Below are 111,546 nucleotides of genomic sequence, written 5' to 3' on the forward strand. Positions count from 1 at the left end.
TTTTCTTGCTATCCCACGCCATCTCGCCCACGCGCCATAGCACGTTAGACGGGCCGCGATAACCGTGGCGCATGTCGTAATCCAGCACATTGTCGCGAACTGCTTTTTGCGCGGCCTGCTGAATGCGGCGGGTAATCGTGGTGTAAACCTTATAACCGTCCTCGTAGGCATTTTCGCCGTAACGGCTGATCATCTCCTGACGCACCATTTCCGTCAGGTAGGGTGCGGAAAACGCGATTTCCGGCGCGTGATAATTAGCGTCAATCGTTTCGCTGCGGGCATCGTCATACTGCGACTGGCTGATATAGCCCTCGCTCAGCATACGAGAGAGTACGACGTTGCGGCGCGCGGTGGCGCGCTCAAGGGAGTAGAGCGGGTTGAACGTCGATGGCGCTTTCGGCAGGCCAGCGATAACGGCGATTTCGCTTAAGGAGAGCTGATCCACCGTTTTGCCGAAATAGACCTGCGCGGCGGCACCCACGCCGTAGGCGCGATAGCCGAGGTAAATCTTGTTCAGGTAAAGCTCAAGGATCTCATCTTTCGTCAGCAGTTGCTCAATACGCACCGCGAGAAAGGCTTCCTTGATTTTACGCATCAGGGTGCGTTCCGGGCTTAAGAAGAAGTTACGCGCCAGCTGCTGCGTAATGGTACTCGCGCCCTGTGAGGCGTGACCGGAGAAGAGCGCCACACTCGCAGCACGGAAAATCCCGATCGGATCGACGCCGTGGTGATCGTAAAAGCGACTGTCTTCCGTGGCGATAAACGCTTTGACCATTTCCGGCGGGATCTGATTGAGCGTCAGCGGGATACGGCGCTTTTCGCCGTACTGCGCGATCAGCTCGCCGTCAGCGCTATAGATCTGCATAGGAATTTGCAGCCGCACATCTTTCAGCGTGGCGACGTCAGGTAACTGCGGCTCAATAAATTTATACAGGCCGTATATCGAGCCGGCTCCCAGCAGAATGCAAAAGACTGCAAGGAAGAATAAATACTTTACGAACTTCACCGAGGATTTCCCATTTAGTTTCTGTTGGGCAGTTTATAAACAACCGCGCGGTAGTATAAAGGCAAGCCTGAAGCATTGATATGGCATTTTCATTTTGCGCGACAGGGAGAACGTCAAAAATGATCGTCGGGAAATGGCAGATAGGCTTGCATATTCAATCAGATAGCATCGTTGCCGTGGCGCTGGTGCGAAAGCAAGGCGGCTGGCGACAGCAGCGCTGGTGGATGCTTCCGCTGGCCCCTCATCAAGATGGCGAACAGCGCCGCCAGGCGTTAATTGAGGCGCTGACGCCGTGGCGCGCGCAGCTGCCGCGCTATTCTTCCATCCGGCTCGGGTTCCCGGCGCAGCGCACGCTACAGCGGGAACTTCCCCGGCCTGCGACCACGCTGTGCGAACCGGAATGCGAAGCCTGGCTTGGGGCCGTGGCCGCCCGGCAGCTCTCTCTGCCGCCCGACGCGCTGGCGTTTGATTATGCCGAACGCCAGGACGGCTATGCCGTAACCGCCGCGCGCGCTGCGGAGGTGGCCGAACTGATGGCGTGCGCCCGCGCGCTGCGCTTTACGCCCGCCGCGCTGACGCCGGATGCAAGCGCGCTGGCCTGCCTCTTGCCATATACCGATGATGCCTGTCAGGCCATTGTGGCGCAGGCGGGCGCGCAGTGGCTGTGGGCGACCCGTGAACGCTGGGGCGTCTGTACGACGCCTGGCGTGGAAGGGCTAATGTCTCTTGGCGCGCAACTTGGCGTACAGGCGCAGGAGATCGCGCTGTGCGGCGCGTCCCTGGAAGCGGGCGGCTGGCAGCCGTTCGATCCCTGGCAGGTGATCACCTGGCCCTGCCTGCCAAAGCCCGAGGAGACCGGCCGTTTCGCCGTCGCGCTTGGGCTGGCGCTGGGAGCGGCGTGATGAAACGGCACATTAATCTTCTGCCGTGGCGGCATATCAGGCGGCGCACGCGGCTGATGCGCTGGGGCGGCTTTTTTCTTCTCGCGGTGCTGGCGGTTGTGCTCGCCGTTGTGGCCGGTCACTACGTCATCAAACATCAGCAGCGGGCGCTGCAGCAACAGCTTGATGCCCTGCTTACCACGCTGACGGCGCAGAAATCACGGCTGCGAGAGGCGCAGCTCGCTGCGGCGGAGTATGAGGCATTACGCGTGCGCTGGCAGCGTCGCGAAAGCGACCGTCAGGAGGTCGCGGCATGGCAGCAGCGTCTGCTGAGGCTCGCCGACGCCCTGCCAGCATCATTATGGCTCACCACGCTGCGTTTTCATGACGATCGTCTGGAGCTTACCGGCAACGCGTATGAGCCGCAGGCGCTCAGCCTCTTTGAGGAAAACTTGCGAGCGCTTGCGCCTTTTACGCGGATAACGCCGGGTGAAACGCGCCGGGAGGCGGAGGGCTACTGGCACTTCACGCTTTCATTGCAAAAGGAGCAGGTCGATGCGGCTTCTCATTGATCGCTGGCTTTCCGGCCCGCTGGCGCTGCGCGCCGCGTGCGCTTGTGGCTGGCTGGCACTGCTGGCAGCGGCGGCTTACGCATGGCTGGCACCACTTTTACGCGATGTTAATCAGATGAAAATGCAATTTCGACAGCAGGCGGTTGAACTGCAAGCGCTACAGCGACGGCAGGCCGCGCAACCTGATCGGCGAGACGCCATCACAGCGCTTGAGGCGCAGCTTGTTCTTAAGCCGTTTTCACCGCTGACGCTCAACCCCGGCCCGGACGGGCACCTTATCCGCTGGCAACCGCAAGGCGAGACGGGTGAGCTGGAACTGGCGCTGACGTGGCCGCATGTGCAAGCGGTTTTCGAATCGCTCGCGCAAACCGACATGCTGGCGCACGGGTTTACGCTGCGTCGTGAGAGCGAACAGCGCCTACGCATGACGCTACAGCTGGAGCGCGCCCATGAGAAGTAGCGCGCTATGGATCTTACTGATGCTGGCGAGCTGCCCGGTCTGGGCCGGGCGTGACCCTTTTGCACCGCCGCAGGCGCGCTGTCAGCTGCATCAGGCCGATCTCTGGCGCTATGGCGGCATGGTGAAAAGGGGCGAGGCAGTGCGGGTGCTTTTGCAGACGCCGGAGAAAACGTGGCTGCGCGTCAGCCCCGGCGCGACACTCCCGACAGGCTGGAAGCTTACTGGCGTCGAGGCCAGTAAGGTGACGTTAACAAGTGGCGACGGGTGTCGCCCTTCGGTTCTGGTATGGACACTTAAGGATGCGCATCATGATAAGGAAATCCCTTCCTTTATTATTACTCGCGGCGACAACCGCCTGCGCCGCGCCCGCGAGCCCGGGCGTCTCGCTGGTGGCGGATGAAACGCCGGTCGTCCAGCTCTTGCAGGCGCTGGCTGAAAGCGAGCAGTTAAATCTGGTGGTCGCGCCGGGTGTGGAGGGTGTCGTCTCTTTGCATTTGCAGGACGTGCCCTGGCAGCAGGCGTTTCAGATGGTGACGGAGAGCGCGCGGTTGCGCTGGAGTAAAGAACGCAACATTTTGCGCGTCTTCCCTGAAAGCTGGGAGCAGCAAAATCAGGCGCAGCGCGACGCGGCTCGCCAGCAGCAGGAACGTAACCTGCCTCTGGCGAGTGAAACCCTCACGCTCCGCTATGCCGAGGCGACAGAGCTTGCCACAGCAATGGCGGCGCTCGGCGATAAGCTGATGACGCCGCGCGGTAGCGTCACGGTGGACAAGCGCACTAACCGGCTGCTGATACGCGATACCGCAAGCGCTTTGCGTCAGGTGCAGGAGTGGGTCTCGAAAATGGATATCCCGGTAGGTCAGGTGGAACTGGCCGCGCATATTGTCACCATTAACCAGCAGAGCCTGCGTGAGCTTGGCGTCAAGTGGAGTACCGCGGATGCCGACGGCCCCACGACGCTCTATCACCCGACCACCATTTCCGCGGATCTGGCGGTGGCGAACGCCACCACGCGGCTTGGTTTTAATATCGGGCGGATCGACGGGCGCATGCTGGAGTTTGAGCTTTCGGCGCTGGAGCAAAAACAGAAGGTAGAGATTATCGCGAGCCCCCGGCTGTTAGCGGCACATCAACAGCCAGCCAGCATTAAGCAGGGCAGTGAAATTCCGTATCAGGTGTCGAGCGGCGAAAGCGGGGCGACGTCAGTGGAGTTCAAAGAAGCGGTGCTCGGCATGGAAGTGACCCCTACTATTGGGCAGGGCGGACGTATTAAGCTTAAGCTGCGCATCAGTCAGAATATGCCGGGCCAGGCGCTGCAGCAGGCCGATGGCGAAGTGTTAGCCATTGATAAACAAGAAATCGAAACGCAGGTTGAAGTGAAAGACGGCGAAACGCTGGCACTTGGCGGAATTTTCCAGCAAAAAAATAAAGCGGGGAATGAACAGGTGCCTGTTTTGGGAAATATTCCGCTCCTCGGGAGCCTGTTTCGCCACGACGGTAAAGATAACGAAAAACGTGAACTGGTGGTGTTTATTACGCCGCGCATTGTTAATGGCGCATGAGTACACAGGCGTTTTTCGCCATTATCGTCGCCGGATGTTTGACGCAGGGGTGGAATTAGCATACAAGGAGTACCGATTTGAGAGTCGGTCAAAGGCGGTGCATCCGTTGTTGTTTTTTCACTCCTGTGCGTCAGACGCGGTGATTTATTCGGTTGCCAAACTACCTTGAGTGTTGAGATAATTTTTGATCTGACTCTCGCACTATCGCTTAAGAGGTTTCAGTTCATTTCCCGCAGCTCAGGGTTATTGCACGCGGGTTTATCATCAACGAATTGTCTTAGTAGTACCGAAAAAATGGCAGAGAAACGCAATATCTTTCTGGTTGGGCCTATGGGTGCTGGCAAAAGCACTATTGGGCGTCAGTTAGCACAACAGCTCAACATGGAATTTTACGACTCCGATCAGGAGATCGAAAAACGTACCGGAGCTGATGTCGGCTGGGTCTTCGATGTAGAAGGCGAAGAAGGTTTCCGCGATCGCGAAGAAAAAGTCATCAATGAACTGACGGAAAAACAGGGTATTATACTGGCGACCGGCGGTGGCTCTGTCAAATCCCGCGAAACCCGCAATCGTCTCTCCGCGCGTGGCGTGGTGGTCTATCTGGAAACCACTATCGAAAAGCAGCTCGCCCGTACTCAGCGCGATAAAAAACGCCCGCTGTTGCAGGTTGATACGCCGCCGCGTGAAGTGCTCGAGGCGCTCGCTAACGAACGTAATCCGCTGTACGAAGAGATTGCCGACGTCACCATCCGTACTGACGATCAGAGCGCAAAAGTCGTGGCTAACCAGATTATCCATATGCTGGAAAACAACTAATTCCGGCGAATCCTTACTCACCTGCGGGTAAAGCACAGAAGGTTACTGAACGTCATGGAGAGGTTAACGGTTACTCTCGGGGAACGTAGTTACCCTATCACCATCGCAGCCGGATTGTTCAACGATCCGGCTTCCTTTTGGCCTTTGCGTGCAGGTGATCAGACCATGCTGGTCACCAATGAAACGCTGGCACCGCTGTGGCTGGATAAAGTCCGTTCCGCGCTGGAGCAGGCTGGCGTGAAGGTTGACCAGGTCATTTTGCCCGACGGCGAGCAGTATAAAAGCCTGGCGGTGCTGGAAACCGTGTTCAGCGCGCTGCTGGAAAAACCGCATGGCCGCGATACCACGCTTATCGCGCTGGGCGGCGGCGTTATCGGCGATCTCACCGGTTTTGCCGCGGCGTGCTATCAGCGCGGTGTGCGCTTCATCCAGGTGCCGACCACGTTGCTTTCGCAGGTCGATTCCTCCGTTGGCGGCAAAACTGCCGTAAACCATCCGCTTGGCAAGAACATGATAGGCGCCTTCTGGCAGCCCGCTTCCGTGGTGGTCGATCTCGACTGTCTGCAAACCCTGCCTGCGCGTGAGCTGGCCTCCGGGCTCGCGGAAGTCATCAAATACGGCATCATCCTCGACCGCGATTTCTTCCTGTGGCTGGAGGAGAATATTGACGCGCTGTTGGCACTCGACGGCGCGGCGATGGCGTACTGCATTCGCCGCTGTTGCGAGATCAAAGCCGATGTCGTCGCGGCGGACGAGCGCGAAAGCGGCATGCGCGCGTTGTTAAACCTGGGCCATACTTTTGGTCACGCGATCGAAGCGGAAATGGGTTACGGCAACTGGCTGCATGGCGAAGCGGTCGCCGCGGGGATGGTGATGGCGGCGCGTGCCGCCGAGCGTCTCGGCCAGTTTGAGACGCAGGATGTCGAGCGCATTATCGCGCTGCTCAAGCGCGCGGGTCTGCCGGTCACCGGCCCTGAATCCATGCCGCCGCAGGCGTATCTGCCGCACATGATGCGCGATAAAAAAGTTCTGGCTGGCGAGTTGCGCTTAGTGCTGCCGCTGGCTATCGGGAAGAGTGAAGTGCGCGGCGGAGTGCCGCACGATCTGGTTTTAAGCGCGATTGCTGATTGTCAGCAGGCGTGAATGAAAAGTACTGTTCGCCAGTCAATGGCGTTTTTACTATCGGGCAATAGCGTGGCGCAGGCCGCAATGAGCCTTCGAGTGGGGTGTTAAATGGATGAATTCAAACCAGAAGACGAGCTGAAACCCGATCCCAGCGATCGTCGTCCTGGTCGTTCTCGTAAATCTGCTGAGTTCGATAACGAACCGCAAATCAACATTGATGACGTTGATCTGGATGCAGACGATCGTCGTCCGGCGCGCGCGCGTCGCGAGCAGACGCAAGAGAGTTACGAAGCGGATGAATCGCTGGCCGATGATGAAGAAGTCCAGGAGCGTCGCCCGCGCAAGCGTAAAAAAGCGCCCCCGAAAGGGCCCATTTCTCGCCAGCATCTGATGATGGCGCTCGGTATTTTTGTGCTGGTGCTGCTGATTATCGGCATCGGTTCGGCGCTAAAAGGCCCGGACACCACGAAAACCGACGACGCGCAGGCGCAAAACGCCGAGAAGAATATCGATCTCTCCGGTAACGCAGGCAGCCCGTCAGACCAGGCCAACGGCGCGCAGCCGCAGCCGGGCAACACCTCTGCCGCGAACCAGAATAACAGCAACGCGCCGCAGGATATCTCTCTGCCGCCGGTGTCCTCAACGCCGACTCAGGCGGAGTCGCCGTCTGCGCCCCAGGGCCAGCAGCGTGTCGAAGTCCCGGGCGATTTGAATAATGCGCTGACGCAGCAGCAAGGTCAGATTGATAACGCTGTAGCAGGTTCTACGCTCCCTACCGAGCCGGCCACCGTCGCACCGGTGAACGGCAACGCCGCAGCCTCTCAGCCGTCGCGCGACACCGCGCAAAGTGAGAAACCTGTGCGTCATAACGCCGCTACCACCACGCGTCCTGAGCGTAAGCAGATGGTGATTGAGTCTGAGCCGCGTAAAACGCAGACCACCCAGAGCAAACCGCAGCAGGCGCCGGCGAAAACCGTCACCGCGGAGCAGAAGCCAGCCAGTACGCCGAAACATAGCGAACCGGCGACCGGCACCGCCTCTGCGCCGGTGAAAGCGCCAGCGGCCACCGCCACGCAAGCGCCGAAGAGCGCGCCTGCCGCGAGCCAGGCTTCCGCCCCTGCGGGTGGCGCGAGCGCCGGTAATGTTGGTGCGCTGAAATCCGCGCCGGGCAGCCACTACACGCTTCAGTTGAGCAGTTCGTCGAACTACAACAACCTGAACGCGTGGGCGAAGAAAGAGAATCTGAAAAACTACGTGGTGTACCAGACGACCCGTAACGGTCAGCCGTGGTATGTGCTGGTAAGCGGCGTGTATGGCTCGAAAGATGAAGCGAAACGCGCGGTTTCTTCGCTGCCAGCCGACGTGCAGGCGAAAAACCCGTGGGCTAAGCCGATTCACCAGGTCCAGGCCGATCTGAAGTAATGAGTAAAGCGCAGTATGCTGTCGGAGCCTTCTCCACAGCGTGGGAAGGTATGAATTAATCAGGCAGCATGAAAAAATATCGCGCTTTTCTTAAATGGGCAGGGGGAAAATACCCCCTGCTCGACGATATCAAACGTCACCTCCCGGAAGGGGAGTGTCTTATTGAGCCGTTCGTCGGCGCCGGGTCGGTTTTTCTTAACACCGACTATTCGCGCTATGTGTTGTCAGACATCAACAACGATCTGATAAGCCTCTACACCACGGTCAAAGATAAAACTGACGATTACGTCAGCGAAGCGCGCCTGCTGTTTACCGCCGAGCATAATCAGGCCGAGGTGTACTATCAGCTGCGTGACGAGTTCAACCAGAGCCGGGACGAGTTCCGCCGCGCGCTGCTCTTTTTATATCTCAACCGCCACGGTTACAACGGGCTGTGCCGCTATAATCTGCGCGGCGAGTTCAACGTGCCGTTTGGCCGTTACAAAAAGCCCTATTTCCCGGAGACGGAGCTGTACCATTTTGCGGAGCGCGCCCAGAACGCCCTGTTTATCTGCGAATCCTATGACGCCAGCATGGCGCGGGCGCAGCAGGAAAGCAGCGCCGTGGTCTATTGCGATCCGCCTTACGCGCCGCTTTCCGCTACCGCAAACTTTACGGCTTATCATACGAACAGCTTTAATCTGGAACAGCAGCGGCATCTGGCGCAGCTTGCGGAAGGGCTGCAAAGCCAGCGCATTCCGGTGCTCATTTCTAACCACGATACTGAGCTGACCCGCCAGTGGTATCAGCAGGCGAAGCTGCATAAGGTGCGGGTACGACGCAGCATCAGCAGCAGTGGCGGCACGCGCAGAAAGGTGGACGAACTGCTGGCGCTTTACGAAGCCTGAGCCGGTTCCGTCCGCCATACACACAAGACTTAATGGAGAAGCGGATGAAACAGTATTTGATTGCCCCCTCGATTCTGTCGGCCGACTTTGCCCGGCTGGGTGAAGACACCGCACGGGTGCTGGCCGCCGGTGCCGACGTCGTCCATTTCGATGTTATGGATAACCACTATGTGCCGAACCTCACCATCGGGCCGATGGTGCTAAAGGCGCTGCGCGATTACGGCATTACCGCGCCCATCGACGTCCATCTGATGGTAAAACCGGTGGATCGCCTGATCCCCGATTTCGCCGACGCGGGCGCCAGCATCATTACATTTCACCCGGAAGCCTCCGAGCATATCGACCGTTCGCTGCAGCTTATCAAAGAACACGGCTGCAAAGCGGGCCTGGTTTTTAACCCGGCGACGCCGCTGAGCTATCTCGATTACGTGATGGATAAACTGGACGTGATTCTGCTGATGTCGGTCAACCCGGGCTTCGGCGGTCAGTCGTTTATCCCGCAGACACTGGAGAAGCTCAAAGAAGTGCGTCAGCGCATCGACGCCTCCGGGCGCGACATCCGCCTTGAAGTGGACGGCGGCGTGAAGGTCAGCAACATCGGCGCTATCGCCGCGGCGGGTGCCGATATGTTTGTCGCAGGCTCGGCCATTTTCAACGAGCCGGATTATCAGAAAGTCATCAACGATATGCGTAGCGAGCTGGCGAAGGTTTCTCATGGATAAGCTGCAAAAAATCCGCGCTGTCGCCTTCGATCTCGACGGTACGCTGGTAGACAGCGCGCCGGGTCTGACCTGGGCCGTGGATAACGCGCTCTATGCGCTGGAGCTGCCGACCGCGGGCGATGCGCGCGTTATCACCTGGATTGGCAACGGCGCCGATGTGCTGGTTGAGCGCGCGCTGAACTGGGCGCGTCAGGAGAAAGCCGCGCTTCGCGCCGCCGCGGGCAAGCCGGCGGAAACTGACGCTATTCCGGAAGAAGAACAGCGCCGCATGATGCGCCGTCTGTTTGACCGCTATTATGGCGAGGCCGTCGAGGCGGGTAGCGCGCTGTTCCCGGATGTGGCCGGGACGCTTGACGCGCTGCGCCGCCATGGCCTTGCGCTCGGGCTGGTCACCAATAAGCCGACGCCGTTTGTGGCCCCGATGCTGGAATCGCTCGGTATCGCAGACCATTTCAGCATTATTATCGGCGGCGATGATGTGCAGAATAAAAAACCGCACCCGGAACCGCTGTACAAAGTCATGGACGCATTGCATGTCACGGCGCAGGAGTTGCTCTTTGTCGGCGATTCACGCAATGATATTCAGGCGGCGCAGGCCGCTGGCTGCGCAAGCGTCGGTCTGAGCTATGGCTATAACTACGGCGAAGCGATAACGTTAAGCCACCCGGATTTCGTCTTTGACCATTTCCGCGACTTACTGCCCGCGTTCGGGCTCCCCCACAGTGACAATCAGGAATTGAAAAATGAGTAAGCCCATCGTTTTTAGTGGCGCACAGCCATCCGGAGAACTGACCATCGGTAACTACATGGGTGCGCTGCGTCAGTGGGTTAACATGCAGGATGATTACCACTGCATCTACTGCATCGTGGATCAGCATGCCATCACTGTGCGTCAGGACCCGGCCGCGCTGCGCAAAGCCACGCTGGATACGCTGGCGCTCTATCTCGCCTGCGGCATCGACCCGAAAAAGAGCACCATCTTCGTGCAGTCTCACGTGCCGGAGCACGCGCAGCTGGGCTGGGCGCTGAACTGCTACACCTATTTCGGCGAACTGAGCCGCATGACGCAGTTCAAAGACAAATCCGCGCGCTACGCGGAAAACATCAACGCCGGTCTGTTTGATTACCCGGTGCTGATGGCGGCGGATATTCTGCTGTACCAGACCAATCTGGTGCCGGTGGGCGAAGATCAGAAACAGCACCTGGAGCTGAGCCGCGATATCGCGCAGCGCTTCAACGCCATCTACGGCGATATTTTCCGCGTGCCGGAGCCGTTCATCCCGAAATCGGGCGCTCGCGTAATGTCACTGCTGGAGCCGACCAAAAAGATGTCCAAGTCGGATGACAACCGCAATAACGTCATCGGCCTGCTGGAAGATCCGAAATCCGTTGTGAAGAAAATCAAACGCGCGGTGACCGATTCTGACGAGCCGCCGGTGGTGCGCTATGACGTGGCGAATAAAGCGGGCGTCTCTAACCTGCTGGATATTCTGTCTGCCGTGACCGGCCAGAGCATCCCGGAACTGGAGCAGCATTTCGAAGGCAAAATGTATGGCCATCTGAAAGGCGAAGTGGCAGAGGCCGTCTCCGGCATGCTCACCGAGCTTCAGGAACGCTATCACCGCTACCGCAACGACGAAGCCTTCCTGCAAAGCGTGATGAAAGAAGGGGCCGAGAAAGCCCGCGCGCACGCTGGCGAAACGCTGAAGAAAGTGTATGAATCCATCGGGTTTGTGGCGCAGCCGTAATAAAAAACCGGGGCAGCCCGGTTTTGCGTGTCACAGTGAAACCACCTCTCAGGAGGTGGTTTTTTTATTGCTCAGCGCAGCCGTATTACTGGTCCGCTGCCGGGCCGCAGCCGCCGATCATTTTCGAAATAGAAATCGCCGGGTGAAGCAGATAGTCGTAGCTGCAGGTTTTGTTTTTATTTTCGACATGGCCGGTGCAGGCGGTCAGTGAGGAGAGTACGGCGGCCAGCATCGCGAGTTTAATGACATGTTTCATTATGCATCCCTATTGATAAAGTTTCCTAAATAGCTGATATGAATGTCTTTTATGACTATTCATAACGGGACGACTTTATGCGGTTTCAGGCAGGGGAAGTCAACGTCAGTAACAGGACTTGCAGGACAAGAAAAACCGCGCGGGCGCGGGTGTTCAGCGCCGCTGGTTGTCGATGGTCAACGTGACGCGATTGGCACGGCAGAACAACTCGGAATAGTGCACGGGTTTTTGATGCTGGTCGTAGGCGATTTTGCTGATGCGAAACAGCGGCTCTCCCAGCTCGCATTTCAGCCACTGCGCCTCGGCTTTGGTGGCGGTAAAAATATCGATGGTCTTTTTATCGCTCACCACCTGCGTATCGAAGCGTTCCTGAAACAGCTGATAGGTCGATGCGCCTGCGCTGTAGATCTCGTCAAACTGCGGGTAACGGGAGAGCGGGATCCACGAGGCATCGATAAACAGCGGTTCGCCATCGAGATACATCACCCGGCGCAGCAGGAACATCTCGCCGCCGCCCGGAATATTCAGCCGTTCGCAGAACGGATCGGCGCTGACGCGCGTCTGTTCAATCACTTCTTCTTTGGTGGGCTTGCCCTGCGATACGCCGAAATCGGTAAAGCCGCTCACGGTCAGCAACGCGTTTTCCACTTTCTTGCTCTGCACGAACGTGCCTTTGCCCTGCCAGCGGATCAGGACGCCATCTTTCACCAGATCGCTAATCGCCTTGCGAATAGTGATGCGGCTGACGTTGTAGAGCGTACACAACTCGCTTTCAGTAGGGATCTGCTGCCCGGCCTGGTAAACGCCTTGCCCGATATCATCAAGCAGACGCTGGCGGACGGTGGCATAAAGGAGTTGATGAGAGTAGCGCTCCGTAGCTGGCATGTATCGACCCTGAAGTTGTAGAAAACGTGGGGATGATTATAAGAGCGTTTATTGAGGAGTGACAGGGCGTTGGCGTGAGTTGCGTCACGCCAACGCAGACCTTACCAGGCGCCATGATAGCCAAGCGTTCGCGCCGCGCACTGCGTTCCCTGTTTCATCGCATCAATGAGCGGCAGTCCGGCGGCGACAGCACACAGGAAACCGGCGATGTAAGAATCTCCGGCCCCCATCGTATCCACCACTTCAACCTGCTCCGGCGGCATGCGCCAGAACCGCGCGCCATCCCACGCCAGACTGCCGTTCTCGCCAAGCGTGGCGATAGCGACGCCTGCGCCGCACTCCACCACCGTTTGCAGACGGTCGCGCAGCCAGGGCGTCTCTTCATGCGCGGAGGCAAACGCATAATCCAGATGCTCCGGCAGCGTGCGCCACAGCGGGCTTTCCCATTTGTCGGCAAAATCAAACGACAGCGTCTTCCCGGCAGCGTGAAGCGCCGGAAAAGCGGTGTCGGCGTGGCCCCAGATGGCGGAGTGAATCATATCGAACCCCGTGAGCCAGCGCAGATCCTCCTCGCTTACCGTAAAGCCCGCCATCACGCCTTCGGTATAGTCGCCAAGAATGCGGTCATTGTTGCGAAGCTCCACCTGGGTCTGCGCCGTGACGCCCGGTCTGGTATGCATATGCGTAATATCGACGCCGTGGCGCGCCAGATCCTGCTTCAGCATGTCGCCATAGTCGTCATCGCCGACCCAGCTGACGCAGGCGGGCCGCATTCCGTAGCGGGTGCTGTAAACCGCCACATTAACCGCGTTGCCGCCGGAAAACGCTTTGCCAAGCTGCGGATAGATATCCACGCAGTTATCGCCGACCGTCGCCAGTGTTTTCATAGCGCCTCCTGCGACAGCAGATCGCGAAAGCGCGCCAGCGCCTGGCGGGCGTAAAGCCGCGGCTCGTTCATGTACATGGTGACCAGCTCAATAGTGCAATAGCCGTCGTAGCCGCGATCGAGGATATCGCGCATCAGTTCGCGCAGCGGCATTTTGCCTTCGCCAGGGATGTAATGGCTGTCGCTCGCGCCGTCGCTGTCCACGATATGCAGATGACGCAGTTTATCGCCCAGTTTGTCGAAGTAGCTCATCACCGGCTCGCCCTGCACAAACGGCGCGCAGATATCGACCATGCTGTAAAGCCGCGGTGACGGCACCAGCGAAAGCGCCCGCAGCACGTCGTTCGCGTTGCAAACGACGTTGGATTCATACGGCGTGAGCGGCTCCAGCAGCAGATCGATGCCGATCTCTTCGGCGAATTCGCACAGCTCGCGCAGGTTATCGGCGAGGCGCTGCCAGATGGCGTCAGGTCCGGTGAGGTAGCCCGCGTGGGCCGCAGAGATCAGCGTAAAGCCTGCGTCCATCTCTTTGGCCATTTCCATGGCGAGCTTGATCATGTCGAGGCTTTCACGGCGCATCCGCTCGTCGCCCAGCATCATGTTATAGGGATAACCGTTGGTTTCCGGCGTGTAGCCGATGATCGGCATCTGATAAACGCGGGAAAGCTCTTTTACCTGACGAATGCCGCCTGCGTTGAGATCCGGCGCAAACGCGTGCGGCCTGCCGCCCCACAGCTCCAGTCCGTCATAACCCAGTTCGTGCGCGTCGCGAAAGGCGTGCTCCAGCGGCAACCGCTGATGCCCGCAGGTAAACATACCCGTTTTCATAACCCTTCTCCTTGCATCAATGCCGGCCCCCGCAGGAGCCGGGCGGGGGATTAATATTCGACAATGCCGCCGTAGTAGCGACGGTCGTCCGGGTTGTGGTCTTTGTAGATGGAGAGGTAGTAGCAGAGCCACTCCATCGGCACGAACATCAGGAATGGCGCGAGCCACGGGTGCAGCCCCTGGGAAATCTCCGCGTAGTCGATAACGATGACGCTATCGGTACGCTCGCGCACAAAGCGGATAGCGCGCTCGGTCGTGTGGCGGCTTTCGTCGTTGCCAAGCAGGAACAGGAACGGCACGCCCGGCTCGACGATCTCCAGCGGCCCGTGGCGGAATTCGCCGCTCTCAATCACCGAACCGTGCGTCCAGGTGAACTCCATCAGCGTCACAATCCCTTCTTTGTAGCCAAGCGGACGCAGCGGGCCCGCGGAAACGGTGTAGATCATCGGCCACTGCGACGCCTGCTCGCCGAGCTGGCGACCTTTGTCTTCCCAGGTGCGCACCAGATGGCCCAGCGCCTGCGGCAGCTTGCGCAAGTCATTTTTGATTTTGCCGATCTCCGCGTGCGGCGCCTGGCGGGTGATCATCTCCAGCACCACGCTGTAGCAGAGCAGCAGGTGAATTTCCCAGATGCAGTCGGCTTCATACTCCACCACGTGTTCGGCGGCCTGCACGATCGGGCTGTCCGGGCGTTTGGTGAACGCGGCGGTCAGCGCGCCGCAGGCCGCACCCAGCTCCAGCGCCTTAATGACTTCTTCGGTTTTGCCATAGTCGGAGACGCCAATCACCGCGCACTTCGCATCGAGGCGGTGCGGCGTGTTGTCGCAGAATTCCCAGCCGGAAAGCGCGTAAACCTGAAGGCTTGAGTAACGATCCGCCAGGTGCTTCGCCGTCTGCGCCGCGTTTAGCGGCGAGCCGCAGGCGACGAAATAGATGCGGTCAATGCCGCGGTTGATCATTTTGTCCGCAATGGCGTGCACGCGCGGCACATCCTTTTCCAGAATTTTTTCTACCTCCTGAACCATATTTTCGGTAACCAGGAAATCCACGGTGCTTTTATCGATATTCAACATGAAACAACTCTCCAGACAGGGTTAAGAAACATGAGCCAGACGGCGGTTGCGCTTTTCCCAGAAGGCGTAAGCGGGCAGGCCGGTGGCGATAACAATCAGGGCGCAGATAAGGCCGGGAACCGGCGCCCACACGAACGTGGAAGCGACCAGAATCAGGCTTGAGGCGATGGCGGCGAAGGTCATGAGGCCGAAGGCCGGGGTGCGCCACAGCGGTTGGTAATCCTCACGCTTGCGACACCAGATGATGGAGCCGAAGGTGAGCGTGTTTTTAAAGCACATCACCAGGGTGAAATAGCCGAGCAGGCTGGTGAGGTCTGACACGAAGATGAAGAAAATGCCCAGCGCGCACTGCAAAATGATGGAGACATCCGGCGTGTTGTATTTCGGGTGCACGTGGCCGAAGCATTTGAAGAACAGGTTGTCTTTCGCCATCGCGTATTCCAGGCGCGGCTGGTACATCACGCAGCTGGAGAGCGAACCTAAAATAACGATCATGGCGGTAATGGCGACAAATACGCCCGCCACGCTGCCGAGCGCCGGAATGTAAGTCAGCGCGTCGGAAATCGGCGTTTCGGAGGCGGCGAGCTTGTCGAACGGCATCAGCCCGGAGATAACCAGCGCCAGCAGCGAGTAGAGCACCAGTACCAGCAGGCAGGAGCCAATCAGCGCCCGCGGCATGGTTTTGCCGGGGTTTTTGATTTCGCCGGTCATGTAGCAGATGGACGCCATGCCGGTATAGGACCAGCTGGTGGCCGAGATCCCCGCCAGCAGTGCCATGATGCCCGCCGCCGCGCTGGTGGTGGCGCTGCTGGCAGGCGCCGTGAAGTTATCGCCCTTCAGCCAGAAAACGCCGATGCCAATGACAATCGCAAAAGGAATGATTTTGGCGATGGTAATTAGCGTCTGGAACGTCGCGCCGCCCTCCACCGAGCGCAGGTGCAGCAGCATAAACGCGAGGATAAGCGCCGTCGCGACGAGCTTGCCGGTAAGCGGATCGAGCGGCACCAGAAACCCGAAGTTACTGACGATGGCGAGCGCCATGATGGAGAGCGACGGCGCGTCGTTGGCCCAGAAGCTGGCCCAGCCGGAGAGAAACGCCAGCGGGCGGCTGCCGGCGTTTTTGAGATACACGTAATCAGCGCCGTTCTCGGGGTAAGCGGTAGAGAGCTCCGCGTAAACGCACATCTGCGGGATGACAATCAAACCGCCAATCACAAAAGCGAGCACCGTGAGCCACGGCGTGCCTGCCGCTTTCGCCACTTCACCAACCGAAACGAAAATACCGGAACCGACGGTCGTTCCGACGGAAATGGCCAGCACGGCCCAGAAGCCGAGCTTGCGTTGTAGTTCCTGGCCTTCCATATCGTTACCTTTTTAGTATTGAACAGGGTTGTAGGATTCAGAGTGCGTCGCCCGGATGAAGGCAGCAGGAGGCCGCACGGCCCGTCAGGTGGGGTCGCGGAATGCCGTCAGGCTGTTTTCATGATGAGATGACGCATGACGAATATAACAACACATAATGAATTGTGTTGGCGAGGCAGATCACAAAATCACCGCTTGTTAGCGATATGTAATATATTTTAATGCTATGTCTTTGAAAGATAAGAAAAGAAAGTTTCAGGCCAGCGGGGCTGGCCTGAGAAGGGTTATTTAGACGAGAACCAGTTGAGCTTATCGCGCAACGCCACGACGCGGCCGACGATAATCAGGCTTGGGCTTTCCACACGCTGCGCCAGCGCGCCAAGTTCGCTCAGCACACCGGCCACCACGCGCTGTTTGACGCTGGTGCCGTTTTCCACCAGCGCCACCGGCATCTGCGGATCCATGCCGTGTTCAATCAGTTTTTCCTGGATGGCGGCGGCCTGGTTTAAGCCCATGTAGAACACCAACGTCTGTTTTTCGGCGGCGAGATTATGCCAGTCAAACTCACCGCCGTTTTTCAGATGTCCGGTGATAAGCCGCACGCTCTGGGCGTAGTCGCGGTGAGTCAGCGGCAGCCCGGCGTAGGCTGAACAGCCCGACGCCGCGGTAATGCCCGGTACCACGGAGAAAGGAATGCCCGCGTCGCAGAGCGTTTCCAGCTCCTCGCCGCCGCGCCCGAAGATAAACGGATCGCCGCCTTTCAGGCGCACGACGCGTTTGCCGCGCTGGGCTTCGCGCAGCAGGATCTGGTTGATCTCCTCCTGCGGCACGCAGTGATAGCCCGCGCGTTTGCCGACAAACACGCGATCGGCGTCGCGGCGCACCAGATTCATAATCTCATCGGAGACCAGACGGTCGTAGACCACGATATCCGCCTGTTGGATCTGCTGAAGCCCCTTGAGTGTCAGCAATCCCGGATCGCCAGGGCCCGCGCCCACCAGTACGACTTCGCCGCGATCGTCAAGCGGTTCACTCAGCAGCGTTTCGGTAATACGGTTAACGGCCTGTTCATCGTCATTGGCGAGCGACTGCGCGAGGCGGTCGTTAACGAAAAACTTCTCCCAGAAGCGGCGGCGCTCGCTCATGGAGGCGAAGGTTTGCTTCACGCGGCGGCGGAGTTGCCCGGCGTAACCGGCGACTTTCCCGAGGTGTTGAGGCAGCAGCGCTTCGAGCTTTTCGCGCAGCAGACGCGCCAGCACGGGCGACGTGCCGCCGGAAGAGACGGCCACCATCAGCGGCGAGCGGTCAATAATCGATGGCATGATGAAGCTCGCCTGTTTCGGCGCATCCACCACGTTGCAGAAGATACGCCGCGCCTCGGCGGCCTCGCTGACCTGATTATTCACCGCGTCATCGTCCGTGGCGGCGATAGCCAGCCAGCAGTCGTCGAGCAGGCTTGCGTTAAATTCGCCCTGTACCAGGCGCAGCATGCCCTGTTCAGCCCAGGCTTCAAACTGCGGCGCGAATGCGAGCGCGTTAACCGTAAGCGCAGCGCCTGCCTCCAGCAGCAGACGCGCCTTACGTTCTGCGACATCGCCGCCGCCGACCAGCAGGCAGGCGCGATGACGTAACTGACAAAATATCGGCAGGTGATCCACGGCGTATCCTTCTTCTCGGGCTTAATGAGCGGGTTGTGGGGCGGTGCGGGCGCTTCGCTTTCAGGGGAGCATATCAGTTACCCAACCCCGTGAACACGGCACCAGAAGGCGTTCTGGCAGGGATTACCCATAACAGGTTATGCGCGGTACCCCAGAATATGAAAGGCCTCTCGTCCAATCCGGTACCGACGCTCCCGAAATGTGAACGCCGGGAGCGTTTTCATAAGTAGCGCTTTTGGCTGCCTTCTGTGCGCAGGGCAGTTGCGGCTGTTTAAAACACCGTGGTGGATGCGCTGCGCTTATCCACCCTACGAACTGATGCTCTTATATCGTGCAGGTGGATGCGCTGCGCTTATCCACCCTGGGATATTTACGCCTTTACCTGTACCTGACCGTCTTTCACGCGCGCCTCAAAGTGCGCGACAGAACGGCTTTCATCTTCCATACACAGCCCATCGCGCAGGCGGAAGCGCTGCTTTTTCAGCGGGCTTGCCACCCATAACTCGCCCTGATGTTCGGCGATGATGCCGCGAGAAAGAACGCTCGCCTCAAAGAACGGGTCGATATTACTGATGGCGTACACCTCGTCGTTAGCGCGCGGGCGGAAAATCGCCACCTGGTGTTCGCCGACCAGCGCGCAGACGCCGGTCGCCGGGATAATCTCATCGAGCGAACAAATCGTGTTCCACTGGCTCATACGGTTTCCTCCACGAAGGTGACAGGGATGCGCTCATACGGCGTGGCCGGACGGTGCTGCTGGCGCTCCGGTACCACCTGCACGTTAGGGTCACGGCGATCGCTGTTCACGAAATGTTTAAAGCGGCCCTGCGCCTGCGGATCGTTGACCGTTTCGGTCCACTCGCAAATCACTGCCTCGCGCAGACGCGTCATTTCGGCTTCGAGCTGGCTGTTCAGGCCCAGCTTGTCGTCGATGATGACGCTTTTCAGGTAGTCGATGCCGCCTTCCATGTTGTCCAGCCACGGTGCGGTACGGGTCAGTTTGTCTGCGGTGCGGATGTAGAACATCATGAAGCGGTCGAGATAGCGCACCAGCGTGTCTTTATCGAGATCCGCCGCCAGCAGGTCAGCATGACGCGGTTTCATGCCGCCGTTACCGCAGACATAGAGGTTCCAGCCTTTTTCGGTAGCGATAATGCCGACATCTTTGCCCTGCGCTTCGGCGCATTCACGTGTACAGCCGGAGACGCCGAATTTCATTTTGTGCGGCGTACGGATGCCTTTGTAGCGGTTTTCCAGCTCGACGCCGAAGCCCACGCTGTCGCCAACGCCGTAACGGCACCAGGTGCTGCCGACGCAGGTTTTCGCCATGCGCAGCGCTTTGGCGTAGGCGTGGCCGGTTTCGAAGCCGGCGGCAATCAGCTGACGCCAGATTTCCGGCAGATCGTCTTTCTGCGCGCCGAACAGGCCGATACGCTGAGAGCCGGTGATTTTGGTATAGAGGTTAAACTCGCGGGCGATACGGCCCACTTCCATCAGTCCTTCCGGCGTAATTTCCCCACCCGCGGAGCGCGGGATCACGGAGTAGGTGCCATCTTTCTGAATGTTCGCCAGGAAGTTGTCATTGGTGTCCTGCAGCGGCGTGTGCTGCGGCTTGAGAATGTACTCATTCCAGCAGGACGCCAGCAGCGAGCCGACGGTCGGCTTACAGACTTCGCAGCCGTAGCCTTTGCCATATTTCGCCAGCAGTTCCTCGAACGATTTAATGCCTTCGACGCGAATGAGGTGATACAGCTCCTGGCGGGAGAACGCGAAGTGCTCACACAGGTTGTTGTTCACTTCGATGCCCTGTTTCGCCAGTTCAGCGTTCAGCACCTGAGTCACCAGCGGGATACAGCCGCCGCAGCCGGTACCGGCTTTGGTTTCAGCTTTCAGCGCCGCGACGGTATGACAACCTTTGTTGATGGCGGCGATAAGCGCGCCTTTGGTGACGTCGAAGCAGGAGCAAATCTGCGCGCTGTCCGGCAGTTTATCAACCCCAATAGAAGGCTTACCGCTGGCGGCGTGCGCCGGGAGGATCAGGGAATCCGGGTTTTCCGGCAGCTCGATGCCGTTCAGCACCAGTTGCAGCAGGTTGCCGTAATCGCTGGTGTCGCCCACCAGCACCGCGCCGAGCAGCGTTTTGTTATCTTCGCTGACGATAAGGCGTTTGTAGATCTCTTTGCTCTCGTCGAGGAACACATAGCTGCGGGATTTCGGCGTGCGGCCATGCGCGTCGCCGATACCGCCGACGTCAACGCCCAGCAGTTTCAGCTTGGCGCTGAGATCCGCGCCCTCAAACTGATTGCCCGCGTTGCCGAGAATGTGGTCAACCGCCACCTGCGCCATTTTGTAGCCCGGTGCGACGAGGCCATAGACGCGGCTGTGCCAGCTGGCGCACTCGCCAATGGCGTAGATATCCGGGTCGGAGGTCTGGCACTGGTCGTTAATCACGATGCCGCCACGCGGCGCGATGTCGAGATCGCACTGTTTCGCCAGTTTGTCGCGCGGGCGGATACCGGTGGAGAAGACGATGAAATCCACTTCCAGCTCGCTGCCATCGGCAAAGCGCATCGTTTTACGCGCTTCAGTGCCCTGCTGGACAATCTCCTGGGTGTTTTTGCTGGTGTGAACTCGCACGCCCATGCTTTCGATTTTACGGCGCAGCTGCTCGCCGCCCATCTGGTCGAGCTGCTCGGCCATCAGCATCGGCGCGAATTCGATCACGTGCGTTTCGACGCCCAGGTTTTTCAGCGCGCCCGCGGCTTCCAGCCCGAGCAGGCCGCCGCCAACCACCGCGCCGCGTTTGCTGCGACGCGCGCAGGCTTCAATCGCGTTCAGATCTTCAATGGTGCGGTAAACGAAGCAGTCCTGGGTGTCAGAACCTTTAATCGGCGGGACCCACGGGTAAGAGCCTGTCGCCATGATCAGTTTGTCGTAGAAAACGGTGCGCCCGGCGCTGGAGTGGATCACTTTCTCCTGGCGGTTAATGGTGATGGCGCGCTCGCCCACCAGCACTTTCACGCCGTGCTTGTCGTAGAACCCCTCGCGAACCAGCGACAGCTCTTCCGCGGTGTGATGGGAGAAATAAGAGGAGAGGTGCACGCGGTCATAGGCGATGCGCGGCTCCTCACAGAAGACGGTGATGTCGAACTGGCCTGGTTCGGCTTTATCGAGAAGGTCTTCGATAAAGCGGTGACCAACCATGCCGTTACCGATAATCGCGAGTCTGACTTTGCTCATTTTTGCCTCGATTTCTTTTCTATTACCGCCTACCTTAACGATTCAGCACCCTCGCTTATTGATGTAAATCAATTACATCTTTGTATACCCCTTAATGGGTATATCATTGATTTTAGTGGTATTTTATAAGTGCAGGAATTAACAGGGGTTTCGCAGGCGTCGGTTTTTTGAGCCGCAATGGCGCAAATTTTCACCAGAGGTATTGATGGTGTGAAGGCGTTAAAGTGAGACGCGAGAAGAGGGCAAACCGCAAAGCGTGAGGGAAACAAAACAAGAAAAATGTCCCTTCCCGGCAGGGAAGGGACAGGTAAGACTTAGTGCGCCGCTTCCGTTTTCGCGTGCTGGCGGTGGCGGGTGACAAAGCCCAGCGCGAAGCACATCACAAACACCACAGCGTAAAGGCCGTTGGCGGTAAACAGCGCCGCCTGCGGGCCGTGATTCGCCACAATCGGGCCGGTCACGATAAAGGTCAGCATGGTGCCGACGGTGCCGCAGGTCAGGATGAAGTTAACCAGTTTCGGTGAGGAGACTTTAGTCTGCTGCGAGCCGAGCGTAATGATGGTGGTGTAAATCGCGCTGGAGAAGAAGCCCAGCGCCAGAATGAACCACGCCATATGTTCCGGCTTGCTGGTAATAAAGAAGTACATCAGCACCGTGGCGAGACCCGCCAGCACGGTCAGGATGCGCTGCAAATCAAAGAAGCGCAGCACGAAGCTGAAGACCCACATGCCGACCATGTAAGACATCCAGAAGTTGCTCACCAGCGTACCGGCGTCGTTCAGGTTCATGCCGAGGCCTTTAGTGGCGTATTCCGGCACCCAGCCGATAAAGCCGAGCTGGCCCAGAATGTAGCAAAGCGCCGCGATGGAGAGGAACAGCACGCCCACGCCCCATTTCTCTTTCACGACCGGCTGGTTGTCCTTCACGGCGTGTTTGCCGAGCACCGGGAAATCGCAGCCGAACGTCAGGATGAAAATCGCGACATAAACCAGGCCGATGCAGGCATACACCCAGTACCACTCAATGCTGCGCGCCAGCAGGAAGGCGGCGACCATCGGGAAGATCATCCCGGCCATGCTGAAGAAGGAGTCGGTAAACAGCAGGCGCGAGCCGCGCTGACGGCCTTCATACATATGAGTAATCAGGAATGTCCCGATCGACATCGTGATCCCGCTCACCAGGCCAAGCACAAACATCGCGGCGGAGAAAAGCGCCAGGCTCTGGCTGAACATCAGCGCCACCACAGCGAGCACCATCAACACAAAGCCAAAGCGCAGCTGGGTTTTCAGCGGCACGATTTCCATCAGCCAGGCGTTTAAAAAGATAGAGATCAAAATCCCGGCGTTCAGGAAAGTGAAGGTGTTACTCATGCTGGATACGGGCAGTTTGAAATATTCTGCGATATTCCCCATCACCATCCCGGTGACGATTACCAACGCGCCAGTAAGGGCGTAGGAAAAAAAGCTGATCCATGTGAGCTTAATACGATTGCTGTTAGTCATGACTGGCCTGTGAATAGAAGTGTAAAGCGCGTTGACGGCGCCGGGAACCCAGGCATTCTAGGTGGTATTGTGATCCAATAAAACATTCATTGATCACATGCTGTGTAAAACGACATGGTTTATATGACGGGGTTCACAGAATTTCACGCATCAGATCCGATGAGCGCTTTTTCGCTGCGCGCTGGTACGTAAATCCAGGTAAATCGCTGGCACGTCATGCAATCGCTATTTAGAATCGACCCACTCGCTTTTTTCTGCTTCGTAAGGAATTCTTCATGCTCAAATCCACTCTGGCGGCTGTTGCGGCTGTATTTGCTCTCTCTGCCCTTTCTCCTGCCGCACTGGCGGCAAAAGGCGACCCGCACGTTCTGCTGACGACCTCTGCGGGAAATATTGAGCTGGAGCTGAACAGCCAGAAAGCACCGGCATCGGTTAAAAACTTCGTTGATTACGTCAATAGCGGTTTTTATAACAACACCATTTTCCACCGTGTGATCCCGGGCTTTATGGTGCAGGGCGGCGGTTTTACCGCGGATATGCAGCAGAAGCCGACCAACCCGCCGGTGAAAAACGAAGCGGATAACGGCCTGCCAAACGCGCGCGGCACGATCGCGATGGCGCGCACCGCAGAGAAAGACAGCGCCACCAGCCAGTTCTTTATCAACGTGGCGGATAACGCGTTCCTGAACCACGGACAGCGCGATTTCGGCTACGCCGTTTTCGGTAAAGTCGTGAAGGGTATGGATGTGGCGGACAAAATCGCCCAGGTTCAGACCCACGACGTCGGCCCGTACCAGAATGTGCCGTCCAAACCGGTTGTGATCCTCTCTGCGAAAGTCCTGCCGTAATCGTCTTCCTCACGCGGGCTATCCGGCCCGCGTCGCTTCTCCTCCCGGCAAACCCGTCTATTGCTGCTTATACTTGTGGCACACGGGGTTACGCTCAGGGAGGCAAAATGCCAAAGAAACTCACCGACAGACAAAAGTCCCGTCTCTGGGACGCGCAAAAGAATCAGAACTTCCAGGCCAGCAACCGGCTGGAAGGCATTGAGGTGCCTCTGGTGACCTTATCCCGCGAAGAAGCGCTGGCGCGCATTGAAGAGCTAAGGGGGCACTATGAGCGATAAATTCGGCGACGGGCGCGACCCTTATTTCTGGTCCGGCAGCGATGTGCTGCGCAACCGGCTGAACATTCATGCCGCGCAGGATCTACAACATGCCGAGCGCGAACTGACCTCGCTGCGCGCGGCGACGCTGGAACTCGGCCCGGTACAGCGCGGGCTGCCGCACCTGTGCGCTATTCACCGCCAGCTTTTCCAGGATATCTACGACTGGGCGGGCGAACTGCGTGAGATGGACATCTATCAGGGTGAAACCCGCTTCGCGCATTTCGAATATCTGGAGAAAGAGGGCAACGCGCTGATGCAGGCGCTGGAAGATGAGGACTATCTCATCGGTCTGGAGCCGGAGGCGTTTGTCGCGCGCCTCGCGCACTACTACTGCGAAATCAACGTGCTGCATCCGTTCCGTATCGGTACGGGCCGCGCCCAGCGTATCTTCTTCGAACAGCTGGCGCTGCATGCGGGCTACAGCCTTGACTGGCGCGGTGTCGATGTCGACGCGTGGCGCGAGGCTAACCAGGCGGGCGCGATGGGCGATCTGGCACCCCTTGAGAAAATCTTCGCAAGCGTAGTGAGCGAAGCGCGGGAAAGCGAGTAAACTGGCGCGGTTCTTTTTTCCGGAGCCGCCATGTTACTGCTTATCGACAACTACGATTCTTTTACCTGGAACCTGTTTCAGTATTTCAGCGAGCTGGGCGCGGAGGTGGTGGTCAGGCGCAACGATGAACTGACGTGCGACGATATCGAGGCGCTCGCTCCGGCGCGCCTCGTGATCTCTCCCGGCCCCTGCACGCCGAATGAGGCTGGCATTTCACTGGCGGCAATCCGGCGTTTTGCCGGTCGCCTGCCGATTCTCGGCGTTTGCCTCGGGCATCAGGCCATCGGACAGGCCTTCGGCGCGGCCGTGGTGCGCGCTGAAAAGGTCATGCACGGCAAAACCTCGGTGATTTCGCATAACAACAGCGGCGTGTTTGCGGGGCTTAATAATCCGCTGACCGTTACCCGCTATCACTCGCTGATTATCGACCGCGCCACGCTGCCCGCGGAGTTTGAGATAACCGCCTGGACGGATGCGGGCGAGATCATGGGCATTCGCCACCGCCACCTTGCGCTTGAAGGCGTGCAGTTCCACCCGGAAAGCATTCTCAGCGAGCAGGGCCATCAGTTACTGGCGAACTTCCTTACGCGCTGAATTTTTATTGCCTTTTAGTGATTTTTTATTCATATTTTGTGCTTATCTTTTCATGTGCGATGGCACATTTACTGGATGGGCATGAAATGGCAACTGAAAAAACAGCAATTACGCGCGCCACCTTTGATGACGTGATCCTGCCGATTTATGCACCGGCTGAATTTATTCCGGTGAAAGGCAAGGGCAGCCGCGTGTGGGATCAGCAGGGCAAAGAATATGTCGATTTTGCGGGCGGGATCGCGGTAACGGCGCTCGGCCACTGCCACCCGCGGCTGGTGGAGGCGCTGAAAGCGCAGGGCGAAACGCTCTGGCACACCAGCAACGTCTTCACCAACGAGCCTGCGCTGCGCCTGGGTCAGAAGCTGGTGGACGCCACCTTCGCCGAACGCGTGGTGTTTATGAATTCCGGCACCGAAGCCAACGAAACTGCGTTCAAGCTTGCCCGCCACTACGCCATTACCCGCCACAGCCCGTACAAAACCAAAATTATCGCGTTTTATAACGCCTTTCACGGACGTTCGCTGTTTACCGTCTCCGTGGGCGGCCAGGCGAAATACTCCGACGGTTTCGGCCCGAAACCGGCTGATATCATTCATGTGCCGTTTAACGATCTCGATGCGGTCAAAGCGGTGATGGACGACCACACCTGCGCGGTGGTGGTCGAGCCGGTACAGGGCGAGGGCGGTGTGACCGCCGCGACGCCGGCATTCCTGCGCGGCCTGCGCGAGCTGTGCGATGAGCATCAGGCGCTGCTGGTGTTCGACGAAGTGCAGTGCGGCATGGGCCGCAGCGGCAAGCTGTTTGCCTATATGCATTACGGCGTGACGCCGGACATCCTGACCAGCGCCAAAGCGCTCGGCGGCGGTTTCCCGGTCAGCGCGATGCTCACCACCCATGATATCGCCTCGGCGTTTCACGTTGGCTCGCACGGCTCCACTTACGGCGGCAACCCGCTCGCCTGCGCGGTGGCGGGCGAAGCGTTTGATATCATCAACACCCCGGAGGTGCTGGACGGCGTGGCGCATAAACGCGAGCAGTTCGTACAGCATCTGGCGCAGATTGGCGAGCAGTATGGCTTATTCAGCGATATTCGCGGTATGGGCCTGCTGATCGGTGCTGAGCTGACGCCCGCCTTTCACGGACGCGCGCGCGATCTCCTCTACGCCGCGGCGGCGGAAGGTGTGATGGTGCTGAACGCCGGGCCGGACGTGCTGCGTCTTGCGCCATCGTTGCTGGTGGAGAGCGCGGATATCGACGAAGGCATGGCCCGCTTCGCACGCGCAGTCGCGCGCGTGGTCAACGGTTAATCATTGTGGCTGGCTCAGGCGTCGTCTGAGCCAGATCCCGTGATGCGGGCGCTGACGCCACGCCACGGAAGAGATGGTATGCATGGTGCGCAGGTGATCGAGAATGCGCAGCAGATGATGTTCCATTACGCCCGGCGCTCCGTCCGGCAATACCTCTTCACCCTCCAGTACCGCCTCGTTTTGCGTATCGCCCGGCGCGTCATGCTCCAGCCGCTGCTGGCAGCGCTGTAGCGCAATCTCACAGGCCTGTAAGTAACGCGCTGCGGTTTCTGGCGTCAGCGTGGTTTGCTCGCGCGCCATCGTCGTTATCGCGTTAATGTGCTCGACAATAAACTGGCTGTGCGTCACCCACAGGCGCATATCCTCCAGATAACGGCTATTAAAGCCTGGCTCCTGCATGGCCTGGTTGAGCGAGTTATAGAGCGCGTTGTGCGCCTGGTTGACCTGCATACGCTGCCAGGCGAGCGGGCCGGGCTGCGGGTCGTCGCTCAGGATCAGGCGCAGCGCCTCCTGGTCAGCCTCCAGCGCGTCATGCGCGTTCTGGCGCAGCAGGCCGCTTTGCCACTGGGGCCAGAGCCAGACCATACCGCCAAACGCGATAAGACAGCCGGACAGCGTGTCTATCAGGCGCGCCACGATGTACTGCTCGCCGTTGAGCGTCAGGATTTGCAGCGAATAGACCGCCGTGACGGTAAAGCCAATCATCGCCCAGCCGTAGTGCCGCCGGATTATCAGATAACTGATTAACGTCACCAGCAGCATGCCGAGCAGGGTATAGCCCTGCGGCACTTTCAGGTGCAGCGTGATGCCCGCGATAATCAGCCCCGCCAGCGTGCCGCCCGCCCGGTGCAGGATACGCACGCGGGTCGCGCCATAGCCGTTTTGCGTAACGAACAGCACCGTCATCAGGATCCAGTACGGCTTCGGAAGCTGGAACGCGCTCCCTAACAACCCCGCCGCCGCCAGCATCACGCCCAGACGCGCGGCGGTGCGCAGCGCGGCGGATTTCAGCGACAAATAGCTTTTCAGCGCCCGCAGCAGCGGCAGGCGTCGCTGGCCGCTGTCCATCAGATCACGGGCGTATAGCGGGCGCTGGGTGCGCAGCACGCGTGCAATACGGCTGAAATGGTATTCGCAGAACTGGCCAACCGGGTTATCCGGGTGCTGGCGGGCGATTTTCGCCAGCGCCTCGACCTGCTTATCCATCGAGAAACGATGCGAATAGCGGTGGTAAAGAATATCGTCAGAAAGCGTGCGCAGCCGCGTGGCGACGGTCTGCGCCGTCCAGCGCAACACTGCTTCGGCATGGCTGCGCTCCACCAGTTTTTGCACTTCGCCGGGCTGATGCAGCGATACCGAGATATGCTCCTGGAGATCCAGCGCCACCTGGAACGTGCGTAGCAGGCGCTTGTAACCGTTTTGTTTAGTGGCGGAGAGCATCTGCAACTGCTGATAGCACTGGCTTATCTGATCCACCACTTTTTGCTGATGCACCAGCAGCGGCGGCAGCGCCTGTTCCGGCTCGGTGTGGCGCGTCAGCAGGCTATATTTGGCCTCGCAGTAGTCGGCGAGGCTTTTATAAATCAGGCTTAACGATTCACGTAGCGGCTGTTCGCGCCACAGCCAGAACCAGAAACCGTTAAACGCGCCATACCAGAGCGTGCCAAAGACATAGAGCAGCATGGGCTCCCAGATGGGCATATTGCCGGCGAGGCTTAATGTAAAGATGGCCGCGATGAGCGAGGCGGGCAGCAGACGCGCATGCAGCGGGCTGATTTCCGCCGTCACGCCGAGCAGTAGCGCCAGCATCAGCAAAATGAGCGGCAGCGGCACAGACTGCAACAGCAGAAGTTGCACCGCCAGGCTGCTCAGCGCAAACAGCGAGGCGCCGATGATCAAGCGTTTAAAAAAGCGTTTGTGCGGGGTATCGAGACCGGCAATGTTGCAGCAGGCGGGAACGAGTGAAAACAGTAACCCTTGTTGAAGATGGCCCAGCATCAACCCGACCGCCACCGGCAGGCTTAAGATCAGCGTTTGCCGTAAAGCGTAATTAATTTCAGGGTGATAGATAAGACGACGCCACATAGGGGAGAAGTATAGATACAAAAACGGCGTGTTACCGAAGCGACACGCCGTTTTTTGATTTTTTAGCGGGTTCCGTAAACCACGATGGTTTTGCCGTGGGCGGAGATCAGGTTCTGATCTTCGAGCATTTTCAGAATGCGGCCAACGGTTTCGCGAGAGCAGCCGACGATCTGGCCGATTTCCTGGCGCGTGATTTTGATCTGCATCCCGTCAGGGTGGGTCATCGCGTCCGGCTGTTTCGCCAGGTTCAGCAGGGTCTGCGCGATGCGGCCGGTCACGTCGAGGAAGGCGAGGTTGCCCACTTTCTCAGACGTGACCTGCAGGCGGCGAGCCATCTGCGAGGAGAGACGCATCAGAATATCCGGGTTAACCTGGATCAGCTGACGGAATTTTTTGTAAGAGATTTCAGCTACTTCACAGGCAGTTTTAGCGCGAACCCAGGCGCTGCGTTCCTGACCTTCCTCGAACAAACCCAGTTCGCCGATGAAGTCTCCCTGATTCAGGTACGAGAGGATCATCTCCTTGCCCTCTTCATCTTTGATCAGCACTGCCACTGAGCCTTTAACGATGTAATACAGCGTCTCCGCTTTTTCACCCTGGTGAATCAGCGTGCTCTTAGATGGATACTTATGAATGTGGCAATGTGACAAGAACCATTCAAGAGTCGGGTCTGTTTGCGGTTTGCCAAGCACCATGCGCGGTTATCCTCTGTTTTAAACTGGCTCCAAAGACAGGGCGCGTAACCCCTGTCTGGCTTTGCAATCATCATCTTCCCGGGTCCAGGGAAGTTGGCTGTCCGTGGACATCGCAGCCGATAAATTGTCTTCTCCTCTGCACACATGCGTAACATCAATGTATCGCCGCTGCATCCAGACTGTTTTAGCATAGCTTTTCTCAGGTGTCTCCTGTTGTCTCGTTTCAGCTTGACGCAGGTCGCCCTTCCATTGCCTCTGACGTCGCGCGCGCGTAATCTGTCAGAAAAATGAATAGCCTGGAGTGATTAACATGCATGCACGAGTGAAATGGGTGGAAGGGTTAACCTTCCTGGGCGAGTCCGCCTCCGGGCATCAGATCCTGATGGACGGCAACTCTGGCGACAAAGCGCCGAGCCCGATGGAAATGGTGCTGATGGCCGCGGGCGGCTGCAGCGCGATTGATGTTGTCTCTATTCTGCAAAAAGGCCGTCACGACGTGACCGACTGCGAAGTGAAGCTGACGTCAGAGCGTCGCGAAGAAGCGCCGCGTCTGTTTACGCATATCAACCTGCACTTTGTCGTAACGGGTAAAGCCCTGAAAGATGCGGCAGTGTCGCGCGCGGTGGATCTGTCGGCAGAGAAGTATTGTTCGGTAGCGCTGATGCTCGGCAAAGGGGTCAACATCACTCATTCGTATGAAGTGATTGAAGCGTCATGAGATGACGGGCGGCCCGGCAGGCGCAGCGCCACCGGGCATCGCCGTTACGCTATCTGTTTGCCTTCCATCAGCCGCTGCACCAGCGGCAGCATAATAAGCTCCATCGCGAGCCCCATCTTTCCGCCCGGCACCACCAGCGTATTGATATGTGAAATAAACGAACCCTGTAGCATCGCCAGCAGCCACGGGTAGTCGATGTTATCCAGATTGCGGAAGTGAATAACCACGAAGCTTTCATCAAGCGACGGAATGCCTTTCGCGGCGAACGGGTTGGAGGTGTCCACCGTCGGCACGCGCTGGAAGTTAATGTGGGTACGTGAGAACTGCGGCGTGATGTAGTTGATGTAATCTTCCATTGAGCGCACCACGGAATCCATCACCGCCTCGCGGGAGTGGCCGCGCTCGCTGGTATCGCGGATGAGCTTCTGTATCCACTCCAGGTTGACGATAGGCACCACGCCTACGAGTAAATCGACATGCTTCGCCACGTCATGCTGCGGCGTCACCACGCCGCCGTGCAGCCCTTCGTAAAACAGCACGTCCGTCGGCTCCGGCAGCGGCTGCCACGGCGTAAACGTGCCGGGCACCTGGTTCCACGGCACCGCTTCGTCATAGGTGTGCAGATATTTACGCGACTGCCCTTTGCCGGTCAGGCCGTACTCCACAAAGGTTTGCTCCAGCAGGCCGAAATCGTTCGCCTCCGGGCCGAAATAGCTGATGTGGCGGCCAAGATCGCGCGCTTTGCGAATAGCCATGTCCATCTCCGGGCGCGTGTAGCGGTGAAAGCTGTCGCCTTCCACTTCGGCGGCACGGAGATTCAGCTGGGCGAAAATTTTACGAAACGCGAGGCTGGTGGTGGTGGTTCCCGCGCCGCTGGAGCCTGTGACGGCGATAACCGGATGTTTGGCAGACATAGCGAGACAACTCCCTGAAGCGGCGGGGCAAGGCTCCGCCTGGCAACGTTAACCGCGAAACTGCGAACGCGGCATGATATTGACCGTTTCGTGCAGCTCAGACCACACCAGAACGGCTTCGCCACTTTGCAACTGACGCCGCACGTCGGCGACCTTTTGCTCAAGCGAGCGTTCATGTTCACCATAATCAGTGCCTTCGCGCAAGACGAAGGCTTCAATCAGGCGCTCCAGGGTGTCGGGCGCGATCTCTTGCCAGGGAATGATCATTTATCGGTCCAGATAAGACGTTAACCAGTCAGGAATGCGCTGTTCCAGCCACATTTTGGGCTGACGCAGCGTGCCGCCGACAAAGCCCACGTGACCGCCATGCTCTGTCAGTTGATATTCAATATTAGCAGGCAGCGTGGTGGTGTCGGGGATCACGTGATGATCCATAAACGGGTCGTCTTTGGCTTGGATAATCAGTGTCGGACGGGTGATGCTGGCGAGACGCGGCATCGCGCTGCACTGGCGATAGTAATCGACGGCATCGCTAAAGCCGTGAATTTTCGACGTGATCAAATCATCGAAATCGCGGATGCGGCGCAGGCGCTTAAGCTGGGCGAGTTCAATCGGCAGCGTACCGGGCCAGGCTTTCAGCTTGCGGGTGGCGTTGGCTTTCAGCAGGTTCAGCAGATAGAACTGATAAAAGCGTGAAAAGCCTTTTTCCATATGGTTGCAGCAGTGTTCGAGCATAAACGGCGCGGACACAATCACGCCTGCCGTCAGCGGGAAGCTGGCGTCAATCTCCGCCATCAGGCAGCCGAGCATATTGCCGCCGAGCGAATAGCCCACCGCCGCTGTCGGTACGGTACCGTAACGTTCATCCAGCCAGCGCAGGAAAAAGGTGCCGTCTTCGGTTTCGCCCGAATGGTAGATGCGGCCCAGTTTGTTCGGCACGCCGCTACAGCCGCGAAAGTGCATCACCACGCCGAGCCAGCCACGCGCTTTCGCCGCATGGATAAGTCCGTGGGCGTAAGGGCTGTGCAGGCTGCCTTCCAGACCGTGAAACACCACCAGCCGCGGCTTATGGCGCGCCTGGTCAGGGTTTTCGCTAAACGCCAGGTCGACAAAATCGCCATCCGGCAGATCCAGACGCTGCCAGTGCGGCTCAAACTGCAAACGGCGGCGCAGCACGCGCGGCAGCATGGTTTGCAGGTGTGGATTACTGACTCCCGGCATTGGCTGAAAGTGTGAGGAATCGGTGTTCAGTGCAGGGAGTTCTGCGGGAGTAATGTCGGCCATAGCTGATGTCTTTTATTAGTTCGCTAATTACTATACCGGTTGTTATCCATTTTGTTGATGCTTTGGTGCGGATCACTCGGCCAGTAAATTGCGTGAGAAAAGGTGAATATCGGCATCCGGCTTGCGTCGCCAGAGCCTGGCCTTGCGGGCACCGGTGGCGACGCTCTCGCCAGTCTCTTCAAACATGCCGGACGCCTCAAAGCGGCGGATCAGGCTTTTACGCTGGATGGGCTGGCCGAGAATAATTTCCGTCGCCTCCTGAAGCTGGCTCAGCGTAAAACACTCCGGCAGACAGTAGACCGGCAGGAGCGAATACATCGTCTTCTGGCGCAGGCGGCGCAGCGCGGCCTCGATAATCGTCTGGTGATCGAACGCCAGCTCAATAGCGTCAAGCTCCGCCACTGGCACCCACTGCGCATCGCTGACGGAGGCGATATGCGGCTGACAGTCAACCCAGGCGATCAGCGCAAACCAGGCGGTGGTGAGGCTCCAGCCGCGCGGATCGCGATCCGGGCCAGAAAACGTCTCCAGTTGCTCCAGCCATGACGGGCGCACGCCGGTTTTCTCGGTGAGCTTACGCAGCGCCGTCGCGTGGGTGGAATCATCTTTCTGCATATCGATAAACCCGCCCGGCAGCGCCCAGCGCCCCTGCTGCGGCTGACGGGCGCGCTGTACCAGCAGCACGCAGAGCGCCTGGTCGTGCAGGGTGAACAGCACGCTGTCGACCGTCACCAGCGGGGAAGGGAACCGCGCAGGGTCGTAAGTTTCCAGATATTCCGCTTCAGTGGTCATGCACCGCTCCGTTTAATTGTCTCAGAGACAAGTTTACCAGCCCCGGACGCCGGGACAAAGCGAACCTGTAATGTTTTAATTTTCAGCGACATGCTATTTTTTAGCCAGCGCGGCGAAAATTTCGCTTGCTTATTAGTGTCTCTTGGACAATATTAAATGTGTCGCAAGGACATAAACTAATTAACCGGGGGCGAAAATGATGCAGCCGCAGCTGATGGTAGACGGACAAGAGATTGCAACACAGACCGGGCGTTTTCCTGACGGCGCCGTGTGGGCGAAAGTGACCGGCGAACTGCCGCGCGTCGCCTCGCTGATGCGTATTCGCGCCGCCATGAAAACGATGGACGATTTCATGCTGCTGGCGCAGCTCACCGACGCGGTGCGTCAGCACTGTGACGTGCGCTTCAGCCATCTGGAACTGCCTTGGCTGCCGTATGCCCGCCAGGACAGGCACATGCAGCCGGGTGACAGCTTCGCGCTTAAAGTCTTCGCCCGCCAGCTGAATACCCTCGGTTTCGACAAAGTGATCGTACTTGACCCGCACAGCGAAGCCGCCGCCGCCGCGATTGAAAATCTGGTGGCTATCCCGCAGGAGCGTGGCCTGTTACAAAGCAAGACGCTGGAGCGCGCTCTGAAAGCCGGCGAGTTAATGCTGGTGGCGCCCGATGCGGGCGCGCTTAAAAAAATCCATGCCGTCGCGCAGGCGGCGGGCGTTCATGAGTTCGCCATTCTGACCAAACAGCGCAACGTCGCGACCGGCGAGCTGACCGGTTTTCGTCTGGTGGATGGCGACGTGAAAGGCAAAGCGGTGCTGATTGTGGACGATCTCTGCGATGCGGGCGGCACGTTTATCGGCTCAGCCCAGGTGCTGCGTGATGCAGGGGCAAGCAGCGTCAGCCTCTACGTGACCCACGGCGTGTTTTCTAAAGGCGTCGAAAACCTGCTGAATAACGGCATTGATAAGCTGTATACGACCACCTCCTTCGCGCCCGCTGAACTGGCGCAGGAACGGGTAGAAATGATTGATATCAATACAATTTATAACGCGTAAGGAGAAGGGCGATGAACATGAATCCGATTATGGCTATTGATGGCTACAAAGTATCGCACCGCGAGCAGTACCCGGCAGGCACCACTAAAGTCTATTCCAACTTTACGCCGCGCAGCGACCGTCATTTCCACTCTCCTGTCGCGGACGGCAAGCTGGTGTTCTTCGGCCTGCAGGGTTTTTTGCAATGGTTCCTGGTCGATCTGTTTAACGCGCAGTTCTTCGCGCGCCCTGAGGCGGAAGTGGTAGACGAGTATCAGGCGGTAATGGACAGCTACATCGGCAAAGGCGCGGTCAGCGCAGATCACATTCGCGCGCTGCATCAGCTTGGTTACCTGCCGCTGCATATCAAAGCGCTGGATGAAGGCAGCAAAGTGGCGATGAAAGTGCCGGTTCTGACCATTACCAATACCCTTCCGGAATTCTTCTGGCTGGTGAACTACCTGGAAACGGTACTCTCGGCGGAGCTGTGGAAATCCTCCACCAACGCCACTATCGCGCACCACTACCGGACCATCTGCGAGCGCTGGGCAGAGAAAACCTGCTCTGACATAAGCCACCTGGATTTTCAGTGCCACGATTTCTCGTTTCGCGGCATGTCTGGCCTTCAGGATACCGCGCAGGCGGGCTGCGGCCACCTGCTGAGCTTTAAAGGCACCGATAATATTCCGTCGATGCTCTACGCCCGCGATTACTACACCCAGGGTCAGGAGTGCTTCATTGCCGCGTCCATCCCGGCGACCGAGCACAGCGTGATGTGCATGGGTGAAAAAGAGAGCGAAATCGAGACGTTCCGCCGCCTGATTTGCGATCTCTACCCGAACGGTTTTGTCTCGATTGTGTCGGACACCTGGGACTACTGGCGCGTCATCACGGAATATACCCGTGAACTGAAAACGCAGATTATGGCGCGTGAAGGTCGCGTGGTGTTCCGCCCCGACAGCGGCGACCCGGTGGAGATCCTCTGCGGCACCGGTGCCGATGACGACACGCGCGCTGACCGCACGCCGGAAGAGAAAGGCTCGGTGGAAGTGCTGTGGGAAATTTTCGGCGGCACCGTGAATGACAAAGGCTTCAAAGTGCTCGACCCGCATGTAGGCCTGATTTACGGCGATTCCATTACGCTTGAGCGCGCCGAAGAGATCCTGCGCCGTCTGGCGGCGAAAGGCTTCGCCAGCTCAAATGTGGTGTTCGGCGTCGGTTCGTTTACCTATCAGTACAATACCCGCGATACTTTCGGGTTTGCGATGAAAGCGACATACGGCGAAGTGAACGGCGTAGGCCGCATGATTTTCAAAGAGCCGAAAACCGACAGCGGGCTGAAACGCTCAGCGCGCGGGCTGCTGCGCGTCGAGCGTGACGATAACGGCGATTATCAGCTGTTTGACGAACAGACGCTGGAGCAGGAACAGCAGGGTGAACTGAAAACCCGTTTTCTGGATGGCAACCTTCACGGCGTGGAGCATCTGGAAACCCTGCGCCAGCGCCTGGCGGCGCAGCGTTAATCCCGCCTGCCGGGCGTTCGCGCCCGGCTACTCGCTTTGTAGCATCGCTTCCAGTTGTTCCTGCGCGTCCAGCCACGCCATTTCGCACTCTTCCAGCGCCGCTTTGGTCTTCGCCTGCGTTTGCAGACACTCATTCATCTCCGCTTTGCGAGCCGGATCGTAAATGGCGCTGTCGGCGAGCTTCTCTTCGACGCCCGCAAGCGTGGCGTTGAGCTTTTCCATCTCTTTTTCCAGACGGGTTATCTCTTTACGCAGCGGTTGCGTCTGGGTGCGCAGCTCCGCCTCGCGGCGCTTCTGATCTTTGCGCGCCTGCGCGCTGTTGCCGTTCTCTTTCTCGCGGCTGGCGTCGTCGCTCTGGCTCTCCTGCTTCTGCACGTCGCTGAGCCACTGCTGGTAATCGTCCAGATCGCCGTCGAACGGTTCGACTTTGCCGTCATGCACCAGATAGAGATCGTCGGTGGTGGAGCGGATCAGGTGACGGTCGTGCGAGACCACCACCAGCGCGCCTTCGAATTCGATCAGCGCGTCGGTCAGCGCCTGGCGCATGTCGAGATCCAGGTGGTTGGTCGGTTCATCGAGCAGCAGCAGGTTAGGGCGCTGCCAGACAATCAGCGCCAGCACCAGACGCGCTTTCTCACCGCCGGAGAACCGCTCGGTAACTTCCGTGACTTTATCGCCCTGGAAGCCGAAGCCGCCGAGATAGTCGCGTAGCTGCTGTTCGGTTTCACGCGGGGCGATGCGCGCCAGATGCTGCAACGGCGATTCGTCGGCGCGTAAAAATTCCAGCTGATGCTGCGCGAAGTAACCAAGCTTGATGCCTTTGGCAAGCCCGATGTCACCGCTCACTGGCGAAAGTTCGCCCGCCAGCAGTTTAATCAGCGTCGATTTGCCTGCGCCGTTGCGCCCCAGCAGACCGATGCGTGAGCCGGGCACCAGATTGAGCTTGATGGAGTTCAGAATGATGCGCTCGCCATAACCGGCGCTGACTTTTTCCATTTTCAGCAGTGGATTAGGCAGGCTTTCCGGCGCGCGGAAGCTGAAGTGGAACGGGTTGTCCACGTGGGCAGGCGCAATCAGCTCCATGCGCTCCAGCATTTTGATGCGGCTCTGCGCCTGCTTCGCTTTGGACGCTTTGGCTTTAAAGCGGTCGATAAAGCTTTGCAGATGCGCGACGCGCTGCTGCTGGCTTTCATACGTTGCCTGCTGCTGGGCGAGACGCGTGGCGCGCTGGCGCTCAAACGAGCTGTAGTTGCCGGTGTACTCGAACATATTTTGCTGTTCGATATGAATGATTTTGTCGACCACCGGATCCAGGAAATCACGGTCGTGCGAGATAAGGATCAGCGTACCGTTATAGCTTTTCAGCCATTTCTCCAGCCAGATGACCGCATCGAGATCGAGGTGGTTGGTCGGTTCGTCGAGCAGCAGCAGATCGGAGCGGCAAATCAGCGCCTGCGCGAGGTTAAGACGCATACGCCAGCCGCCGGAGAAATCGCTCACCGGGCGCGTCAGCTGTTCATTGCTGAAGCCCAGCCCGTGCAGAAGGCTCGCGGCGCGCGAGCGAATGGTCCAGGCGTCGATGGCGTCCAGCTTGCCGTGCGCCGTGGCGATGGCGTGACCATCGTTGCGCTCGGTGGCGTCGTTCAGCTCACGCTCAAAGGCGCGGTATTCGCGGTCGCCGTCAATCACATATTCCATGGCGGGCTGCGCGAGCGCAGGCGTTTCCTGATTGACCCATGCGAGCTGCCAGGTGCCTGGGTAGGTGAAACTCCCGCCGTCAGCGCTAATCTCGTTTTTCAGAAGCGACAGGAGCGTGGATTTGCCACAGCCGTTTTTGCCCACCAGGCCCACTTTCTGGCCCGGATTGATCGTGGCGGTGGCGTTGTCCAGCAGCACACGGGTGCCGCGACGAATTTGTAACGAGGAGAAAACAATCATAAGGCGCCGTAGATTCAGACTATGTTAAATTGTCATTATATTCATGTAACGTGATGCTTTGGGCACCGCGTGGGGCCGCCATGGTAGCCCAAAATAGTAACAATGACGACGCCCTGGAGGGGAATGATGTCACAGACAGCGAAAGTTTTGCTGCTGTATGCCCATCCGGAATCTCAGGACTCGGTGGCCAACCGGGTTTTGCTTAAGCCGGCTCTGCAATTACCTAATGTCACGGTGCATGACCTCTATGCCCACTATCCCGATTTCTTTATCGATATCAGTCATGAGCAGGCGTTGCTGCGCGATCACGATGTGATTGTTTTTCAGTTCCCGCTTTACACCTATAGCTGTCCGGCGCTGCTGAAAGAGTGGTTCGACCGCGTGTTGAGCCGCGGTTTCGCGAGCGGCGTGGGCGGCAATGCGCTTGCCGGCAAATACTGGCGCTGCGTCATTACGACCGGCGAGCCGGAGACGGCCTATCGCCCGGACGGGTTTAACCGCTACGCTCTGACCGACATCCTGCGGCCTTTCGAGCTGACCGCCGCCATGTGCCGTATGCACTGGATGACACCGCTGATTATTTACTGGGCGCGGCGTCAGTCGCTTTCCGAACTGGCGTCTCATGGCCGCGCGTATGAACGCTGGCTTGCGGACCCGTTAACGCCGGGAGGCTTCTGATGGAAGGTTCGGACCTGCTGCTGGCAGGCATTCTGTTTCTTTTCGCCGCGGTGGTGGCGGTGCCAATCGCGGCGCGCCTGGGGATCGGCGCGGTGCTCGGCTATTTGCTGGCGGGGATCGCCATCGGCCCGTGGGGGCTTGGCTTTATCAGCGACGTCGACGAGATCCTGCACTTTTCAGAGCTGGGCGTCGTGTTTTTGATGTTTCTGATAGGGCTTGAGCTGAATCCGTCAAAACTCTGGAAACTGCGGCGTTCTATTTTCGGCATTGGCGCAGCCCAGGTGCTGTTAAGCGCCGTGGTGCTGGCGGGCCTCCTGATGCTGACCGATTTCGCGTGGCAGGCAGCCGTGGTGGGCGGCATCGGCCTTGCGATGTCGTCTACCGCGATGGCGTTGCAGTTGATGCGTGATAAAGGCATGAACCGCACCGAAGGCGGCCAGTTAGGATTCTCCGTGCTGCTGTTTCAGGATCTCGCGGTGATCCCGGCGCTGGCGATGGTGCCTCTGCTGGCGGGCAACGGCGATGAACACCCGGACTGGCTGAAAATCGGCATGAAGGTGCTGGCGTTCGCCGTCATGCTGGTCGGCGGACGTTATCTGCTGCGCCCGGTGTTTCGGTTTATTGCCGGTTCCGGCGTGCGCGAGGTGTTTACCGCCGCCGCGCTGCTGCTGGTGCTGGGCTCCGCGCTGTTTATGGATTTGCTTGGGCTTTCTATGGCGCTCGGCACGTTTATCGCGGGCATTCTGCTGGCCGAGAGCGAATATCGCCACGAACTGGAAATCGCCATCGAGCCTTTCAAAGGGCTGCTGCTGGGGCTGTTTTTTATCTCCGTCGGCATGGCGCTGAACCTGGGCGTTCTCTATACCCATATTTTATGGGTCGTGATGAGCGTGGTGGTGCTGGTGAGCGTCAAGATGGCGGTGCTGTATGGTCTCGGGCGTTTCCAGGGGCTGCGGCGCACCGAGCGGCTGCCGTTCGCGGGCGTGCTGAGCCAGGGCGGAGAATTCGCGTTTGTGCTCTTCTCCAGCGCCTCGTCGCAGAAGCTTTTCCACAATGACCAGATGGCGCTGCTGCTGGTAACGGTAACGCTCTCGATGATGACCACGCCGCTGGTGATGAAAGGCATCGACCGACTGCTGGCGCGCCACTTTAACGCACCGGATGAAGACGCCGAAATGCCTTACGTGGAAGATGATAAGCCGCAGGTGATTATCGTCGGCTTCGGGCGTTTCGGGCAGGTGATTGGCCGCCTGCTGATGGCCAACAAAATGCGTATTACGGTGCTGGAGCGCGATATCAGCGCGGTCAACCTGATGCGAAAATATGGCTATAAAGTTTACTATGGTGACGCCACCGAGCTTGAACTGCTGCGCGCCGCCGGGGCCGAATCCGCGCAGTCGATTGTCGTCACCTGCAATGACCCGGAAGATACCATGCGCATCGTGCATCTCTGCCAGCAGCACTTTCCGCGGATGGAGATCCTGGCGCGGGCGCGCGGGCGCGTCGAGGCGCATGAGCTTTTGCAGGCTGGCGTGAAGCAGTTTTCGCGCGAGACGTTCTCCAGCGCGCTGGAGCTTGGGCGTAAGACTCTTATCTCCCTTGGCATGCATCCGCATCAGGCGCAGCGCGCGCAGCTTCACTTCCGCCGTCTTGATATGCGCATGCTGCGCGAACTGATGCCGGTGCATACCGATAACGCGCAAATCTCCCGCGTTCGCGAGGCCAGACGCGAGCTGGAAGAGATTTTCCACCGTGAGATGCAGCAGGAACGACGCCAGCTGGACGGCTGGGACGAATTTGAATAGAAGGTGAACCTATGGCTGTGCGTAAACGTTTTATTGCCGGGGCCGTCTGCCCGAAATGCCAGGCGCAGGATTCTCTCGCCATGTGGCGTGAAAATCAGGTCGATATCGTCGAGTGCGTAAAGTGCGGGCATCAGATGCGCGAGGCGGACAAAGAAGTTCGCGAGAAGGTTCGCAAAGATGAGCAAGTCATAGGGATTTTTCATCCCGACTAGCGAGATGCCCCAGGTTTCTTTAAGCTAAAGGGTACACAGGCGTCGATTTGGGCTACAATCGGCGCCAGTCTTTTTTCCTCACTCAGGAGATATCATGAAAGTAGCAAAAGACCTGGTGGTCAGCCTGGCCTATCAGGTACGTACAGAAGACGGTGTATTGGTTGATGAGTCTCCGGTGAGTGCGCCGCTGGACTACCTGCATGGTCACGGCTCCCTGATTTCCGGCCTGGAAGCGGCGCTGGAAGGTCATGACGTTGGCGATAAATTCGATGTGAACGTAGGCGCTAACGACGCTTACGGTCAGTACGATGAAAACCTGGTACAGCGCGTACCGAAAGACGTCTTCATGGGCGTTGACGAACTGCAGGTTGGCATGCGCTTCCTGGCGGAAACCGATCAGGGCCCGGTACCGGTAGAAATTACCGAAGTGGGCGACGACCACGTTGTGGTTGACGGCAACCACATGCTGGCGGGCCAGAACCTGAACTTCAACGTGGAAGTCGTGGCTATCCGCGAAGCGACCGAAGAAGAGCTGGCTCACGGCCACGTTCACGGCGCGAACGGCCATCATCATGACCACGATCACGATCACGACCACGACGGTTGCTGCGGCGGTCACGGCCATAGCCACGACCACGAACACGGTAAAGGCGGTTGCGGTAACGGCGGTTGCGGTTGCCACTAAGCCTGATAAAAAAGGGGCGCTCCGGCGCCCCTTTTTACTGCCCGCGATTTACCTGTCAGTAATGCGGCGGCGGCGTTTCTTCCGCCTGCGATGCGATCATCGACGGCTGCGAGGCTTTGATTTTCTCCACCATAATTTTGAGCTGTTCGCGCATCTTCGCGAGCTCCAGCTCATGCTTTGTGATGGCGGCGTTTAAGTCTTCAATGGTGGTTTCCTGGAACGCCAGCCGGCTTTCCAGCTCAGCGATGCGGTGTTCAGTCGATTCGTTGTGCATGATGTTTCCCCCTTTGCGTCGCGATTCTACGCAACTTTTCCGGATTCTGCCGGGTTGCTTCAACAGAAAGAAACTTATTTAAACAAATTAAGTCTGAAATAACGCCCGAAACGGAAAAGTGGTTATGTTGATTTCCGCTGCGACGTTTTATAGTACGACTTTCGTTTTTAAGATAACCCTGGGGTGAGAGGCCCCAACCCTGGAGATAATGGATGAAATCACTGTTTAAAGTAACGCTGCTGGCGACCACGATGGCTGTGGCGTTCAACGCGCCTCTGACTTTTGCTGCACCAGCCGCACAGCAGACGCCTGCTGCCGCTGACAGCAAAGCCGCATTCCAGAACGACGATCAGAAATCGGCTTACGCGCTGGGTGCTTCACTGGGCCGTTACATGGAAAACTCCCTGAAAGAACAAGAGAAACTGGGCATCAAACTGGATAAAAACCAGCTGATCGCTGGTGTCCAGGACGCGTTTGCCGATAAGAGCAAACTCTCTGACCAGGAAATCGAGCAGACTCTGCAGGCTTTCGAAACTCGCGTGAAAGGCGCCGCTCAGGCGAAAGTCGAGAAAGACGCGACTGAAAACGAAGCGAAAGGTAAAGCCTTCCGTGACAAATTCGCCAAAGAGAAGGGCGTGAAGACCTCTTCTACCGGCCTGCTGTATAAAGTTGAGAAAGAAGGCACCGGCGCTGCGCCGAAAGAGAGCGACACCGTTGTGGTTAACTACAAAGGCACGCTTATCGACGGCCAGGAGTTCGACAACTCTTACAAACGTGGCGAGCCGCTCTCTTTCCGTCTTGACGGTGTGATCCCGGGCTGGACCGAAGGCCTGAAAAACATCAAGAAAGGCGGCAAAATCAAGCTGGTCATCCCGCCTGAGCTGGCTTACGGCAAAAACGGTGTTCCGGGTATTCCGGCTAACTCCACTCTGGTGTTTGACGTAGAACTGCTGGATATCAATCCGGCGGCGAAAGCAGACGCCGCACCGAAGGCCGCCGCAGGCGATAAAGCCGACGACGCCGCCAAAGCGAAGTAAGACTTCGCAGACCGCCGCCTCCGGGCGGCGGTTTTTTTTATGCGGGCCACGTATAATAAAAGCTGGCTAGTGTTGCGCCCGCTGTATTACTTTAGCGAGTTACGTAACAACTGAATGATGAGTCTGCCCAGACCTTGAGAGACGACAGGCTCGCTGTAAAGGGTGGTATGTTTTCATGTCCAATTCGCTATTAACCAATGAGGCCAGCGAACTCGATCTGCTGGATCAGCGTCCCTTCGAACAGACCGACTTTGACATTTTGCGTTCCTACGAAGCGGTCGTGGACGGGTTAGCGATGCTCATCGGCTCCCACTGTGAAATTGTGCTGCATTCCCTGCAGGATCTGAAATGCTCGGCCATCCGCATCGCTAATGGCGAACACACGGGGCGTAAAATCGGCTCGCCGATTACCGATCTGGCACTGCGTATGCTGCACGATATGACCGGCGCTGACAGCAGCGTGTCAAAATGCTATTTCACCCGCGCGAAAAGCGGCGTGCTGATGAAATCGGTGACTATCGCCATCCGTAACCGGGAGCACCGTGTCATCGGCCTGCTGTGCATTAACATGAACCTGGATGTGCCGTTCTCCCAGATAATGAGCACTTTTGTGCCGCCGGAAACGCAGGAAGTGCCGTCTTCCGTGAACTTTGCCTCGTCCGTGGAAGATCTTGTGACCCAGACGCTGGAGTTCACCATTGAAGAGGTGAACGCGGACCGCAACGTCTCGAACAATGCCAAGAACCGCCAGATTGTCCTTAACCTTTACGAGAAAGGTATTTTTGATATTAAGGACGCTATTAACCAGGTGGCCGACCGGCTGAATATCTCCAAGCACACGGTTTATCTGTATATCCGCCAGTTTAAAAACGGCGATTTTCAGGGACATGAACGTTAATGCGCTTTGCCCTGATGGTAACCGGCCCGGCCTATGGCACGCAGCAGGCGAGCAGCGCCTTACAGTTTGCGAAAGCGTTGCTGGCAGAAGGCCACAGCCTTGAGAGTGTCTTTTTTTATCGGGAAGGGGTCTATAACGCTAATCAGCTCACATCGCCCGCAAGCGACGAGTTTGATCTGGTGCGCGCCTGGCAACAGCTGCACGACGAAAACGGCGTCGCGCTGCACATCTGTGTGGCGGCTGCGCTACGCCGCGGGGTGACGGATGAAAATGAAGCGCGAGCGCAGGGGCTGCCTGGTGCCAATCTTCAGCCCGGGTTTCAGCTGAGTGGCCTGGGCGCGCTGGCCGAAGCCGCGCTGACCTGCGACAGAGTGGTAGAGTTTTAATGAAACAGGTGGCTTTTGTCTTTACCCAGGCGGCGCATGGCACCGCAGCCGGCCGTGAAGGACTCGACGCGCTGCTGGCGATGTCTGCGTTAACGGAAGAGATTGGCGTCTTTTTTCTGAGCGACGGCGTTTTTCAGATTCTGCCAGGCCAGAATCCGCAGGCGATCCTGAGCCGCGACTATATCTCTACCTTTAAAGTTCTGCCGTTGTACGATATTGAGCGCTGCTATATTTGCCGGGAATCGCTGCAGGAGCGCGGGCTTAGCGACAAACACGATTTTGTGATTGATGTCGAAGCGCTCGACGCCGACGCGCTGCGCGAACGCCTCGATAGTTACGACGTCGTGCTGACATTTTAAGGAACGTCATGCTGTATACGCTTTCTCACTCGCCCTGGCAGGTAGATATTCACGCGCTGCTGCGCCTTGTGCGTCCGGGCGATGACATTCTTCTCATGCAGGACGGCGTGGTCGCCGCGGTTAAAGATAACGGCCATCTCGCCACGCTGCTGGCGTCGCCCGCCCGGGTCGTCGCCTTACAAAACGATGTGGAAGCTCGCGGGCTTACTGCTCAAATTTCGAGCAGTATCGATACGATTAGCTATACTGAGTTCGTCAAACTTACCGTAAAACACGCAAGCCAGATGGCCTGGTAACGTGCAAACGCTGTATATTTCTTGACACCCTTAAAGCACAGCCCTAAAATTCCGCGTCCTCATATTATATGAGGGCGATTTATTACGTGTTTACGAAGCAAAAGCTATAAAACCAGGAGCTATTTAATGGCAACAGTTAACCAGCTGGTTCGCAAACCTCGCGCTCGCAAAGTTGCTAAGAGCAACGTGCCGGCGCTGGAAGCTTGCCCGCAAAAACGTGGTGTATGTACTCGTGTATATACCACCACTCCGAAAAAACCGAACTCCGCACTGCGTAAAGTATGCCGTGTTCGTCTGACTAACGGTTTTGAAGTGACTTCCTACATCGGTGGTGAAGGTCACAACCTGCAGGAGCACTCCGTGATCCTGATCCGTGGCGGTCGTGTTAAAGACCTCCCGGGTGTTCGTTACCACACCGTGCGTGGCGCGCTTGACTGCTCCGGCGTTAAAGACCGTAAGCAGGCTCGCTCCAAGTATGGCGTGAAGCGTCCTAAGGCTTAATGGTTCTCCGTTAAGTAAGGCCAAACGTTTTAACTTTAATGTCAAACTAAACTCGTAGAGTTTTGGACAATCCTGAATTAACAACGGAGTATTTCCATGCCACGTCGTCGCGTCATTGGTCAGCGTAAAATTCTGCCGGATCCGAAGTTCGGATCAGAACTGCTGGCTAAATTTGTCAATATCCTGATGGTAGATGGTAAAAAATCTACTGCAGAATCAATCGTATACAGCGCGCTGGAGACCCTGGCTCAGCGCTCTGGTAAATCTGAACTGGAAGCTTTCGAAGTCGCTCTCGAAAACGTGCGCCCGACTGTAGAAGTTAAGTCTCGCCGCGTTGGTGGTTCTACCTACCAGGTTCCGGTTGAAGTCCGTCCGGTTCGCCGCAATGCTCTGGCAATGCGTTGGATCGTTGAAGCTGCTCGTAAACGCGGTGATAAATCCATGGCTCTGCGCCTGGCGAACGAACTTTCTGATGCTGCTGACAACAAAGGTACTGCAGTTAAGAAACGTGAAGACGTTCACCGTATGGCAGAAGCCAACAAGGCGTTCGCACACTACCGCTGGTAATCCCTGCGGCATGTTAGTCACCAGACGGGCGCTTCAGGTAAGCCGCCCGCTCTGGGTAACTTATCCTGAACGCCTAAGGCAATAGAGGAATCAAATGGCTCGTACAACACCTATTGCACGCTACCGTAACATCGGTATCAGTGCGCACATCGACGCCGGTAAAACCACTACTACCGAACGTATTCTGTTCTACACCGGTGTAAACCACAAAATCGGTGAAGTTCATGACGGCGCCGCAACTATGGACTGGATGGAACAGGAGCAGGAGCGTGGTATTACCATTACCTCCGCTGCGACTACCGCATTCTGGTCTGGTATGGCTAAGCAGTATGAACCGCACCGTATCAACATCATCGACACCCCGGGGCACGTTGACTTCACCATCGAAGTAGAACGTTCCATGCGTGTCCTTGACGGTGCGGTAATGGTTTACTGCGCAGTTGGTGGTGTTCAGCCGCAGTCTGAAACCGTATGGCGTCAGGCTAACAAATACAAAGTTCCGCGTATTGCGTTCGTTAACAAAATGGACCGCATGGGCGCGAACTTCCTGAAAGTTGTTGGTCAGATCAAATCCCGTCTGGGCGCGAACCCGGTTCCGCTGCAGCTGGCGATTGGTGCTGAAGAAGGCTTCACCGGTGTTGTTGACCTGGTGAAAATGAAAGCCATCAACTGGAACGATGCAGACCAGGGCGTAACCTTCGAATACGAAGATATCCCGGCTGACATGCAGGACCTGGCTGACGAATGGCACCAGAACCTGATCGAATCCGCTGCTGAAGCTTCTGAAGAGCTGATGGAGAAATACCTGGGCGGTGAAGAACTGACTGAAGAAGAGATCAAAAAAGCTCTGCGTCAGCGCGTTCTGAACAACGAAATCATCCTGGTAACCTGTGGTTCTGCGTTCAAAAATAAAGGCGTACAGGCGATGCTGGATGCGGTAATTGATTACCTGCCATCCCCGGTTGACGTACCTGCGATCAACGGTATCCTGGACGACGGTAAAGATACTCCGGCTGAGCGTCACGCTAGCGATGAAGAGCCGTTCTCTGCACTGGCGTTCAAAATCGCTACCGACCCGTTCGTTGGTAACCTGACGTTCTTCCGCGTGTACTCTGGTGTGGTTAACTCTGGTGATACCATCCTGAACTCCGTGAAATCCGCACGTGAGCGTTTCGGTCGTATCGTACAGATGCACGCTAACAAACGTGAAGAGATCAAAGAAGTTCGCGCGGGCGACATCGCTGCGGCAATCGGTCTGAAAGACGTGACCACTGGTGACACTCTGTGTAACCCGGATCACCCGATCATTCTGGAGCGCATGGAGTTCCCTGAGCCGGTAATCTCTATCGCGGTTGAACCGAAAACCAAAGCTGACCAGGAAAAAATGGGTCTGGCTCTGGGCCGTCTGGCTAAAGAAGACCCGTCTTTCCGCGTATGGACTGACGAAGAATCTAACCAGACCATCATCGCTGGTATGGGTGAGCTGCACCTCGACATCATCGTTGACCGTATGAAGCGTGAGTTCAACGTTGAAGCTAACGTAGGTAAACCTCAGGTTGCTTACCGCGAAGCGATTCGCAGCAAAGTTACCGACATTGAAGGTAAACATGCTAAGCAGTCTGGTGGTCGCGGTCAGTACGGTCACGTTGTGATCGACATGTACCCGCTGGAGCCGGGCTCTAACCCGAAAGGTTACGAGTTCATCAACGACATCAAAGGTGGTGTGATTCCTGGCGAATACATCCCGGCCGTTGATAAAGGCATCCAGGAGCAGCTGAAGTCTGGTCCGCTGGCAGGTTACCCGGTAGTAGACATCGGTATCCGTCTGCACTTCGGTTCTTACCACGACGTTGACTCCTCTGAACTGGCGTTTAAACTGGCAGCTTCTATCGCCTTTAAAGAAGGCTTTAAGAAAGCAAAACCAGTTCTGCTTGAGCCGATCATGAAGGTTGAAGTAGAAACTCCGGAAGAGAACACTGGTGACGTTATCGGTGACTTGAGCCGTCGTCGCGGTATGCTGCGTGGTCAGGAATCCGAAGTAACTGGCGTTAAGATCCACGCTGAAGTTCCGCTGTCTGAAATGTTCGGATATGCAACTCAGCTGCGTTCTCTGACCAAAGGTCGTGCATCATACACTATGGAATTCCTGAAGTATGATGATGCGCCGAACAACGTTGCTCAGGCCGTTATCGAAGCCCGTGGCAAATAAGCCGCAGGGTTAAAACCAAAGTCCCGTGCCCTCTCGGCGAGGGGGCACTATAGTAAGGAATATAGCCGTGTCTAAAGAAAAATTTGAACGTACAAAACCGCACGTCAACGTCGGTACTATCGGCCACGTTGACCATGGTAAAACTACCCTGACCGCTGCCATCACTACCGTTCTGGCGAAAACCTACGGTGGTTCTGCTCGTGCATTCGACCAGATCGATAACGCGCCGGAAGAAAAAGCTCGTGGTATCACCATCAACACCTCTCACGTTGAATATGACACCCCGACCCGCCACTACGCGCACGTTGACTGCCCGGGCCACGCCGACTACGTGAAAAACATGATCACCGGTGCTGCTCAGATGGACGGCGCTATCCTGGTTGTTGCTGCGACTGACGGCCCGATGCCGCAGACCCGTGAGCACATCCTGCTGGGTCGTCAGGTAGGCGTTCCGTACATCATCGTGTTCCTGAACAAATGCGACATGGTTGATGACGAAGAGCTGCTGGAACTGGTTGAGATGGAAGTGCGTGAGCTGCTGTCTCAGTACGACTTCCCGGGCGACGACACCCCGATCGTTCGTGGCTCTGCTCTGAAAGCGCTGGAAGGCGACGCAGAGTGGGAAGCGAAAATCATCGAGCTGGCTGGTCACCTGGATTCCTACATCCCGGAACCGGAGCGCGCGATTGACAAGCCGTTCCTGCTGCCGATCGAAGACGTATTCTCCATCTCCGGTCGTGGTACCGTTGTTACCGGTCGTGTAGAGCGCGGTATCATCAAGGTTGGTGAAGAAGTTGAAATCGTGGGTATCAAAGACACCGCGAAATCCACCTGTACCGGCGTTGAAATGTTCCGCAAACTGCTGGACGAAGGCCGTGCGGGCGAGAACGTAGGTGTTCTGCTGCGTGGTATCAAACGTGAAGAAATCGAACGTGGTCAGGTACTGGCTAAGCCGGGCTCCATCAAGCCGCACACCAAGTTCGAATCTGAAGTGTACATTCTGTCCAAAGACGAAGGCGGCCGTCACACTCCGTTCTTCAAAGGCTACCGTCCGCAGTTCTACTTCCGTACAACTGACGTGACTGGCACCATCGAACTGCCGGAAGGCGTGGAGATGGTAATGCCGGGCGACAACATCAAAATGGTTGTTACCCTGATCCACCCGATCGCGATGGATGACGGTCTGCGTTTCGCAATCCGCGAAGGCGGCCGTACCGTTGGCGCGGGCGTGGTTGCTAAAGTTCTCGGCTAATTGCTACAGAATTGAAAAGGGCGCTTCGGCGCCCTTTTTGTTTTATAAGGAAAAGTAGTTTGAAAACATGGTTTGCCGCTGAATAAGCCTTTTCCGCATCATAAAAGACTGCTCCAGTCTCGTTGTAACCATAACCATTCTCATTTACACTCTGTGCATAAACTGAACGGGAGTCATCATGTACGTTTGTTTGTGTAACGGTATCAGCGATAAAAAAATACGGCAGGCGGTTCGCCAGCATCATCCCCAGTCCTTCCAGCAGCTTCGTAAATTTATGCCAATCGGTAATCAGTGCGGTAAATGCGTCCGTGCGGCGCGAGAAATTATGCAGGATGAACTGATGCAAATTCCGGAGTACCAGGAAATTGCGTAGCCAGAGATTTTGACTTCCTCGCCAACCCATCTACGCTTCATGTAGTGGAAGCGGAGGGAAGCAAAATGAAAGGTGATATCAAGATAATAAATTATCTCAATGAATTATTGGGAAACGAGCTTGTCGCAATCAATCAGTACTTTCTCCATGCAAGAATGTTCAAGAACTGGGGCCTTATGCGCCTCAACGACGTTGAGTATCATGAATCCATTGATGAGATGAAGCACGCCGATATTTATATTGAGCGTATTCTCTTTCTTGAGGGGATCCCCAACCTTCAGGACCTGGGCAAGTTACACATTGGTGAAGACGTAGAAGAAATGCTGCGCTCCGATCTCAATCTTGAGATGGAGGGCGCGAAAGACCTTCGCGAGGCCATCGCCTACGCCGATTCTATTCATGACTACGTCAGCAGGGACATCATGATAAAAATCCTTGAGGACGAAGAGCACCATATTGACTGGCTGGAAACTGAACTGGATCTTATCGGTAAAATTGGCCTGCAAAACTACATTCAGTCTCAGATTAAAGAGCAAAGCTAGCCTTCAAAGATTTGCTACCTGGAATGTAAAGACGCTGCATATCAGCCCCGCTGCCGCCAGACATGGCCCAAAAGGTAGCGGGGTTTTACGTAAGGGAGCTTTGCCTTTTATCTGACAGACAACAAACGCAGCTATAAGACCCATTACAGATGCAATGATTAGCAACAGACTAAGTAACTGCCAACCGTGCCAGGCGCCCAGGGCACCTAAGAATTTCACATCGCCATATCCCAGCCCTTCATAACCACGCAGAAAACGATAAGCCCAGTAGAAAAAACATAATAGAAGGTATCCGACCAACGCCCCGGCGACGGCATCCGCCAGATGCTGTGGCGCAAATATGAGATGGTAAGAAAGACCCATCCACAGGAGAGGGCAGGTGAGACGGTCAGGTAGCAGACCATCACGAATATCTTTAATCACGAGCCCTGCGTTTAACAGCACATATGCTGAGATCCATATCGCGACCATTTTTCTTCCCTGAATTGCGCCACTTATAACACCGTAAAATACGCTTTCCAGCAGTTACGATAAATCTACTTCATTCAATAATGCGTGTGGTTTTCCAGAAGAAAAATGCGAAGCACTGGCGTGATACACGGGACTGCGAGACGGTACGAAAGAATGTTTAATTTCTAATCATTGCTTGCGTCCTCGTCAGATTTACGTATAATGCGCGGGCTTGTCATTAATGACGGCTGGTTCGATATGAACCCTGATAGCTTCTTTTTGGCTATCAAACAATGCTCCCAATCGGGGAGCTACGTAAGAACGATTACACTCTCCCATCAATCGTAATGGGTTCGAGGAGTAATCATTTTCGTCTATAAAATAATTGGAGCTCTGGTCTCATGCAGAACCAAAGAATCCGTATCCGCCTGAAAGCGTTTGATCATCGTCTGATCGATCAATCAACCGCGGAAATCGTCGAGACTGCTAAGCGCACTGGTGCGCAAGTCCGTGGTCCGATCCCGCTGCCGACCCGCAAAGAGCGCTTTACCGTTCTGATCTCCCCGCACGTTAACAAAGACGCGCGCGATCAGTACGAAATCCGCACTCACAAGCGTCTGGTTGACATCGTTGAGCCAACCGAGAAAACCGTTGATGCTCTGATGCGTCTGGATCTGGCTGCCGGTGTAGACGTGCAGATCAGCCTGGGTTAATCAGGTCATTGAGCGATTGAGAGGTTGAAACAATGATTGGTTTAGTCGGTAAAAAAGTGGGTATGACCCGCATCTTCACTGAAGAAGGCGTTTCTATCCCAGTAACCGTAATCGAAGTTGAAGCAAACCGCGTTACTCAGGTTAAAGACCTGGCTAACGACGGCTACCGCGCTGTGCAGGTTACCACCGGTGCTAAAAAAGCTAACCGCGTAACCAAGCCGGAAGCGGGTCACTTCGCTAAAGCTGGCGTAGAAGCTGGCCGTGGTCTGTGGGAATTCCGTCTCGCTGATGGCGAAGAATACACCGTAGGTCAGAGCATTAGCGTTGAGCTGTTTGCTGAAGTTAAAAAAGTTGACGTAACTGGCACCTCTAAAGGTAAAGGTTTCGCCGGTACCGTTAAGCGCTGGAACTTCCGTACCCAGGACGCTACCCACGGTAACTCCTTGTCTCACCGCGTTCCGGGTTCCATCGGTCAGAACCAGACTCCGGGCAAAGTATTCAAAGGCAAGAAAATGGCAGGTCAGCTGGGTAACGAACGTGTAACCGTTCAGAGCCTGGACGTAGTACGTGTTGACGCTGAGCGCAACCTGCTGCTGGTTAAAGGTGCTGTCCCGGGTGCAACCGGTAGCGACCTGATCGTTAAACCAGCTGTGAAGGCGTGAGGAGATAGCAATGGAATTAGTACTGAAAGACGCGCAGAGCGCGCTGACTGTTTCCGAAACTACCTTCGGTCGTGATTTCAACGAAGCGCTGGTACACCAGGTTGTAGTTGCTTACGCAGCTGGTGCTCGTCAGGGTACTCGTGCTCAGAAGACCCGTGCTGAAGTAACTGGCTCCGGTAAAAAACCGTGGCGCCAGAAAGGTACCGGCCGTGCGCGTTCTGGTTCCATCAAGAGCCCGATCTGGCGCTCTGGTGGCGTAACCTTCGCTGCGCGTCCGCAGGACCACAGTCAAAAAGTTAACAAAAAGATGTACCGCGGCGCGCTGAAAAGCATCCTGTCCGAACTGGTACGTCAGGATCGTCTGATCGTTGTCGAGAAGTTCTCTGTAGAAGCGCCGAAAACCAAGCTGCTGGCACAGAAACTGAAAGACATGGCTCTGGAAGATGTGCTGATCATCACCGGTGAACTGGACGAAAACCTGTTCCTGGCCGCACGTAACCTGCACAAGGTTGACGTACGCGATGCTACAGGTATCGACCCGGTTAGCCTGATCGCCTTCGACAAAGTCGTAATGACTGCTGATGCTGTTAAGCAAGTTGAGGAGATGCTGGCATGATTCGTGAAGAACGTCTGCTGAAGGTGCTGCGCGCACCGCACGTTTCTGAAAAAGCGTCTACTGCGATGGAAAAAACCAACACCATCGTTCTCAAAGTTGCTAAAGACGCGACTAAAGCAGAAATCAAAGCTGCTGTGCAGAAACTGTTTGAAGTCGAAGTCGAAGTCGTTAACACCCTGGTAGTTAAAGGGAAAGTTAAACGTCACGGACAGCGTATCGGTCGTCGTAGCGACTGGAAAAAAGCTTACGTCACCCTGAAAGAAGGCCAGAATCTGGACTTCATCGGCGGCGCTGAGTAAGTCGGAGGAGTAATACAATGGCAGTTGTTAAATGTAAACCGACATCTCCGGGTCGTCGCCACGTTGTTAAAGTGGTTAACCCTGAGCTGCACAAGGGCAAACCTTTTGCTCCGTTGCTGGAAAAAAACAGCAAATCCGGTGGTCGTAACAACAATGGCCGTATCACCACTCGTCACATCGGTGGTGGTCACAAACAGGCCTACCGTATTGTTGACTTCAAACGCAACAAAGACGGTATCCCGGCAGTTGTTGAACGTCTTGAGTACGATCCGAACCGCTCCGCGAACATCGCGCTGGTTCTGTACAAAGACGGCGAGCGCCGTTACATCCTGGCCCCTAAAGGCCTGAAAGCTGGCGACCAGATTCAGTCTGGCGTTGATGCTGCAATCAAACCAGGTAACACCCTGCCGATGCGCAACATCCCGGTTGGTTCTACTGTTCACAACGTAGAAATGAAACCAGGTAAAGGCGGTCAGCTGGCGCGTTCTGCTGGTACCTATGTTCAGATCGTTGCTCGTGACGGTGCTTATGTCACCCTGCGTCTGCGTTCTGGCGAAATGCGTAAAGTGGAAGCTGACTGCCGCGCGACTCTGGGCGAAGTTGGTAACGCTGAGCATATGCTGCGCGTTCTGGGTAAAGCAGGTGCTGCACGCTGGCGTGGTGTTCGTCCTACCGTTCGCGGTACGGCGATGAACCCGGTGGATCACCCACATGGTGGTGGTGAAGGTCGTAACTTTGGTAAGCACCCGGTAACTCCGTGGGGCGTTCAGACCAAAGGTAAGAAGACCCGCAGCAACAAGCGTACTGATAAATTCATCGTACGTCGCCGTAGCAAATAATTTTAGAGGATAAGCCATGCCACGTTCTCTCAAGAAAGGTCCTTTTATTGACCTGCACTTGCTGAAGAAGGTAGAGAAAGCGGTGGAAAGCGGTGACAAGAAGCCCCTGCGCACTTGGTCCCGTCGTTCAACGATCTTTCCAAACATGATCGGTTTGACCATCGCTGTCCATAATGGTCGTCAGCACGTTCCAGTCTTTGTTTCCGACGAAATGGTTGGTCACAAACTGGGTGAATTCGCACCGACCCGTACTTATCGCGGTCACGCGGCTGATAAAAAAGCCAAGAAGAAATAAGTAGGAGGAAGAGATGGAAACTATCGCTAAACATCGCCATGCTCGTTCTTCTGCTCAGAAGGTTCGCCTGGTGGCTGACCTGATCCGCGGTAAGAAAGTGTCGCAGGCTCTGGATATTCTGACCTACACCAATAAGAAAGCGGCTGTATTGGTTAAGAAAGTCCTGGAATCTGCCATTGCTAACGCTGAACACAACGATGGCGCTGACATTGACGATCTGAGAGTCACGAAAATTTTCGTAGACGAAGGCCCGAGCATGAAACGCATTATGCCGCGTGCGAAAGGTCGTGCAGATCGCATTCTGAAGCGCACCAGCCACATCACTGTGGTTGTGTCCGATCGCTGAGACTCTGGAGACTAGCAATGGGTCAGAAAGTACATCCTAATGGTATTCGCCTGGGTATTGTAAAACCATGGAACTCTACCTGGTTCGCGAACACCAAAGAATTCGCTGACAACCTGGACAGCGACTTTAAAGTTCGTCAGTACCTGAACAAGGAACTGGCTAAAGCGTCTGTATCTCGTATCGTTATCGAGCGTCCGGCTAAAAGCATCCGTGTAACCATTCACACTGCTCGCCCGGGTATCGTTATCGGTAAGAAAGGTGAAGACGTCGAAAAACTGCGTAAGGGCGTAGCGGATATCGCTGGCGTGCCTGCACAGATCAATATCGCCGAAGTTCGTAAACCTGAACTGGACGCAAAACTGGTTGCTGACAGCATCACTTCTCAGCTGGAACGTCGTGTTATGTTCCGTCGTGCTATGAAGCGTGCTGTACAGAACGCCATGCGTCTGGGCGCTAAAGGTATCAAAGTTGAAGTTAGCGGCCGTCTGGGCGGCGCTGAGATCGCACGTACCGAATGGTACCGTGAAGGTCGCGTTCCGCTGCACACTCTGCGCGCTGACATCGACTACAACACCTCCGAAGCGCACACCACTTACGGTGTAATCGGCGTTAAAGTGTGGATCTTCAAAGGTGAGATCCTTGGTGGTATGGCTGCTGTTGAACAACCGGAAAAACCGGCTGCTCAACCGAAAAAGCAGCAGCGTAAAGGCCGTAAATAAGGAGCGTCGCTGATGTTACAACCAAAGCGTACAAAATTCCGTAAAGTGCACAAAGGCCGCAACCGTGGTCTGGCGCAGGGTACGGATGTTAGCTTCGGCACTTACGGTCTTAAAGCTGTTGGCCGTGGTCGTCTGACTGCCCGTCAGATCGAAGCAGCACGTCGTGCAATGACCCGTGCAGTTAAGCGTCAGGGTAAGATCTGGATCCGTGTATTCCCGGACAAACCGATCACCGAGAAGCCGCTGGAAGTGCGTATGGGTAAAGGTAAAGGTAACGTGGAGTATTGGGTTGCCTTGATTCAGCCGGGTAAAGTCCTGTACGAAATGGACGGTGTGCCGGAAGAGCTGGCCCGTGAAGCATTCAAGCTGGCAGCAGCGAAACTGCCGATTAAAACCACCTTTGTAACTAAGACGGTGATGTAATGAAAGCAAAAGAGCTGCGTGAGAAGAGTGTTGAAGAGCTGAACACCGAGCTGCTTAACCTGCTGCGCGAGCAGTTCAACCTGCGTATGCAGGCTGCAAGTGGCCAGCTGCAACAGACTCACCTGTTGAAGCAAGTGCGTCGTGATGTCGCACGCGTTAAGACTTTACTGACTGAGAAGGCGGGTGCGTAATGACCGATAAAATCCGTACTCTGCAAGGTCGCGTTGTTAGCGACAAAATGGAGAAATCCATTGTTGTTGCCATCGAGCGTTTTGTGAAACACCCGATCTACGGTAAATTCATTAAGCGTACGACCAAACTGCACGTACATGACGAGAACAATGAATGCGGTATCGGTGACGTGGTTGAAATCCGCGAATGCCGTCCGCTGTCCAAGACTAAGTCCTGGACGCTGGTTCGCGTTGTAGAGAAAGCGGTTCTGTAATAGAGTAGCGCTCTCTAACAGAATAAACGGCTCAGCGATGAGCCGTTTATTTTTTCTACCCATATCCTGTGAGCGGTGTTATAATGCCGCGCCCTCGATTATGGGGATTTTTAACGACCTGAAGTTAGGTCCCGAAGTAGTAGTTGACATTAGCGGAGCACTGAAATGATCCAAGAACAGACTATGCTGAACGTCGCCGACAACTCCGGCGCGCGTCGCGTAATGTGTATCAAGGTTCTGGGTGGCTCGCACCGTCGCTACGCAGGCGTCGGCGATATCATCAAAATTACCATCAAGGAAGCAATTCCGCGCGGTAAAGTTAAAAAAGGTGATGTGCTGAAGGCGGTAGTGGTGCGCACCAAGAAGGGTGTTCGTCGCCCTGACGGTTCTGTCGTTCGCTTCGATGGCAATGCTTGTGTTCTTCTGAACAACAACAGCGAGCAGCCTATCGGTACGCGTATTTTTGGGCCGGTAACTCGTGAACTTCGTTCTGAGAAGTTTATGAAAATCATCTCTCTGGCACCAGAAGTACTCTAAGGAGCGAATCATGGCAGCGAAAATCCGTCGTGATGACGAAGTTATCGTGTTAACCGGTAAAGATAAAGGTAAGCGCGGTAAAGTAAAAAATGTCCTGTCTTCCGGCAAGGTCATTGTTGAAGGTATCAACCTGGTTAAGAAACATCAGAAGCCGGTTCCGGCCCTGAACCAACCGGGTGGCATCGTTGAAAAAGAAGCTGCTATTCAGGTTTCCAACGTTGCAATCTTCAATGCGGCAACCGGCAAGGCTGACCGTGTAGGCTTTAGATTCGAAGACGGCAAAAAAGTCCGTTTCTTCAAGTCTAACAGCGAAACTATCAAGTAATTTGGAGTAGTACGATGGCGAAACTGCATGATTACTACAAAGACGAAGTAGTTAAAAAACTGATGACTCAGTTCAACTACAATTCTGTCATGCAAGTCCCTCGGGTCGAGAAGATCACCCTGAACATGGGTGTTGGTGAAGCGATCGCTGACAAGAAACTGCTGGACAACGCAGCAGCTGACCTGGCAGCAATCTCCGGTCAAAAACCGCTGATCACCAAAGCACGCAAATCTGTTGCAGGCTTCAAAATCCGTCAGGGCTATCCGATCGGCTGTAAAGTAACTCTGCGTGGCGAACGCATGTGGGAGTTCTTTGAGCGCCTGATCACTATTGCTGTACCGCGTATTCGTGACTTCCGCGGCCTGTCCGCTAAGTCTTTCGACGGTCGTGGCAATTACAGCATGGGTGTCCGTGAGCAGATCATCTTCCCGGAAATCGACTATGACAAAGTCGATCGCGTTCGTGGTTTGGATATTACCATTACCACTACTGCGAAATCTGATGAAGAAGGCCGTGCTCTGCTGGCTGCCTTTGACTTCCCGTTCCGCAAGTAAGGTAGGGTTACTTCATGGCTAAGCAATCAATGAAAGCACGCGAAGTAAAGCGCGTAGCTTTAGCTGAAAAATACTTCGCTAAACGCGCTGAACTGAAAGCGATCATTTCTGATGTGAACGCTTCCGACGAAGATCGTTGGAACGCTGTTCTGAAGCTGCAGACTCTGCCGCGTGATTCCAGCCCGTCTCGTCAGCGTAACCGCTGCCGTCAAACTGGTCGTCCGCACGCTTTCCTGCGGAAGTTCGGGTTGAGCCGTATCAAGGTCCGTGAAGCCGCTATGCGCGGTGAAATCCCGGGTCTGAAAAAGGCTAGCTGGTAATTGTCACCAATTGAATCACGGGAGTAAAGACAGATGAGCATGCAAGATCCGATCGCGGATATGCTGACCCGTATCCGTAACGGTCAGGCCGCGAACAAAGCTGCGGTCACCATGCCTTCCTCCAAGCTGAAAGTGGCAATCGCCAACGTGCTGAAGGAAGAAGGTTTTATTGAAGATTTTAAAGTTGAAGGCGACACCAAGCCGGAACTGGAAGTAACTCTTAAGTACTTCCAGGGTAAAGCTGTTGTAGAAAGCATTCAGCGTGTCAGCCGCCCTGGTCTGCGCATCTATAAGAAAAAAGATGAGCTGCCGAAAGTTATGGCCGGCCTGGGTATCGCGGTTATTTCTACCTCTAAAGGTGTTATGACTGATCGTGCAGCGCGCCAGGCTGGTCTTGGTGGCGAAATTATCTGCTACGTAGCCTAATCGGAGGAAAAAATGTCTCGTGTTGCTAAAGCACCGGTCGTTATTCCTGCCGGCGTTGATGTAAAACTCAACGGTCAGGTTATCACGATCAAAGGTAAAAACGGCGAGCTGACTCGTACTCTCAACGATGCTGTTGAAGTTAAACATGCAGATAACGCTCTGACTTTCGGTCCGCGTGATGGTTACGCAGACGGTTGGGCTCAGGCTGGTACCGCGCGTGCCCTGCTGAATTCAATGGTTATCGGTGTTACCGAAGGCTTCACTAAGAAGCTGCAGCTGGTTGGTGTAGGTTATCGTGCAGCGATCAAAGGGAATGTAGTAAACCTGTCTCTGGGTTTCTCTCATCCTGTTGATCATCAGCTGCCTGCGGGTATCACTGCAGAATGTCCGTCTCAGACTGAAATCGTGCTGAAAGGCGCTGATAAACAGCTGATCGGCCAGGTTGCTGCTGACCTGCGCGCCTACCGTCGTCCTGAGCCTTACAAAGGCAAGGGTGTTCGTTACGCCGACGAAGTCGTGCGTACCAAAGAGGCTAAGAAGAAGTAAGGTAACACTATGGATAAGAAATCTGCTCGTATCCGTCGTGCGACCCGCGCACGTCGCAAGCTCAAAGAGCTTGGTGCGACCCGCCTGGTGGTACATCGTACCCCGCGTCATATTTACGCACAGGTAATCGCCCCGAACGGTTCTGAAGTTCTGGTAGCCGCTTCTACTGTAGAAAAAGCTATCGCTGAGCAACTGAAGTACACTGGAAACAAAGACGCCGCTGCCGCAGTTGGTAAAGCTGTTGCTGAGCGAGCGCTGGAAAAAGGCATCAAAGATGTTTCTTTTGACCGCTCTGGTTTCCAATATCATGGTCGTGTCCAGGCACTGGCAGATGCTGCCCGTGAAGCTGGCCTTCAGTTCTAAGGTAGAGGTGTAAGATGGCTCACATCGAAAAACAAGCTGGCGAACTGCAGGAAAAGCTGATCGCGGTAAACCGCGTATCTAAAACCGTAAAAGGTGGTCGTATTTTTAGCTTCACCGCTCTGACTGTAGTGGGTGATGGCAACGGCCGCGTTGGTTTTGGTTACGGTAAAGCACGCGAAGTTCCGGCAGCGATCCAGAAAGCGATGGAAAAAGCTCGTCGCAATATGATTAACGTCGCGCTGAACCACGGCACCCTGCAGCACCCGGTTAAAGGTGCTCACACGGGTTCTCGTGTATTCATGCAGCCGGCTTCCGAAGGTACCGGTATCATCGCCGGTGGTGCAATGCGCGCCGTTCTGGAAGTCGCTGGGGTTCATAACGTTCTGGCTAAAGCCTATGGTTCCACCAACCCGATCAATGTGGTTCGTGCGACTATTGATGGCCTGGCCAACATGAAGTCCCCGGAAATGGTCGCTGCCAAGCGTGGTAAATCCGTTGAAGAAATTCTGGGGTAATTGACCATGGCAAAGACTATTAAAATCACTCAAACCCGCAGTGCAATCGGTCGTCTGCCGAAACACAAGGCAACGCTGCTTGGCCTGGGTCTGCGTCGTATTGGTCACACCGTTGAGCGCGAGGATACTCCTGCTGTTCGCGGTATGGTCAACGCGGTTTCCTTCATGGTTAAAGTTGAGGAGTAAGAGATGCGTTTAAATACTCTGTCTCCGGCCGAAGGCTCCAAAAAGGCGGGTAAACGCCTGGGTCGTGGTATCGGTTCTGGCCTCGGTAAAACCGGTGGTCGTGGTCACAAAGGTCAGAAATCTCGTTCTGGCGGTGGCGTACGTCGCGGTTTCGAGGGCGGTCAGATGCCTCTGTACCGTCGTCTGCCGAAATTCGGTTTTACTTCTCGTAAAGCAATGATCACTGCAGAAGTTCGTCTGTCTGATCTGGCTAAAGTAGAAGGCGACGTAGTAGACCTGAACACGCTGAAAGCGGCAAACATTATCGGCATCCAGATTGAATTCGCGAAAGTGATTCTGGCTGGTGAAGTTACTCGTCCGGTAACTGTTCGTGGCCTGCGTGTAACTAAAGGCGCTCGTGCTGCTATCGAAGCTGCTGGCGGTAAAATCGAGGAATAAGTAGCAGATGGCTAAACAACCGGGATTAGATTTTCAAAGTGCCAAAGGTGGCCTTGGCGAACTGAAACGCAGACTGCTGTTTGTTATCGGTGCGCTGATTGTGTTCCGAATTGGCTCTTTTATTCCAATCCCTGGTATTGATGCCGCTGTACTTGCCAAACTGCTTGAGCAACAGCGTGGTACCATCATTGAAATGTTCAACATGTTCTCTGGTGGTGCTCTTAGCCGTGCTTCTATCTTCGCTCTGGGTATTATGCCGTATATTTCGGCCTCTATTATTATCCAGCTGTTGACCGTCGTTCATCCGACGCTGGCAGAAATGAAGAAAGAAGGGGAGTCTGGTCGTCGCAAGATCAGCCAGTACACCCGTTACGGTACTCTGGTGCTGGCAATATTTCAGTCGATCGGTATCGCTACTGGTCTGCCGAATATGCCTGGTATGCAAGGCCTGGTAATTAATCCGGGCTTTGCATTCTATTTCACCGCTGTTGTGAGTCTGGTTACCGGGACAATGTTCCTGATGTGGCTGGGCGAACAGATTACTGAACGTGGTATCGGTAACGGTATCTCAATCATAATCTTCGCGGGTATCGTTGCGGGACTTCCGCCGGCCATTGGCCATACCATCGAGCAAGCGCGGCAAGGCGACCTGCACTTCCTCCTGTTGCTGTTGGTTGCAGTATTAGTATTCGCAGTGACTTTCTTTGTTGTGTTTGTTGAGCGTGGTCAGCGCCGTATCGTCGTTAACTATGCGAAACGTCAGCAAGGTCGTCGTGTCTATGCTGCACAGAGCACACATTTACCGCTGAAAGTGAACATGGCTGGGGTTATTCCGGCGATTTTCGCTTCCAGTATTATTCTGTTCCCGGCGACCATCGCGTCATGGTTCGGGGGCGGTACTGGTTGGAACTGGCTGACAACAATTTCGCTGTATTTGCAGCCTGGGCAACCGCTTTATGTGTTACTCTATGCGTCTGCAATCATCTTCTTCTGTTTCTTCTACACGGCGTTGGTTTTCAACCCGCGTGAGACAGCAGATAACCTGAAGAAGTCCGGTGCATTTGTACCAGGAATTCGTCCGGGAGAACAAACGGCGAAGTATATCGATAAAGTAATGACACGCCTGACTTTGGTTGGCGCGCTGTATATTACTTTCATTTGCCTGATCCCGGAGTTCATGCGTGACGCAATGAAAGTTCCGTTCTATTTCGGTGGAACGTCGTTACTTATCGTTGTTGTTGTGATCATGGACTTTATGGCTCAAGTGCAAACTCTGATGATGTCTAGTCAGTATGAGTCTGCATTGAAGAAAGCGAACCTCAAAGGCTATGGCCGTTAATGGTCGCTTGAGAAGTTACGGAGAGTAAAAATGAAAGTTCGTGCTTCCGTCAAGAAATTATGCCGTAACTGCAAAATCGTTAAGCGTGATGGCGTCATCCGTGTGATTTGCAGTGCCGAGCCGAAGCATAAACAGCGTCAAGGCTGATTATCTCGCATATTTTTCTTGCAAAGTTGGGTTGAGCTGGCTAGATTAGCCAGCCAATCTTTTGTATGTCTGTGCGTTTCCATTTGAGTATCCTGAAAACGGGCTTTTCAGCATGGGGCGCATAATCAATATAGTAGGAGTGCATAGTGGCCCGTATAGCAGGCATTAACATTCCTGATCATAAGCATGCCGTAATCGCATTAACCTCGATCTACGGTATCGGCAAAACCCGTTCTAAAGCTATCCTGGCTGCAGTGGGTTTCGCTGAAGATGTTAAGATCAGTGAGCTGTCTGAAGAACAAATCGACACGCTGCGTGACGAAGTTGCCAAATTTGTCGTTGAAGGTGATCTGCGCCGTGAAGTGAGTATGAGCATCAAGCGCCTGATGGATCTTGGTTGCTATCGCGGTTTGCGTCATCGTCGTGGTCTCCCGGTTCGCGGTCAGCGTACCAAGACCAACGCACGTACCCGTAAGGGTCCGCGCAAACCGATCAAGAAATAATCGGGGTGATTGAATAATGGCAAAGGCACCAGTTCGTGCACGTAAACGTGTAAGAAAACAAGTCTCTGACGGCGTGGCTCATATCCATGCTTCTTTCAACAACACCATCGTTACTATTACTGATCGTCAAGGTAACGCTCTGGGTTGGGCAACTGCCGGTGGTTCCGGTTTCCGTGGTTCTCGCAAATCCACTCCGTTCGCAGCTCAGGTTGCAGCAGAGCGTTGCGCAGAAGCCGTGAAAGAATACGGTATCAAGAACCTGGAAGTTATGGTTAAGGGACCGGGTCCGGGCCGCGAATCTACTATTCGTGCTCTGAACGCCGCTGGTTTCCGCATCACTAATATTACTGATGTGACTCCGATCCCTCACAACGGTTGTCGTCCGCCGAAAAAACGTCGCGTATAACGCCCGTTTTTAGGAATGTTGGAGAAAGAAAATGGCAAGATATTTGGGTCCTAAGCTCAAGCTGAGCCGTCGCGAGGGCACAGACCTGTTCCTTAAGTCTGGCGTTCGCGCGATCGATACCAAGTGTAAAATTGAACAAGCTCCTGGCCAGCACGGTGCGCGTAAACCGCGTCTGTCTGACTATGGTGTGCAGTTGCGTGAAAAGCAAAAAGTTCGCCGTATCTACGGTGTGCTGGAGCGTCAGTTCCGTAACTACTATAAAGAAGCCGCGCGTCTGAAAGGCAACACCGGTGAAAACCTGTTGGCTCTGCTGGAAGGTCGTCTGGACAACGTTGTATACCGTATGGGCTTCGGCGCCACTCGTGCAGAAGCACGTCAGCTGGTTAGCCACAAAGCCATCATGGTAAACGGTCGTGTTGTTAACATCGCTTCTTACCAGGTTAGTCCGAACGACGTAGTCAGCGTTCGTGAGAAAGCGAAAAAGCAGTCTCGCGTGAAAGCCGCTCTGGAGCTGGCTGAGCAGCGTGAAAAGCCAACCTGGCTGGAAGTTGATGCTGGCAAGATGGAAGGTACCTTCAAGCGTAAGCCTGAACGCACCGATCTGTCTGCGGACATTAACGAACACCTGATCGTCGAGCTTTACTCCAAGTAAAGCTTAGTACCAAAGAGAGGACACAATGCAGGGTTCTGTGACAGAGTTTCTAAAACCGCGCCTGGTAGATATCGAGCAAGTGAGTTCGACGCACGCCAAGGTGACCCTTGAGCCTTTAGAGCGTGGCTTTGGCCATACTCTGGGTAACGCACTGCGCCGTATTCTGCTTTCATCGATGCCGGGTTGCGCGGTGACCGAGGTTGAGATTGATGGTGTACTGCACGAGTACAGCACCAAAGAAGGCGTTCAGGAAGATATCCTGGAAATCCTGCTCAACCTGAAAGGGCTGGCGGTGAGAGTTCAGGGTAAAGATGAAGTCGTACTTACTCTGAATAAATCTGGCATTGGCCCTGTAACCGCAGCCGACATCACCCATGATGGTGATGTCGAAATCGTCAAGCCGCAGCATGTGATCTGCCACCTGACCGATGAAAACGCATCTATTAGCATGCGTATCAAAGTTCAGCGCGGCCGTGGTTATGTGCCGGCGTCTGCCCGAATTCATTCGGAAGAAGATGAGCGCCCAATCGGCCGTCTGCTGGTCGACGCTTGCTACAGCCCTGTAGAACGTATTGCCTACAATGTTGAAGCAGCGCGTGTAGAACAGCGTACCGACCTGGACAAGCTGGTCATCGAAATGGAAACCAACGGCACAATCGATCCTGAAGAGGCGATTCGTCGTGCGGCGACCATTCTGGCAGAACAACTTGAAGCTTTCGTTGACTTACGTGATGTACGTCAGCCGGAAGTTAAAGAAGAGAAACCAGAATTCGATCCGATCCTGCTGCGCCCTGTTGACGATCTGGAATTGACTGTCCGCTCTGCTAACTGCCTTAAGGCAGAAGCTATCCACTATATCGGTGATCTGGTACAGCGTACCGAGGTTGAGCTGCTCAAAACGCCTAACCTTGGTAAAAAATCTCTTACTGAGATTAAAGACGTGCTGGCCTCCCGTGGTCTGTCTCTGGGCATGCGCCTGGAAAACTGGCCACCGGCAAGCATTGCTGACGAGTAACCGGATCACAGGTTAAGGTTTTACTGAGAAGGATAAGGTCATGCGCCATCGTAAGAGTGGTCGTCAACTGAACCGCAACAGCAGCCATCGCCAGGCTATGTTCCGCAACATGGCAGGTTCTCTGGTTCGTCATGAAATCATCAAGACGACCCTGCCGAAAGCGAAAGAGCTGCGTCGCGTAGTTGAGCCGCTGATTACTCTTGCCAAGACTGACAGCGTTGCTAATCGTCGTCTGGCATTCGCCCGTACTCGTGATAACGAGATCGTGGCAAAACTGTTTAACGAGCTGGGCCCGCGTTTCGCGAGCCGTGCCGGTGGTTACACTCGTATTCTGAAGTGTGGCTTCCGTGCTGGTGACAACGCTCCGATGGCATACATCGAGCTGGTTGATCGCGCCGAGCCGCAAGCAGAAGCAGCTGCAGAGTAATTTGCAGTGAAGTGAAAAAACCCGCCTCGGCGGGTTTTTTTATACCTGTTGTTTCTTGCATCAATCGCCTATGCTTCTTCTCTGTTCTTCTTTCTCATTCCCTGTCAGGAGGCCGCTATGTGGTTAATGGATCAGTGGGCTGAGCGTCATATTCTCGAAGCCCAGCAAAAAGGCGAATTCGACAATCTACCCGGTACTGGCGAGCCGTTAATCCTGAATGACGATTCTCATTTGTCCCCTGAGCTACGGGTAGGTTATCGGCTATTGAAAAATGCAGGCTTTCTTCCTCCCGAACTTGAAGCGCGGAAAGAAGCGCTGATGCTTAACGATCTGCTTGCGGAAATTAACCAGCAGCATCCGGATTACCAGCATGTCTGTAAAAGGCTGACGTTACTTGAGCTGAAATTAAAACAGGCTGGATTGAGTACAGACTTTTTACATGGCAGTTATGCCCGCGCTGTCGCCAGTAAAATGGAGGAGTAACCATGTACCGTATTGGAGAGCTTGCTCGTCTGGCTGACGTTACGCCTGACACTGTGCGTTATTACGAGAAGCAAAAGATGATGGAGCATGAAATCCGCACCGAAGGTGGTTTCAGGCTCTATACAGAAAACGATTTGCGGCGCCTGCGCTTTATCCGACATGCGCGTCAGCTCGGCTTTACGCTCGAGGCGATACGCGAGCTATTATCGATCCGAATTGATCCCGAGCATCACACCTGTCAGGAGTCGAAGAGTATTGTTCAGGCGCGACTGCATGAAGTGGACAGCAGAATACAGGAATTACAAAACATGCGCGCTTCGCTGCAAAAGCTAAATGATGCGTGCTGCGGAACGGCACACAGCAGTGTTTATTGCTCGATCCTGGAAACACTCGAGCAAGGCGCGAACGGTGAGAGCGGCCAACATTGATCTTTTTCATGAGCAAGCCTACACTTGCCGCGAATTCAGCACAGGAGTATTTATGAACCGGTACAAACATACGAAGGGGCAAATTCAGGATAATGCGATTGAGGCCCTGCTACATGATCCACTGTTTCGCCAGCGCGTTGAAAAGAATCTAAAAGGGAAAGGCAGCTATCAGCGTAAAGCGAAACACGGTAAGAGAGGTAACTGGGAGGCCAGTGGCAAACAAGCAAATCGCTTTTTTACCACTGGCCTTCTGCTTTCAGGAACGGTTAAGGACGATGTTCGTTCTGTTGTTTCAGCAAATCACGGATTTCGGTAAGCAGCACTTCTTCTTTGCTGGGGCCCGGAGCTTCCTTCGGTTTTTTCTGGTGTAATTTATTAATTACCTTAATTGCCAGGAAAATAGCGAAAGCGACGATTACAAAATCGAATACGTTCTGAATAAACACACCATAATGCATGATAACCGCTGGCGTATCGCCAACCGCAGGGCGTAATGTCAAAGCGAACTGCTTGAAGTCGATACCGCCGATCAGTAACCCTAGTGGCGGCATAATAATATCGGCAACAAGTGACGAGACAATCTTACCGAAAGCCGCACCGATAATGACACCCACTGCCAGGTCCACCACATTTCCGCGCATCGCGAATTCACGAAACTCTTTAAAAAAACTCATTTTTAACTCCCTGGATTTCAAAGCCTACCTAAGTCTAACAAAGGAAATATGATTTTCCATTTTCGCGCTGGTTTGCAAATGACTTTTGTAGCCCTGCAAATATTGCGGATAATATGGCACGAAAATAATAAAGGCGGCCGCAGCCGCCAGATAATTATAAAAAGAACGGGCTTGGCTGGAACAGGCGCTCGACATCGGTGACGAATTTTTTATCGGTCAGGAACATAATCACGTGGTCGCCCTGCTCGATACGTAAATTGTCATTGGCGATCATGACATCATTACCGCGAACAACGGCACCGATAATGGTGCCTGGCGGCAGTTTGATATCATCGATGACCCGCCCGACTACCCTGGACGTCGTTTCGTCGCCATGCGCTACGGCTTCGATAGCTTCAGCTACACCACGGCGTAAAGAGGAAACGCTGACGATATCGGCCTTGCGCACATGGCCAAGCAGCGCGGAAATCGTGGCTTGTTGCGGCGAGATAGCTATATCGATCACACTTCCCTGCACCAGATCCACATAAGCGCGCCGCTGGATCAGCACCATAACTTTTTTGGCACCCATCCGTTTGGCGAGCATAGCGGACATAATATTCGCTTCGTCATCGTTAGTGACAGCAATAAAGAGATCCACCTGATCGATATGCTCTTCCGCGAGCAGTTCCTGATCCGACGCGTCGCCATAAAAAACGATCGTATGCTGGAGTTTTTCGGCAAGCTCCGCCGCGCGCTGTTGATCGCGCTCGATAAGCTTAACGCTGTAGTCTTTTTCCAGCCGCTGCGCGAGGCCTGCGCCGATATTGCCGCCGCCGACCAGCATGATGCGTTTATATGGCTTTTCAAGACGCTGAAGTTCGCTCATGACAGCGCGAATATGTTGCGATGCCGCGATAAAGAACACCTCATCGCCTGCCTCCACAATAGTGGAACCCTGCGGTCTGATCGGCCTGTCGTGGCGAAAAATAGCGGCCACGCGGGTGTCGATATGCGGCATATGTTCGCGCATGGTCGACAGCGCATTGCCGACCAGCGGCCCGCCATAATAGGCTTTTACCACCGCGAGGCTGACTTTACCTTCGGCGAAATTCACCACCTGCAACGCGCCCGGATATTCAATCAGCCGGTAGATATTATCAATGACCAGCTGTTCGGGAGCTATCAGATGATCGATGGGCACCGCCTCAGGCGTGAACAGACGCTCGGCGTCACGGACATAATCTGGCGCACGGATACGCGCGATGCGGTTGGGCGTATTGAAAAGCGAATACGCCACCTGGCAGGCAATCATGTTTGTTTCATCTGAGCTGGTCACCGCAACCAGCATATCCGCGTCATCGGCACCGGCTTCGCGCAGAACGCGCGGATGGGAGCCGTGTCCCTGCACGACGCGCAGATCAAATTTATCCTGAAGGACGCGAAGGCGATCGCTGTTGGTATCGACAACGGTAATGTCGTTATTTTCACCCACCAGGTTTTCCGCCAGGGTGCCGCCCACCTGACCGGCACCCAAAATGATAATTTTCATTGTTGTGCTTCACCCATGCGGGGCCGCCAGCGGGCCCGGTTACTTTTTAATTAGCTTAGCGTAAAAGAAGCCGTCGCCTTCGGTGGCGCCGGGCAGATTCTGAATGCCGGGTGTATGCTGCGATCCCGTACCGTCCAACTGCGCATCCGGCGTTCTGGTTAAAAACGCCCGAATCTGTTCGCTATTTTCATCCGGTAAAACGGAGCAGGTGGCATACAGCAATGTACCGCCCGGTTTGAGATGCGGCCAGATAGCGTCGAGAATTTCAGACTGCAATTGTGCCAGCTCATTAATATCAGAATCACGACGCAGCCATTTAATATCCGGATGACGGCGGATAACGCCGGTGGCGGAGCAGGGAGCATCAAGAAGGATTCGATCGAATTGCGTATCGCCGCACCAGGTCGACGGGAAACGCCCATCACCCACTTTAACGTCGGCTTTCACCTTCAGACGTTTGAGATTTTCATAGACGCGGGAAATACGCTGTGCGTCCACATCGACGGCCATTACGCTTGCTTGCGGCGCGGCTTCCAGAATATGCGTAGTTTTTCCGCCTGGTGCGGCGCACAGATCGAGAATCGTCTCACCGTTTTGCGGCGCTAACAGCTCGACACAGCCCTGTGCCGAGGCGTCCTGAACCGTAACCCAGCCCTGCTCAAAGCCAGGCAGCGCGCTCACCGGCGCTGGTGCGTCAAGGCGTATGGCGTCCGGGTAACGCGGGTGGATATGTCCCGTCATGCCGTTTTCTTCCAGCAGCGTAAGCCATTCATCGCGAGAATGATGCTGGCGATTGACGCGAAGCCACATCGGGGGGCGTTCGTTGTTCGCTTCCACAATGGCTTGCCACTCCCGGGGCCAGGCGGTTTGAAGCCTGTTCAGCAACCACATCGGGTGTAACCAGCGCGCATCCTGGCCGGCAAATTCAGCCAGCAGTTCGTCCTGCTGGCGCTGAAATTGACGCAATACGCCATTAATCAGCCCTTTAAACTGCATGCGCTTAATAGCAACTGCGCCTTCTACCGTCTCAGCCAACGCCGCGTGTGGCGGGATGCGGGTATAAAGAAGCTGATACAAGCCCACCATGATTAAATAATGAATGGTGCGTTGCTTACCCGTCATCGGGCGTGACATTAGTTTATTGATAAGCCATTCGAGCTGCGAGAGCGTGCGCAGCACGCCGAAACAGAGTTCCTGTAACAGCGCTTTGTCTTTATCAGAGACTTTATGCTGGAGCGGCGGCAGAACGGTACTTAGGGACTGGCCTTTTTCGACTACCTGTTCGATAGCCTGCGCCGCCAGACTGCGGAGATTAATGGATTTTTTCATAGCCACGGGCAGGTTAACCTGCGTCTGAAATAAAAAGACCCGGAAAACCGGGCTGTTAATGCCGACACTCAGGCGAGGATATTGCCTGGCGTAAACCACTCCCGGCGGGAGTTTAAGATATCCTGCGCTGACATCGGTTTTTTACCGGCAGGCTGGAGTTCTTCCAGATTAAGGATGCCATCAGTCGTCGCTATCTGGATACCCTGTTTACCGGCATCAAGAATAGTGCCTGGTGCAGCGTTACTCTGCTGATGGATAACCGACGCCTTCCAGACTTTCACAGGCTGTTCGTCAATCATGAAAAAGCTGACCGGCCAGGGGTTAAACGCGCGGATACAGCGTTCAAGCCGCACAGCGGAAAGCGTCCAGTCGAGACGGGCCTCTTCTTTACTGAGCTTCTCTGCATACGTCGCCTGTACGTCATCCTGCTTTTCAGGAACTGCGCGGCCTGCGGCCAAATCCTCAAGCGTGGCGAGCAGCCCTTGCGGGCCAAGCTGTGCCAGCTTGTCATACAGAGAGGCGCTGGTGTCCTCATCAGTAATCGGGCAGGAAAGCTTACGCAACATGTCGCCGGTATCGAGCCCTTTGTCCATTTGCATGATAGTCACGCCGGTTTCGGCATCGCCCGCCCACAGCGAACGCTGAATAGGCGCCGCACCGCGCCAGCGCGGAAGCAGCGAGCCGTGTACGTTAATACAGCCCAGGCGAGGCATCGCCAGCACCGCTTCCGGAAGAATCAAACCGTAAGCGACGACCACCATGACATCGGCATTCAGCGCGGCCACAAGCTCCTGGTTCTCCGCGGGACGCAGAGATTTCGGCTGAAAGACCGGAATGTCGTTTTCCTGCGCCAGCACTTTTACCGGCCCTGGCATCAGCTTTTTGCCACGGCCCGCCGGACGGTCTGGCTGAGTGAACACGCCAACTACCTGATGCGAAGAGGATAACAGCGCGTCAAGATGACGCGCTGCGAAATCCGGCGTACCGGCGAAGATAATGCGAAGTGACTCGGACACGTTATTCCCTGTCTTTATTTAACCTGCGGCTTTCGCCTTCATGCGATCCAGTTTTTCAACTTTCTGCCGAATACGCTGGCGCTTCATTGGCGACAGGTAATCGATAAACAATTTACCGACCAGATGATCCATTTCATGCTGAATGCAGATGGCCAGCAGGCCGTCGGCTTCCAGTTCAAACGGCTTCCCGTCGCGGTCAAGCGCGCGGATTTTGACTTTCTCGGCACGTGGCACAAAAGCGCGCTGTTCCGGGATAGACAGGCAACCTTCTTCGATGCCGGTTTCGCCGGACTGTTCCAGCAGCTCAGGGTTAATAAGCACCAGGCGCTCATCACGGTTTTCAGAAACATCAATCACGATAATGCGCTGATGAATATCCACCTGGGTTGCAGCAAGCCCAATGCCTTCTTCGGCGTACATCGTGTCGAACATATCATCAACGATACGCTGAATATCTGCATTAACTTCTGTAACCGGTTCAGCGACGATGCGAAGCCGCTCGTCCGGAATATGTAATACCTGCAAAACTGACATAAATTTCCAGAGCTGTATTCAAGAGTTGAAAGGATCTTAACCTCTATTCTAGACAAATCCCCCTTTGATTGACAGCATCAGCAACGAATCACAGGGATTAGAGAATGGCGGCTGGCGGGGGATAGCGCGATGTCACCAACGGAGATTTGGTTACGCCTGATGGCGGTGTATAGCCTCGGCGGTGAAATAATGGTTCGGGCTTTCAAACGGCTGCAAAATATGCCCGGCGATCCCGCTCTGGCATTACGGCTGGCGGGGCTGAACATTAAGCAACGCACGCTCTTTTTTAATTATCCGCAGGCAAAGCTTGAGGCGGTTCTGCGCTGGCTTGATATGCCGGGGCATCATCTGATTACCGCGCTGTCGCCAGAGTATCCCGTTGCTCTACGCGCGATCGACTGTTTTCCTGGTGCGTTGCTGGTGGCAGGCGATCCCCGGGCACTGTCCCGCCCGCAACTGGCCGTCGTCGGTAGTCGCCATCATTCCTGGTATGGCGAACAGTGGGGAAGCAAACTCTGCTATGCGCTAGCCGAAAGCGGCCTCACCTTAACCAGTGGGCTTGCGCTGGGGATTGATGCTATTGCGCATCGCAGCGCGCTTAAGGCGCAGGGGAAAACCATCGCTGTGCTGGGCAACGGCCTTGCGCAGATCTATCCGGCGCGTCACCGTAAACTGGCGGAGGAGATCGTAGAACGGGGCGGTGCGCTCGTGTCCGAGTTTCCGTTTGAAGCACAACCCCGCCCGGCTCACTTCCCAAGGCGTAATCGCATCATCAGTGGCTTAGGCGTCGGCGTGCTGGTGGTGGAGGCGGCGTTACGCAGCGGCTCGCTGGTCACTGCCCGTTGCGCACTGGAACAAGGCCGGGAGGTTTTCGCACTCCCTGGGCCTGTTGGTAATCCCGGTTGCGAAGGCCCGCACTGGCTGATTCAGCAAGGCGCTGTCGCCGTTACGCATCCTCAGGACATTATCGATTATTTACAAAACGAGCTGCCCTGGCTCACGACTGTGAATTATTCACCGGATCAAGAGGAAGGTGCATTGCCATTTCCCGAGCTGTTGGCTAACGTAGGAGATGAGGTTACACCTGTTGACGTCGTCGCTGAACGTGCCGGCCAACCTGTGCCATTGACGGTAGCCCAGCTACTCGAACTGGAGTTAGCAGGATGGATCGCAGCTGTACCCGGCGGCTATGTCCGAGTGAGGAGGGCAGGCCATGTTCGACGTACTAATGTATTTGTTTGAAACCTATATCCATAACGAAGCTGAGATGCGCGTTGACCAGGATAAGCTGACGCGGGACCTGACGGATGCGGGTTTTGATCAGGAAGATATCTTTAATGCGCTGTTATGGCTGGAAAAGCTGGCGGATTATCAGGATGGCCTTTCCGCGCCGATGCAACTGGCGTCGGATCCACTCTCAATGCGTATTTATACCGCAGAAGAGTGCCAGCGGCTGGACGCCAGCTGTCGGGGGTTCCTGCTGTTTCTGGAACAAATTCAGGTGCTGAATCTCGAAACTCGTGAAATGGTCATTGAGCGCGTCATGGCGCTGGATACTGCCGAGTTTGATTTAGAAGATCTCAAGTGGGTCATCCTGATGGTGCTGTTTAACATCCCCGGATGTGAAAACGCCTATCAACAAATGGAAGAACTGCTCTTTGAAGTGAATGACGGTATGCTGCACTGATATTTTCAGCGCAGTGGTGAATTATGGCAAGGTCAGCACTCTTTTCAGTGCCCAAACACGAGCCCTGCCCAAAATGCGGGGCTGAACTTCTTATCCGTTCCGGGAAGCATGGTCCTTTCCTGGGATGTTCGCATTATCCTGAGTGTGATTACGTTCGCCCGCTGAAAAGCCAGGCGGACGGTCACATTGTTAAAGTGCTCGAAGGCCAGCAATGCCCGGCATGTGACGCGACGCTGGTGCTCCGGCAGGGGCGTTTTGGGATGTTTATCGGCTGCAGCCGATATCCTGAATGTGAGCATACTGAGCAGATCGACAAACCTGACGAAACCGCATTGCGCTGCCCGCAGTGTAGCGATGGTCATCTGGTTCAGCGCCGGTCGCGCTTTGGCAAAACCTTCTATTCCTGCGATCGCTATCCCGAATGCCAGTTTGTGATTAATACCAGACCGGTGGCGGGCGAGTGCCCGGAATGTCATTATCCCCTCCTTACAGAAAAGAAAACCGCGCAGGGCATAAAACGCTTCTGCGCCAGTAAACAATGTGGAAAGCCGGTAACGGCGGAAAAAGACAGTGAAGAATAATCAGCCTGCGGACGCGATATCGTCTATTGTCGACGTCCTTAAAAAAGAACAAGTCATCGCTTATCCAACTGAAGCCGTATTTGGCGTCGGGTGCGATCCCGACAGCGAAACCGCTGTCAAACGTCTGCTTGAATTAAAGCAACGCCCGATGGAAAAAGGACTCATCCTGATTGCGGCAAATTTTGAACAACTTAAGCCCTATATAGATGACGCTGTGCTGACGCCCGAACAGCATGAAGCGGTGTTCGCTCGCTGGCCAGGGCCAGTGACGTTTGTTTTTCCGGCGAAACCGTCGACACCACGCTGGCTGACAGGCCGTTTCGACTCGCTGGCGGTGCGCGTCACGAATCATCCGCAGGTGATTGCGCTTTGCGAAGCCTTTGGCAAGCCGCTGGTTTCAACCAGCGCGAATCTCTCCGGCCTTGAGCCATGCCGCACGGCGCAGGAAGTGCTGGCGCAGTTCGGCGATGATTTCCCTGTGCTTCACGGCGCAACGGGCGGCAGACAAAATCCATCCGAAATCCGTGATGCGTTGACGGGTGAACTTTTCCGACAAGGGTAACGCATGGAAACCTACGCTGTTTTTGGTAATCCGGTCTCGCACAGTAAATCGCCGTTTATTCACCAGCAATTTGCGCAGCAGTTACAGATTACGCATCCGTATGGCCGCGTGCTGGCGCCGCTTGATAATTTTGTGAAGACGCTGGAAAACTTCTTCAGCGCAGGTGGTAAGGGCGCAAACGTGACGGTGCCTTTTAAAGAGCAGGCGTTTGCCCGCGCCGATGAGCTGACGGAAAGAGCGGCGCTTGCCGGTGCGGTTAACACGCTTAAACGGCTCGAAGATGGCCGTTTACTGGGCGACAACACGGATGGTATTGGTCTTTTAAGCGATCTTGAGCGCCTCGGCATGATCCAGCCACGTTACCGGATCCTTCTGGTGGGTGCTGGCGGCGCGGCGCGGGGCGTCTTGTTGCCTCTGCTGTCCCTGGATTGCGTAGTAACCATTACTAACCGCACCTTTGCCCGCGCGCAGGAACTGGCGACGCTCTTCAGTCATACCGGTAGTGTCAACGCCATTGCACTTACCGATCTGGCGGATCATGAGTTCGATCTCATTATTAATGCCACTTCCAGCGGGATTCATGGCGAGATCCCGGCGCTTCCGCCTTCGCTGCCTGGTAAAACAACGATGTGCTATGACATGTTCTATCAGAAAGGACTGACGCCTTTTCTTGCATGGTGTCAGGCGCAGGGCGCAACGCAACTGGCTGACGGGCTTGGAATGCTGGTGGGCCAGGCAGCGCACGCGGTTCTGCTCTGGCATGGTGTCCTGCCGGAGGTAGTGCCTGTCATTGAGAAGCTCAGGCAGGAGCTGGCGCAATGAACCAGGCAATTCAGTTCCCGGATCGTGAACACTGGGATGAGCAGCGGCAGGCGATTTGTTTTCCGGCGCTGGTGCGTGGAATAGTGCTCACCTGTGCCATTCCGCAGTCTGTGCTGGTGGCCCGTTTTTCAGGCACGTCGCCCGAAGAATGGATAGCTGCTTTCCGTCAGCATCGCTGGGACCTTGAAGAAGAGGCTGAGCAGCTAATCGCTGCTCAGGCAGAGGACGATCAGGGTTGGGTTTGGCTTTCCTGAGCCAGATATTCATCTTTCCACTTCACATAATTGTTTGCCGAGTAGCGCAACCCTTCAAGCTCTGTGTCTTTTAATTGGCGAATCTGTTTTACCGGGCTGCCGAGATAAAGGTAGCCGCTTTCCAGACGCTTATTCTGCGGCACCAGACTTCCCGCCCCTATCATTACGTCATCTTCTATAACGGCACCGTCAAGCACGATCGATCCCATACCGACCAGGACGCGATTGCCAATAGTGCAGCCATGCAGCATCACTTTATGCCCAACGGTAACATCTTCACCAATAATTAACGGATTACCCTCGGGGTTATAAGAAGACTTATGGGTAACGTGCAATACGCTGCCATCCTGAATATTAGTGCGCGTGCCAACCGCAACGTAATTAACGTCGCCCCGGATCACCACAAGGGGCCAGACGCCGACATCGTCAGCCAGTCTCACATCGCCAATCACCACGCTTGAGCTATCAACCATCACTCGCTGGCCTGTGGTCGGGAAGGTGTTTTTATACGGACGTAATACAGAAGAAGACATGCTCGCCTCGTTTTCTTATCAATCGTAAGAAGACTTTGGTTGGATTCTGGCGGCTGTGCAAGCGCAAATGTGTCTGTTCGTTGAGCAGATCGCGCGGGATCGCAACAATAAGAATGAAAAAACAGCAGTTGAAAGAAAAGATCGAAAAAAGGGTTGTGCTGAAAACTGAGATCCCTATAATGCGCCTCCATCGAGACGGCAATGTGAAGCACTTCACGAAATAGCCGGCGCGATGAGAGAAAAATCCTGAAATTAAGGGTTGACTCTGAAAGAGGAAAGCGTAATATACGCCACCTCGCGACAGCAGGCCGAAAGGCGCGTCGCACTGCTCTTTAACAATTTATCAGACAATCTGTGTGGGCACTCGGGGCATTGATATCTTAACGTCTACGGACGATAAACGAATATCAAGTCTCAAGTGAACAACAGTTAATTCATTACGAACTAACAGTTTAATTCTTTGAGCATCAGACTTTTAATTGAAGAGTTTGATCATGGCTCAGATTGAACGCTGGCGGCAGGCCTAACACATGCAAGTCGAACGGTAACAGGGAGCAGCTTGCTGCTTCGCTGACGAGTGGCGGACGGGTGAGTAATGTCTGGGAAACTGCCTGATGGAGGGGGATAACTACTGGAAACGGTAGCTAATACCGCATAACGTCTTCGGACCAAAGTGGGGGACCTTCGGGCCTCATGCCATCAGATGTGCCCAGATGGGATTAGCTAGTAGGTGGGGTAACGGCTCACCTAGGCGACGATCCCTAGCTGGTCTGAGAGGATGACCAGCCACACTGGAACTGAGACACGGTCCAGACTCCTACGGGAGGCAGCAGTGGGGAATATTGCACAATGGGCGCAAGCCTGATGCAGCCATGCCGCGTGTATGAAGAAGGCCTTCGGGTTGTAAAGTACTTTCAGCGGGGAGGAAGGCGTTGTGGTTAATAACCACAGCGATTGACGTTACCCGCAGAAGAAGCACCGGCTAACTCCGTGCCAGCAGCCGCGGTAATACGGAGGGTGCAAGCGTTAATCGGAATTACTGGGCGTAAAGCGCACGCAGGCGGTTGATTAAGTCAGATGTGAAATCCCCGGGCTCAACCTGGGAACTGCATTTGAAACTGGTCAGCTTGAGTCTCGTAGAGGGGGGTAGAATTCCAGGTGTAGCGGTGAAATGCGTAGAGATCTGGAGGAATACCGGTGGCGAAGGCGGCCCCCTGGACGAAGACTGACGCTCAGGTGCGAAAGCGTGGGGAGCAAACAGGATTAGATACCCTGGTAGTCCACGCCGTAAACGATGTCGACTTGGAGGTTGTGCCCTTGAGGCGTGGCTTCCGGAGCTAACGCGTTAAGTCGACCGCCTGGGGAGTACGGCCGCAAGGTTAAAACTCAAATGAATTGACGGGGGCCCGCACAAGCGGTGGAGCATGTGGTTTAATTCGATGCAACGCGAAGAACCTTACCTGGTCTTGACATCCAGAGAATCCTGCAGAGATGCGGGAGTGCCTTCGGGAACTCTGAGACAGGTGCTGCATGGCTGTCGTCAGCTCGTGTTGTGAAATGTTGGGTTAAGTCCCGCAACGAGCGCAACCCTTATCCTTTGTTGCCAGCGGTTCGGCCGGGAACTCAAAGGAGACTGCCGGTGATAAACCGGAGGAAGGTGGGGATGACGTCAAGTCATCATGGCCCTTACGACCAGGGCTACACACGTGCTACAATGGCGCATACAAAGAGAAGCGACCTCGCGAGAGCAAGCGGACCTCATAAAGTGCGTCGTAGTCCGGATTGGAGTCTGCAACTCGACTCCATGAAGTCGGAATCGCTAGTAATCGTGGATCAGAATGCCACGGTGAATACGTTCCCGGGCCTTGTACACACCGCCCGTCACACCATGGGAGTGGGTTGCAAAAGAAGTAGGTAGCTTAACCTTCGGGAGGGCGCTTACCACTTTGTGATTCATGACTGGGGTGAAGTCGTAACAAGGTAACCGTAGGGGAACCTGCGGTTGGATCACCTCCTTACCTGAAAGATACAACCTCGTAGTGCTCACACAGATTGTCTGATAGAAAGTAAAGAAGCAGGGTTGTCTGCGAAAGCGAAGTCCCTTTCGTCTAGAGGCCCAGGACACCGCCCTTTCACGGCGGTAACAGGGGTTCGAATCCCCTAAGGGACGCCACCTGCTGGTAATGAGTGAAAGGCGTTACCGATTGATATCTCAAAACTGACTGTAAAGTCACGTTTGAGATATTTGCTCTTTAACAATCCGGAACAAGCTGAAAATTGAAACAGACATGCTGCTGTATTCCTCCGTAATAAGGAATGCGCGGTGTGTCAGAGTCTCTCAAACTCGCAGCACGAAGACTTCTTCGGGTTGTGAGGTTAAGCGAACAAGCGTACACGGTGGATGCCCTGGCAGTCAGAGGCGATGAAGGACGTGCTAATCTGCGAAAAGCGCCGGTAAGGTGATATGAACCGTTATAACCGGCGATGTCCGAATGGGGAAACCCGGTGCACTTCGGTGCATCATCGTTAGCTGAATACATAGGCTAACGAAGCGAACCGGGGGAACTGAAACATCTAAGTACCCCGAGGAAAAGAAATCAACCGAGATTCCCCCAGTAGCGGCGAGCGAACGGGGAACAGCCCAGAGCCTGAATCAGCTTGTGTGTCAGTGGAACGGTCTGGAAAGGCCGGCGATACAGGGTGACAGCCCCGTACACGAAGGCACACAGGCTGTGAGCTCGATGAGTAGGGCGGGACACGTGATATCCTGTCTGAAGATGGGGGGACCATCCTCCAAGGCTAAATACTCCTGACTGACCGATAGTGAACCAGTACCGTGAGGGAAAGGCGAAAAGAACCCCGGCGAGGGGAGTGAAACAGAACCTGAAACCGTGTACGTACAAGCAGTGGGAGCCTTCGTAAGAGGGTGACTGCGTACCTTTTGTATAATGGGTCAGCGACTTATATTCTGTAGCAAGGTTAACCGTATAGGGGAGCCGAAGGGAAACCGAGTCTTAATTGGGCGTTAAGTTGCAGGGTATAGACCCGAAACCCGGTGATCTAGCCATGGGCAGGTTGAAGGTTGGGTAACACTAACTGGAGGACCGAACCGACTAATGTTGAAAAATTAGCGGATGACCTGTGGCTGGGGGTGAAAGGCCAATCAAACCGGGAGATAGCTGGTTCTCCCCGAAAGCTATTTAGGTAGCGCCTCGTGAACTCATCTCCGGGGGTAGAGCACTGTTTCGGCTAGGGGGCCATCCCGGCTTACCAACCCGATGCAAACTGCGAATACCGGAGAATGTTATCACGGGAGACACACGGCGGGTGCTAACGTCCGTCGTGAAGAGGGAAACAACCCAGACCGCCAGCTAAGGTCCCAAAGTCATGGTTAAGTGGGAAACGATGTGGGAAGGCCCAGACAGCCAGGATGTTGGCTTAGAAGCAGCCATCATTTAAAGAAAGCGTAATAGCTCACTGGTCGAGTCGGCCTGCGCGGAAGATGTAACGGGGCTAAACCATGCACCGAAGCTGCGGCAGCGACACTATGTGTTGTTGGGTAGGGGAGCGTTCTGTAAGCCTGCGAAGGTGTGCTGTAAGGCATGCTGGAGGTATCAGAAGTGCGAATGCTGACATAAGTAACGATAAAGCGGGTGAAAAGCCCGCTCGCCGGAAGACCAAGGGTTCCTGTCCAACGTTAATCGGGGCAGGGTGAGTCGACCCCTAAGGCGAGGCCGAAAGGCGTAGTCGATGGGAAACAGGTTAATATTCCTGTACTTGGTGTTACTGCGAAGGGGGGACGGAGAAGGCTATGTCAGCCGGGCGACGGTCGTCCCGGTTTAAGCGTGTAGGCTGACCTTCCAGGCAAATCCGGAAGGTTAAGGCTGAGGCGTGATGACGAGGCACCACGGTGCTGAAGTGACAAATGCCCTGCTTCCAGGAAAAGCCTCTAAGCATCAGGTAACATCAAATCGTACCCCAAACCGACACAGGTGGTCAGGTAGAGAATACCAAGGCGCTTGAGAGAACTCGGGTGAAGGAACTAGGCAAAATGGTGCCGTAACTTCGGGAGAAGGCACGCTGACATGTAGGTGAAGCCCCTGCGGGTGGAGCTGAAGTCAGTCGAAGATACCAGCTGGCTGCAACTGTTTATTAAAAACACAGCACTGTGCAAACACGAAAGTGGACGTATACGGTGTGACGCCTGCCCGGTGCCGGAAGGTTAATTGATGGGGTTATCGCAAGAGAAGCTCCTGATCGAAGCCCCGGTAAACGGCGGCCGTAACTATAACGGTCCTAAGGTAGCGAAATTCCTTGTCGGGTAAGTTCCGACCTGCACGAATGGCGTAATGATGGCCAGGCTGTCTCCACCCGAGACTCAGTGAAATTGAACTCGCTGTGAAGATGCAGTGTACCCGCGGCAAGACGGAAAGACCCCGTGAACCTTTACTACAGCTTGACACTGAACATTGAGCCTTGATGTGTAGGATAGGTGGGAGGCTTTGAAGCGTGGACGCCAGTCTGCGTGGAGCCAACCTTGAAATACCACCCTTTAATGTTTGATGTTCTAACCTGGCGCCGTGATCCGGCGTGGGGACAGTGTCTGGTGGGTAGTTTGACTGGGGCGGTCTCCTCCCAAAGTGTAACGGAGGAGCACGAAGGTCAGCTAATCCTGGTCGGACATCAGGAGGTTAGTGCAATGGCATAAGCTGGCTTGACTGCGAGAGTGACGGCTCGAGCAGGTGCGAAAGCAGGTCATAGTGATCCGGTGGTTCTGTATGGAAGGGCCATCGCTCAACGGATAAAAGGTACTCCGGGGATAACAGGCTGATACCGCCCAAGAGTTCATATCGACGGCGGTGTTTGGCACCTCGATGTCGGCTCATCACATCCTGGGGCTGAAGTAGGTCCCAAGGGTATGGCTGTTCGCCATTTAAAGTGGTACGCGAGCTGGGTTTAGAACGTCGTGAGACAGTTCGGTCCCTATCTGCCGTGGGCGCTGGAGAATTGAGGGGGGCTGCTCCCAGTACGAGAGGACCGGAGTGGACGCATCACTGGTGTTCGGGTTGTCATGCCAATGGCACTGCCCGGTAGCTAAATGCGGAAGAGATAAGTGCTGAAAGCATCTAAGCACGAAACTTGCCCCGAGATGAGTTCTCCCTGAGACTGTAAGTCTCCTGAAGGAACGTTGAAGACGACGACGTTGATAGGCCGGGTGTGTAAGCGCAGCGATGCGTTGAGCTAACCGGTACTAATGAACCGTGAGGCTTAACCTTACAACGCCAAAGAAGTCTGGCGTGTTGAAAGAGATATTCAGCTTGTGACGGATAAACGTTCATGGCGAAAGCGGTGAACGGACAGAATTTGCCTGGCGGCTGTAGCGCGGTGGTCCCACCTGACCCCATGCCGAACTCAGAAGTGAAACGCCGTAGCGCCGATGGTAGTGTGGGGCCTCCCCATGCGAGAGTAGGGAACTGCCAGGCATCAAATAAACGGAAAAGCCTCATGCGAAAGCATGAGGCTTTTTTGTATGCCGCATCAGTGATGCTGAACGCTTCTGAGCAGAATAAACGGCTGGAAGCAGATTTCCATATCGCTCCAGAACGTTCAGAGAATAGCTGGTAGGGCGTTCTCCTCGACCAAATACCTGCGAAAATAACCCGCTTTTTTTCTGTTGCATTTCAAAAATCTCCCCGAACTCCCATTCATTACGCCCAGCCCTCTTCCCCGTGAAACATTTTCACCTTTCATACTCCTGCTCGACATTCTCGCCATTCTTGGTTATTGTTGGCTGTCTGGATGTCTAAACGTATAAACGTATGTTGTGAGGAAAAGGTTATGCCGATTCGGGTACCTGATGAGTTACCAGCCGTCAATTTTCTGCGTCAGGAAAATGTCTTCGTGATGACAACATCACGTGCCAGCGTTCAGGAGATCCGCCCGCTTAAGGTGCTGATCCTGAATCTGATGCCCAAGAAAATCGAAACGGAAAATCAGTTCCTGCGGCTGCTTTCCAACTCACCTTTGCAGGTGGATATCCGCCTGCTGCGTATCGACAGCCGGGAATCGCGCAACACGCCTGCGGAGCATCTCAACAACTTCTACTGTAATTTCGAAGATATCTGCGACGAAAACTACGATGGTCTGATTGTGACCGGTGCGCCGCTGGGCCTCGTTGAGTTTAATGATGTCGCCTACTGGCCGCAGATCCAGCAGGTGCTGGAGTGGGCGAAAGAGCATGTGACCTCCACGCTTTTCGTCTGTTGGGCCGTACAGGCGGCTTTGAATATCCTCTACGGTATCCCCAAGCAGACGCGGCAGGAGAAAATTTCCGGCGTTTACGAGCATCACATCACGCAGCCGCATGCGCTGCTGACCAAAGGGTTTGACGATACTTTCCTGGCGCCGCATTCACGCTATGCCGATTTCCCGGCGGCACTCATTCGTGACTATACCGATCTCGATATTCTTGCTGAATCGGAAGAGGGCGACGCCTACCTGTTCGCCAGTAAAGACAAGCGCATCGCGTTCGTCACTGGCCATCCGGAATATGACGCCCTGACCCTTGCGGGCGAATACTTTCGCGACGTTGAAGCGGGGCTGGCACCGCGCGTGCCGTATAACTATTTCCCGAATGACGATCCGACCAAAACGCCGCGCGCCACCTGGCGCAGCCACGGCAACCTGCTTTTCACCAACTGGCTCAACTACTACGTGTATCAGATCACGCCATACGATCTGCGCCATATGAACCCCACGCTCGAGTAATCTCCCGCGCACGCGATCCTTAAGCGTTTCAGCACTCTTGATAAGGCACCTTCGGGTGTCTTTTTTTTGTTTTTGAAAATCACTTCATTCAATAAAGATACTTTATTCCTTTTGTAATCAGTTAATTAGAACTAATTGATTATTAAAATGGAAATTGTTTTTGATTTTAGAAAAAGAATGAGTAGTCTTAATGATGCTGTACGAAATCTGCACGCAAGAGATCGCGTACGCCTGCTATGGGGAATCTTTTGGATCAAAACCGAGGAGCGCTGTTATGAATCAACAGGCAATGACCGCAGAACTGGCCTTCAGCCAGCCTTTTGGCGAGCAGGAAAGGCAGATCCTGACGCCGGAAGCCGTCGACTTTCTTACTGAACTGGTGGCGCGTTTCACGCCGCAACGTAACGATCTGCTTGCCGTACGTCAGCAGGTGCAGAAAGAGATCGATGGCGGAAAGCTACCTGATTTTATTTCGGAAACGGCTTCCATTAGAAATGGCGACTGGAAAATTCGCGGTATTCCTGACGATCTTCGTGACCGCCGCGTCGAAATCACCGGCCCGGTCGAGCGCAAAATGGTCATCAATGCGCTCAATGCTAACGTCAAAGTCTTTATGGCGGACTTTGAAGATTCCCTGGCCCCTGCCTGGAACAAAGTCATCGAAGGGCAGATCAACCTGCGCGATGCGATAAAGGGCACGATCACCTGGACCAATGAAGCAGGTAAAATTTATCAGCTCAGGCCGAATCCTGCGGTACTGATCTGCCGCGTGCGCGGCCTGCATCTGCCTGAAAAACATGTCACCTGGCGCGATGAACCCGTGCCTGGCAGCCTGTTCGATTTCGCGCTCTACTTCTTCCACAACTATAAAAATCTGCTGGCCAAAGGCAGCGGCCCCTATTTCTATCTGCCGAAAACGCAATCCTGGCAGGAGGCGGCCTGGTGGAGCGACGTCTTCAGCTATGCCGAAGATCGCTTTAACCTGCCGCGCGGCACCATCAAGGCCACGCTGCTTATCGAAACGCTGCCTGCCGTGTTCCAGATGGACGAGATCCTGCACGCGCTGCGTGACCATATCGTTGGCCTCAACTGCGGGCGCTGGGATTACATCTTCAGCTACATCAAAACCCTTAAAAATCATCCTGACCGAGTCCTGCCGGACAGACAATCCGTCACTATGGATAAGCCTTTCCTGAACGCTTATTCGCGGCTGCTCATTAAAACCTGTCATCGCCGCGGCGCGTTCGCGATGGGCGGTATGGCCGCGTTCATCCCGAGCAAAGATACCGAGCGCAACAACTGGGTGCTTAACAAAGTGAAGGCGGATAAAGAGCTGGAAGCCGCGAACGGTCACGACGGCACCTGGATTGCTCACCCCGGTCTTGGCGATACGGTCATGGCGGTTTTTGACGCTGCGCTTGGCGAGCATAAAAACCAGCTGCATGTATTGCGTGAAGACGACGCGCCCATCACCGCCGCGCAGCTGCTTGAGCCATGCCCCGGCGAGCGTACGGAAGAAGGGATGCGCGCCAATATTCGCGTGGCGGTGCAATACATCGAAGCGTGGATTTCAGGCAATGGCTGCGTACCGATTTACGGCCTGATGGAAGATGCCGCGACGGCGGAAATTTCACGCACCTCCATCTGGCAGTGGATACACCATCAGAAAACGCTCAGCAACGGCAGCAAAGTCACCAAAGATCTGTTCCGCCAGATGCTGGCCGAAGAGATGCGCGTCATTCAGGAGGAGCTTGGTGAGCAGCGCTACAGCCACGGCCGTTTTGACGAGGCCGCACGCCTGATGGAGCAAATCACCACGTCTGATGAACTCATCGACTTCCTGACGCTGCCGGGCTATCGCCTGCTGGCCTGACCCTACACCACCACAACAACACGGAGCATCTGCCATGACAACAACACGTACCCAACAGATTCAGCAGTTAGAGCAGGAATGGACAAACCCGCGCTGGGAGGGCATTCGCCGCCCCTATAGCGCGCAGGATGTGGTGAAATTACGCGGTTCGGTCAATCCGGAATGCACGCTGGCGCAGCTTGGTTCGGCAAGAATGTGGCGTCTGCTGCATGGCGAGTCGAAAAAGGGCTACGTCAACAGCCTGGGCGCGCTGACCGGCGGGCAGGCGTTGCAGCAGGCGAAAGCGGGGATCGAGGCCATTTATCTCTCCGGCTGGCAGGTCGCGGCAGACGCCAACCTTGCCGCCAGCATGTATCCGGACCAGTCGCTCTATCCGGCGAACTCCGTGCCCGCGGTAGTTGAGCGGATCAACAACACCTTTCGTCGCGCCGATCAGATCCAGTGGGCTGCGGGCATTGAGCCTGGCGATCCGCGCTATGTCGACTATTTTCTGCCGATCGTGGCGGATGCCGAGGCGGGCTTCGGCGGCGTGCTGAATGCCTTTGAGCTGATGAAAGCGATGATTGAGGCTGGCGCTGCGGCGGTGCACTTTGAAGATCAGCTCGCCTCGGTGAAAAAGTGCGGTCATATGGGCGGCAAAGTGCTGGTGCCCACGCAGGAAGCTATCCAGAAGCTGGTTGCGGCCCGGCTCGCGGCCGACGTTATGGGCGTTCCGACGCTGCTGATTGCGCGCACCGACGCCGATGCGGCGGATCTCATCACCTCCGACTGCGATCCGTATGACAGCGAATTTATTACCGGCGAGCGTACCAGCGAAGGCTTCTTCCGCACCCGCGCGGGCGTTGAGCAGGCGATCAGCCGCGGGCTTGCCTATGCGCCGTACGCGGATCTAGTGTGGTGCGAAACCTCCACGCCGGATCTCGACCAGGCAAGACGTTTCGCCGAAGCTATCCACGCCCGTTTCCCCGGCAAGCTGCTGGCGTATAACTGCTCGCCGTCGTTCAACTGGAAGAAAAAGCTTGATGACAAAACCATCGCGTCTTTCCAGGAGGAGCTGTCGGCGATGGGGTACAAATACCAGTTCATCACGCTCGCGGGTATTCACAGCATGTGGTTCAACATGTTCGATCTCGCGCACGCCTACGCGCAGGGCGAAGGGATGCGGCATTACGTCGAGAAAGTGCAGCAGCCAGAATTCGCCGCGGGCAAAGAGGGCTACACCTTTGTATCGCACCAGCAGGAGGTAGGCACCGGTTACTTTGATAATGTCACGACCATTATCCAGGGCGGCGTGTCATCCGTGACGGCGTTAACCGGCTCGACCGAAGAAGCGCAGTTCTGACGCTGCTTTAAGCGCAGCGCATCCACCGGTTGCCAGCGGCGGGTGCGCGTCGCTTACCCGCCCTACAACCGCTTTGATCCTGTCCAGGGTGGATAAGCGTAGCGCATCCACCGTTTGCCAGCGGCGGGTGTGCGTCGCTTACCCGCCCTGCAACCGCTTTGATCCTGTGTAGGGTGGATAAGCGTAGCGCATCCACCGATCGTAAGCTGTGGGCGCGTAACTTCTCTGCCATCCCTTTTATTTTCACACACGGAGCCTGCCTATGCCGCCGCGTGGACTGGAGCTACTCATCGCTCAAACCATCCTGCAGGGGTTTGACGCACAATATGGTCGTTTTCTGGAAATTACCGCGGGCGCGCAGCACCGCTTCGAGCAGGCCGACTGGCACGCCGTCCAGCAGGCGATGAAAAGCCGCATCCACCTCTACGATCACCATGTCGGGCTGGTGGTGGAGCAGCTACGCTGCATTATGGAAGGCAAGGCTACCGACCCTGATTTTCTGCTGCGCGTGAAGCGCCACTACACCGACTTGCTTCCCGATTATCCGCGCTTCGAAATTGCTGAAAGCTTTTTCAATTCCGTGTATTGCAGGCTGTACGACCACCGCTCGCTGACGCCGGACAGGCTGTTTATATTCAGCTCCCAGCCCGAGCGACGGTTTCGCACCATGCCGCGGCCGCTCGCGAAAAATTTTTTCCCGGAGCAGGGCTGGCAGCCGCTTCTGACCACCTTGCTCACCGATCTCCCGTTGCGCCTGCCGTGGCAGGATCTGGCGCGCGACGTTCGCTACATCATCGCGCACCTGAATGAAACGGTTGGCCCGGCGCGCCTCGCGCAGGCGCATCTGGAGGTGGCGAACGAACTCTTCTACCGCAATAAAGCCGCCTGGCTGGTGGGCAAGCTGCGCCTGCCTGACGCCACATTGCCTTTTCTGCTGCCTGTCCACCGCAGCGACGACGGCGAACTGTTTGTCGACACCTGCCTCACCGGCAGCGCCGGCGCGAGCATCGTTTTCGGCTTCGCCCGCTCTTACTTCATGGTGTACGCGCCGCTGCCCGCCGCGCTTGTCGAATGGCTGCGCGAGATCCTGCCGGGCAAAACCACGGCCGAACTCTATATGGCGATTGGCTGCCAGAAACACGCCAAAACCGAAAGCTACCGCGAATATCTCCACTACCTGCGTCACGCCGACGAGCAGTTTATCGAGGCGCCAGGCATTCGCGGCATGGTGATGCTGGTGTTTACGCTGCCAGGGTTTGATCGCGTCTTTAAAGTCATTAAAGACCGCTTCGCCCCGCAAAAAGAGATGAGCGAAGCGCACGTGCGCGCCTGCTACCAGCTGGTCAAAGAGCACGACCGCGTCGGGCGCATGGCGGATACTCAGGAGTTTGAAAACTTCGTCATTGAAAAACGCCGTATCAGCCCGGAACTGATGGCGCTGCTGCAACAGGAAGTCGGGCAGAAGCTCACCGACATGGGCGATAAAATCTCCATCAGCCATCTCTATATTGAGCGCCGGATGGTGCCGCTCAATATCTGGCTGGAGCAGGCGACGGGCCAGCAACTGCGCGATGCCATCGAAGAGTATGGTAATGCCATCCGCCAGCTCGCCGCCGCCAACATCTTTCCCGGCGACATGCTGTTTAAAAACTTCGGCGTCACGCGCCACGGGCGGGTCGTGTTCTACGATTACGACGAGATCTGCTACATGACCGAAGTAAACTTTCGCGATATCCCGCCGCCGCGCTACCCGGAGGACGAGCTCAGCGCCGAGCCCTGGTACAGCGTGGCGCCCGGCGACGTCTTCCCGGAGGAGTTTCGCCACTGGCTCTGCGCCGACCCGAAAATCGGCCCGCTGTTTGAGGAGATGCACAGCGATTTGTTCAGCGCCAGCTACTGGCGCGCGCTACAGACGCGCATTCGTGAAGGGTATGTGGAAGATGTGTACGCGTACCGCCGCCGCCAGCGCTTTTGCGTACGCTGGAAAAACCACAACGGCCACCCGGAGGCAGCCGTTTCGGCGATTGCGCCCTCTGCGGTGGGCGAGGGCTAAAGCGAAGGCGTCAGCAGGAGAACCTCTGACGCCCGCAAGCCATTTAACGAACGCCGCCGAAAGCCTGCGTCACTTCTTTCGCCGCGCGGATCACCATCGCGCCTAACTCCGTCACGCGATCGTCGGTCATGCGCGAAATCGGGCCGGAGATAGAGATCGCGGCGAACGCCTCGTGATGCTCGTCGTAAATACAGGCAGCCACGCAGCGCAGGCCAAGCGCGTGCTCTTCATCATCAAACGAATAGCCGCGTTTGCGCGTCTGGGCGAGATCGTCTTTCAGGTGCGCAGGTGCCACCAGCGTCGCGTGCGTATAGGCTTTCAGCCCCTGACGGTGCAGCAGCGCGGACACATCCTCATCGCTTAACTGCGACAAAAACGCTTTACCGGCGCCGGAGGCGTGCATCGGCAGCTTGCCGCCAATTGGCGCGGACATACGCATCAGTTGGGTACACTGTACCTGGTCGATAATAATCGCCTGATGGTCACTTTTATCCAGCACCGCCAGGTTGACGGTTTCGCCGGATTCTTCCATCAGTTTGCGCAGAATCGGGTGCACAATCGCCAGCAGGTTGCGGCTTTGCAGAAAACTGCTGCCGATAATAAAGGCGTGCGCGCCGATGGCCCAGTGGCCTAAATCGCCGACCTGGCGCACAAAGCCCAGCTGCTGCATGGTTGTCAACAGGCGGTGGGTGGTGGAATTCGGCAATCCGGCCTGCTGCGCCAGCTCCGTCAGCGCCACGCTACCCTGTGATTCAGCTATCCACTCCAGCAGTTTCAGGCCGCGCGTGAGCGACTGCACCTGACCCGTCGCCTGCGGGGCGGCGGCAGCGGCGGCGTTGCGGGGCTTTTTGCCGCGTTTAGCGGGTACGGTAGCGACCATAACGGCCTCCTTTTCTGTATCGTGGAAATCATTTTCGTTTTATTTGGCGATAATGCAACCGCCAGGCAACTCATCGGAGCAGTCAATAATGAACATGTCTCAAGTTGCCGCCGCGCGCCTTTCCCGCCCGATCGCTTTATGCCAGTATGGTTTGCTGGCCTTTCCGGCCTGGGTTTTGTCGAGTATCAGGAGCACATGTGAGTAGCAAATCTGAACAGCTGCACCGGCAATTAGCGGAACGCATTATGGTGCTGGACGGCGGTATGGGCACCATGATCCAGAGCTACCGTCTGGATGAAGAGGATTTCCGCGGCGAGCGTTTCGCCGACTGGCCGTGCGATCTTAAAGGCAACAACGACCTGCTGGTACTCACTAAGCCAGATATCATCGCCGCTATCCACTACGCCTACTTTGAAGCGGGCGCCGATATCATCGAGACCAACACCTTTAACTCGACGACCATCGCGATGGCCGATTACCAGATGGAATCGCTATCGGCGGAAATCAACTACGAAGCCGCGAAGCTGGCCCGCGCCTGCGCCGATGAATGGACGGCGCGCACGCCGGAAAAACCGCGTTACGTGGCAGGTGTGTTAGGGCCTACTAACCGTACAGCGTCGATTTCTCCTGATGTTAACGACCCGGCCTTCCGTAATATTACTTTTGATCAGCTGGTGGAGGCTTACCGCGAATCCACGCGCGCGTTGATCGAAGGCGGCTCGGATCTCATTCTTATCGAAACGGTCTTCGATACGCTTAACGCCAAGGCCGCGATCTTCGCCGTGAAGGCGGAGTTCGAGGCGCTCGGCGTCGAGCTGCCCATTATGATCTCCGGCACGATCACCGACGCCTCGGGCCGCACGCTGTCGGGCCAGACCACCGAGGCGTTCTATAACTCGCTGCGCCACGCCGATGCGCTCACCTTCGGCCTTAACTGCGCGCTGGGCCCGGACGAGCTGCGCCAGTACGTGGCGGAGCTGTCGCGCATCGCCGAATGCTACGTCACCGCGCACCCCAACGCGGGCCTGCCGAACGCCTTCGGCGAATATGATTTAGACGCTGATGTGATGGCCGCGCAAATCCGCGAGTGGGCGGAGTCGGGCTTCTTAAATATCGTCGGCGGCTGCTGCGGCACCACGCCGGAGCATATCGCTGCGATGAGCCGCGCGGTGGAAGGTTTACCGCCGCGTAAACTGCCGGATATTCCCGTTGCCTGCCGTCTGGCGGGCCTTGAGCCGCTCAACATCGGCGACGATTCGCTGTTTGTGAACGTCGGCGAGCGCACCAACGTCACCGGCTCGGCCAAGTTTAAGCGCTTAATCAAAGAAGAGAAATACAGCGAAGCGCTGGATGTGGCGCGCCAGCAGGTCGAAAACGGCGCGCAGATTATCGATATCAATATGGATGAGGGGATGCTCGACGCCGAAGCGGCGATGGTGCGCTTCCTCAACCTTATCGCGGGTGAGCCAGACATCGCCCGCGTGCCGATTATGATCGACTCCTCGAAATGGGACGTTATCGAAAAAGGCCTGAAATGCATTCAGGGCAAAGGCATCGTTAACTCTATCTCCATGAAAGAGGGCGTCGGGGCGTTCGTGCATCACGCGAAGCTGGTGCGCCGCTACGGCGCGGCGGTGGTGGTGATGGCGTTTGACGAAGTGGGCCAGGCCGACACCCGCGAGCGTAAAATTGAAATTTGCCGCCGCGCCTACAAAATCCTCACCGAAGAGGTCGGCTTCCCGCCGGAAGATATTATCTTCGACCCGAACATTTTCGCGGTCGCGACAGGCATCGATGAACACAATAACTACGCGCAGGATTTTATCGGCGCGTGTGAAGATATTAAACGCGAGCTGCCGCATGCGCTGATCTCCGGCGGCGTCTCTAACGTTTCCTTCTCGTTTCGCGGCAACGACCCGGTGCGCGAGGCGATCCACGCCGTATTTCTCTACTACGCCATCCGCAACGGCATGGACATGGGCATCGTCAACGCCGGGCAGCTGGCGATTTACGACGATCTGCCCACCGAGCTGCGCGACGCGGTAGAAGACGTCATCCTTAACCGCCGCGCCGATGGCACCGAGCGGCTGCTGGCGCTTGCCGAAAAATACCGCGGCAGCAAAGCGGATAACGCGGCTGATGCCCAGCAGGCCGAGTGGCGCACGTGGGATGTCAAAAAGCGCCTTGAGTATTCACTGGTCAAAGGCATTACCGAGTTTATCGAGCAGGATACCGAAGAGGCGCGCCAGCAGGCCGCCCGCCCGATTGAGGTGATTGAAGGCCCGCTGATGGACGGCATGAACGTGGTCGGCGATCTGTTCGGCGAGGGCAAAATGTTTCTGCCGCAGGTGGTGAAATCAGCCCGCGTGATGAAGCAGGCGGTGGCGTACCTCGAGCCGTACATCCAGGCCAGTAAAGAAGTGGGCAAGAGCAACGGCAAAATTGTGCTCGCGACCGTGAAAGGCGACGTGCACGACATCGGCAAAAATATCGTCGGCGTGGTGCTCCAGTGCAACAACTACGAAATTATTGATCTCGGCGTGATGGTGCCGACGGATAAAATCCTCAAAACCGCGCGTGAAGTAAACGCCGATATCATCGGGCTTTCCGGGCTTATCACGCCGTCGCTTGATGAGATGGTGAACGTGGCGAAAGAGATGGAGCGCCAGGGCTTTACGCTGCCGCTGCTCATTGGCGGCGCGACCACCTCGAAAGCCCATACGGCGGTGAAAATCGAGCAGAACTACAGCGGGCCGACGGTCTATGTTCAGAACGCCTCGCGCACCGTGGGCGTGGTCTCTGCGTTGCTCTCCGACACGCTGCGTGACGATTTCGTTGCGCGCACCCGCAAAGAGTATGAAACCGTGCGCATTCAGCACGGGCGCAAAAAACCGCGCACGCCGCCGGTGACGCTCGCCGCCGCGCGTGAGAACGATCTGGCGTTTGACTGGGAAAGCTACACGCCGCCCGCCGCGCACCGTCTGGGCGTTGAAGAAGTGACGGCAAGCATCGAGACGCTGCGTAATTACATCGACTGGACGCCGTTCTTTATGACCTGGTCGCTCGCCGGGAAATATCCGCGCATTCTGGAAGATGAGATTGTGGGTGAAGAGGCGCAGCGGCTGTTTAAAGACGCCAACGAGATGCTCGACAAACTGAGCGCCGAAAAATCCCTGACGCCGCGCGGCGTGGTGGGCCTTTTCCCGGCGAACCGCGTGGGTGACGATATCGAAATTTACCGTGACGAGACGCGCACGCATGTATTGTCAGTAAGTCATCACTTACGCCAGCAGACCGAGAAAGTGGGCTTTGCGAACTACTGTCTGGCCGATTTTGTGGCACCGAAATCCAGCGGCAAAGCGGACTACCTCGGCGCGTTCGCCGTGACCGGCGGGCTGGAGGAAGACGCGCTGGCGGAGGCCTTCGACGCGCAGCACGATGATTATAATAAAATCATGGTCAAAGCGGTGGCCGACCGACTTGCAGAGGCGTTTGCCGAATATCTCCATGAGCGCGTGCGTAAGGTGCTGTGGGGCTACGCGCCTTATGAAAACCTCAGCAATGAGGAGCTCATCCGCGAAAATTATCAGGGCATTCGCCCGGCGCCGGGTTATCCGGCCTGCCCGGAGCACACCGAGAAATCGGTTATCTGGGATCTGCTGGACGTGGAAAACCGCATCGGCATGAAGCTCACGGAGTCTTACGCGATGTGGCCTGGAGCGTCGGTCTCCGGCTGGTATTTCAGCCACCCGGAAAGCAAATATTTCGCCGTGGCGCAGATCCAGCGCGACCAGGTGGAAGATTACGCGCAGCGCAAAGGGATGAGCGTGAGCGAGGTGGAGCGGTGGCTTGCGGCGAACCTTGGTTACGACGCTGATTAGTTATGGATTAGACCTGTAAGACGAACACGCCGGTGGGTGCGCGCGGCTTACCCACCCTACAACCGAAACATAGGGCGGGTAAGCGCAGCGCACCCGCCTTTTCCGTTGTCATCGAGCAATCACCCACCATTCCCGGCATCATCCAACACCCGGTTGACCCTTCATATACCCACCTGCCAATACTTCCTCCGGTTAATTACTTATACTCATCAAAGAAGCAGCATCGCGCCTGCTTCTCGGGAAAACACAACGATAAGGAGAAGCCGTGTTAACGCTGTTACACCTGCTTTCTGCGGTGGCGCTGCTGGTCTGGGGCACTCACATCGTGCGTACCGGCGTCATGCGCGTCTTCGGCGCGCGCTTAAGAAGCGTACTCAGCCGCAGCGTGGAGAAAAAACCGCTCGCCTTCTGCGCGGGCATCGGCGTGACGGCGCTGGTGCAGAGCAGCAACGCCACCACGCTGCTCGTCACCTCGTTCGTCGCGCAGGATCTGGTGGCGCTCACGCCCGCGCTCGTCATTGTGCTTGGCGCGGATGTCGGTACGGCGCTCATGGCGCGCGTGCTCACCTTCGATCTCTCATGGCTCTCGCCGCTGCTGATTTTTATCGGCGTCATCTTCTTTCTTGGCCGTAAACAGAGCCGCGCCGGCCAGATGGGGCGCGTCGCTATCGGCCTCGGGCTGATTTTGCAGGCACTGGAGCTTATCGTGCAGGCGGTCACGCCCATCACCAAAGCCTCCGGCGTACAGGTCATTTTCGCCTCGCTCACCGGCGACATCATGCTCGACGCGCTCATAGGCGCGGTGTTCGCGGTCATCAGCTACTCAAGCCTGGCGGCGGTCCTGCTGACCGCCACGCTCACCGCCACGGACGTCATCTCCTTTCAGGTGGCGCTCTGCCTGGTCATTGGCGCGAACCTCGGTTCCGGCCTGCTGGCGATGCTCAACAACGGCGCCGCCAGCCCGGCGGCGCGACGCGTGGCGCTCGGCAGTCTGCTCTTTAAGCTGGTGGGCAGCCTGCTGGTACTGCCTTTTGTGCCGCTGCTGGCGCAATCCCTCCATAAGTTGCCGCTGGAAGAGTCGGAGCTGGTTATCTATTTCCACGTCTTCTACAACCTCATCCGCTGTCTCGTGATGGTGCCTTTCGCGGGCATGATGGCGCGCCTCTGCCAGCGCATCATCCCGGATGCTCCGGAAACCGATCTGCGCATGAAGCCCCGGCATCTTGATCCGAGCGCGCTGGACACGCCAGCGCTGGGGCTCGCCAACGCCGCGCGCGAAACGCTGCGCATTGGCGACGTACTGGAGCAGATGCTGGAGGTCTACGGCAAAGTGATGCATGGCGAACCGCGTCAGGAGAAGACGCTGCGGCGGCTCGCCGACGACGTGGATGTGCTCTACACCGCCATCAAGCTCTATATGGCGCGCATGCCGAAAGAAGATCTGGCGGAAGATGAGGCGAAGCGCTGGGCGGAAATTATTGAAATGTCGCTGAACCTCGAACAGGCGGCGGATATTCTGGAGCGTATGGGCAGCGAAGTGGCGAACAAATCGCTGGCCGCGCGCCGCGCGTTTTCACCGGAAGGCGTGAAAGAGCTGGATACCCTGCTGGAGAAACTGACCGCCAACCTGAAGCTCAGTCTGTCGGTCTTTTTCGCGGGCGATGTGCAAAGCGCTCGCCGTCTGCGACGCCATAAACACCGTTTTCGCATTCTCAACCGCCGCTATGCGCACGCGCATGTGGACCGGCTGCATCAGCAAAACGTGCAGAGTATTGAAACCAGTTCGCTGCATCTGGGGCTGCTTGGCGATATGAAGCGCCTCAACTCGCTGTTCTGCGCCGTGGCCTACAGCATTCTCGAACAGCCGGATGACGATGAGGAGCGGCTGGAAGAGTAGCCTTGCAAAGCCGCTTTTATGATTTAATCGTTAAGCCAAGACCCAACGCTTTCATCACTGCCAGCGTGGTTTTAAGCGTTGGGTTGCCTTTATCACTGAAAGAACGGTACAGCTGTTCACGCGACAGACCTGTCTGAGCGGCGATATGCGCCATGCCTTTAGCGCGCGCGACGACGCCCAGCGCCTTTGCAATATGTCCGGCGTCGCCAGTTTCGAGCGCGTCCGCCATAAAAAAGGCAATCTCCTCATCATCAATCAGCGCCGCGGCGGGATCGTATTCGGTCAGCTTCATCACATTATCTCCACTGGTTCTCTGGCAGGTCAGCCAGCATTTTCGCAAGAAGAATGTCTTTATCCTGCGTGTGCTTATCACCACCACAAAGCAAAATGACAATCACGTCGCCGTGTTGTTTGAAATAAATCCGGTATCCCTCGCCGTAGTGAATACGCAGCTCGCTGATGCCTGTGCCGACGTGCTTAACATCACCAGGCAAACCATTAGCCAGCCGAAAAAGCCGTGCGGCAATCATCGTTTTTACCCGCTGGTCTTTCAGACTGGCTTGCCAAGGCGGAATACTTCAGTTTGAAGGATAAGCTTCATAATGCTCCCTGTATTTTAAAAACTACACTCGAATTATACAAGTCGGAGCAGGGAGAATAAGTGTCATAAAAAGAGGAACAAAGGTGCGAGTGATAAATCTGGAACAGCGCTCGATAAACAGACAAAAGCGTTGTGTTGCTGTCTGAAACCGAAGACAGGCTTACATCTCTATGACCAAAGCCTGCCAGATAAAGAGGTAAAAGGCCTAACGTCTGCCCCGCACCGGCGTGCTGGCGGACCATGAAAAGGTCGCGTCGCTGTCCGGTTTATACGACTGCGCTTTTTTCTGTTTGCGCGTCTGCTTCGCCGCCTGTTCGCGCTGCGCCATCAGCTTGTCGATATACTCTTTTTTAACGTGGTTGGCTTCGGAATTGGTAAGCGGGCGGCCGTGGGCGATGCGGGCGCGGTCGAGCAGAGTTTTTAATTCGCGCTGTTCGCTTTCCGTCATCTCTTTCTGGGTCAGTCGGGGCAGGGACATAGTGGCGACTCCTCAGGGGTTGAGCCGCCAGTGTAACGCAACGCCGCCGCTAACTCAGTAAATAAGCCCGGTTTCGCCGGGCTTATTTGCTTAACGGCCTGAACGCCGCGCGTTTTTGTCGACCGGTTTGCCGGACCAGTAGCCCGCGAGCAGCGAGCCGGAGAGGTTATGCCACACCGAGAACAGCGCGCCGGGTAGTGCCGCGAGCGGCGAGAAATAGAGTTTGCCGAGCGCGGCGGCGAGCCCGGAGTTTTGCATCCCCACTTCAATCGCCAGCGTCCGGCAGGTGGATTCGTCAAAGCCGAAGAGACGCCCGCCCCAGTAGCCGCCGAGCAGGCCGATACTGTTATGCAGAATCACTGCCACAATCACCATCAGCCCGACCGACGCGATATGCGAGGCGGAGCCCGCCACCACGGCGCTGATAATCGCCAGAATACACACCATGGAAAACGCGGGCAGGTATGGCTCCACCGCTTTCACCACGCGCGGGAACAGGTGATGCACGATAAGCCCGAGCGCAATCGGGATCACCACGATTTGCAGAATACTCAGCAGCATGCCCATCACATCGACCTGAATATGCGCGTCAACATAGAGGCGCGTCAGCAGCGGCGTGGCCACCACGCCCACCAGCGTTGAGACTGACGAAATGGTCACCGACAGCGCCACGTCACCTTTCGCCAGATAGATCATAACGTTAGACGCCGTACCGCTCGCCACGCTCCCTACCAGCACCATACCGGCCGAGAGATCCGGCGGCATATGAAACAGCATCGCCAGCAGCCAGGCGGCCAGCGGCATCACCAGATAGTGCAGGAAAATCCCGGCGGCGACCGGCGCGGGGCGCGACAGCACGCGTTTAAAATCGTCGAGTTTCAGGTGCACGCCCATGCCAAACATAATCAGCATTAATAATGTGCTGACCCACGGGCCGATGGGCGTAAACGTGGCGGGCGTGTAATAAGCAATAACCGAGAGCAGCAGCGCCCAGAGCGGGAACAGCCGGGTGAGTGTCGCGAGCATCGTGTTTTCCTTGCACCCCGTGGCGAACCGTCGTTATAACTCGGCATCGCCGGGGAGAATGTTGTGTTGTGTAATTATAAAAAAGGCCGGGATCGAGCCAGACCATTGATATTGTTTATCGTGCGAAGGAAAGTTATTCAAACAAATTATGATGAAAAGCCCTCATTCAGGGGCTTTGACCTGCTCCCAGCTCAGCCCAAAGCGCGCCAGATATTTACGCAGCCGGTCGGCGTCGTTCGGGTTGGCTTTCTTCTGGCGCGAAACCGCAAACAGCGTGCGTCCGGCCTCAGAGAGCGAGGCGCTACGCCTGCACACGGCAACAACCGCCGCCAGCTGATCCTGGTCGAAGAGATCGAGCGTTGTGGTATCAACAGGCAGCGCGGCGGCGGGGCCTGCGAGCGGCTGCCAGCTTGCGCTAAGGCGGGCGATTTCTTCCTCGACTAACGCGTCGGTAATGCGTCCCTGTTCGGCAAGCGTCGCCATGCGCGCCACCGAGCTGCCCAGTTCGCGAAAGTTGCCCGGCCAGCGCGCCTGTGGCGAACAGGCAAAAGCGAGATAGCGCTCGCGCGCGGTTTTATCAAAGCGGATCTGCGTCTGTTGCTGCGCCGAGAAGCGCTGTAGCTCATATTCCACGTTCGGCGCGATATCCTCGCGGCGCTCGGCGAGGCCCGGCAGCGCGAAGGCCCACATATTAATGCGCGCGTAGAGATCTTCACGAAAGCGCCCTTCAGCGACCCATCGCGCCATGTCGCGGTGCGTACCGGCGATAAGCTGGAAATCGCTCCGCACTTCTTTATCCGAGCCGAACGGGAAAAAGGTCTTTTCCTCGATAGCTTTCAGCAGCATCGCCTGTTCATCGAGCCCCAGCTCGGCGATTTCATCCAGAAACAGCACGCCGCCGTCGGCCTCGCGCAGAAGCCCTGGCCGCGCCTGCTGCGCGCCGGTAAACGCGCCCTTCACATGGCCAAAGAGCGTCGACATCGCGTTATCGCCGCGAAGCGTCGCGCAGTTCACGGAGACCAGCTTTCCCTGCACCAGATGCCGCGCCTGGCGCAGCTGGAAAATGCGCTTTGCGAGAAACGATTTCCCCGCGCCGGTCGGCCCCGTCAGCAGAATCGGCGCAGTGGATCGCAGCGCCACGCGCTCGATCTGGTCGATCAGACGGTTAAACGTGGCGTTGCGGGTGTCGATGCCGGATTTGAGAAACGACACCGACTGCTGCTGTTCGCGCTGGAAGCGGCTGGTCAGCGTCGCATAGCGGCTTAAATCGAGATCGATGACCGACGCCGTGCCGGTGGCTTTCTGATCTTTCTCATCGCCCTGGCGATCGGGGCTGGTCTGTAACAGCGCCGCCGGGAGATAACGTGCTTCGGTGAGCAGGAACCAGCAGATCTGCGCCACGTGCGTGCCGGTGGTGATATGCACCAGATACTCTTCATTCTCGGTATCAAAGGGATAGCGCGTGGCGAAATCCAGCAGCGCGGCGTACACCTCCTCGAAATCCCACGGATCGTCCATCACAACGGTGTGCGGGCGCACTTCGGTATGCGGCGAGACGGCGGCGATATCTTCCATGACCCGCTCTGCGAGCGACGCATCGCGCGCCTGATGCAGCAGCTCAAAGCGGTCGACGGGCAAACCGGGCTGCTGGCACAGCGCGATGGAGGGGCGCCATTTATTCCAGCGGTTGGCGCGTTTACCGCGCCGGTCCAGTACGGTGCCCAGCATGCCAATCACCACGCGACGCTTTTGCATGTTTTATCCTTAAAGATAAATAACGATATTGAAAGATAAATAATATCCCTTTCTGTTATGGACGTCGCGCATCGCATAAAAAATTTAACTATTAATAATCAATAATTTAAAAATTAATTTTTACCTTAACCGAAACTGGCACGCTTCTGGCAATTATCACTTCGTCAGCACGCTGGGTATGCAGGGGTTTATAGCCCCGCCGGCGCACCGGGAACGGTAACACGTTATCCAGGGGGCGTTCCGCCAGTGCAATGACGTGGAAAACTGTCGGTTTATCAGGTTCGACTCCTGAACTTTCTTTCTCCTTCCAGAGAAACGTTAAAAGCAGTACCCCGGCGGTTGAGTCGTTAGCGACCGCCACACACTGACGCCGGTAACGGCGCCGGGCGGCAGGCAGAAAAGACCGGAACAGAGGTGGCTTCCCCCTCCCGCTTCGCGCCGTTATCCGCGTCAGCCACAACAGTAAGGGAAAAAAATGAATAACAAAGTGACGATTCGTAAGGGCCAGTTGGGTTTACTGGCAAAACAGGGCGATTTTTATCAGGTGCTGGAAGCGGGCGAGCATCGCCTGCCGTGGTTTAACAAACCGGACGTGACGCTGGTGGAGATGAATAGCGGCGACGTCGCGCCGGAGCTGGCCGACTATCTGCGCCGTTTTCAGCCAGAATGGGTAGAGAAATATTGTCTGGCGATCGATCCCGCCGATAACGAAACCGCGGCGCTGTGGCGCAATAACGTGCTGGTGGAAATTATCCCGCCGGGTGCGCGGCGTCTCTTCTGGCGCGACGGCGACACCCTGCGCGCCGTACTTATGGACACCCGCGACGTACAGGTGCCGACGGAGATAATGACCGCCGTGTTGCAGCCGCGCGGCCGCGATGCCGTAGTGAAAGGGCGCGACGCCATCCTGACCGTTAACGTGCCCGCCTGGCACGTTGGCGTGCTGAAAATCGACGGCGTTACGCAGCCGCTGCTACCGCCGGGCTTAAGCGCGTACTGGAAAATCAATCATCTGGTGGAAGCGGAAGTCGTAGATACGCGCCTTCAGGCGATGGAAGTCTCCGGCCAGGAGATCCTGACTAAAGATAAAGTGAACCTGCGCATTAATCTGGGGGCCAACTGGCGCTATCAGGACGTGTTGCAGGCATACAGCCAGCTTGCCAAGCCGCTGGAGCATTTATACCGCGAATTGCAGTTTGCGCTGCGCGAGGCGGTGGGTACCCGCACGCTCGATGAGCTGCTGGAAAATAAACAGATCATCGATGACGTGGTGAGCGCGCAGGTTATCGCCCGTATGGCACCGTTTGGTATCGACGTGGCGTCGACCGGCGTGAAGGACATCGTGCTGCCGGGCGACATGAAAACGATTTTGTCGCGGCTGGTGGAGGCGGAGAAATCCGCGCAGGCGAACGTGATTCGTCGTCGTGAAGAGACCGCCGCGACCCGTTCGCTGCTGAACACCGCAAAAGTCATGGAAAACAATCCGGTCGCGTTGCGACTGAAAGAGCTCGAAACCCTGGAAAAAGTGGCGGAGCGTATCGATAAGATCTCCGTATTCGGCGGCCTGGATCAGGTGCTGCAGGGGCTGGTACAGATTAAAGGGGTATAACAATGGAAGAGAATAGCTATCAGACGCTGGCGCAGGCTAACGGCGCGCCGGTAAAAATGTGGACCCACGGCGTGCCGGTAGAGCCGGAAGCGCGTGAGCAACTGCTGAAAACGGCGAAAATGCCTTTTATTTTTAAACACCTGGCGGTAATGCCGGATGTGCATCTGGGTAAAGGCTCGACCATCGGCAGCGTGATCCCGACCAAAGGCGCGATTATCCCGGCGGCGGTGGGGGTGGATATCGGCTGCGGAATGATCGCGGTGCGCACGTCGCTCGTGGCGCGCGATCTTCCGGATAACCTGAGCGGGTTGCGCAGCGCCATCGAACAGGCCGTCCCGCACGGGCGCACCACAGGGCGCGGTCAGCGTGATAAAGGTGCGTGGTCGAACACGCCGCAGGATGTGGATCACCACTGGGCATCGCTTGCGCCGCGCTTTAAACGCCTGACGGATAAATACCCCAACCTGTTGAAGACTAACAATCATCAGCATCTGGGAACGCTCGGTACGGGTAATCACTTTATCGAGATCTGCCTTGATGAACAGGAGCGCGTGTGGGTGATGCTGCACAGCGGATCGCGCGGCGTGGGTAACGCCATCGGCACTCATTTCATCGGGCTTGCGCAGAAAGATATGCAGCGCCATATGGCGAATCTACCGGACCGCGATCTCGCCTATTTTGAAGAAGGCAGCAAGCACTACGCCGATTACATTGAGGCGGTCGAATGGGCGCAGGATTTCGCGCGCCAGAACCGCGAAGTGATGATGAACCGCATGCTGGCGGCGCTTTCCGCGATTATCACGAAGCCGTTTATGACGCAGCAGGAGGCCGTGAACTGCCACCATAACTATGTGCAGAAAGAGACGCACTTTGGCGAAGAGATCCTGGTGACGCGCAAAGGGGCGGTGTCGGCGCAAAAAGGCCAGATGGGGATCATTCCGGGGTCTATGGGCGCCAAAAGCTTTATCGTGCGTGGGCTGGGAAACGAAGAGAGCTTCTGTTCATGCAGTCACGGCGCAGGGCGCGCCATGAGCCGTACCGCGGCGAAAAAACGCTTCACGGTGGAAGATCAAATTCGCGCCACGGCGCACGTTGAGTGCCGTAAAGACAGCGACGTGATCGATGAGATCCCGATGGCGTATAAAGACATCGACGCCGTGATGGCCGCGCAGTCGTCGCTGGTGGAGATTGTGCATACGCTGCGTCAGGTCGTGTGCGTGAAAGGATGATTTTTAAGGAAAAATGATGGAACTGAACGGGGTGGACGCCGCCATGCGCGAGCGCGTGCGGCAGGTGTTAAACGAGGTGGAAACAAAGTATGGCGTGAAGGTGCTTTACGCCTGCGAATCGGGGAGCCGGGGCTGGGGCTTTGCCTCGCCGGACAGCGACTACGACGTGCGCTTTCTCTATGTGCATCCGCCGGCGTGGTATTTACGGGTCGATGCGCCGCGCGATGTTATCGAACTGCCCATCGACGACACGCTCGACGTCTGCGGCTGGGAGTGGCGCAAAGCGCTCGGGCTGCTCAAGCGGGCGAACCCGACGCTTATCGAGTGGCTCGACTCGCCGATAGTCTACCGGCAGGATGAGACCGCCATCGGCGCGCTGCGCGACCAGGTGCCGCTCTGGTTCTCCGCTGAGCGTGCGCGCTGGCACTACTACTCAATGGCCCGCAAAAACTTTCACAGTTATTTGCAGGGCGAGACGGTGCGGCTGAAGAAATATTTCTACGTGCTGCGCCCGCTGCTGGCGGTGCGTTGGGTGGAAGCGGGTAAGGGCGCGCCGCCGATGCGCTTTCGCACGCTGCTGGAGGGCACGGTGAACGATCCGCTGCTGCGAGAAGAAATCGACGCGCTGCTTGCCGCCAAACAGCGGGCGGGTGAGGCCGAGTATGGCGCACCGATGCCGCGGATACACGCGTTTATCGCCGCAGAGCTGGCGCGCGGCGAAACGCCGCCGGAGCTGCCGCACAGTGAAAAGGCGCAGGCGAGTCAGTTAGATAAGCTGCTTTATGAAACGGTGATGGCCTGACAATGTCAGGCCATTTTTTTACTTATTCAAAAAGATTCTGGTGCAGCTTCTGGACGACCTGTTCGGCATCGTTGCCCGGCACCAGGAAGCAGAGGTTATAGCTCGACGCGCCGTAGCAAATCATGCGGATGTTAAACGGCTCCAGCACGCCAAACACCTCTTTGCCGACGCCGCAGGCTTTGGAAAGGCTGTTGCCAATCAGCGCCACCAGCGCCAGGTTTTCTTCCACTTCCACGCGGCAGAGCGAGGAGAGCTCGGTCAGCAGCGCCTGGGTCAGCAGCGTATCGCCGGTTGAGGTGGAGCCGGTCGTGTCGAGCGTCAGCGCCACGCTCACTTCCGACGTGGTGATCAGATCGACGGAAATATTATGGCGCGCCAGGATGCTGAACACTTCCGCGAGGAAACCGCGCGAGTGCAGCATGTTCAGGCTGTGGAGCGTCAGCAGCGTCTGCTTGCGGCGCAGCGCCAGCGCGCGGAACAGCGGCGGGTTGGTGGTTTTGTTGCACACCAGCGTGCCGCCTGCCTTTGGATCTTTGCTGGATCCGACAAACACCGGAATGTCGCTGCGCACGGCCGGCAGCAACGTCGCCGGGTGCAGCACTTTCGCGCCAAACGTTGCCATTTCGGCGGCTTCTTCAAAGGCGATTTCATCAATGCGTTTCGCGGCGGGCACCACGCGCGGATCGGTGGTGTAGATGCCCGGCACGTCGGTCCAGATATCCACGCGGCGCGCTTTCAGCGCCTCGGCGAGGAGGGCGGCGGTATAGTCGCTGCCGCCGCGGCCAAGCGTGGTGGTGCGTCCTTTGGCTTCGCTGCCGATAAACCCCTGGGTGATAACCAGCCCTTCCGCCAGGCGCGGCGCGAGCTGCTGCGTGCAGAGCTCGGCGAGCGCCGCGACATCCGGCTCGGCGCGGCCAAAGCGATCGCTGGTGCGCATCACTTTACGCACGTCAAACCAGCGCGCGTCCACGCCGCGCTCGCGCAGGATCTCAACAAACAGCAGGGTGGACATTAGTTCGCCGTGGCTGACCAGCTCATCGGTAAGCGCGGTGGAGGTCGCCAGCGACGCGGCTTCAGAAAGCGTGGCGATGTTTTCCAGCAGGCGATCAATCTCTTCGCGGATCACCGTCGGGTTTTGCAGGCGTTCCAGAATGTCGTACTGAATTTTGCGGATGGCGTCGAGCTTTACATAGCGCTCGGTCGCTTCGAGGCCTTCTGCCAGTGCCACCAGCAGGTTGGTGATCCCGGCGGAGGCGGAAAGCACCACCAGGCGGACGTGGCCGTCGTCCAGGACGACATCGGCGCTGCGGTTCATGGCGTCGAAATCCGCCACGCTGGTGCCGCCAAATTTAGCGACCACTAAAGAATCTGTCATAACAACCTCGTGTCAGGGCGCCATGCATCATGTATGGCGGAATCTGTTCAGCCTGGGCACAAGGAAAGCGCAGTAAAGGGGCGGACGCAGGAGGATAAAACCAACGTTACGATACACCCAGAAGCGCTCCACCTTGCGAAACGTTAGACTGCCGTCGTTTCGGGTGACAGCCCAGGGGATTCAGCCCCTGCAGCCGATGACGCGCCTTACCAGACAGCGCGCCATCTCGGCGTCGTTCCCCCTCGCGTGTGGTCGTGGGACGGGTTCCTCGCACACGTTACCTGGCCGACGCGCCTCTTCCTTTGATTTTCTTCCTGTTTGTGGCTACGCGTGTGTTGGCTTTCCTCGCTCACCCCAGTCACATACTTTTGTATGCTCCTGGGGATTCGCTGCGTCGCCGCCTTCGCGTAACCCCAAACCGTTTGAAAATCGTGTTTATATTCAGCTCGGGATTCACTCGCTTACCGCCTTGCCACACCCCGAACTATTTTGGAAAACAAGGATTTTCTTTCTGTTTGTGGCTACTTCGCGGCATCGCCGCCTGCGCGTAACCCCAAACCGATTGAAAATCGTGTTTTTGTTCTGCCCGGGATTCGCTCGCTTACCGCCTTGCCAGATCCCGAACTTCTCTGAAAAACACAGGCGGCTTCAGGTTGCGTAAGCAAATGGCTAAAGCCGCAGAAAAAAACAGGCCAGGCGTGCGCAGGGCGCGTCGGGCCGGTACTTATTCATAAATAAAGGGTTGGCCGGGGGATTGTCAACGATACGGTCATGGGGATTTTTCATATTACGCAGGCTGCCAGGAAAATAACTTATAACGACTATACTTTTCTCTTGTCGCCGGGGAGGCTGGCGTCCGGCCTTATGATAAAAATCATCACAATTTCAGCGACTGGCGCTACAATCGACCGCAGTCACAATTCTCAAATCACAAGAGTATTGCTATGAAAAACATCAACCCAACGCAGACTTCTGCCTGGCAGGCACTACAAAATCACTTCGACGCGATGAAGGATGTCACCCTCGCTGAGCTCTTCGCGAAAGACGCTGACCGCTTCGGTAAATTCTCCGCCACCTTCAACGATCAGATGCTGGTGGACTACTCCAAAAACCGCATCACGGAAGAAACCCTCAGCAAACTGCTGGATCTGGCAAAAGAGACCGATCTGGCGGGCGCCATTAAATCGATGTTCTCCGGCGAGAAGATCAACCGCACTGAAGACCGCGCCGTACTGCACGTCGCGCTGCGCAACCGCAGCAATACGCCGATTCTGGTAGACGGCAAAGATGTGATGCCGGAAGTGAACGCCGTGCTGGAGAAGATGAAAAAATTCTCAGAGGCCATTATCTCCGGCGAATGGAAAGGCTATACCGGTAAGCCCATCACTGACGTGGTGAACATCGGTATCGGCGGCTCTGACCTCGGCCCGTTCATGGTGACCGAAGCGCTGCGCCCGTACAAAAACCACCTCAACATGCACTTTGTTTCTAACGTCGACGGCACCCACATCGCCGAAGTGCTGAAAAAAGTGAACCCGGAAAGCACCCTGTTCCTGGTAGCGTCCAAAACCTTCACCACCCAGGAAACCATGACCAACGCCCACAGCGCGCGTGACTGGTTCCTGAAAACCGCCGGTGACGAAAAGCATGTAGCGAAACACTTCGCGGCACTCTCCACCAATGCGAAAGCGGTCGGCGATTTCGGCATTGATACGGCTAACATGTTTGAGTTCTGGGACTGGGTCGGCGGCCGTTACTCTCTATGGTCGGCGATTGGCCTCTCCATCATTCTGTCCGTGGGTTACGACAACTTTGTTGAGCTGCTCTCCGGCGCGCACGAGATGGACAAACACTTCTCCACCACGCCGTTTGAGAAAAACCTGCCGGTGCTGTTGGCGCTGATTGGCATCTGGTACAACAACTTCTTTGGTGCCGAAACCGAAGCGATTCTGCCGTACGACCAGTACATGCACCGTTTCGCGGCGTACTTCCAGCAGGGCAATATGGAATCCAACGGTAAATATGTTGACCGTGACGGTAACGCCGTGGATTACCAGACTGGCCCGATTATCTGGGGTGAGCCGGGCACCAACGGCCAGCACGCGTTCTATCAGCTGATCCACCAGGGCACTAAACTGGTGCCGTGCGATTTCATCGCGCCGGCGATTACGCATAACCCACTCTCTGACCACCATCAGAAACTGCTCTCAAACTTCTTCGCCCAGACCGAAGCGCTGGCGTTCGGTAAATCCCGTGAAGTGGTAGAGCAAGAGTTCCGTGACCAGGGCAAAGATCCGGCACAGCTGGAAAACGTGGTGCCGTTTAAAGTGTTTGAAGGCAACCGCCCGACCAACTCCATCCTGCTGCGTGAAATCACTCCGTTCAGCCTGGGCGCGCTGATTGCGCTCTACGAGCACAAAATCTTCACCCAGGGTGCCATTCTGAACATCTTCACCTTCGACCAGTGGGGCGTGGAGCTTGGCAAACAGCTTGCTAACCGCATTCTGCCGGAACTGGGTGATAACAAAGAAATCGCCAGCCACGACAGCTCCACCAACGGCTTAATTAACCGTTATAAAGCCTGGCGCGGCTGATTTTAAATAAGCGTGTCAAATAAGCGTAATGATGCCGGCAATATGCCGGCATTCTTTTCTCAGATAAATCTTGTTGTTCACCCGCCTCCCGCTACTCTTTAATCTTGAGGTTAATCCGAAAATCGCCGCGCCCGGCTTCTGCACGCCTGAAGCCTTTCAGATAAACCGGATTTCCGTTTTGCAGGGATATATTATAACAAATTGAAAAACAGGCGATTTATATAAAATCTATTACGCCATCCTTCACTGTTTGTCTAATTATCCTAAAACCCTGTGCCTATTTCCCTGGGTCGTAAACCGACAGGGGTTGTTGTGTATACTCGGAAGCGCCTGAAAATCTTTTCAGGTAAATCTCCATTCATTCAATGAAGGGAAATTGATATGAAGAAAATCCTTAGTGGCGTTTTCGCCATTGCAGCGCTTGGCGCTGTCTCAGCCCAGGCTGCACCGGTTAGCGTCGGTGAAGCGGCAGGCTCGGCAGCGACCTCCGTGTCGGTTGGCAGCTCCAGCGCCACCGCGTCAAGCACTGTAGGGTCAGTTGTCGGTGTGGCGCTTGCCGCCACCGGCGGCGGCGATGGTTCCAACACCGGGACCACGACCACCACCACCACCAGCACTGCCACCCAGTAAACCCTTCGGGGGCTTTAACCATAACCACACTACGGTGTGGTTATTTTGACTTTTTTTGGGGAAATATCGTGAAGCGACTCGCGATTGTGTTGATGTGCCTGATGATTCAGGCCTGCTCCACCACGACCAAGGGACTCGGCAATTCACTCAGGCAAAGTATTTTCGGCCCGGATGGGGTGCAGCTCACGGATGAAGATATCCAGAACATGCCCTACGCCAGCCAGTACATGACGCTGAATAACGGCCCGCAGCTCTTTGTGGTGCTCGCCTTTTCTGAAAACGGCCAGCAAAAATGGGTGACGCAGGACCGCGCGACGATCGTGACGCAGCATGGGCGCGTCGTAAAAACCTTAAGCCTCGCCGATAACCTGATAGACATGAACAATCTGGCGGCCGACCCGCTGGCGCACGCTAACCAGATTATCGACGGCGCAAGCTGGACCCGCACGATGGGCTGGACCGAGCGCCATCAGGTGCGTTACGCCACCGCCCGTTCCACCTTTACCTGGGATGGCACCGATACCCTGAAAGTGGGCAGCGACATCACGCCGGTGCGCATTCTGGATGAAGAAGTGACCACAGAAGCCGCCACCTGGCATAACCGCTTCTGGGTGGACAGCGATGGGCAGATTCGTCAGTCAAAACAATATCTGGGAGCGGGGTATTTTCCGGTCACCACCATTCTGTTGAAGGCAGCGAAATAATGAAAACCACACTTATCGCTTCGCTGATATTTAGCCTCGGCAGCTTTTGCGCTTTCGCCGACGGCACCATTACCGTTTACCGGGACCATGCACAGCCGCTAAAAGTTTCCGGCGCGAAACATCTCGCCGATCTGGTTTCTCAACCGCAGTTAGCCGGCAGCTGGTGGCTGGGTGCGGTAATCAGCGAACGTCAGGCAAGCGTTGAGGCGCAGGCGCAGCATCAGGTGCTGTTAAACCGTCTCGCGTCCCTTGCCGCCGAAGAGGGCGGCGATGACGGCGCGGCGATTAACCGCGTGCGCCAGCAGTTACAGGCCATCAAAGTGACAGGCCGTCAGAGAGTGATCCTCGACCCGGACCGCGTGCGGGTGCGTCCGCACAACAACCCGCCGCTGGAAGGTGATTACGAGCTATGGGTCGGCCCGCAGCCGTCCACTATTACGCTTGTCGGGCTCGTCAGCGCGCCTGGCAAAAAAACGTTTACGCCCGGCAAGCCGGTGACGGACTACCTCGATGAGGTCAGCCGTCTCAGCGGCGCCGAGCGCAGCTACGCCTGGCTGATTCAGCCGACCGGGCGCGTGGAAAAGGTGCCGGTGGCGTACTGGAATAAGCGCCACGTAGAGCCGATGCCTGGCAGCATTCTGTATGTCGGCTTCGCTGACCATACGTTTACCTCAGCGTATGACGGGCTGAACGAGCAAATCATCTCTTCTCTGACGCATCGGATACCGGATTAATGAAAAAACATTACTACTTCAGCCTGCTGGCGCTGGCGGTCGCTTCCGCCTGCCATGCCGAAACGTATCCGGCGCCAGTTGGCCCTTCACAAACGGATTTCGGCGGCGTCGGCCTGATGCAGACGCCGACGGCGCGCATGGCGCGCGAGGGCGAGCTGAGCCTGAACTATCGCGATAACGATCAGTATCGCTACTACTCCGCTTCTATTCAGCTTTTCCCGTGGCTGGAAACCACGCTGCGCTACACCGACGTGCGTACCCGTGAATACTCCAACGTGGATGCGTTTTCCGGCGACCAGACCTATAAAGATAAAGCGTTTGATCTCAAGCTGCGCCTGTGGGAAGAGGGCTACTGGCTGCCGCAGGTGGCGGTGGGCGCGCGCGATATCGGCGGTACGGGGCTGTTTGACGCCGAATATCTGGTCGCCAGCAAAGCCTGGGGGCCGTTTGATTTCTCGCTCGGTCTGGGCTGGGGCTATCTCGGCACGAGCGGCAACGTGAAGAACCCGCTCTGCCAGTACGACGATAAATTCTGCTACCGCGACCCGAGCTATCAGCGCGCGGGCTCCATTGACGGCAGCACGATGTTCCACGGCCCGGCGGCGATTTTCGGCGGTATCGAATACCAGACGCCGTGGCAGCCGCTGCGCCTGAAGCTGGAGTATGAAGGTAACAACTATACCCAGGACTTCGCGGGCAAAATCGATCAGAAAAGTAAATTCAACGTGGGCGCGATTTACCGCGTCGCCGACTGGGCGGATGTTAACCTGAGCTACGAGCGCGGCAACACCGTGATGTTTGGCTTTACCCTGCGCACTAACTTTAACGATCTGCGTCCGTCTTACACCGACAACCGTCGCCCTGAATATGATCCGCAGCCGCAGGACGCGGTGTTGCAGCACAGCGTGGTGGCGAACCAGCTTACTTCGCTGAAATACAATGCCGGGCTTAACGATCCGCAGATTCAGGTGAAGGGCGATACGCTCTACGTGACGGGCGAGCAGTATAAATACCGTGATTCGCGTGAAGGGATCGAGCGCGCCAACCGCATCATCATGAATGACCTGCCGCAGGGCGTGAACCGTATCCGCGTGACCGAAACGCGTCTCAACATGCCGCAGGTCACAACAGAGACTGATGTGGCGAGCCTGAAGCGACACCTGGAAGGCGAGCCGCTTGGCCATGAGACGCCGCTCGCACAGCAGCGCATGACGCCGGTCGTTGCCGAGAACCCGGAACAGGGCTGGTATATTGAGAAATCGCGCTTTAACATCGCGCTCAATCCGGTGCTGAACCAGTCCATCGGCGGCCCGGAAAACTTCTACATGTACCAGTTGGGCCTGATGGGCACCGCCGACTGGTGGATGACTGACCACCTGCTGACGTCCGGCAGCGTGTTTGTGAACCTAGCGAACAACTACGACAAGTTCAATTACACCGACCCGAAAGACAATTCACCGCTGCCGCGCGTGCGTACCCGCGTGCGTGAATATGTGGAGAACAACTATTACGTAAACAACCTGCAGGCGAACTACTTCCAGCATCTGGGCGGCGATTTCTACGGCCAGATCTACGCGGGCTATCTGGAAACCATGTATGCCGGCGCGGGCGCGGAAGTGCTGTGGCGTCCGGTGGACAGCAACTGGGCGTTCGGTATTAACGGCAACTACGTGAAGCAGCGCGACTGGACCAGCCCGCAGAATATGATGAAATTCACCGATTACAGCGTGAAAACCGGTCATCTGACCGCGTACTGGACGCCGCCGTTTGCGCAGGATGTGCTGATTAAAGCGAGCGTCGGGCAGTATCTGGCAGGTGATAAGGGCGGCACGCTGGAGGTCGCGAAACACTTCGACAGCGGAATTGTGGTGGGCGCGTACGCGACTATCACTAATGTGTCGCCGGAGGAGTACGGCGAGGGCGATTTCACCAAGGGCGTGTATGTGTCGGTGCCGTTTGATCTCTTCACCACAAGCCCAACCCGCAGCCGCGCCGCGATCGGCTGGACGCCGCTCACCCGTGACGGTGGTCAGATGCTGGGCCGTAAGTTTGATCTCTATAGCATGACCAGCGATAAGAGCCTGAACTTCCGGTAATCGTGCGGTGGTTCAGGTTTACGGAGCGGTGGGTAGTTTATGTGGGATGGTGGGTGCGCTTCGCTTACCCACCCTACGGATGGCCCCTGTTCAACGGTGGGTGAGATGTTGTAGGGCGGGTAAGCGCAGCGCACCCGCCACGCAATGGAATGCTACAACCGCCGCAACAACCGCGCCGGGTTACCGGCGTACACCCCTTTCTCGGTAATCGACTTTGTCACCACGCTGCCTGCGCCAATCACCGCGCCGTCGCAAATCGACACCGCGAGAATGGTCGCATTGCTGCCAATCGACACGCCATTACCAATCACAATCCGCCCCCAACTCTCGCTGTCCGGGTCCGGCTTGCCGTCCCGAAACATGTCGTTGGCGAACATCACGCCGTGACCGATAAAACAATCTTCGCCAATGGTCACGTACTCGCAAATAAACGTATGCGACTGCACCCGCGTACCGCGCCCGATTCGGGAATGGCGCTGGATCTCCACAAACGGGCCGACAAACACCTCGTCGCCCAGCTCGCAGCCATATACGTTGGCGGGCTGATAAATCACCACGTCGCGCCCGACGCTCACATCGCGCACGGCCACTTCACGCAGTTCAGGCACAGGCGTCGTCATCACGCACGCTCCCGCTCAACACGCGCGACAATCTGCGCCAGCGCGGCGCGTGGGCTGGTGAGCAGTTTAGGGTGGCTGAAATAACGCTCCGCGCCTGCCATGGAAGCCTGCGCCAGCGCCACGCAGCCTGCGCCGCGCGCGAAGGCCTGCTGAGTGGCTTCGGCGACGCGCTGGTGAAAGGCGTCGTGCTGACCGCTCTGAAACAGCGCCCAGGCATCAGGGATAATCTCAACGCCAAGCGGCGTGGTCGGCGGGAGTGTTGCACGAAACAGCGCGGCAGTCGGGTGCAGCGTAGTCGGCGCGGCGCAGAGCACCACAACGGGCTGTCCGGCGGTGACTGCCGCCTGCGCCAGCGCGCGATCAACACGCATAATGCCCGGGTCCTGCGCGAGAAAATCAGCGGCGGAGCCCAGCGTGGAGCAGGTGAGCAGCACCACGTCGGCGTCGGTGCGCAGATCCGCGAGCGCGGCGATTGTCTCTTTTTCAATCTCGGGCGTGACGCCGCCTGCGGCTTGCGCCTGTTCAAGCAGGTGCGGCATCACTTTATGGGTTATTAAGGCGTCTTGCGGGAGATTCAGCGCGCGGGCAGCTTCATCAAAAACCGCCACATTGCTTTGCGCCGTATGCAGGCAGGCTATTTTCATCTTCTTTCCCTGTTATCAGTAAGCGTTACGGTGCCAGCCTCTCGCGGGCCGGGCAAAACCTGAACCTTTAACTATAGACGCTCGCTGCGTTTTTAGTCTTGCCACAGCCCGAGCGCCCATAAAAAAAGGCGGCACGAGGGCCGCCAAAAGTGACTTCTTAGTCAGGGATACAATGGTACTACAGTGGCAAAATAACGATGAAGAGACTTAACCCTTAACGCCCCCCGCCGTGAGGCCGCTTACCAGCCAGCGCTGTGCCAGCAGGAAGACCACGGTAATCGGGATGGCTGACAGCACAGCCGCCGCCGCGAAATCGCCCCACAGGTAGTTTTGCGGGTTGAGATATTGCTGCATGCCGACCGCCAGCGTGTAGCTATCGACATCACGTAGCAGCAGCGAGGCGACCGGTACTTCCGTAATCGCGCCGATAAACGAAAGAATAAAGACCACCGCAAGGATAGGCACCGACAGCGGCAGCAGCACCAGACGAAACGCCTGCCACGGTGTCGCGCCATCCAGCGCCGCCGCTTCTTCAAGCGATCCGTCAATCGTTTCGAAATAGCCTTTGATTGTCCAGACATGTAGCGCGATGCCGCCCAGATAGGCGAAGATCACGCCGCCGTGCGTATTAAGCCCGATAAAGGGAATGTACTGGCCGAGACGGTCAAACAGGGCGTAGAGCGCCACCAGCGACAGCACCGCCGGGAACATCTGGAAAATCAACATGCCTTTCAGCAGCGCGCCTTTACCCGGGAAACGCATACGGGCGAAGGCATAGGCGCAGGTGGTGGAGAGCGCCACGATGCCTGCCGCGGTAATGCCCGCGATTTTCACCGAGTTCCACAGCCACAGCAGCACCGGGAACGGCGGCGGCGTTACGCGGCCATCGGCGTGCTCCACGCTGAAACCGAGCGCCAGCCGCCAGTGCTCCCAGGAGATTTGATCCGGGATGAGGCTACCGGTCGCGAAGTTGCCGGGGCGCAGCGAAATCGCCACGACCATCAACAGCGGAAACATAATGGCGGCGATAAACGCCAGCAGCAGCAGATGTGTCGCCAGCAGACGCAGCTTTTGCGATTTGGGTTGCACCATAGCCATGTGGGATCTCCTTAATCAAACTTAATGCGCGTGGCTTTGAGGTTCACGACCGCCAGCGCGCCCACCAGCAGGAAGATAAGCGTGGCGATAGCCGCCGCGAGGCCAAAGTCCTGACCGCCGCCGCCTTCAAAGGCGATACGCCAGGTGTAGCTCACGAGCAAGTCGGTATAGCCCGCAGGCGTCGTGGTGCCGATGCGGTCCGGGCCGCCGTTGGTTAACAGCAGGATCAGCACGAAGTTATTAAAGTTAAACGCGAAGCTTGCGATCATCAGCGGCGTTAGCGGCTTGATAAGCAACGGGAACGTGATTTTAAAGAAGTTCTGGAACGGACCGGCGCCGTCCATTGCGGAGGCC

Annotated in this window: 123 protein-coding genes, 1 tRNA gene, 3 rRNA genes, 1 pseudogene and 1 riboswitch (2 of these 129 only partly in view); of the genes and pseudogenes, 90 read left to right on the top strand and 38 right to left on the bottom strand. The window is 56.2% G+C overall.

Annotation, left to right across the window (positions count from 1 at the left end; genetic code table 11):
* Positions 1-1,006 carry the start of a peptidoglycan glycosyltransferase/peptidoglycan DD-transpeptidase MrcA gene (mrcA, locus tag AFK66_RS00730; RefSeq protein WP_007797065.1) on the bottom strand. 1,547 nt of this gene lie to the left of the window's left edge, so 1,006 of the gene's 2,553 nt are visible here — the first part of the coding sequence; its start codon is at positions 1,004-1,006; its stop codon lies beyond the left edge, outside the window.
* Between the two features lie 119 nt (positions 1,007-1,125).
* Here mrcA and AFK66_RS00735 point away from each other — a divergent pair, with 119 nt between their 5' ends.
* The 12 genes from AFK66_RS00735 (at position 1,126) to trpS (ending at position 11,201) form a co-directional block, all read left to right on the top strand.
* Complete coding sequence (locus AFK66_RS00735; RefSeq protein ID WP_023897854.1) at positions 1,126-1,908, top strand: type IV pilus biogenesis protein PilM; 783 nt, start codon at positions 1,126-1,128, stop codon at positions 1,906-1,908.
* Positions 1,905-2,459, top strand: a complete 555-nt coding sequence (locus AFK66_RS00740) for a PilN domain-containing protein (RefSeq protein WP_007774968.1) — start codon at positions 1,905-1,907, stop codon at positions 2,457-2,459. Before AFK66_RS00735 ends, AFK66_RS00740 begins: the two co-directional genes overlap by 4 nt.
* Complete coding sequence (locus AFK66_RS00745) at positions 2,443-2,919, top strand: HofO family protein (protein ID WP_007774971.1); 477 nt, start codon at positions 2,443-2,445, stop codon at positions 2,917-2,919. Before AFK66_RS00740 ends, AFK66_RS00745 begins: the two co-directional genes overlap by 17 nt.
* A 19-nt stretch (positions 2,920-2,938) precedes the next feature.
* On the top strand, positions 2,939-3,319 hold the full coding sequence (locus AFK66_RS00750; protein ID WP_007774973.1) for a HofP DNA utilization family protein: 381 nt from the start codon (positions 2,939-2,941) through the stop codon (positions 3,317-3,319).
* Positions 3,231-4,481, top strand: a complete 1,251-nt coding sequence (gene hofQ / locus AFK66_RS00755) for a DNA uptake porin HofQ (RefSeq protein ID WP_071602981.1) — start codon at positions 3,231-3,233, stop codon at positions 4,479-4,481. The genes AFK66_RS00750 and hofQ overlap by 89 nt, the downstream gene beginning before the upstream one ends.
* A gap of 294 nt (positions 4,482-4,775) precedes the next feature.
* Positions 4,776-5,297 (top strand): shikimate kinase AroK, encoded by a 522-nt coding sequence (aroK, locus tag AFK66_RS00760; RefSeq protein WP_032968189.1) that lies wholly within the window; start codon positions 4,776-4,778, stop codon positions 5,295-5,297.
* A 54-nt stretch (positions 5,298-5,351) separates the two neighbouring features.
* Positions 5,352-6,440, top strand: coding sequence for a 3-dehydroquinate synthase (aroB, locus tag AFK66_RS00765; protein WP_004386574.1), 1,089 nt, complete (start codon positions 5,352-5,354; stop codon positions 6,438-6,440).
* Positions 6,441-6,530: 90 nt separating this feature from the next.
* Complete coding sequence (damX, locus tag AFK66_RS00770; RefSeq protein ID WP_023897858.1) at positions 6,531-7,844, top strand: cell division protein DamX; 1,314 nt, start codon at positions 6,531-6,533, stop codon at positions 7,842-7,844.
* Positions 7,845-7,912: 68 nt separating this feature from the next.
* Positions 7,913-8,731, top strand: a complete 819-nt coding sequence (gene dam, locus AFK66_RS00775) for an adenine-specific DNA-methyltransferase (RefSeq protein ID WP_007775019.1) — start codon at positions 7,913-7,915, stop codon at positions 8,729-8,731.
* Between the two features lie 44 nt (positions 8,732-8,775).
* On the top strand, positions 8,776-9,453 hold the full coding sequence (rpe, locus tag AFK66_RS00780; RefSeq protein WP_007753071.1) for a ribulose-phosphate 3-epimerase: 678 nt from the start codon (positions 8,776-8,778) through the stop codon (positions 9,451-9,453).
* The gene (gene gph / locus AFK66_RS00785) at positions 9,446-10,204 is read left to right on the top strand and encodes a phosphoglycolate phosphatase (RefSeq protein ID WP_007775021.1); all 759 of its coding nucleotides are present in this window, start codon (positions 9,446-9,448) and stop codon (positions 10,202-10,204) included. Before rpe ends, gph begins: the two co-directional genes overlap by 8 nt.
* The gene (gene trpS, locus AFK66_RS00790; protein WP_007775023.1) at positions 10,197-11,201 is read left to right on the top strand and encodes a tryptophan--tRNA ligase; all 1,005 of its coding nucleotides are present in this window, start codon (positions 10,197-10,199) and stop codon (positions 11,199-11,201) included. Before gph ends, trpS begins: the two co-directional genes overlap by 8 nt.
* A gap of 85 nt (positions 11,202-11,286) precedes the next feature.
* Here the strand turns inward: trpS and AFK66_RS20885 are convergent, their stop codons facing one another.
* The 10 genes from AFK66_RS20885 to tsgA all read right to left on the bottom strand — a co-directional run bounded on the left by AFK66_RS20885 (position 11,287) and on the right by tsgA (position 22,891).
* A complete protein-coding gene (locus AFK66_RS20885; RefSeq protein ID WP_007775025.1) occupies positions 11,287-11,457 on the bottom strand; it encodes a YhfL family protein in 171 nt (56 codons plus the stop codon).
* A 153-nt stretch (positions 11,458-11,610) separates the two neighbouring features.
* Positions 11,611-12,342, bottom strand: coding sequence for a GntR family transcriptional regulator (locus AFK66_RS00795; RefSeq protein WP_004386581.1), 732 nt, complete (start codon positions 12,340-12,342; stop codon positions 11,611-11,613).
* Positions 12,343-12,443: 101 nt separating this feature from the next.
* Positions 12,444-13,229, bottom strand: a complete 786-nt coding sequence (gene frlD, locus AFK66_RS00800) for a fructoselysine 6-kinase (RefSeq protein ID WP_007775028.1) — start codon at positions 13,227-13,229, stop codon at positions 12,444-12,446.
* A complete protein-coding gene (gene frlC, locus AFK66_RS00805; protein ID WP_007775031.1) occupies positions 13,226-14,056 on the bottom strand; it encodes a fructoselysine 3-epimerase in 831 nt (276 codons plus the stop codon). The genes frlD and frlC overlap by 4 nt, the downstream gene beginning before the upstream one ends.
* 50 nt (positions 14,057-14,106) lie before the next feature.
* Complete coding sequence (frlB, locus tag AFK66_RS00810) at positions 14,107-15,129, bottom strand: fructoselysine 6-phosphate deglycase (RefSeq protein WP_007775034.1); 1,023 nt, start codon at positions 15,127-15,129, stop codon at positions 14,107-14,109.
* Positions 15,130-15,150: 21 nt separating this feature from the next.
* On the bottom strand, positions 15,151-16,491 hold the full coding sequence (frlA, locus tag AFK66_RS00815; protein ID WP_007775036.1) for a fructoselysine/psicoselysine transporter FrlA: 1,341 nt from the start codon (positions 16,489-16,491) through the stop codon (positions 15,151-15,153).
* 284 nt (positions 16,492-16,775) lie between these two features.
* Positions 16,776-18,149, bottom strand: coding sequence for a siroheme synthase CysG (gene cysG, locus AFK66_RS00820; RefSeq protein ID WP_007775042.1), 1,374 nt, complete (start codon positions 18,147-18,149; stop codon positions 16,776-16,778).
* A 370-nt stretch (positions 18,150-18,519) separates the two neighbouring features.
* On the bottom strand, positions 18,520-18,846 hold the full coding sequence (nirD, locus tag AFK66_RS00825; RefSeq protein ID WP_007775045.1) for a nitrite reductase small subunit NirD: 327 nt from the start codon (positions 18,844-18,846) through the stop codon (positions 18,520-18,522).
* Positions 18,843-21,389, bottom strand: coding sequence for a nitrite reductase large subunit NirB (gene nirB / locus AFK66_RS00830; protein ID WP_023897863.1), 2,547 nt, complete (start codon positions 21,387-21,389; stop codon positions 18,843-18,845). Before nirB ends, nirD begins: the two co-directional genes overlap by 4 nt.
* Before the next feature lie 314 nt (positions 21,390-21,703).
* A complete protein-coding gene (gene tsgA / locus AFK66_RS00835) occupies positions 21,704-22,891 on the bottom strand; it encodes an MFS transporter TsgA (protein ID WP_007775052.1) in 1,188 nt (395 codons plus the stop codon).
* A 275-nt stretch (positions 22,892-23,166) separates the two neighbouring features.
* On the opposite strand from tsgA, the gene ppiA reads away from it, so the two are divergent.
* The 5 genes from ppiA (at position 23,167) to argD (ending at position 26,510) form a co-directional block, all read left to right on the top strand.
* On the top strand, positions 23,167-23,739 hold the full coding sequence (gene ppiA, locus AFK66_RS00840; RefSeq protein WP_007775054.1) for a peptidylprolyl isomerase A: 573 nt from the start codon (positions 23,167-23,169) through the stop codon (positions 23,737-23,739).
* A gap of 107 nt (positions 23,740-23,846) precedes the next feature.
* The gene (locus tag AFK66_RS20890; protein ID WP_007775056.1) at positions 23,847-24,017 is read left to right on the top strand and encodes a YhfG family protein; all 171 of its coding nucleotides are present in this window, start codon (positions 23,847-23,849) and stop codon (positions 24,015-24,017) included.
* On the top strand, positions 24,007-24,609 hold the full coding sequence (locus tag AFK66_RS00845) for a putative adenosine monophosphate-protein transferase Fic (RefSeq protein WP_007775058.1): 603 nt from the start codon (positions 24,007-24,009) through the stop codon (positions 24,607-24,609). Before AFK66_RS20890 ends, AFK66_RS00845 begins: the two co-directional genes overlap by 11 nt.
* 30 nt (positions 24,610-24,639) lie before the next feature.
* The gene (locus tag AFK66_RS00850; protein WP_007797010.1) at positions 24,640-25,203 is read left to right on the top strand and encodes an aminodeoxychorismate synthase component II; all 564 of its coding nucleotides are present in this window, start codon (positions 24,640-24,642) and stop codon (positions 25,201-25,203) included.
* Between the two features lie 86 nt (positions 25,204-25,289).
* Positions 25,290-26,510: a bifunctional acetylornithine/succinyldiaminopimelate transaminase gene (argD, locus tag AFK66_RS00855; RefSeq protein ID WP_032972092.1), complete on the top strand. Its 1,221-nt coding sequence runs from the start codon at positions 25,290-25,292 to the stop codon at positions 26,508-26,510.
* Here argD and AFK66_RS00860 read toward each other — a convergent pair whose 3' ends face one another.
* A complete protein-coding gene (locus AFK66_RS00860) occupies positions 26,511-28,595 on the bottom strand; it encodes a YccS/YhfK family putative transporter (RefSeq protein ID WP_007778753.1) in 2,085 nt (694 codons plus the stop codon). It abuts the gene before it with no gap.
* 62 nt (positions 28,596-28,657) lie between these two features.
* Positions 28,658-29,290, bottom strand: a complete 633-nt coding sequence (crp, locus tag AFK66_RS00865; protein WP_000242758.1) for a cAMP-activated global transcriptional regulator CRP — start codon at positions 29,288-29,290, stop codon at positions 28,658-28,660.
* Between the two features lie 310 nt (positions 29,291-29,600).
* Here crp and AFK66_RS00870 point away from each other — a divergent pair, with 310 nt between their 5' ends.
* Complete coding sequence (locus AFK66_RS00870) at positions 29,601-30,008, top strand: OsmC family protein (RefSeq protein ID WP_004386596.1); 408 nt, start codon at positions 29,601-29,603, stop codon at positions 30,006-30,008.
* 44 nt (positions 30,009-30,052) lie between these two features.
* On the opposite strand, the gene AFK66_RS00875 is transcribed toward AFK66_RS00870, so the two are convergent.
* From AFK66_RS00875 to AFK66_RS00890, 4 genes are all read right to left on the bottom strand, one after another.
* Positions 30,053-30,922, bottom strand: coding sequence for a phosphoribulokinase (locus AFK66_RS00875; RefSeq protein WP_004386597.1), 870 nt, complete (start codon positions 30,920-30,922; stop codon positions 30,053-30,055).
* 48 nt (positions 30,923-30,970) lie between these two features.
* Positions 30,971-31,189 (bottom strand): YheU family protein, encoded by a 219-nt coding sequence (locus tag AFK66_RS00880; protein ID WP_004386598.1) that lies wholly within the window; start codon positions 31,187-31,189, stop codon positions 30,971-30,973.
* Positions 31,190-32,206, bottom strand: coding sequence for a hydrolase (locus AFK66_RS00885; RefSeq protein WP_050555980.1), 1,017 nt, complete (start codon positions 32,204-32,206; stop codon positions 31,190-31,192).
* 72 nt (positions 32,207-32,278) lie between these two features.
* The gene (locus AFK66_RS00890) at positions 32,279-32,998 is read right to left on the bottom strand and encodes an NUDIX hydrolase (protein WP_004386600.1); all 720 of its coding nucleotides are present in this window, start codon (positions 32,996-32,998) and stop codon (positions 32,279-32,281) included.
* 196 nt (positions 32,999-33,194) lie between these two features.
* Between AFK66_RS00890 and prs the strand changes: the two genes are divergently transcribed.
* Together prs and AFK66_RS00900 are read left to right on the top strand one after the other, a co-directional pair.
* Positions 33,195-34,049, top strand: a complete 855-nt coding sequence (gene prs, locus AFK66_RS00895; protein WP_023897868.1) for a ribose-phosphate diphosphokinase — start codon at positions 33,195-33,197, stop codon at positions 34,047-34,049.
* Between the two features lie 11 nt (positions 34,050-34,060).
* Entirely contained in the window at positions 34,061-35,551 is a 1,491-nt protein-coding gene (locus tag AFK66_RS00900; RefSeq protein WP_023897869.1) for a nicotinate phosphoribosyltransferase, read from the top strand.
* A 27-nt stretch (positions 35,552-35,578) separates the two neighbouring features.
* On the opposite strand, the gene AFK66_RS00905 is transcribed toward AFK66_RS00900, so the two are convergent.
* Complete coding sequence (locus tag AFK66_RS00905; protein WP_007778736.1) at positions 35,579-37,489, bottom strand: ABC transporter ATP-binding protein; 1,911 nt, start codon at positions 37,487-37,489, stop codon at positions 35,579-35,581.
* Between the two features lie 126 nt (positions 37,490-37,615).
* Between AFK66_RS00905 and kefG the strand changes: the two genes are divergently transcribed.
* From kefG to slyD, 4 genes are all read left to right on the top strand, one after another.
* Positions 37,616-38,167, top strand: coding sequence for a glutathione-regulated potassium-efflux system ancillary protein KefG (gene kefG / locus AFK66_RS00910; protein WP_032968454.1), 552 nt, complete (start codon positions 37,616-37,618; stop codon positions 38,165-38,167).
* The gene (gene kefB / locus AFK66_RS00915) at positions 38,167-39,972 is read left to right on the top strand and encodes a glutathione-regulated potassium-efflux system protein KefB (protein ID WP_023897870.1); all 1,806 of its coding nucleotides are present in this window, start codon (positions 38,167-38,169) and stop codon (positions 39,970-39,972) included. Before kefG ends, kefB begins: the two co-directional genes overlap by 1 nt.
* An 11-nt stretch (positions 39,973-39,983) precedes the next feature.
* Positions 39,984-40,184: a YheV family putative zinc ribbon protein gene (locus AFK66_RS00920; protein WP_004386608.1), complete on the top strand. Its 201-nt coding sequence runs from the start codon at positions 39,984-39,986 to the stop codon at positions 40,182-40,184.
* A 94-nt stretch (positions 40,185-40,278) separates the two neighbouring features.
* Positions 40,279-40,869: a peptidylprolyl isomerase gene (gene slyD / locus AFK66_RS00925; protein WP_007778727.1), complete on the top strand. Its 591-nt coding sequence runs from the start codon at positions 40,279-40,281 to the stop codon at positions 40,867-40,869.
* A gap of 55 nt (positions 40,870-40,924) precedes the next feature.
* Here the strand turns inward: slyD and AFK66_RS00930 are convergent, their stop codons facing one another.
* Entirely contained in the window at positions 40,925-41,143 is a 219-nt protein-coding gene (locus AFK66_RS00930) for a SlyX family protein (RefSeq protein ID WP_007778724.1), read from the bottom strand.
* 212 nt (positions 41,144-41,355) lie between these two features.
* Here AFK66_RS00930 and fkpA point away from each other — a divergent pair, with 212 nt between their 5' ends.
* The 11 genes from fkpA to bfr all read left to right on the top strand — a co-directional run bounded on the left by fkpA (position 41,356) and on the right by bfr (position 49,563).
* Complete coding sequence (gene fkpA, locus AFK66_RS00935; RefSeq protein ID WP_007778721.1) at positions 41,356-42,180, top strand: FKBP-type peptidyl-prolyl cis-trans isomerase; 825 nt, start codon at positions 41,356-41,358, stop codon at positions 42,178-42,180.
* A gap of 175 nt (positions 42,181-42,355) precedes the next feature.
* Positions 42,356-43,078 carry a helix-turn-helix transcriptional regulator gene (locus AFK66_RS00940; protein WP_004386612.1) on the top strand — a complete coding sequence of 241 codons (723 nt, stop codon included), beginning with the start codon at positions 42,356-42,358 and terminating at the stop codon, positions 43,076-43,078.
* Entirely contained in the window at positions 43,078-43,464 is a 387-nt protein-coding gene (gene tusD / locus AFK66_RS00945; protein WP_007778717.1) for a sulfurtransferase complex subunit TusD, read from the top strand. The genes AFK66_RS00940 and tusD overlap by 1 nt, the downstream gene beginning before the upstream one ends.
* Positions 43,464-43,823 (top strand): sulfurtransferase complex subunit TusC, encoded by a 360-nt coding sequence (tusC, locus tag AFK66_RS00950; RefSeq protein ID WP_007778716.1) that lies wholly within the window; start codon positions 43,464-43,466, stop codon positions 43,821-43,823. Before tusD ends, tusC begins: the two co-directional genes overlap by 1 nt.
* Before the next feature lie 8 nt (positions 43,824-43,831).
* Positions 43,832-44,119 (top strand): sulfurtransferase complex subunit TusB, encoded by a 288-nt coding sequence (gene tusB / locus AFK66_RS00955; protein WP_007778713.1) that lies wholly within the window; start codon positions 43,832-43,834, stop codon positions 44,117-44,119.
* Between the two features lie 126 nt (positions 44,120-44,245).
* Complete coding sequence (gene rpsL / locus AFK66_RS00960) at positions 44,246-44,620, top strand: 30S ribosomal protein S12 (protein WP_000246815.1); 375 nt, start codon at positions 44,246-44,248, stop codon at positions 44,618-44,620.
* Between the two features lie 96 nt (positions 44,621-44,716).
* Complete coding sequence (gene rpsG / locus AFK66_RS00965) at positions 44,717-45,187, top strand: 30S ribosomal protein S7 (RefSeq protein ID WP_001138042.1); 471 nt, start codon at positions 44,717-44,719, stop codon at positions 45,185-45,187.
* Between the two features lie 94 nt (positions 45,188-45,281).
* Positions 45,282-47,396, top strand: a complete 2,115-nt coding sequence (gene fusA, locus AFK66_RS00970) for an elongation factor G (RefSeq protein ID WP_007778706.1) — start codon at positions 45,282-45,284, stop codon at positions 47,394-47,396.
* A 67-nt stretch (positions 47,397-47,463) separates the two neighbouring features.
* Positions 47,464-48,648, top strand: coding sequence for an elongation factor Tu (gene tuf / locus AFK66_RS00975; protein ID WP_007872666.1), 1,185 nt, complete (start codon positions 47,464-47,466; stop codon positions 48,646-48,648).
* A 178-nt stretch (positions 48,649-48,826) separates the two neighbouring features.
* Positions 48,827-49,021, top strand: a complete 195-nt coding sequence (gene bfd, locus AFK66_RS00980) for a bacterioferritin-associated ferredoxin (RefSeq protein ID WP_007702510.1) — start codon at positions 48,827-48,829, stop codon at positions 49,019-49,021.
* 65 nt (positions 49,022-49,086) lie between these two features.
* Positions 49,087-49,563 carry a bacterioferritin gene (bfr, locus tag AFK66_RS00985; protein WP_007778699.1) on the top strand — a complete coding sequence of 159 codons (477 nt, stop codon included), beginning with the start codon at positions 49,087-49,089 and terminating at the stop codon, positions 49,561-49,563.
* A gap of 3 nt (positions 49,564-49,566) precedes the next feature.
* Here the strand turns inward: bfr and AFK66_RS00990 are convergent, their stop codons facing one another.
* Positions 49,567-50,034: a prepilin peptidase gene (locus tag AFK66_RS00990; RefSeq protein ID WP_007778697.1), complete on the bottom strand. Its 468-nt coding sequence runs from the start codon at positions 50,032-50,034 to the stop codon at positions 49,567-49,569.
* A 380-nt stretch (positions 50,035-50,414) separates the two neighbouring features.
* Between AFK66_RS00990 and rpsJ the strand changes: the two genes are divergently transcribed.
* The 31 genes from rpsJ to AFK66_RS20905 all read left to right on the top strand — a co-directional run bounded on the left by rpsJ (position 50,415) and on the right by AFK66_RS20905 (position 65,296).
* Positions 50,415-50,726: a 30S ribosomal protein S10 gene (rpsJ, locus tag AFK66_RS00995; protein WP_001181005.1), complete on the top strand. Its 312-nt coding sequence runs from the start codon at positions 50,415-50,417 to the stop codon at positions 50,724-50,726.
* Positions 50,727-50,758: 32 nt separating this feature from the next.
* Positions 50,759-51,388, top strand: coding sequence for a 50S ribosomal protein L3 (gene rplC, locus AFK66_RS01000; RefSeq protein WP_007681261.1), 630 nt, complete (start codon positions 50,759-50,761; stop codon positions 51,386-51,388).
* 10 nt (positions 51,389-51,398) lie between these two features.
* On the top strand, positions 51,399-52,004 hold the full coding sequence (rplD, locus tag AFK66_RS01005; RefSeq protein WP_000424395.1) for a 50S ribosomal protein L4: 606 nt from the start codon (positions 51,399-51,401) through the stop codon (positions 52,002-52,004).
* The gene (gene rplW, locus AFK66_RS01010) at positions 52,001-52,303 is read left to right on the top strand and encodes a 50S ribosomal protein L23 (protein ID WP_004388606.1); all 303 of its coding nucleotides are present in this window, start codon (positions 52,001-52,003) and stop codon (positions 52,301-52,303) included. The genes rplD and rplW overlap by 4 nt, the downstream gene beginning before the upstream one ends.
* Positions 52,304-52,320: 17 nt before the next feature.
* Positions 52,321-53,142, top strand: a complete 822-nt coding sequence (rplB, locus tag AFK66_RS01015) for a 50S ribosomal protein L2 (protein WP_000301864.1) — start codon at positions 52,321-52,323, stop codon at positions 53,140-53,142.
* Between the two features lie 16 nt (positions 53,143-53,158).
* Positions 53,159-53,437, top strand: a complete 279-nt coding sequence (rpsS, locus tag AFK66_RS01020) for a 30S ribosomal protein S19 (RefSeq protein WP_001138115.1) — start codon at positions 53,159-53,161, stop codon at positions 53,435-53,437.
* A 13-nt stretch (positions 53,438-53,450) separates the two neighbouring features.
* Complete coding sequence (gene rplV / locus AFK66_RS01025; RefSeq protein ID WP_023897873.1) at positions 53,451-53,783, top strand: 50S ribosomal protein L22; 333 nt, start codon at positions 53,451-53,453, stop codon at positions 53,781-53,783.
* A gap of 17 nt (positions 53,784-53,800) precedes the next feature.
* On the top strand, positions 53,801-54,502 hold the full coding sequence (gene rpsC, locus AFK66_RS01030) for a 30S ribosomal protein S3 (RefSeq protein WP_004388607.1): 702 nt from the start codon (positions 53,801-53,803) through the stop codon (positions 54,500-54,502).
* 12 nt (positions 54,503-54,514) lie between these two features.
* The gene (gene rplP / locus AFK66_RS01035; RefSeq protein ID WP_004388608.1) at positions 54,515-54,925 is read left to right on the top strand and encodes a 50S ribosomal protein L16; all 411 of its coding nucleotides are present in this window, start codon (positions 54,515-54,517) and stop codon (positions 54,923-54,925) included.
* Positions 54,925-55,116: a 50S ribosomal protein L29 gene (gene rpmC / locus AFK66_RS01040; protein ID WP_004388609.1), complete on the top strand. Its 192-nt coding sequence runs from the start codon at positions 54,925-54,927 to the stop codon at positions 55,114-55,116. Before rplP ends, rpmC begins: the two co-directional genes overlap by 1 nt.
* Entirely contained in the window at positions 55,116-55,370 is a 255-nt protein-coding gene (rpsQ, locus tag AFK66_RS01045; RefSeq protein ID WP_000130100.1) for a 30S ribosomal protein S17, read from the top strand. Before rpmC ends, rpsQ begins: the two co-directional genes overlap by 1 nt.
* A gap of 165 nt (positions 55,371-55,535) precedes the next feature.
* Positions 55,536-55,907 (top strand): 50S ribosomal protein L14, encoded by a 372-nt coding sequence (gene rplN / locus AFK66_RS01050; protein ID WP_004388611.1) that lies wholly within the window; start codon positions 55,536-55,538, stop codon positions 55,905-55,907.
* Positions 55,908-55,917: 10 nt separating this feature from the next.
* Positions 55,918-56,232 (top strand): 50S ribosomal protein L24, encoded by a 315-nt coding sequence (gene rplX, locus AFK66_RS01055; RefSeq protein WP_000729185.1) that lies wholly within the window; start codon positions 55,918-55,920, stop codon positions 56,230-56,232.
* Positions 56,233-56,246: 14 nt separating this feature from the next.
* Positions 56,247-56,786 (top strand): 50S ribosomal protein L5, encoded by a 540-nt coding sequence (rplE, locus tag AFK66_RS01060; protein ID WP_004388613.1) that lies wholly within the window; start codon positions 56,247-56,249, stop codon positions 56,784-56,786.
* A 14-nt stretch (positions 56,787-56,800) separates the two neighbouring features.
* Entirely contained in the window at positions 56,801-57,106 is a 306-nt protein-coding gene (rpsN, locus tag AFK66_RS01065) for a 30S ribosomal protein S14 (protein WP_004388614.1), read from the top strand.
* A 33-nt stretch (positions 57,107-57,139) separates the two neighbouring features.
* Positions 57,140-57,532 carry a 30S ribosomal protein S8 gene (gene rpsH / locus AFK66_RS01070; RefSeq protein ID WP_007702493.1) on the top strand — a complete coding sequence of 131 codons (393 nt, stop codon included), beginning with the start codon at positions 57,140-57,142 and terminating at the stop codon, positions 57,530-57,532.
* Between the two features lie 12 nt (positions 57,533-57,544).
* Positions 57,545-58,078 (top strand): 50S ribosomal protein L6, encoded by a 534-nt coding sequence (rplF, locus tag AFK66_RS01075; protein ID WP_004388616.1) that lies wholly within the window; start codon positions 57,545-57,547, stop codon positions 58,076-58,078.
* A 9-nt stretch (positions 58,079-58,087) separates the two neighbouring features.
* Positions 58,088-58,441, top strand: coding sequence for a 50S ribosomal protein L18 (rplR, locus tag AFK66_RS01080; RefSeq protein WP_000358956.1), 354 nt, complete (start codon positions 58,088-58,090; stop codon positions 58,439-58,441).
* Positions 58,442-58,455: 14 nt separating this feature from the next.
* On the top strand, positions 58,456-58,956 hold the full coding sequence (gene rpsE, locus AFK66_RS01085) for a 30S ribosomal protein S5 (protein WP_004388617.1): 501 nt from the start codon (positions 58,456-58,458) through the stop codon (positions 58,954-58,956).
* A gap of 6 nt (positions 58,957-58,962) precedes the next feature.
* Complete coding sequence (gene rpmD / locus AFK66_RS01090; RefSeq protein WP_001140434.1) at positions 58,963-59,142, top strand: 50S ribosomal protein L30; 180 nt, start codon at positions 58,963-58,965, stop codon at positions 59,140-59,142.
* 3 nt (positions 59,143-59,145) lie between these two features.
* Entirely contained in the window at positions 59,146-59,580 is a 435-nt protein-coding gene (rplO, locus tag AFK66_RS01095) for a 50S ribosomal protein L15 (protein ID WP_004388618.1), read from the top strand.
* Between the two features lie 7 nt (positions 59,581-59,587).
* Positions 59,588-60,919 (top strand): preprotein translocase subunit SecY, encoded by a 1,332-nt coding sequence (gene secY / locus AFK66_RS01100; RefSeq protein ID WP_004388619.1) that lies wholly within the window; start codon positions 59,588-59,590, stop codon positions 60,917-60,919.
* A gap of 30 nt (positions 60,920-60,949) precedes the next feature.
* On the top strand, positions 60,950-61,066 hold the full coding sequence (gene rpmJ / locus AFK66_RS20900; RefSeq protein ID WP_000868187.1) for a 50S ribosomal protein L36: 117 nt from the start codon (positions 60,950-60,952) through the stop codon (positions 61,064-61,066).
* A 146-nt stretch (positions 61,067-61,212) separates the two neighbouring features.
* Positions 61,213-61,569, top strand: a complete 357-nt coding sequence (gene rpsM, locus AFK66_RS01105) for a 30S ribosomal protein S13 (protein ID WP_004388620.1) — start codon at positions 61,213-61,215, stop codon at positions 61,567-61,569.
* Between the two features lie 16 nt (positions 61,570-61,585).
* Complete coding sequence (rpsK, locus tag AFK66_RS01110) at positions 61,586-61,975, top strand: 30S ribosomal protein S11 (protein WP_004388621.1); 390 nt, start codon at positions 61,586-61,588, stop codon at positions 61,973-61,975.
* Positions 61,976-62,006: 31 nt separating this feature from the next.
* Positions 62,007-62,627 carry a 30S ribosomal protein S4 gene (gene rpsD, locus AFK66_RS01115; RefSeq protein ID WP_004388622.1) on the top strand — a complete coding sequence of 207 codons (621 nt, stop codon included), beginning with the start codon at positions 62,007-62,009 and terminating at the stop codon, positions 62,625-62,627.
* A 25-nt stretch (positions 62,628-62,652) separates the two neighbouring features.
* On the top strand, positions 62,653-63,642 hold the full coding sequence (locus AFK66_RS01120) for a DNA-directed RNA polymerase subunit alpha (RefSeq protein ID WP_004388623.1): 990 nt from the start codon (positions 62,653-62,655) through the stop codon (positions 63,640-63,642).
* Positions 63,643-63,682: 40 nt separating this feature from the next.
* Positions 63,683-64,069, top strand: a complete 387-nt coding sequence (gene rplQ / locus AFK66_RS01125) for a 50S ribosomal protein L17 (RefSeq protein ID WP_004388624.1) — start codon at positions 63,683-63,685, stop codon at positions 64,067-64,069.
* A 117-nt stretch (positions 64,070-64,186) separates the two neighbouring features.
* Positions 64,187-64,552, top strand: a complete 366-nt coding sequence (locus AFK66_RS01130) for a DnaJ family domain-containing protein (RefSeq protein WP_007778675.1) — start codon at positions 64,187-64,189, stop codon at positions 64,550-64,552.
* Positions 64,553-64,554: 2 nt separating this feature from the next.
* Positions 64,555-64,980: a Zn(2+)-responsive transcriptional regulator gene (gene zntR / locus AFK66_RS01135; protein WP_007778673.1), complete on the top strand. Its 426-nt coding sequence runs from the start codon at positions 64,555-64,557 to the stop codon at positions 64,978-64,980.
* A gap of 52 nt (positions 64,981-65,032) precedes the next feature.
* Positions 65,033-65,296, top strand: coding sequence for an alternative ribosome-rescue factor A (locus AFK66_RS20905; RefSeq protein WP_071602982.1), 264 nt, complete (start codon positions 65,033-65,035; stop codon positions 65,294-65,296).
* Here the strand turns inward: AFK66_RS20905 and mscL are convergent.
* The 5 genes from mscL to def form a co-directional block, all read right to left on the bottom strand.
* Entirely contained in the window at positions 65,247-65,654 is a 408-nt protein-coding gene (gene mscL / locus AFK66_RS01140; RefSeq protein WP_007778669.1) for a large-conductance mechanosensitive channel protein MscL, read from the bottom strand. The two genes, AFK66_RS20905 and mscL, sit on opposite strands and share 50 nt — an antisense overlap.
* A gap of 154 nt (positions 65,655-65,808) precedes the next feature.
* A complete protein-coding gene (gene trkA / locus AFK66_RS01145) occupies positions 65,809-67,185 on the bottom strand; it encodes a Trk system potassium transporter TrkA (protein WP_004388629.1) in 1,377 nt (458 codons plus the stop codon).
* Positions 67,186-67,224: 39 nt separating this feature from the next.
* Positions 67,225-68,514 carry a 16S rRNA (cytosine(967)-C(5))-methyltransferase RsmB gene (rsmB, locus tag AFK66_RS01150; RefSeq protein WP_023897877.1) on the bottom strand — a complete coding sequence of 430 codons (1,290 nt, stop codon included), beginning with the start codon at positions 68,512-68,514 and terminating at the stop codon, positions 67,225-67,227.
* Between the two features lie 68 nt (positions 68,515-68,582).
* A complete protein-coding gene (gene fmt / locus AFK66_RS01155) occupies positions 68,583-69,530 on the bottom strand; it encodes a methionyl-tRNA formyltransferase (protein ID WP_023897879.1) in 948 nt (315 codons plus the stop codon).
* An 18-nt stretch (positions 69,531-69,548) separates the two neighbouring features.
* Positions 69,549-70,064, bottom strand: coding sequence for a peptide deformylase (gene def, locus AFK66_RS01160; protein WP_007778662.1), 516 nt, complete (start codon positions 70,062-70,064; stop codon positions 69,549-69,551).
* Positions 70,065-70,193: 129 nt separating this feature from the next.
* Between def and dprA the strand changes: the two genes are divergently transcribed.
* The 6 genes from dprA to AFK66_RS01190 are packed head-to-tail and all read left to right on the top strand — an operon-like array spanning position 70,194 to position 73,970.
* Complete coding sequence (dprA, locus tag AFK66_RS01165; protein ID WP_007778660.1) at positions 70,194-71,306, top strand: DNA-protecting protein DprA; 1,113 nt, start codon at positions 70,194-70,196, stop codon at positions 71,304-71,306.
* A complete protein-coding gene (smg, locus tag AFK66_RS01170) occupies positions 71,278-71,751 on the top strand; it encodes a DUF494 family protein Smg (RefSeq protein ID WP_004388634.1) in 474 nt (157 codons plus the stop codon). The genes dprA and smg overlap by 29 nt, the downstream gene beginning before the upstream one ends.
* 23 nt (positions 71,752-71,774) lie before the next feature.
* Positions 71,775-72,332: a DNA topoisomerase family protein gene (locus AFK66_RS20910; RefSeq protein ID WP_032970996.1), complete on the top strand. Its 558-nt coding sequence runs from the start codon at positions 71,775-71,777 to the stop codon at positions 72,330-72,332.
* Positions 72,322-72,894 carry an L-threonylcarbamoyladenylate synthase type 1 TsaC gene (gene tsaC / locus AFK66_RS01180; RefSeq protein ID WP_007778653.1) on the top strand — a complete coding sequence of 191 codons (573 nt, stop codon included), beginning with the start codon at positions 72,322-72,324 and terminating at the stop codon, positions 72,892-72,894. Before AFK66_RS20910 ends, tsaC begins: the two co-directional genes overlap by 11 nt.
* Positions 72,895-72,897: 3 nt before the next feature.
* Positions 72,898-73,716, top strand: coding sequence for a shikimate dehydrogenase (gene aroE, locus AFK66_RS01185; protein ID WP_007778650.1), 819 nt, complete (start codon positions 72,898-72,900; stop codon positions 73,714-73,716).
* Positions 73,713-73,970 carry a DUF1488 family protein gene (locus tag AFK66_RS01190; RefSeq protein WP_007778648.1) on the top strand — a complete coding sequence of 86 codons (258 nt, stop codon included), beginning with the start codon at positions 73,713-73,715 and terminating at the stop codon, positions 73,968-73,970. The genes aroE and AFK66_RS01190 overlap by 4 nt, the downstream gene beginning before the upstream one ends.
* Here the strand turns inward: AFK66_RS01190 and AFK66_RS01195 are convergent.
* Positions 73,946-74,503: a gamma carbonic anhydrase family protein gene (locus tag AFK66_RS01195; protein WP_007778643.1), complete on the bottom strand. Its 558-nt coding sequence runs from the start codon at positions 74,501-74,503 to the stop codon at positions 73,946-73,948. The genes AFK66_RS01190 and AFK66_RS01195 overlap by 25 nt on opposite strands.
* A gap of 476 nt (positions 74,504-74,979) precedes the next feature.
* On the opposite strand from AFK66_RS01195, the gene AFK66_RS01200 reads away from it, so the two are divergent.
* The 8 genes from AFK66_RS01200 to aceK all read left to right on the top strand — a co-directional run bounded on the left by AFK66_RS01200 (position 74,980) and on the right by aceK (position 86,539).
* Positions 74,980-76,521: ribosomal RNA gene (locus tag AFK66_RS01200) — 16S ribosomal RNA — on the top strand.
* 79 nt (positions 76,522-76,600) lie between these two features.
* A tRNA-Glu gene (locus AFK66_RS01205) sits at positions 76,601-76,676 on the top strand.
* A gap of 201 nt (positions 76,677-76,877) precedes the next feature.
* Positions 76,878-79,779: ribosomal RNA gene (locus AFK66_RS01210) — 23S ribosomal RNA — on the top strand.
* Between the two features lie 91 nt (positions 79,780-79,870).
* Positions 79,871-79,986: ribosomal RNA gene (rrf, locus tag AFK66_RS01215) — 5S ribosomal RNA — on the top strand.
* The 16S, 23S and 5S rRNA genes sit together here with 1 tRNA gene alongside, the layout of an rRNA operon.
* A 355-nt stretch (positions 79,987-80,341) precedes the next feature.
* Positions 80,342-81,271, top strand: a complete 930-nt coding sequence (metA, locus tag AFK66_RS01220; protein WP_007778636.1) for a homoserine O-acetyltransferase MetA — start codon at positions 80,342-80,344, stop codon at positions 81,269-81,271.
* Positions 81,272-81,545: 274 nt separating this feature from the next.
* Positions 81,546-83,144 (top strand): malate synthase A, encoded by a 1,599-nt coding sequence (gene aceB, locus AFK66_RS01225; protein WP_023897883.1) that lies wholly within the window; start codon positions 81,546-81,548, stop codon positions 83,142-83,144.
* Between the two features lie 34 nt (positions 83,145-83,178).
* Positions 83,179-84,486, top strand: a complete 1,308-nt coding sequence (gene aceA, locus AFK66_RS01230) for an isocitrate lyase (protein ID WP_007778632.1) — start codon at positions 83,179-83,181, stop codon at positions 84,484-84,486.
* Positions 84,487-84,748: 262 nt separating this feature from the next.
* On the top strand, positions 84,749-86,539 hold the full coding sequence (gene aceK, locus AFK66_RS01235) for a bifunctional isocitrate dehydrogenase kinase/phosphatase (RefSeq protein WP_023897884.1): 1,791 nt from the start codon (positions 84,749-84,751) through the stop codon (positions 86,537-86,539).
* Between the two features lie 43 nt (positions 86,540-86,582).
* On the opposite strand, the gene iclR is transcribed toward aceK, so the two are convergent.
* A complete protein-coding gene (iclR, locus tag AFK66_RS01240) occupies positions 86,583-87,419 on the bottom strand; it encodes a glyoxylate bypass operon transcriptional repressor IclR (RefSeq protein WP_004387513.1) in 837 nt (278 codons plus the stop codon).
* A gap of 197 nt (positions 87,420-87,616) precedes the next feature.
* Here iclR and metH point away from each other — a divergent pair, with 197 nt between their 5' ends.
* Both metH and AFK66_RS01250 read left to right on the top strand, forming a co-directional pair.
* Positions 87,617-91,300, top strand: coding sequence for a methionine synthase (gene metH / locus AFK66_RS01245; protein WP_023897885.1), 3,684 nt, complete (start codon positions 87,617-87,619; stop codon positions 91,298-91,300).
* A 265-nt stretch (positions 91,301-91,565) separates the two neighbouring features.
* The gene (locus AFK66_RS01250; protein ID WP_007778619.1) at positions 91,566-93,197 is read left to right on the top strand and encodes a Na/Pi cotransporter family protein; all 1,632 of its coding nucleotides are present in this window, start codon (positions 91,566-91,568) and stop codon (positions 93,195-93,197) included.
* Between the two features lie 16 nt (positions 93,198-93,213).
* On the opposite strand, the gene AFK66_RS01255 is transcribed toward AFK66_RS01250, so the two are convergent.
* The 6 genes and pseudogenes from AFK66_RS01255 to AFK66_RS20920 all read right to left on the bottom strand — a co-directional run bounded on the left by AFK66_RS01255 (position 93,214) and on the right by AFK66_RS20920 (position 97,418).
* A complete protein-coding gene (locus AFK66_RS01255; RefSeq protein ID WP_007778618.1) occupies positions 93,214-93,489 on the bottom strand; it encodes an addiction module antidote protein in 276 nt (91 codons plus the stop codon).
* Between the two features lie 4 nt (positions 93,490-93,493).
* Positions 93,494-93,798 (bottom strand): annotated as a pseudogene (locus AFK66_RS01260) (type II toxin-antitoxin system RelE/ParE family toxin).
* A 205-nt stretch (positions 93,799-94,003) separates the two neighbouring features.
* Positions 94,004-94,276, bottom strand: a complete 273-nt coding sequence (locus AFK66_RS01265) for a YjbD family protein (protein WP_007778613.1) — start codon at positions 94,274-94,276, stop codon at positions 94,004-94,006.
* A gap of 90 nt (positions 94,277-94,366) precedes the next feature.
* Positions 94,367-95,302: a ketopantoate/pantoate/pantothenate transporter PanS gene (gene panS, locus AFK66_RS01270; RefSeq protein WP_004387518.1), complete on the bottom strand. Its 936-nt coding sequence runs from the start codon at positions 95,300-95,302 to the stop codon at positions 94,367-94,369.
* A 162-nt stretch (positions 95,303-95,464) separates the two neighbouring features.
* Positions 95,465-97,057, bottom strand: coding sequence for an RNA repair transcriptional activator RtcR (rtcR, locus tag AFK66_RS01275; protein WP_007778610.1), 1,593 nt, complete (start codon positions 97,055-97,057; stop codon positions 95,465-95,467).
* A 106-nt stretch (positions 97,058-97,163) separates the two neighbouring features.
* Positions 97,164-97,418: a hypothetical protein gene (locus AFK66_RS20920; RefSeq protein WP_014727948.1), complete on the bottom strand. Its 255-nt coding sequence runs from the start codon at positions 97,416-97,418 to the stop codon at positions 97,164-97,166.
* A 114-nt stretch (positions 97,419-97,532) separates the two neighbouring features.
* Here AFK66_RS20920 and AFK66_RS01280 point away from each other — a divergent pair, with 114 nt between their 5' ends.
* From AFK66_RS01280 to AFK66_RS01290, 3 genes are read left to right on the top strand one after another with little or no spacing between them, the layout of a single operon-like run.
* Positions 97,533-98,666, top strand: coding sequence for a slipin family protein (locus AFK66_RS01280; protein WP_007778608.1), 1,134 nt, complete (start codon positions 97,533-97,535; stop codon positions 98,664-98,666).
* Between the two features lie 2 nt (positions 98,667-98,668).
* Entirely contained in the window at positions 98,669-99,895 is a 1,227-nt protein-coding gene (locus AFK66_RS01285) for an RtcB family protein (RefSeq protein ID WP_007778606.1), read from the top strand.
* 16 nt (positions 99,896-99,911) lie between these two features.
* A complete protein-coding gene (locus AFK66_RS01290) occupies positions 99,912-100,697 on the top strand; it encodes a nucleotidyltransferase domain-containing protein (protein WP_032983562.1) in 786 nt (261 codons plus the stop codon).
* Positions 100,698-100,719: 22 nt separating this feature from the next.
* Here the strand turns inward: AFK66_RS01290 and lysC are convergent, their stop codons facing one another.
* Positions 100,720-102,072, bottom strand: coding sequence for a lysine-sensitive aspartokinase 3 (lysC, locus tag AFK66_RS01295; protein WP_007778597.1), 1,353 nt, complete (start codon positions 102,070-102,072; stop codon positions 100,720-100,722).
* 113 nt (positions 102,073-102,185) lie between these two features.
* Positions 102,186-102,379, bottom strand: a riboswitch (Lysine riboswitch).
* Positions 102,380-103,016: 637 nt separating this feature from the next.
* On the opposite strand from lysC, the gene pgi reads away from it, so the two are divergent.
* From pgi to AFK66_RS01320, 5 genes are all read left to right on the top strand, one after another.
* The gene (gene pgi / locus AFK66_RS01300) at positions 103,017-104,666 is read left to right on the top strand and encodes a glucose-6-phosphate isomerase (protein ID WP_007778595.1); all 1,650 of its coding nucleotides are present in this window, start codon (positions 103,017-103,019) and stop codon (positions 104,664-104,666) included.
* A 381-nt stretch (positions 104,667-105,047) separates the two neighbouring features.
* Positions 105,048-105,296 (top strand): exopolysaccharide production protein YjbE, encoded by a 249-nt coding sequence (yjbE, locus tag AFK66_RS01305; protein ID WP_004387525.1) that lies wholly within the window; start codon positions 105,048-105,050, stop codon positions 105,294-105,296.
* A 68-nt stretch (positions 105,297-105,364) separates the two neighbouring features.
* A complete protein-coding gene (locus AFK66_RS01310; protein WP_004387526.1) occupies positions 105,365-106,000 on the top strand; it encodes a YjbF family lipoprotein in 636 nt (211 codons plus the stop codon).
* Complete coding sequence (locus AFK66_RS01315; RefSeq protein ID WP_007778592.1) at positions 106,000-106,734, top strand: capsule biosynthesis GfcC D2 domain-containing protein; 735 nt, start codon at positions 106,000-106,002, stop codon at positions 106,732-106,734. Before AFK66_RS01310 ends, AFK66_RS01315 begins: the two co-directional genes overlap by 1 nt.
* Complete coding sequence (locus AFK66_RS01320) at positions 106,734-108,830, top strand: YjbH domain-containing protein (RefSeq protein ID WP_007778591.1); 2,097 nt, start codon at positions 106,734-106,736, stop codon at positions 108,828-108,830. Before AFK66_RS01315 ends, AFK66_RS01320 begins: the two co-directional genes overlap by 1 nt.
* A gap of 152 nt (positions 108,831-108,982) precedes the next feature.
* Here AFK66_RS01320 and AFK66_RS01325 read toward each other — a convergent pair whose 3' ends face one another.
* The 4 genes from AFK66_RS01325 to malF form a co-directional block, all read right to left on the bottom strand.
* A complete protein-coding gene (locus AFK66_RS01325) occupies positions 108,983-109,438 on the bottom strand; it encodes an acyltransferase (RefSeq protein ID WP_161573988.1) in 456 nt (151 codons plus the stop codon).
* An 11-nt stretch (positions 109,439-109,449) separates the two neighbouring features.
* Positions 109,450-110,094, bottom strand: a complete 645-nt coding sequence (locus tag AFK66_RS01330; RefSeq protein ID WP_007778587.1) for a hypothetical protein — start codon at positions 110,092-110,094, stop codon at positions 109,450-109,452.
* Positions 110,095-110,301: 207 nt separating this feature from the next.
* Positions 110,302-111,192 carry a maltose ABC transporter permease MalG gene (malG, locus tag AFK66_RS01335; protein ID WP_004387533.1) on the bottom strand — a complete coding sequence of 297 codons (891 nt, stop codon included), beginning with the start codon at positions 111,190-111,192 and terminating at the stop codon, positions 110,302-110,304.
* Positions 111,193-111,203: 11 nt separating this feature from the next.
* Positions 111,204-111,546, bottom strand: partial view of a maltose ABC transporter permease MalF gene (gene malF / locus AFK66_RS01340; RefSeq protein ID WP_007778585.1) — the final stretch only. 1,202 nt of this gene lie beyond the right edge of the window; the window shows 343 of its 1,545 coding nt (coding positions 1,203-1,545); the start codon falls outside the window, past its right edge — the gene reads right to left on this strand; its stop codon occupies positions 111,204-111,206.

The organism is Cronobacter malonaticus LMG 23826 (assembly GCF_001277215.2).
Classification (GTDB): Bacteria; Pseudomonadota; Gammaproteobacteria; order Enterobacterales; family Enterobacteriaceae; genus Cronobacter; species Cronobacter malonaticus.

Bases quoted from the DNA above. Each gene is read 5' to 3' on its own strand.
- AFK66_RS00735 (WP_023897854.1), top strand. From the start codon at position 1,126: ATGATCGTCGGGAAATGGCAGATAGGCTTGCATATTCAATCAGATAGC.
- AFK66_RS00745 (WP_007774971.1), top strand. From the start codon at position 2,443: ATGCGGCTTCTCATTGATCGCTGGCTTTCCGGCCCGCTGGCGCTGCGC.
- AFK66_RS00750 (WP_007774973.1), top strand. From the start codon at position 2,939: ATGCTGGCGAGCTGCCCGGTCTGGGCCGGGCGTGACCCTTTTGCACCG.
- aroK (WP_032968189.1), top strand. From the start codon at position 4,776: ATGGCAGAGAAACGCAATATCTTTCTGGTTGGGCCTATGGGTGCTGGC.
- aroB (WP_004386574.1), top strand. From the start codon at position 5,352: ATGGAGAGGTTAACGGTTACTCTCGGGGAACGTAGTTACCCTATCACC.
- damX (WP_023897858.1), top strand. From the start codon at position 6,531: ATGGATGAATTCAAACCAGAAGACGAGCTGAAACCCGATCCCAGCGAT.
- dam (WP_007775019.1), top strand. From the start codon at position 7,913: ATGAAAAAATATCGCGCTTTTCTTAAATGGGCAGGGGGAAAATACCCC.
- rpe (WP_007753071.1), top strand. From the start codon at position 8,776: ATGAAACAGTATTTGATTGCCCCCTCGATTCTGTCGGCCGACTTTGCC.
- gph (WP_007775021.1), top strand. From the start codon at position 9,446: ATGGATAAGCTGCAAAAAATCCGCGCTGTCGCCTTCGATCTCGACGGT.
- trpS (WP_007775023.1), top strand. From the start codon at position 10,197: ATGAGTAAGCCCATCGTTTTTAGTGGCGCACAGCCATCCGGAGAACTG.
- AFK66_RS20885 (WP_007775025.1), bottom strand. From the start codon at position 11,457: ATGAAACATGTCATTAAACTCGCGATGCTGGCCGCCGTACTCTCCTCA.
- AFK66_RS00795 (WP_004386581.1), bottom strand. From the start codon at position 12,342: ATGCCAGCTACGGAGCGCTACTCTCATCAACTCCTTTATGCCACCGTC.
- frlD (WP_007775028.1), bottom strand. From the start codon at position 13,229: ATGAAAACACTGGCGACGGTCGGCGATAACTGCGTGGATATCTATCCG.
- frlC (WP_007775031.1), bottom strand. From the start codon at position 14,056: ATGAAAACGGGTATGTTTACCTGCGGGCATCAGCGGTTGCCGCTGGAG.
- frlB (WP_007775034.1), bottom strand. From the start codon at position 15,129: ATGTTGAATATCGATAAAAGCACCGTGGATTTCCTGGTTACCGAAAAT.
- frlA (WP_007775036.1), bottom strand. From the start codon at position 16,491: ATGGAAGGCCAGGAACTACAACGCAAGCTCGGCTTCTGGGCCGTGCTG.
- nirD (WP_007775045.1), bottom strand. From the start codon at position 18,846: ATGAGCCAGTGGAACACGATTTGTTCGCTCGATGAGATTATCCCGGCG.
- nirB (WP_023897863.1), bottom strand. From the start codon at position 21,389: ATGAGCAAAGTCAGACTCGCGATTATCGGTAACGGCATGGTTGGTCAC.
- tsgA (WP_007775052.1), bottom strand. From the start codon at position 22,891: ATGACTAACAGCAATCGTATTAAGCTCACATGGATCAGCTTTTTTTCC.
- ppiA (WP_007775054.1), top strand. From the start codon at position 23,167: ATGCTCAAATCCACTCTGGCGGCTGTTGCGGCTGTATTTGCTCTCTCT.
- AFK66_RS20890 (WP_007775056.1), top strand. From the start codon at position 23,847: ATGCCAAAGAAACTCACCGACAGACAAAAGTCCCGTCTCTGGGACGCG.
- AFK66_RS00845 (WP_007775058.1), top strand. From the start codon at position 24,007: ATGAGCGATAAATTCGGCGACGGGCGCGACCCTTATTTCTGGTCCGGC.
- AFK66_RS00850 (WP_007797010.1), top strand. From the start codon at position 24,640: ATGTTACTGCTTATCGACAACTACGATTCTTTTACCTGGAACCTGTTT.
- argD (WP_032972092.1), top strand. From the start codon at position 25,290: ATGGCAACTGAAAAAACAGCAATTACGCGCGCCACCTTTGATGACGTG.
- AFK66_RS00860 (WP_007778753.1), bottom strand. From the start codon at position 28,595: ATGTGGCGTCGTCTTATCTATCACCCTGAAATTAATTACGCTTTACGG.
- crp (WP_000242758.1), bottom strand. From the start codon at position 29,290: ATGGTGCTTGGCAAACCGCAAACAGACCCGACTCTTGAATGGTTCTTG.
- AFK66_RS00870 (WP_004386596.1), top strand. From the start codon at position 29,601: ATGCATGCACGAGTGAAATGGGTGGAAGGGTTAACCTTCCTGGGCGAG.
- AFK66_RS00875 (WP_004386597.1), bottom strand. From the start codon at position 30,922: ATGTCTGCCAAACATCCGGTTATCGCCGTCACAGGCTCCAGCGGCGCG.
- AFK66_RS00880 (WP_004386598.1), bottom strand. From the start codon at position 31,189: ATGATCATTCCCTGGCAAGAGATCGCGCCCGACACCCTGGAGCGCCTG.
- AFK66_RS00885 (WP_050555980.1), bottom strand. From the start codon at position 32,206: ATGGCCGACATTACTCCCGCAGAACTCCCTGCACTGAACACCGATTCC.
- AFK66_RS00890 (WP_004386600.1), bottom strand. From the start codon at position 32,998: ATGACCACTGAAGCGGAATATCTGGAAACTTACGACCCTGCGCGGTTC.
- prs (WP_023897868.1), top strand. From the start codon at position 33,195: ATGATGCAGCCGCAGCTGATGGTAGACGGACAAGAGATTGCAACACAG.
- AFK66_RS00900 (WP_023897869.1), top strand. From the start codon at position 34,061: ATGAACATGAATCCGATTATGGCTATTGATGGCTACAAAGTATCGCAC.
- AFK66_RS00905 (WP_007778736.1), bottom strand. From the start codon at position 37,489: ATGATTGTTTTCTCCTCGTTACAAATTCGTCGCGGCACCCGTGTGCTG.
- kefG (WP_032968454.1), top strand. From the start codon at position 37,616: ATGTCACAGACAGCGAAAGTTTTGCTGCTGTATGCCCATCCGGAATCT.
- kefB (WP_023897870.1), top strand. From the start codon at position 38,167: ATGGAAGGTTCGGACCTGCTGCTGGCAGGCATTCTGTTTCTTTTCGCC.
- AFK66_RS00920 (WP_004386608.1), top strand. From the start codon at position 39,984: ATGGCTGTGCGTAAACGTTTTATTGCCGGGGCCGTCTGCCCGAAATGC.
- slyD (WP_007778727.1), top strand. From the start codon at position 40,279: ATGAAAGTAGCAAAAGACCTGGTGGTCAGCCTGGCCTATCAGGTACGT.
- AFK66_RS00930 (WP_007778724.1), bottom strand. From the start codon at position 41,143: ATGCACAACGAATCGACTGAACACCGCATCGCTGAGCTGGAAAGCCGG.
- fkpA (WP_007778721.1), top strand. From the start codon at position 41,356: ATGAAATCACTGTTTAAAGTAACGCTGCTGGCGACCACGATGGCTGTG.
- AFK66_RS00940 (WP_004386612.1), top strand. From the start codon at position 42,356: ATGTCCAATTCGCTATTAACCAATGAGGCCAGCGAACTCGATCTGCTG.
- tusD (WP_007778717.1), top strand. From the start codon at position 43,078: ATGCGCTTTGCCCTGATGGTAACCGGCCCGGCCTATGGCACGCAGCAG.
- tusC (WP_007778716.1), top strand. From the start codon at position 43,464: ATGAAACAGGTGGCTTTTGTCTTTACCCAGGCGGCGCATGGCACCGCA.
- tusB (WP_007778713.1), top strand. From the start codon at position 43,832: ATGCTGTATACGCTTTCTCACTCGCCCTGGCAGGTAGATATTCACGCG.
- rpsL (WP_000246815.1), top strand. From the start codon at position 44,246: ATGGCAACAGTTAACCAGCTGGTTCGCAAACCTCGCGCTCGCAAAGTT.
- rpsG (WP_001138042.1), top strand. From the start codon at position 44,717: ATGCCACGTCGTCGCGTCATTGGTCAGCGTAAAATTCTGCCGGATCCG.
- fusA (WP_007778706.1), top strand. From the start codon at position 45,282: ATGGCTCGTACAACACCTATTGCACGCTACCGTAACATCGGTATCAGT.
- bfd (WP_007702510.1), top strand. From the start codon at position 48,827: ATGTACGTTTGTTTGTGTAACGGTATCAGCGATAAAAAAATACGGCAG.
- bfr (WP_007778699.1), top strand. From the start codon at position 49,087: ATGAAAGGTGATATCAAGATAATAAATTATCTCAATGAATTATTGGGA.
- AFK66_RS00990 (WP_007778697.1), bottom strand. From the start codon at position 50,034: ATGGTCGCGATATGGATCTCAGCATATGTGCTGTTAAACGCAGGGCTC.
- rpsJ (WP_001181005.1), top strand. From the start codon at position 50,415: ATGCAGAACCAAAGAATCCGTATCCGCCTGAAAGCGTTTGATCATCGT.
- rplC (WP_007681261.1), top strand. From the start codon at position 50,759: ATGATTGGTTTAGTCGGTAAAAAAGTGGGTATGACCCGCATCTTCACT.
- rplD (WP_000424395.1), top strand. From the start codon at position 51,399: ATGGAATTAGTACTGAAAGACGCGCAGAGCGCGCTGACTGTTTCCGAA.
- rplW (WP_004388606.1), top strand. From the start codon at position 52,001: ATGATTCGTGAAGAACGTCTGCTGAAGGTGCTGCGCGCACCGCACGTT.
- rplB (WP_000301864.1), top strand. From the start codon at position 52,321: ATGGCAGTTGTTAAATGTAAACCGACATCTCCGGGTCGTCGCCACGTT.
- rpsS (WP_001138115.1), top strand. From the start codon at position 53,159: ATGCCACGTTCTCTCAAGAAAGGTCCTTTTATTGACCTGCACTTGCTG.
- rplV (WP_023897873.1), top strand. From the start codon at position 53,451: ATGGAAACTATCGCTAAACATCGCCATGCTCGTTCTTCTGCTCAGAAG.
- rpsC (WP_004388607.1), top strand. From the start codon at position 53,801: ATGGGTCAGAAAGTACATCCTAATGGTATTCGCCTGGGTATTGTAAAA.
- rplP (WP_004388608.1), top strand. From the start codon at position 54,515: ATGTTACAACCAAAGCGTACAAAATTCCGTAAAGTGCACAAAGGCCGC.
- rpmC (WP_004388609.1), top strand. From the start codon at position 54,925: ATGAAAGCAAAAGAGCTGCGTGAGAAGAGTGTTGAAGAGCTGAACACC.
- rpsQ (WP_000130100.1), top strand. From the start codon at position 55,116: ATGACCGATAAAATCCGTACTCTGCAAGGTCGCGTTGTTAGCGACAAA.
- rplN (WP_004388611.1), top strand. From the start codon at position 55,536: ATGATCCAAGAACAGACTATGCTGAACGTCGCCGACAACTCCGGCGCG.
- rplX (WP_000729185.1), top strand. From the start codon at position 55,918: ATGGCAGCGAAAATCCGTCGTGATGACGAAGTTATCGTGTTAACCGGT.
- rplE (WP_004388613.1), top strand. From the start codon at position 56,247: ATGGCGAAACTGCATGATTACTACAAAGACGAAGTAGTTAAAAAACTG.
- rpsN (WP_004388614.1), top strand. From the start codon at position 56,801: ATGGCTAAGCAATCAATGAAAGCACGCGAAGTAAAGCGCGTAGCTTTA.
- rpsH (WP_007702493.1), top strand. From the start codon at position 57,140: ATGAGCATGCAAGATCCGATCGCGGATATGCTGACCCGTATCCGTAAC.
- rplF (WP_004388616.1), top strand. From the start codon at position 57,545: ATGTCTCGTGTTGCTAAAGCACCGGTCGTTATTCCTGCCGGCGTTGAT.
- rplR (WP_000358956.1), top strand. From the start codon at position 58,088: ATGGATAAGAAATCTGCTCGTATCCGTCGTGCGACCCGCGCACGTCGC.
- rpsE (WP_004388617.1), top strand. From the start codon at position 58,456: ATGGCTCACATCGAAAAACAAGCTGGCGAACTGCAGGAAAAGCTGATC.
- rpmD (WP_001140434.1), top strand. From the start codon at position 58,963: ATGGCAAAGACTATTAAAATCACTCAAACCCGCAGTGCAATCGGTCGT.
- rplO (WP_004388618.1), top strand. From the start codon at position 59,146: ATGCGTTTAAATACTCTGTCTCCGGCCGAAGGCTCCAAAAAGGCGGGT.
- secY (WP_004388619.1), top strand. From the start codon at position 59,588: ATGGCTAAACAACCGGGATTAGATTTTCAAAGTGCCAAAGGTGGCCTT.
- rpmJ (WP_000868187.1), top strand. From the start codon at position 60,950: ATGAAAGTTCGTGCTTCCGTCAAGAAATTATGCCGTAACTGCAAAATC.
- rpsK (WP_004388621.1), top strand. From the start codon at position 61,586: ATGGCAAAGGCACCAGTTCGTGCACGTAAACGTGTAAGAAAACAAGTC.
- rpsD (WP_004388622.1), top strand. From the start codon at position 62,007: ATGGCAAGATATTTGGGTCCTAAGCTCAAGCTGAGCCGTCGCGAGGGC.
- AFK66_RS01120 (WP_004388623.1), top strand. From the start codon at position 62,653: ATGCAGGGTTCTGTGACAGAGTTTCTAAAACCGCGCCTGGTAGATATC.
- rplQ (WP_004388624.1), top strand. From the start codon at position 63,683: ATGCGCCATCGTAAGAGTGGTCGTCAACTGAACCGCAACAGCAGCCAT.
- AFK66_RS01130 (WP_007778675.1), top strand. From the start codon at position 64,187: ATGTGGTTAATGGATCAGTGGGCTGAGCGTCATATTCTCGAAGCCCAG.
- zntR (WP_007778673.1), top strand. From the start codon at position 64,555: ATGTACCGTATTGGAGAGCTTGCTCGTCTGGCTGACGTTACGCCTGAC.
- AFK66_RS20905 (WP_071602982.1), top strand. From the start codon at position 65,033: ATGAACCGGTACAAACATACGAAGGGGCAAATTCAGGATAATGCGATT.
- mscL (WP_007778669.1), bottom strand. From the start codon at position 65,654: ATGAGTTTTTTTAAAGAGTTTCGTGAATTCGCGATGCGCGGAAATGTG.
- trkA (WP_004388629.1), bottom strand. From the start codon at position 67,185: ATGAAAATTATCATTTTGGGTGCCGGTCAGGTGGGCGGCACCCTGGCG.
- rsmB (WP_023897877.1), bottom strand. From the start codon at position 68,514: ATGAAAAAATCCATTAATCTCCGCAGTCTGGCGGCGCAGGCTATCGAA.
- def (WP_007778662.1), bottom strand. From the start codon at position 70,064: ATGTCAGTTTTGCAGGTATTACATATTCCGGACGAGCGGCTTCGCATC.
- dprA (WP_007778660.1), top strand. From the start codon at position 70,194: ATGTCACCAACGGAGATTTGGTTACGCCTGATGGCGGTGTATAGCCTC.
- smg (WP_004388634.1), top strand. From the start codon at position 71,278: ATGTTCGACGTACTAATGTATTTGTTTGAAACCTATATCCATAACGAA.
- AFK66_RS20910 (WP_032970996.1), top strand. From the start codon at position 71,775: ATGGCAAGGTCAGCACTCTTTTCAGTGCCCAAACACGAGCCCTGCCCA.
- aroE (WP_007778650.1), top strand. From the start codon at position 72,898: ATGGAAACCTACGCTGTTTTTGGTAATCCGGTCTCGCACAGTAAATCG.
- AFK66_RS01190 (WP_007778648.1), top strand. From the start codon at position 73,713: ATGAACCAGGCAATTCAGTTCCCGGATCGTGAACACTGGGATGAGCAG.
- AFK66_RS01195 (WP_007778643.1), bottom strand. From the start codon at position 74,503: ATGTCTTCTTCTGTATTACGTCCGTATAAAAACACCTTCCCGACCACA.
- metA (WP_007778636.1), top strand. From the start codon at position 80,342: ATGCCGATTCGGGTACCTGATGAGTTACCAGCCGTCAATTTTCTGCGT.
- aceB (WP_023897883.1), top strand. From the start codon at position 81,546: ATGAATCAACAGGCAATGACCGCAGAACTGGCCTTCAGCCAGCCTTTT.
- aceA (WP_007778632.1), top strand. From the start codon at position 83,179: ATGACAACAACACGTACCCAACAGATTCAGCAGTTAGAGCAGGAATGG.
- aceK (WP_023897884.1), top strand. From the start codon at position 84,749: ATGCCGCCGCGTGGACTGGAGCTACTCATCGCTCAAACCATCCTGCAG.
- iclR (WP_004387513.1), bottom strand. From the start codon at position 87,419: ATGGTCGCTACCGTACCCGCTAAACGCGGCAAAAAGCCCCGCAACGCC.
- AFK66_RS01255 (WP_007778618.1), bottom strand. From the start codon at position 93,489: ATGAAGCTGACCGAATACGATCCCGCCGCGGCGCTGATTGATGATGAG.
- AFK66_RS01265 (WP_007778613.1), bottom strand. From the start codon at position 94,276: ATGTCCCTGCCCCGACTGACCCAGAAAGAGATGACGGAAAGCGAACAG.
- panS (WP_004387518.1), bottom strand. From the start codon at position 95,302: ATGCTCGCGACACTCACCCGGCTGTTCCCGCTCTGGGCGCTGCTGCTC.
- rtcR (WP_007778610.1), bottom strand. From the start codon at position 97,057: ATGCAAAAGCGTCGCGTGGTGATTGGCATGCTGGGCACCGTACTGGAC.
- AFK66_RS01280 (WP_007778608.1), top strand. From the start codon at position 97,533: ATGAATAACAAAGTGACGATTCGTAAGGGCCAGTTGGGTTTACTGGCA.
- AFK66_RS01285 (WP_007778606.1), top strand. From the start codon at position 98,669: ATGGAAGAGAATAGCTATCAGACGCTGGCGCAGGCTAACGGCGCGCCG.
- AFK66_RS01290 (WP_032983562.1), top strand. From the start codon at position 99,912: ATGGAACTGAACGGGGTGGACGCCGCCATGCGCGAGCGCGTGCGGCAG.
- lysC (WP_007778597.1), bottom strand. From the start codon at position 102,072: ATGACAGATTCTTTAGTGGTCGCTAAATTTGGCGGCACCAGCGTGGCG.
- pgi (WP_007778595.1), top strand. From the start codon at position 103,017: ATGAAAAACATCAACCCAACGCAGACTTCTGCCTGGCAGGCACTACAA.
- yjbE (WP_004387525.1), top strand. From the start codon at position 105,048: ATGAAGAAAATCCTTAGTGGCGTTTTCGCCATTGCAGCGCTTGGCGCT.
- AFK66_RS01315 (WP_007778592.1), top strand. From the start codon at position 106,000: ATGAAAACCACACTTATCGCTTCGCTGATATTTAGCCTCGGCAGCTTT.
- AFK66_RS01320 (WP_007778591.1), top strand. From the start codon at position 106,734: ATGAAAAAACATTACTACTTCAGCCTGCTGGCGCTGGCGGTCGCTTCC.
- AFK66_RS01330 (WP_007778587.1), bottom strand. From the start codon at position 110,094: ATGAAAATAGCCTGCCTGCATACGGCGCAAAGCAATGTGGCGGTTTTT.
- malG (WP_004387533.1), bottom strand. From the start codon at position 111,192: ATGGCTATGGTGCAACCCAAATCGCAAAAGCTGCGTCTGCTGGCGACA.